At 70.2% G+C, this 113,350-nt stretch carries 105 protein-coding genes, 1 tRNA gene and 1 pseudogene (2 of these 107 only partly in view); 68 read left to right on the top strand and 39 right to left on the bottom strand.

Annotated elements, in window-relative coordinates; all coding sequences use genetic code 11:
• The 4 genes from OG883_RS21090 to OG883_RS21075 all read left to right on the top strand — a co-directional run.
• Window positions 1–882: the 3' portion of a PAC2 family protein gene (locus OG883_RS21090; protein ID WP_266543160.1), read on the top strand. The gene continues 57 nt to the left of window position 1, outside the view; 882 of the gene's 939 nt are visible here — the last part of the coding sequence; the start codon falls outside the window, past its left edge; its stop codon occupies window positions 880–882.
• Window positions 883–1,013: 131 nt separating this feature from the next.
• Window positions 1,014–1,628 (top strand): dephospho-CoA kinase, encoded by a 615-nt coding sequence (gene coaE / locus OG883_RS21085; protein ID WP_266543158.1) that lies wholly within the window; start codon window positions 1,014–1,016, stop codon window positions 1,626–1,628.
• 338 nt (window positions 1,629–1,966) lie between these two features.
• Window positions 1,967–2,335 (top strand): tetratricopeptide repeat protein, encoded by a 369-nt coding sequence (locus OG883_RS21080; protein ID WP_266543157.1) that lies wholly within the window; start codon window positions 1,967–1,969, stop codon window positions 2,333–2,335.
• A 78-nt stretch (window positions 2,336–2,413) separates the two neighbouring features.
• Window positions 2,414–3,040, top strand: a complete 627-nt coding sequence (locus OG883_RS21075) for a hypothetical protein (RefSeq protein WP_266543155.1) — start codon at window positions 2,414–2,416, stop codon at window positions 3,038–3,040.
• Here the strand turns inward: OG883_RS21075 and OG883_RS21070 are convergent.
• Entirely contained in the window at window positions 3,034–3,309 is a 276-nt protein-coding gene (locus OG883_RS21070) for a DUF6343 family protein (protein ID WP_266543152.1), read from the bottom strand. The genes OG883_RS21075 and OG883_RS21070 overlap by 7 nt on opposite strands.
• A 94-nt stretch (window positions 3,310–3,403) precedes the next feature.
• Here OG883_RS21070 and OG883_RS21065 point away from each other — a divergent pair, with 94 nt between their 5' ends.
• The 7 genes from OG883_RS21065 (at window position 3,404) to OG883_RS21035 (ending at window position 12,411) form a co-directional block, all read left to right on the top strand.
• Window positions 3,404–4,321, top strand: coding sequence for an acyltransferase domain-containing protein (locus OG883_RS21065; RefSeq protein ID WP_266543150.1), 918 nt, complete (start codon window positions 3,404–3,406; stop codon window positions 4,319–4,321).
• Between the two features lie 114 nt (window positions 4,322–4,435).
• The gene (locus OG883_RS21060; protein ID WP_266543149.1) at window positions 4,436–4,912 is read left to right on the top strand and encodes a DoxX family protein; all 477 of its coding nucleotides are present in this window, start codon (window positions 4,436–4,438) and stop codon (window positions 4,910–4,912) included.
• Between the two features lie 254 nt (window positions 4,913–5,166).
• Window positions 5,167–6,084 carry a slipin family protein gene (locus OG883_RS21055; RefSeq protein WP_266543147.1) on the top strand — a complete coding sequence of 306 codons (918 nt, stop codon included), beginning with the start codon at window positions 5,167–5,169 and terminating at the stop codon, window positions 6,082–6,084.
• Window positions 6,085–6,532: 448 nt separating this feature from the next.
• Window positions 6,533–9,307, top strand: a complete 2,775-nt coding sequence (locus OG883_RS21050; RefSeq protein ID WP_266549272.1) for a DEAD/DEAH box helicase — start codon at window positions 6,533–6,535, stop codon at window positions 9,305–9,307.
• Window positions 9,304–10,614 carry an SWIM zinc finger family protein gene (locus tag OG883_RS21045; protein WP_266543146.1) on the top strand — a complete coding sequence of 437 codons (1,311 nt, stop codon included), beginning with the start codon at window positions 9,304–9,306 and terminating at the stop codon, window positions 10,612–10,614. The genes OG883_RS21050 and OG883_RS21045 overlap by 4 nt, the downstream gene beginning before the upstream one ends.
• Before the next feature lie 46 nt (window positions 10,615–10,660).
• A complete protein-coding gene (locus tag OG883_RS21040) occupies window positions 10,661–11,089 on the top strand; it encodes a hypothetical protein (RefSeq protein WP_266543144.1) in 429 nt (142 codons plus the stop codon).
• A gap of 164 nt (window positions 11,090–11,253) precedes the next feature.
• Complete coding sequence (locus tag OG883_RS21035) at window positions 11,254–12,411, top strand: cytochrome P450 (RefSeq protein WP_266549270.1); 1,158 nt, start codon at window positions 11,254–11,256, stop codon at window positions 12,409–12,411.
• 28 nt (window positions 12,412–12,439) lie between these two features.
• Here OG883_RS21035 and OG883_RS21030 read toward each other — a convergent pair whose 3' ends face one another.
• On the bottom strand, window positions 12,440–12,898 hold the full coding sequence (locus tag OG883_RS21030; RefSeq protein ID WP_266543139.1) for a DUF3574 domain-containing protein: 459 nt from the start codon (window positions 12,896–12,898) through the stop codon (window positions 12,440–12,442).
• A gap of 144 nt (window positions 12,899–13,042) precedes the next feature.
• Here OG883_RS21030 and OG883_RS21025 point away from each other — a divergent pair.
• Window positions 13,043–13,257: pseudogene (locus OG883_RS21025) on the top strand (amidohydrolase family protein); the annotation flags it as partial.
• A gap of 190 nt (window positions 13,258–13,447) precedes the next feature.
• Window positions 13,448–14,170: a chaplin gene (locus OG883_RS21020; RefSeq protein WP_266543137.1), complete on the top strand. Its 723-nt coding sequence runs from the start codon at window positions 13,448–13,450 to the stop codon at window positions 14,168–14,170.
• Here the strand turns inward: OG883_RS21020 and OG883_RS21015 are convergent.
• Entirely contained in the window at window positions 14,143–14,832 is a 690-nt protein-coding gene (locus tag OG883_RS21015; protein ID WP_266543135.1) for a DUF2293 domain-containing protein, read from the bottom strand. The two genes, OG883_RS21020 and OG883_RS21015, sit on opposite strands and share 28 nt — an antisense overlap.
• Before the next feature lie 35 nt (window positions 14,833–14,867).
• Between OG883_RS21015 and OG883_RS21010 the strand changes: the two genes are divergently transcribed.
• Together OG883_RS21010 and OG883_RS21005 are read left to right on the top strand one after the other, a co-directional pair.
• Window positions 14,868–15,950 carry a D-2-hydroxyacid dehydrogenase family protein gene (locus OG883_RS21010; protein ID WP_266543133.1) on the top strand — a complete coding sequence of 361 codons (1,083 nt, stop codon included), beginning with the start codon at window positions 14,868–14,870 and terminating at the stop codon, window positions 15,948–15,950.
• A gap of 44 nt (window positions 15,951–15,994) precedes the next feature.
• Window positions 15,995–16,726 (top strand): hypothetical protein, encoded by a 732-nt coding sequence (locus tag OG883_RS21005; RefSeq protein WP_266543131.1) that lies wholly within the window; start codon window positions 15,995–15,997, stop codon window positions 16,724–16,726.
• Window positions 16,727–17,046: 320 nt separating this feature from the next.
• On the opposite strand, the gene OG883_RS21000 is transcribed toward OG883_RS21005, so the two are convergent.
• On the bottom strand, window positions 17,047–17,727 hold the full coding sequence (locus tag OG883_RS21000) for a peptidase (RefSeq protein WP_266543129.1): 681 nt from the start codon (window positions 17,725–17,727) through the stop codon (window positions 17,047–17,049).
• A 306-nt stretch (window positions 17,728–18,033) separates the two neighbouring features.
• On the opposite strand from OG883_RS21000, the gene OG883_RS20995 reads away from it, so the two are divergent.
• Entirely contained in the window at window positions 18,034–18,468 is a 435-nt protein-coding gene (locus OG883_RS20995) for a cupin domain-containing protein (protein ID WP_266549268.1), read from the top strand.
• Between the two features lie 18 nt (window positions 18,469–18,486).
• On the opposite strand, the gene OG883_RS20990 is transcribed toward OG883_RS20995, so the two are convergent.
• The 3 genes from OG883_RS20990 to OG883_RS20980 form a co-directional block, all read right to left on the bottom strand.
• Window positions 18,487–19,047, bottom strand: coding sequence for a hypothetical protein (locus OG883_RS20990; protein ID WP_266543127.1), 561 nt, complete (start codon window positions 19,045–19,047; stop codon window positions 18,487–18,489).
• Window positions 19,044–19,442: a MerR family transcriptional regulator gene (locus OG883_RS20985; RefSeq protein ID WP_266543125.1), complete on the bottom strand. Its 399-nt coding sequence runs from the start codon at window positions 19,440–19,442 to the stop codon at window positions 19,044–19,046. The genes OG883_RS20990 and OG883_RS20985 overlap by 4 nt, the downstream gene beginning before the upstream one ends.
• Window positions 19,443–19,521: 79 nt before the next feature.
• On the bottom strand, window positions 19,522–20,280 hold the full coding sequence (locus OG883_RS20980; protein WP_266543123.1) for an SDR family NAD(P)-dependent oxidoreductase: 759 nt from the start codon (window positions 20,278–20,280) through the stop codon (window positions 19,522–19,524).
• A gap of 174 nt (window positions 20,281–20,454) precedes the next feature.
• Here OG883_RS20980 and OG883_RS20975 point away from each other — a divergent pair, with 174 nt between their 5' ends.
• Both OG883_RS20975 and OG883_RS20970 read left to right on the top strand, forming a co-directional pair.
• Entirely contained in the window at window positions 20,455–20,871 is a 417-nt protein-coding gene (locus OG883_RS20975; RefSeq protein WP_266543121.1) for a hypothetical protein, read from the top strand.
• Between the two features lie 7 nt (window positions 20,872–20,878).
• Complete coding sequence (locus OG883_RS20970; protein ID WP_266543118.1) at window positions 20,879–21,517, top strand: uridine kinase; 639 nt, start codon at window positions 20,879–20,881, stop codon at window positions 21,515–21,517.
• A gap of 34 nt (window positions 21,518–21,551) precedes the next feature.
• Here OG883_RS20970 and OG883_RS20965 read toward each other — a convergent pair whose 3' ends face one another.
• The 6 genes from OG883_RS20965 to OG883_RS20940 form a co-directional block, all read right to left on the bottom strand.
• On the bottom strand, window positions 21,552–22,460 hold the full coding sequence (locus tag OG883_RS20965; RefSeq protein ID WP_266543116.1) for a carbohydrate kinase family protein: 909 nt from the start codon (window positions 22,458–22,460) through the stop codon (window positions 21,552–21,554).
• Window positions 22,457–23,365 carry a pseudouridine-5'-phosphate glycosidase gene (locus OG883_RS20960; protein WP_266543114.1) on the bottom strand — a complete coding sequence of 303 codons (909 nt, stop codon included), beginning with the start codon at window positions 23,363–23,365 and terminating at the stop codon, window positions 22,457–22,459. Before OG883_RS20960 ends, OG883_RS20965 begins: the two co-directional genes overlap by 4 nt.
• A 296-nt stretch (window positions 23,366–23,661) precedes the next feature.
• A complete protein-coding gene (locus OG883_RS20955) occupies window positions 23,662–24,102 on the bottom strand; it encodes a GNAT family N-acetyltransferase (protein ID WP_266543112.1) in 441 nt (146 codons plus the stop codon).
• Window positions 24,103–24,268: 166 nt separating this feature from the next.
• Window positions 24,269–25,531 carry an MFS transporter gene (locus tag OG883_RS20950; RefSeq protein ID WP_266543110.1) on the bottom strand — a complete coding sequence of 421 codons (1,263 nt, stop codon included), beginning with the start codon at window positions 25,529–25,531 and terminating at the stop codon, window positions 24,269–24,271.
• 253 nt (window positions 25,532–25,784) lie between these two features.
• Entirely contained in the window at window positions 25,785–26,315 is a 531-nt protein-coding gene (locus OG883_RS20945) for a methylated-DNA--[protein]-cysteine S-methyltransferase (protein ID WP_266543108.1), read from the bottom strand.
• A 166-nt stretch (window positions 26,316–26,481) separates the two neighbouring features.
• Window positions 26,482–27,360 (bottom strand): glycerophosphodiester phosphodiesterase family protein, encoded by an 879-nt coding sequence (locus OG883_RS20940; RefSeq protein ID WP_266543106.1) that lies wholly within the window; start codon window positions 27,358–27,360, stop codon window positions 26,482–26,484.
• Window positions 27,361–27,605: 245 nt separating this feature from the next.
• On the opposite strand from OG883_RS20940, the gene OG883_RS20935 reads away from it, so the two are divergent.
• The 5 genes from OG883_RS20935 to OG883_RS20915 all read left to right on the top strand — a co-directional run bounded on the left by OG883_RS20935 (window position 27,606) and on the right by OG883_RS20915 (window position 34,927).
• Window positions 27,606–28,556 carry an MHYT domain-containing protein gene (locus OG883_RS20935; protein ID WP_266543104.1) on the top strand — a complete coding sequence of 317 codons (951 nt, stop codon included), beginning with the start codon at window positions 27,606–27,608 and terminating at the stop codon, window positions 28,554–28,556.
• Between the two features lie 60 nt (window positions 28,557–28,616).
• A complete protein-coding gene (uvrB, locus tag OG883_RS20930; protein ID WP_266543102.1) occupies window positions 28,617–30,746 on the top strand; it encodes an excinuclease ABC subunit UvrB in 2,130 nt (709 codons plus the stop codon).
• 132 nt (window positions 30,747–30,878) lie between these two features.
• On the top strand, window positions 30,879–31,457 hold the full coding sequence (locus tag OG883_RS20925) for a TerD family protein (RefSeq protein ID WP_266543101.1): 579 nt from the start codon (window positions 30,879–30,881) through the stop codon (window positions 31,455–31,457).
• Between the two features lie 224 nt (window positions 31,458–31,681).
• Window positions 31,682–33,655, top strand: a complete 1,974-nt coding sequence (locus OG883_RS20920; protein ID WP_266543099.1) for a TerD family protein — start codon at window positions 31,682–31,684, stop codon at window positions 33,653–33,655.
• A gap of 225 nt (window positions 33,656–33,880) precedes the next feature.
• The gene (locus OG883_RS20915; protein ID WP_266543097.1) at window positions 33,881–34,927 is read left to right on the top strand and encodes a TerC/Alx family metal homeostasis membrane protein; all 1,047 of its coding nucleotides are present in this window, start codon (window positions 33,881–33,883) and stop codon (window positions 34,925–34,927) included.
• A gap of 229 nt (window positions 34,928–35,156) precedes the next feature.
• Here the strand turns inward: OG883_RS20915 and OG883_RS20910 are convergent, their stop codons facing one another.
• The 4 genes from OG883_RS20910 to OG883_RS20895 form a co-directional block, all read right to left on the bottom strand.
• A complete protein-coding gene (locus OG883_RS20910; RefSeq protein WP_266543096.1) occupies window positions 35,157–36,449 on the bottom strand; it encodes an MFS transporter in 1,293 nt (430 codons plus the stop codon).
• A gap of 125 nt (window positions 36,450–36,574) precedes the next feature.
• Window positions 36,575–37,621, bottom strand: a complete 1,047-nt coding sequence (locus OG883_RS20905) for a S66 peptidase family protein (protein ID WP_266543095.1) — start codon at window positions 37,619–37,621, stop codon at window positions 36,575–36,577.
• A 149-nt stretch (window positions 37,622–37,770) separates the two neighbouring features.
• Entirely contained in the window at window positions 37,771–38,424 is a 654-nt protein-coding gene (locus OG883_RS20900) for an MBL fold metallo-hydrolase (protein WP_266543093.1), read from the bottom strand.
• Window positions 38,425–38,433: 9 nt separating this feature from the next.
• Window positions 38,434–39,144 carry a maleylpyruvate isomerase family mycothiol-dependent enzyme gene (locus OG883_RS20895; protein ID WP_266543091.1) on the bottom strand — a complete coding sequence of 237 codons (711 nt, stop codon included), beginning with the start codon at window positions 39,142–39,144 and terminating at the stop codon, window positions 38,434–38,436.
• 209 nt (window positions 39,145–39,353) lie between these two features.
• Between OG883_RS20895 and uvrA the strand changes: the two genes are divergently transcribed.
• Window positions 39,354–42,347 carry an excinuclease ABC subunit UvrA gene (uvrA, locus tag OG883_RS20890; RefSeq protein ID WP_266543089.1) on the top strand — a complete coding sequence of 998 codons (2,994 nt, stop codon included), beginning with the start codon at window positions 39,354–39,356 and terminating at the stop codon, window positions 42,345–42,347.
• A gap of 273 nt (window positions 42,348–42,620) precedes the next feature.
• On the opposite strand, the gene OG883_RS20885 is transcribed toward uvrA, so the two are convergent.
• Window positions 42,621–43,526, bottom strand: coding sequence for a carbohydrate kinase (locus tag OG883_RS20885; RefSeq protein WP_266543087.1), 906 nt, complete (start codon window positions 43,524–43,526; stop codon window positions 42,621–42,623).
• A gap of 251 nt (window positions 43,527–43,777) precedes the next feature.
• Here OG883_RS20885 and OG883_RS20880 point away from each other — a divergent pair, with 251 nt between their 5' ends.
• Entirely contained in the window at window positions 43,778–44,206 is a 429-nt protein-coding gene (locus OG883_RS20880; protein WP_266543085.1) for a Rieske (2Fe-2S) protein, read from the top strand.
• Window positions 44,207–44,378: 172 nt separating this feature from the next.
• Here the strand turns inward: OG883_RS20880 and OG883_RS20875 are convergent, their stop codons facing one another.
• A complete protein-coding gene (locus tag OG883_RS20875; RefSeq protein ID WP_266543083.1) occupies window positions 44,379–45,311 on the bottom strand; it encodes a hypothetical protein in 933 nt (310 codons plus the stop codon).
• 301 nt (window positions 45,312–45,612) lie between these two features.
• On the opposite strand from OG883_RS20875, the gene OG883_RS20870 reads away from it, so the two are divergent.
• From OG883_RS20870 to OG883_RS20805, 14 genes are all read left to right on the top strand, one after another.
• Window positions 45,613–45,780: a hypothetical protein gene (locus OG883_RS20870; protein WP_266543081.1), complete on the top strand. Its 168-nt coding sequence runs from the start codon at window positions 45,613–45,615 to the stop codon at window positions 45,778–45,780.
• Window positions 45,781–45,864: 84 nt separating this feature from the next.
• A complete protein-coding gene (gene uvrC, locus OG883_RS20865; RefSeq protein ID WP_266543079.1) occupies window positions 45,865–47,862 on the top strand; it encodes an excinuclease ABC subunit UvrC in 1,998 nt (665 codons plus the stop codon).
• On the top strand, window positions 47,859–48,797 hold the full coding sequence (rapZ, locus tag OG883_RS20860; protein WP_266543075.1) for an RNase adapter RapZ: 939 nt from the start codon (window positions 47,859–47,861) through the stop codon (window positions 48,795–48,797). Before uvrC ends, rapZ begins: the two co-directional genes overlap by 4 nt.
• Window positions 48,794–49,828: a uridine diphosphate-N-acetylglucosamine-binding protein YvcK gene (gene yvcK, locus OG883_RS20855; protein WP_266543074.1), complete on the top strand. Its 1,035-nt coding sequence runs from the start codon at window positions 48,794–48,796 to the stop codon at window positions 49,826–49,828. Before rapZ ends, yvcK begins: the two co-directional genes overlap by 4 nt.
• Complete coding sequence (whiA, locus tag OG883_RS20850) at window positions 49,819–50,808, top strand: DNA-binding protein WhiA (protein WP_266543072.1); 990 nt, start codon at window positions 49,819–49,821, stop codon at window positions 50,806–50,808. The genes yvcK and whiA overlap by 10 nt, the downstream gene beginning before the upstream one ends.
• A gap of 156 nt (window positions 50,809–50,964) precedes the next feature.
• Entirely contained in the window at window positions 50,965–53,907 is a 2,943-nt protein-coding gene (locus OG883_RS20845) for a M14 family metallopeptidase (RefSeq protein WP_266543070.1), read from the top strand.
• Window positions 53,908–54,111: 204 nt separating this feature from the next.
• Window positions 54,112–55,116 carry a type I glyceraldehyde-3-phosphate dehydrogenase gene (gene gap / locus OG883_RS20840; RefSeq protein WP_266543068.1) on the top strand — a complete coding sequence of 335 codons (1,005 nt, stop codon included), beginning with the start codon at window positions 54,112–54,114 and terminating at the stop codon, window positions 55,114–55,116.
• Between the two features lie 202 nt (window positions 55,117–55,318).
• The gene (pgk, locus tag OG883_RS20835; protein WP_266543066.1) at window positions 55,319–56,530 is read left to right on the top strand and encodes a phosphoglycerate kinase; all 1,212 of its coding nucleotides are present in this window, start codon (window positions 55,319–55,321) and stop codon (window positions 56,528–56,530) included.
• 7 nt (window positions 56,531–56,537) lie between these two features.
• Window positions 56,538–57,326 (top strand): triose-phosphate isomerase, encoded by a 789-nt coding sequence (gene tpiA, locus OG883_RS20830; protein WP_266543064.1) that lies wholly within the window; start codon window positions 56,538–56,540, stop codon window positions 57,324–57,326.
• A gap of 115 nt (window positions 57,327–57,441) precedes the next feature.
• On the top strand, window positions 57,442–57,672 hold the full coding sequence (gene secG / locus OG883_RS20825) for a preprotein translocase subunit SecG (RefSeq protein WP_266543062.1): 231 nt from the start codon (window positions 57,442–57,444) through the stop codon (window positions 57,670–57,672).
• A 136-nt stretch (window positions 57,673–57,808) separates the two neighbouring features.
• Window positions 57,809–58,144, top strand: a complete 336-nt coding sequence (locus tag OG883_RS20820; RefSeq protein ID WP_079110552.1) for an RNA polymerase-binding protein RbpA — start codon at window positions 57,809–57,811, stop codon at window positions 58,142–58,144.
• Window positions 58,145–58,380: 236 nt separating this feature from the next.
• Window positions 58,381–60,033 carry a glucose-6-phosphate isomerase gene (gene pgi, locus OG883_RS20815; protein ID WP_266549266.1) on the top strand — a complete coding sequence of 551 codons (1,653 nt, stop codon included), beginning with the start codon at window positions 58,381–58,383 and terminating at the stop codon, window positions 60,031–60,033.
• A 4-nt stretch (window positions 60,034–60,037) separates the two neighbouring features.
• Entirely contained in the window at window positions 60,038–60,535 is a 498-nt protein-coding gene (locus OG883_RS20810; RefSeq protein WP_266543058.1) for a PH domain-containing protein, read from the top strand.
• The gene (locus OG883_RS20805; RefSeq protein ID WP_266543057.1) at window positions 60,532–62,151 is read left to right on the top strand and encodes a PH domain-containing protein; all 1,620 of its coding nucleotides are present in this window, start codon (window positions 60,532–60,534) and stop codon (window positions 62,149–62,151) included. Before OG883_RS20810 ends, OG883_RS20805 begins: the two co-directional genes overlap by 4 nt.
• A gap of 87 nt (window positions 62,152–62,238) precedes the next feature.
• Here OG883_RS20805 and pgl read toward each other — a convergent pair whose 3' ends face one another.
• From pgl to tkt, 5 genes are read right to left on the bottom strand one after another with little or no spacing between them, the layout of a single operon-like run.
• Window positions 62,239–63,021 carry a 6-phosphogluconolactonase gene (pgl, locus tag OG883_RS20800; RefSeq protein WP_266543052.1) on the bottom strand — a complete coding sequence of 261 codons (783 nt, stop codon included), beginning with the start codon at window positions 63,019–63,021 and terminating at the stop codon, window positions 62,239–62,241.
• Entirely contained in the window at window positions 63,018–64,079 is a 1,062-nt protein-coding gene (gene opcA, locus OG883_RS20795) for a glucose-6-phosphate dehydrogenase assembly protein OpcA (protein WP_266543050.1), read from the bottom strand. Before opcA ends, pgl begins: the two co-directional genes overlap by 4 nt.
• Complete coding sequence (gene zwf, locus OG883_RS20790; RefSeq protein WP_266543048.1) at window positions 64,076–65,608, bottom strand: glucose-6-phosphate dehydrogenase; 1,533 nt, start codon at window positions 65,606–65,608, stop codon at window positions 64,076–64,078. Before zwf ends, opcA begins: the two co-directional genes overlap by 4 nt.
• Before the next feature lie 5 nt (window positions 65,609–65,613).
• Window positions 65,614–66,732: a transaldolase gene (tal, locus tag OG883_RS20785; RefSeq protein WP_266543046.1), complete on the bottom strand. Its 1,119-nt coding sequence runs from the start codon at window positions 66,730–66,732 to the stop codon at window positions 65,614–65,616.
• Between the two features lie 34 nt (window positions 66,733–66,766).
• The gene (gene tkt / locus OG883_RS20780) at window positions 66,767–68,884 is read right to left on the bottom strand and encodes a transketolase (RefSeq protein WP_266543044.1); all 2,118 of its coding nucleotides are present in this window, start codon (window positions 68,882–68,884) and stop codon (window positions 66,767–66,769) included.
• Window positions 68,885–69,190: 306 nt separating this feature from the next.
• On the opposite strand from tkt, the gene OG883_RS20775 reads away from it, so the two are divergent.
• From OG883_RS20775 to OG883_RS20765, 3 genes are all read left to right on the top strand, one after another.
• Window positions 69,191–70,138 (top strand): heme o synthase, encoded by a 948-nt coding sequence (locus tag OG883_RS20775; RefSeq protein ID WP_266543043.1) that lies wholly within the window; start codon window positions 69,191–69,193, stop codon window positions 70,136–70,138.
• 155 nt (window positions 70,139–70,293) lie between these two features.
• On the top strand, window positions 70,294–70,614 hold the full coding sequence (locus OG883_RS20770) for a hypothetical protein (RefSeq protein ID WP_266543041.1): 321 nt from the start codon (window positions 70,294–70,296) through the stop codon (window positions 70,612–70,614).
• Window positions 70,615–70,683: 69 nt separating this feature from the next.
• Window positions 70,684–71,772 carry an amidohydrolase family protein gene (locus tag OG883_RS20765; RefSeq protein ID WP_266543039.1) on the top strand — a complete coding sequence of 363 codons (1,089 nt, stop codon included), beginning with the start codon at window positions 70,684–70,686 and terminating at the stop codon, window positions 71,770–71,772.
• On the opposite strand, the gene OG883_RS20760 is transcribed toward OG883_RS20765, so the two are convergent.
• From OG883_RS20760 to OG883_RS20745, 4 genes are all read right to left on the bottom strand, one after another.
• Window positions 71,758–72,717: a heme A synthase gene (locus OG883_RS20760; RefSeq protein WP_266549263.1), complete on the bottom strand. Its 960-nt coding sequence runs from the start codon at window positions 72,715–72,717 to the stop codon at window positions 71,758–71,760. The genes OG883_RS20765 and OG883_RS20760 overlap by 15 nt on opposite strands.
• 126 nt (window positions 72,718–72,843) lie before the next feature.
• Entirely contained in the window at window positions 72,844–73,983 is a 1,140-nt protein-coding gene (locus OG883_RS20755) for a hypothetical protein (protein ID WP_266543037.1), read from the bottom strand.
• 49 nt (window positions 73,984–74,032) lie between these two features.
• Window positions 74,033–74,800, bottom strand: a complete 768-nt coding sequence (locus tag OG883_RS20750) for an ABC transporter permease (RefSeq protein ID WP_266543035.1) — start codon at window positions 74,798–74,800, stop codon at window positions 74,033–74,035.
• A gap of 204 nt (window positions 74,801–75,004) precedes the next feature.
• Window positions 75,005–75,931 (bottom strand): ABC transporter ATP-binding protein, encoded by a 927-nt coding sequence (locus OG883_RS20745; RefSeq protein WP_266543034.1) that lies wholly within the window; start codon window positions 75,929–75,931, stop codon window positions 75,005–75,007.
• A 521-nt stretch (window positions 75,932–76,452) separates the two neighbouring features.
• Between OG883_RS20745 and OG883_RS20740 the strand changes: the two genes are divergently transcribed.
• From OG883_RS20740 to OG883_RS20695, 10 genes are all read left to right on the top strand, one after another.
• The gene (locus OG883_RS20740; RefSeq protein WP_266543033.1) at window positions 76,453–80,016 is read left to right on the top strand and encodes a S8 family serine peptidase; all 3,564 of its coding nucleotides are present in this window, start codon (window positions 76,453–76,455) and stop codon (window positions 80,014–80,016) included.
• Window positions 80,017–80,159: 143 nt separating this feature from the next.
• The gene (locus tag OG883_RS20735) at window positions 80,160–80,900 is read left to right on the top strand and encodes a metalloregulator ArsR/SmtB family transcription factor (RefSeq protein WP_266543031.1); all 741 of its coding nucleotides are present in this window, start codon (window positions 80,160–80,162) and stop codon (window positions 80,898–80,900) included.
• On the top strand, window positions 80,897–82,318 hold the full coding sequence (gene sufB / locus OG883_RS20730; protein WP_266543029.1) for a Fe-S cluster assembly protein SufB: 1,422 nt from the start codon (window positions 80,897–80,899) through the stop codon (window positions 82,316–82,318). Before OG883_RS20735 ends, sufB begins: the two co-directional genes overlap by 4 nt.
• A 64-nt stretch (window positions 82,319–82,382) precedes the next feature.
• Window positions 82,383–83,564, top strand: coding sequence for a Fe-S cluster assembly protein SufD (gene sufD / locus OG883_RS20725; protein WP_266543027.1), 1,182 nt, complete (start codon window positions 82,383–82,385; stop codon window positions 83,562–83,564).
• Window positions 83,564–83,881 (top strand): bifunctional 3-phenylpropionate/cinnamic acid dioxygenase ferredoxin subunit, encoded by a 318-nt coding sequence (locus OG883_RS20720; protein ID WP_266543025.1) that lies wholly within the window; start codon window positions 83,564–83,566, stop codon window positions 83,879–83,881. The genes sufD and OG883_RS20720 overlap by 1 nt, the downstream gene beginning before the upstream one ends.
• 7 nt (window positions 83,882–83,888) lie before the next feature.
• Complete coding sequence (sufC, locus tag OG883_RS20715) at window positions 83,889–84,653, top strand: Fe-S cluster assembly ATPase SufC (protein ID WP_266543023.1); 765 nt, start codon at window positions 83,889–83,891, stop codon at window positions 84,651–84,653.
• Window positions 84,650–85,918: a cysteine desulfurase gene (locus tag OG883_RS20710; RefSeq protein ID WP_266543021.1), complete on the top strand. Its 1,269-nt coding sequence runs from the start codon at window positions 84,650–84,652 to the stop codon at window positions 85,916–85,918. Before sufC ends, OG883_RS20710 begins: the two co-directional genes overlap by 4 nt.
• 10 nt (window positions 85,919–85,928) lie before the next feature.
• Window positions 85,929–86,384, top strand: coding sequence for a Fe-S cluster assembly sulfur transfer protein SufU (gene sufU, locus OG883_RS20705; RefSeq protein ID WP_323180943.1), 456 nt, complete (start codon window positions 85,929–85,931; stop codon window positions 86,382–86,384).
• The gene (locus OG883_RS20700) at window positions 86,381–86,719 is read left to right on the top strand and encodes a metal-sulfur cluster assembly factor (RefSeq protein WP_266543016.1); all 339 of its coding nucleotides are present in this window, start codon (window positions 86,381–86,383) and stop codon (window positions 86,717–86,719) included. Before sufU ends, OG883_RS20700 begins: the two co-directional genes overlap by 4 nt.
• A gap of 164 nt (window positions 86,720–86,883) precedes the next feature.
• Window positions 86,884–87,249 (top strand): VOC family protein, encoded by a 366-nt coding sequence (locus tag OG883_RS20695; RefSeq protein ID WP_266543014.1) that lies wholly within the window; start codon window positions 86,884–86,886, stop codon window positions 87,247–87,249.
• A gap of 5 nt (window positions 87,250–87,254) precedes the next feature.
• Here the strand turns inward: OG883_RS20695 and OG883_RS20690 are convergent, their stop codons facing one another.
• Complete coding sequence (locus OG883_RS20690) at window positions 87,255–88,349, bottom strand: hypothetical protein (RefSeq protein WP_266543012.1); 1,095 nt, start codon at window positions 88,347–88,349, stop codon at window positions 87,255–87,257.
• Between the two features lie 154 nt (window positions 88,350–88,503).
• Between OG883_RS20690 and OG883_RS20685 the strand changes: the two genes are divergently transcribed.
• From OG883_RS20685 to OG883_RS20670, 4 genes are all read left to right on the top strand, one after another.
• Window positions 88,504–88,824, top strand: coding sequence for a multidrug efflux SMR transporter (locus OG883_RS20685; protein ID WP_266543011.1), 321 nt, complete (start codon window positions 88,504–88,506; stop codon window positions 88,822–88,824).
• Entirely contained in the window at window positions 88,824–89,357 is a 534-nt protein-coding gene (locus tag OG883_RS20680) for a TetR/AcrR family transcriptional regulator (protein ID WP_266543009.1), read from the top strand. Before OG883_RS20685 ends, OG883_RS20680 begins: the two co-directional genes overlap by 1 nt.
• Before the next feature lie 101 nt (window positions 89,358–89,458).
• Window positions 89,459–90,448, top strand: a complete 990-nt coding sequence (gene dapD, locus OG883_RS20675) for a 2,3,4,5-tetrahydropyridine-2,6-dicarboxylate N-succinyltransferase (protein ID WP_266543007.1) — start codon at window positions 89,459–89,461, stop codon at window positions 90,446–90,448.
• A gap of 103 nt (window positions 90,449–90,551) precedes the next feature.
• Window positions 90,552–90,758, top strand: coding sequence for a hypothetical protein (locus tag OG883_RS20670; RefSeq protein ID WP_266543005.1), 207 nt, complete (start codon window positions 90,552–90,554; stop codon window positions 90,756–90,758).
• On the opposite strand, the gene dapA is transcribed toward OG883_RS20670, so the two are convergent.
• Window positions 90,749–91,639 carry a 4-hydroxy-tetrahydrodipicolinate synthase gene (gene dapA, locus OG883_RS20665; RefSeq protein WP_266543003.1) on the bottom strand — a complete coding sequence of 297 codons (891 nt, stop codon included), beginning with the start codon at window positions 91,637–91,639 and terminating at the stop codon, window positions 90,749–90,751. The genes OG883_RS20670 and dapA overlap by 10 nt on opposite strands.
• A 293-nt stretch (window positions 91,640–91,932) precedes the next feature.
• On the opposite strand from dapA, the gene OG883_RS20660 reads away from it, so the two are divergent.
• The 3 genes from OG883_RS20660 (at window position 91,933) to OG883_RS20650 (ending at window position 94,147) form a co-directional block, all read left to right on the top strand.
• Window positions 91,933–92,532: a DUF4232 domain-containing protein gene (locus OG883_RS20660; protein ID WP_266549259.1), complete on the top strand. Its 600-nt coding sequence runs from the start codon at window positions 91,933–91,935 to the stop codon at window positions 92,530–92,532.
• A 22-nt stretch (window positions 92,533–92,554) separates the two neighbouring features.
• A complete protein-coding gene (locus OG883_RS20655) occupies window positions 92,555–93,226 on the top strand; it encodes a hypothetical protein (RefSeq protein ID WP_266543001.1) in 672 nt (223 codons plus the stop codon).
• 204 nt (window positions 93,227–93,430) lie between these two features.
• Entirely contained in the window at window positions 93,431–94,147 is a 717-nt protein-coding gene (locus tag OG883_RS20650; protein ID WP_266543000.1) for an antibiotic biosynthesis monooxygenase, read from the top strand.
• A 61-nt stretch (window positions 94,148–94,208) separates the two neighbouring features.
• Here the strand turns inward: OG883_RS20650 and OG883_RS20645 are convergent, their stop codons facing one another.
• Window positions 94,209–96,050, bottom strand: a complete 1,842-nt coding sequence (locus OG883_RS20645; protein WP_266542998.1) for an endonuclease/exonuclease/phosphatase family protein — start codon at window positions 96,048–96,050, stop codon at window positions 94,209–94,211.
• 258 nt (window positions 96,051–96,308) lie between these two features.
• Between OG883_RS20645 and OG883_RS20640 the strand changes: the two genes are divergently transcribed.
• Window positions 96,309–97,805: a hypothetical protein gene (locus OG883_RS20640; protein WP_266542996.1), complete on the top strand. Its 1,497-nt coding sequence runs from the start codon at window positions 96,309–96,311 to the stop codon at window positions 97,803–97,805.
• A 579-nt stretch (window positions 97,806–98,384) separates the two neighbouring features.
• Here OG883_RS20640 and OG883_RS20635 read toward each other — a convergent pair.
• On the bottom strand, window positions 98,385–99,152 hold the full coding sequence (locus tag OG883_RS20635; protein ID WP_266542994.1) for an SDR family NAD(P)-dependent oxidoreductase: 768 nt from the start codon (window positions 99,150–99,152) through the stop codon (window positions 98,385–98,387).
• A gap of 117 nt (window positions 99,153–99,269) precedes the next feature.
• On the opposite strand from OG883_RS20635, the gene OG883_RS20630 reads away from it, so the two are divergent.
• From OG883_RS20630 to OG883_RS20605, 6 genes are all read left to right on the top strand, one after another.
• On the top strand, window positions 99,270–100,700 hold the full coding sequence (locus tag OG883_RS20630; protein WP_266542992.1) for an alkaline phosphatase PhoX: 1,431 nt from the start codon (window positions 99,270–99,272) through the stop codon (window positions 100,698–100,700).
• Between the two features lie 75 nt (window positions 100,701–100,775).
• A tRNA-Asn gene (locus OG883_RS20625) sits at window positions 100,776–100,851 on the top strand.
• A 338-nt stretch (window positions 100,852–101,189) separates the two neighbouring features.
• Entirely contained in the window at window positions 101,190–102,767 is a 1,578-nt protein-coding gene (locus tag OG883_RS20620) for a TROVE domain-containing protein (protein WP_266542990.1), read from the top strand.
• Window positions 102,768–102,896: 129 nt separating this feature from the next.
• A complete protein-coding gene (locus OG883_RS20615; RefSeq protein WP_266542988.1) occupies window positions 102,897–103,598 on the top strand; it encodes a GntR family transcriptional regulator in 702 nt (233 codons plus the stop codon).
• Window positions 103,599–103,613: 15 nt separating this feature from the next.
• Window positions 103,614–104,630, top strand: coding sequence for a 1-aminocyclopropane-1-carboxylate deaminase (locus OG883_RS20610; protein WP_266542986.1), 1,017 nt, complete (start codon window positions 103,614–103,616; stop codon window positions 104,628–104,630).
• Window positions 104,631–104,669: 39 nt separating this feature from the next.
• The gene (locus tag OG883_RS20605) at window positions 104,670–104,900 is read left to right on the top strand and encodes a hypothetical protein (protein ID WP_266542984.1); all 231 of its coding nucleotides are present in this window, start codon (window positions 104,670–104,672) and stop codon (window positions 104,898–104,900) included.
• Window positions 104,901–104,958: 58 nt separating this feature from the next.
• Here OG883_RS20605 and OG883_RS20600 read toward each other — a convergent pair whose 3' ends face one another.
• The 3 genes from OG883_RS20600 to OG883_RS20590 all read right to left on the bottom strand — a co-directional run bounded on the left by OG883_RS20600 (window position 104,959) and on the right by OG883_RS20590 (window position 107,368).
• Complete coding sequence (locus OG883_RS20600) at window positions 104,959–106,188, bottom strand: TerD family protein (RefSeq protein WP_266542982.1); 1,230 nt, start codon at window positions 106,186–106,188, stop codon at window positions 104,959–104,961.
• A 45-nt stretch (window positions 106,189–106,233) separates the two neighbouring features.
• Window positions 106,234–106,452, bottom strand: coding sequence for a hypothetical protein (locus tag OG883_RS20595; RefSeq protein WP_266542980.1), 219 nt, complete (start codon window positions 106,450–106,452; stop codon window positions 106,234–106,236).
• A gap of 91 nt (window positions 106,453–106,543) precedes the next feature.
• Window positions 106,544–107,368 carry an NAD(P)-dependent oxidoreductase gene (locus tag OG883_RS20590; protein WP_266542978.1) on the bottom strand — a complete coding sequence of 275 codons (825 nt, stop codon included), beginning with the start codon at window positions 107,366–107,368 and terminating at the stop codon, window positions 106,544–106,546.
• Between the two features lie 235 nt (window positions 107,369–107,603).
• Here OG883_RS20590 and OG883_RS20585 point away from each other — a divergent pair, with 235 nt between their 5' ends.
• Window positions 107,604–108,557, top strand: a complete 954-nt coding sequence (locus tag OG883_RS20585) for a 5-dehydro-4-deoxyglucarate dehydratase (RefSeq protein WP_266542976.1) — start codon at window positions 107,604–107,606, stop codon at window positions 108,555–108,557.
• Between the two features lie 33 nt (window positions 108,558–108,590).
• Entirely contained in the window at window positions 108,591–109,124 is a 534-nt protein-coding gene (locus OG883_RS20580; protein WP_266542974.1) for a GNAT family N-acetyltransferase, read from the top strand.
• Between the two features lie 28 nt (window positions 109,125–109,152).
• On the opposite strand, the gene OG883_RS20575 is transcribed toward OG883_RS20580, so the two are convergent.
• The 4 genes from OG883_RS20575 to OG883_RS20560 form a co-directional block, all read right to left on the bottom strand.
• Entirely contained in the window at window positions 109,153–110,601 is a 1,449-nt protein-coding gene (locus tag OG883_RS20575) for a penicillin-binding protein 2 (protein ID WP_266542972.1), read from the bottom strand.
• 95 nt (window positions 110,602–110,696) lie between these two features.
• Window positions 110,697–111,353: a response regulator transcription factor gene (locus OG883_RS20570; protein WP_266542971.1), complete on the bottom strand. Its 657-nt coding sequence runs from the start codon at window positions 111,351–111,353 to the stop codon at window positions 110,697–110,699.
• The gene (locus OG883_RS20565) at window positions 111,350–112,663 is read right to left on the bottom strand and encodes a sensor histidine kinase (protein ID WP_266542969.1); all 1,314 of its coding nucleotides are present in this window, start codon (window positions 112,661–112,663) and stop codon (window positions 111,350–111,352) included. Before OG883_RS20565 ends, OG883_RS20570 begins: the two co-directional genes overlap by 4 nt.
• Window positions 112,660–113,350, bottom strand: partial view of a hypothetical protein gene (locus OG883_RS20560; RefSeq protein WP_266542967.1) — the 3' portion only. 314 nt of this gene lie beyond the right edge of the window; only the last 691 of its 1,005 coding nucleotides appear in the window; its start codon lies off the right edge, out of view; the stop codon is at window positions 112,660–112,662. The genes OG883_RS20565 and OG883_RS20560 overlap by 4 nt, the downstream gene beginning before the upstream one ends.

The following is a 113,350-nucleotide window of genomic DNA, read 5'->3' as shown; positions in this document are numbered from 1 at the left end:
ATGGCGCTCGCGCAGGAATCGGCCGGCCTGGTCATGCTGTACCACTTCGACGGATACATCGACGCAGGTGAGACCGGTGAGCAGATCGTCGACAACCTGCTCGAGACGCTTCCCCACCAAGTGGTGGCCCGCTTCGACCACGACAGACTCGTGGACTACCGGGCCCGCCGCCCGCTGCTGACCTTCCGCCGTGACCGCTGGAGCGGCTACGAGACCCCGACGCTCGACGTCCGGCTGGTGCAGGACGCCACGGGTGCGCCGTTCCTGCTGCTGTCGGGACCCGAGCCGGATGTGGAGTGGGAGCGTTTCGCCGTAGCGGTGCGGCAGATCATCGAGCGGCTCGGAGTGCGGCTCGCGGTCAACTTCCACGGCATTCCGATGGGCGTCCCGCACACTCGTCCCGTCGGCCTCACCCCGCACGGCAACCGCACGGACCTCATGCCGGGCCACCGCAGCCCCTTCGACGAGGCGCAGGTGCCGGGCAGCGCCGAGTCGCTCGTCGAGTACCGCCTGATGGAGTCGGGCCACGACGTCCTCGGCGTCGCCGCGCACGTGCCGCACTACGTCGCCCGCTCCTCCTACCCGGACGCCGCCCTGACCGCACTCGAGGCGATCACGGCGGCCACGGGCCTGGTCCTGCCGGCCGTCGCACACTCGCTGCGGACCGAGGCGCATCGCACCCAGACCGAGATCGAGCGGCAGATCGGCGAGGGCGACGAGGAGTTGGTGACGCTGGTGCAGGGGCTCGAGCACCAGTACGACGCGATGGCGGGCGCCGAGACCAGGGGAAGTCTGGTCGCGGAGCCGGTGGACCTGCCGTCCGCCGACGAGATCGGCCGCGAATTCGAACGCTTCCTCGCGGAGCGGGAGGGTGACAACTAGGGCGTGTTGTGGAAGAAGCGCCGTCCGCCCGCAGGGCGGGCGGCGGAACTTCTCCCAGACGCCCCAGGGCACCCGGGCCCGGCAGGGATCCGAAAGACACATCCCCAGGGCGCTCGCGTAGGCTGCGGGTCATGCTGAAGGTGGGCCTGACCGGCGGAATCGGAGCCGGCAAGAGCGAAGTGTCCCGTCTGTTCGTGTCGTACGGCGCGGTCCTGATCGATGCCGACAAGATCGCTCGCGAGGTCGTCGAGCCCGGAACGCCGGGGCTCGCCGCCGTTGTCGACGCCTTCGGCCCCGAGATCCTGGCCGCCGACGGCACCCTGGACCGGCCGAAGCTCGGCTCGATCGTCTTCGCCGATCCCGACCGCCTGGCAGTGCTCAACAAGATCGTTCATCCGCTGGTCGGAGCGCGCTCCATGGAGCTGGAAGGCGCAGCCGGGCCGGACTCGGTCGTGATCCATGACGTGCCACTGCTCACCGAGAACAGCCTGGCCGGGCTGTACGACCTGGTGGTCGTGGTGGACGCGTCGCCCGAGACCCAGCTGGACCGGCTGGTACGGCTGCGCGGAATGGCCGAGTCCGAAGCGCGGGCGCGCATGGGTGCGCAAGCCACACGTGAGCAGCGGCGGGCCATCGCCGATCTGGTCATCGACAACGACGGGCTGCTGGAGCATCTGGAGCCCCAGGTCCGCAAGGTCTGGGCGGAGCTGACGCAGCGGGCGGCCGCGGAGTCCGGCCCCTCCTAGAGGTGTCTTCCGGATCGTGCAGGGCTCGCGTGTCCTGCACGGCACCTCGCGGCGTATTCGTCAGTCGCCGACGCTCCACGTGGGCTCTCCCCCTGCCTTCGGCGGGGCCCATCCTCCCCTGCGCGCTTCCCCTCCGTAGCCCTGCGGGCACGGGAGGTGCCCCCCCTCGCCACACTCCGCTCACTGATCCACCTGATCCAGGCGACACCCCCTGGACCTCCGTAGGGCATGCGCGGAGATCCACTCCGGGGCCGACTGATCTTTCGGACGAACCGCCGGCCGGAATAGCGCTCCCGGAGCCGGTGTTGGAACCGTGCAGCGAGGGGAAGGATGCGAGCGTGCCCAAGAGGAACCCGGAGACCCACGTCATCGACTACCGCGCGGCCGAGCAGTTGCTGGCCGCGAGGGATCCGCGCGGCGCCGTGAAGCTGCTGGACTCGGTGATAGCGGCACACCCGGAAAACACGGCGGCCCGCCTGCTGCGTGCCCGCGCCTTCTTCGCCGCGGCCCAACTGCGCCCGGCCGAGCTCGAGTTCGAGCTGGTCCTGGAACGCGAGCCGGACAACGCCTTTGCCCACTTCGCACTTGCCCGCACCTATGAGCGGGCCGGCCGTCCGGAACAGGCGAAGCGTCACTTCCGGCTGGCCGCGGCACTGGACCCCAAGCCCGAGTATGTGAAGGCCGCGAGGTTCGACTCGGAGGCCTGACAAAGGCTGTTCGCCCCGTTGTCGGACCCACCCCGTAACGTCGTGGATCCACGGTGGAGACGGGGAAAGGACACTGCCATGGGGATCACCTCCGCGTGGGCTATCACGGCGCACGACGACGATGTCATCGCGGGCCTGGCGCCTCGGGTCCGGCCGCTGATCGAGCGGCAGCGGGAGTTGCCGGAGACACAGTGTGCCTGGCAGGCATGGTGCGCCGACCCGCTGCCCAACCACCGGAGTTGGGGCGAGTTGCCGTACGGGAGTGCGCGGAGCGAGGACGTCCGCGCCTTTCTGCGGCTGACCTCGGCGATCCCGTTGAATGAACTGCACTGCTGTGACGACTGCGACTTCCACCTCTCCGACATATGGGAGGCGCACGACGAGGGCGTGCCGCCGTACTTCGCCGTCTTCAGCAAGGACTACGCCCTCAGCGCGCTGTTCCATGCGATAGGTCCCCGTCGGGCCGCCCTCCTGCCGGGGTGGTGCGGAGACTTCCTGCTCACCTCGGAGGAGGTGAGGCGCACTCTGCCGGCGGTGGAGGAGGCCCTCACCTTCACCCCGCAGGAGCGGGCCGCGGCCCAGGAGCAGGTCTGGCTCGACTGTCTCAAGGACGAGGAGCCTGTCCTGGACGGCCCGCTGCGCTGCTGGCGACAGGCTGCGGAGGCCGGCCTCGGGCTGTGCGGGGCCAACGTCCACATCTACTGACCGCGCCCGGTTCCGCCGTGATCCGGTTCGTACGGCGGGATGTCGCGGCCCGGCTGGTAGTGCGGGCCCTGGTGGATGTGGTGCAGAACCATGGCCAGGTCGACCGTGACGATCAGGAGCAGGGCCCCGCACACGGCCGCCCAGCCCGGGCGGGCGGCGAGTGCGAAGGCCGCCGTGCCCGCGGCGGCCCAGATCAGGCCCCATACGCTCAGCCAGAACCGCAGCCGCAGGGGACTGCGTGCGGTGATCGGCTCACTCCCAGTGCGCATGGCAATCACGTCTCCTCCTCCAGGATGCACCCGCGCCGTGTCATTTCTGCTGGGGAGGGGCACGGTGATTCCGGAGACGGAGAGGAGTCCTTGGGTGACACGCGTGGTGGTGGAGCTGCCGGAAGCGGACGACCTGGGCGAGATACTGCTGGATCTGGCCGTACCGCACGAGGACATCAATGAACTCCTCGCGCTGCGGTACCGGATGACCTCGGACCCGGGGCTGCGCCGACAGCTGGACGCGGACGTACGGGCGCTCGTCCGGAACATGGGGCAGGTCGACAGGGCAGGAAAACTGTCCTGGATGTCCGGGGAATCCGGGGCGGTCGGCCGCTACTTCCCGGTGTATGTGTTCGTGGCGGCACTCCCGTATGTGCGGGCGTACCACCGGGAGCGTTCCGTACCGGACGACGTGTCGCGGCGTACGCTCGCCGACCTCGGGCGCAATATGGCCGTTCACCGGCGGCGGAGGGGGACGGGCGGGCTGTTGATCCCGGGCTGGATCGGGCTGCACTTCCGGGGCGAGATCTATCAGTTGGGGCGGCTGCAGTTCGAGCGTGCCCGGCTCGGCAGCCGGATGGGGGAAGCCGTGCGGGCGGCCGGGCTGCCGCTCGGGCCCGAGGACCCGTGCCTGAATCTGCACATCCCGGATTTCCTCGGGTCGCTCGCACCCGCGGCGTGCGAGCGGTCCCTCGCGCGGGCCCGGGAGTTCTTCGCGCGGCACTTCCCGGAGGAGAGGTACCGGGTGGCCACGTGCCACTCCTGGCTGCTCGATCCGCAGGTCGCCGCGTATCTGCCGAAGGACTCGAACATCGTCCGCTTCCAGAACCGCTTCCGGACCGCGTACGAGGAGAGGCAGGTCCGCGACGGAGGTCCGGTCGGGTTCGTGTTCGGCGATCCGGAGCTGCCGGCGGAAGGGCTGCCGCGCCGCACCACCCTGGAGCGCGCCATCGGCGACCATCTGCGGGCGGGCCGCCACTGGTACGGCGGGCACGGCTGGTTCGAGATCTAGGGGGTTGAGATCGGGGGCTGTGCGAATCGGTGCGCGGGGGAGCGATGAGTCCCGGGCAGCCTCCCCGTCTACCTCTTTGAAAGCCCCACGGAACGCTGACCCGAGGAGAGCCCGATGTCCGCATCGACCGCCCCCATCGCCACCACCGCCCCCATCGCCCCCATCGCCGCGACCGCTCCCGACACGAACGGTTTCGACACGAAGCTGAGCCGCCGCTCGCACCTCGCGGTGCGTACGCTCCAGATCGTGCTCGCGGTGTTCATGGCGATCCCGAGCGCCGGCCCGAAGCTCGTCGGCCACTCCTCGGCGGCGGAGTCCTTCGACAAGATCGGGTTCGGCGACTGGTTCATGTACCTCACAGGCGGCCTGGAGCTGGCCGGCGCGATCGCGCTGGTGATCCCTCTCCTCTCGGGCCTTTCGGCGCTTGCCTTCATGGGCCTGATGACCGGTGCCTTCATCACTCAGATCACCGTGTTCGACGGCCAGTACGCGATCACGCCCGTCATTCTCTTCGTCGCCTTCGGCGGGATCGCCTGGGTACGGCGCAATCACACGGCCGAGCTGATCGCCCTCGTGCGCAAGCGCTTCTAGCAAACAGCAGCCCCCCGCCCGTACTCGGCTAAGGAAAAGGCCGCACCCTGGAAACCGCCATCAGGGTGCGGCCTTCCTCCGTTCCGCAGCGACCGGCCAGGGATCGCGGCGGCGTGCGGGGGACGGTCGACCGGGCGAAACCGGTGTCTGAGTTCGTGCGCTCGGTCGGGGGCTCGACCGACGGGGCATACCGGGCATACCGTGGTAAGGAGTATCTGGCTCGGACAGTAGCTCGGACAGTAGGGGGTGCCCTGATGGTCGAGGAGCTGGTGACGGCGGGAATAGCGGTCGCGTCCGGCTGTGCGGTGTACGTACTGGCGGGTGCCAGGGTGGTCAAGCAGTACGAGCGGGGTGTGGTCTTCCGGCTGGGACGGCTGCGTGAGGAGATCCGCCAGCCCGGCTTCACCATGATCGTTCCGGTCGTCGACAGGCTGCACAAGGTCAATATGCAGATCGTGACGATGCCGGTGCCTGCGCAGGACGGCATCACCCGGGACAACGTCACGGTCAGGGTGGACGCGGTCATCTACTTCAAGGTCGTGGTCCCCGCCGATGCTGTGGTGCAGGTGGAGGACTATCGGTTCGCGGTCTCGCAGATGGCGCAGACGTCGCTGAGGTCGATCATCGGCAAGAGTGATCTCGACGATCTGCTGTCCAATCGGGAAAAGCTCAACCAGGGGCTGGAGTTGATGATCGACAGCCCGTCGATCGGGTGGGGTGTGCAGATCGACCGGGTGGAGATCAAGGACGTGTCGCTGCCCGAGGCCATGAAGCGCTCGATGGCGCGGCAGGCCGAGGCCGACCGTGAGCGGCGGGCCCGGGTCATCAACGCCGATGCAGAGCTTCAGGCCTCGAAGAAGCTGGCCCAAGCGGCCGGCGTGATGGCGGAACAACCCGCGGCGCTCCAGCTCCGGCTGCTCCAGACCGTCGTGGCCGTGGCGGCGGAGAAGAACTCCACGCTGGTGCTGCCGTTCCCGGTGGAGCTGCTGCGCTTCCTGGAACGCGCCCAGCAGCCGGCGCAGCCGCAGGCGGATTCCGGGTCGCCGCCGGCTGTGGAGTCCCCGGCGGAGTCGAAAGCAGAATCGCCGGTGCAGCCGTCGTCGCCGCAGGCCGTACCGCCGTCGCCGCAGGCTGTGCCGCCGTTGCCGCCCGCGGTGCCCCCCGCCGCGTAGGGCGCCTGCGGACATTCGGAGTGCGGGTCCGGCAGGGGGCAGGAGATATCGGGCGCTACCGAAGGCGGTGCCTGCCGTCCCCGGTCGAAAGTGTCTGCCACGTGATGCCGTGATGCCACGTGACGCAGAGGGAACCGGTGTCCACCGACCCGCCACGGCGCGGTCCGCGGCCCTCTCACCGGCCCGGGGGTGGCGGCCTGCTTCGGCATCGAGTACGCGACCGCGTCCCCCCTCGCGCCGGCCGGGCCCCGGCCGGCGGACAACCTGGGCCGAGGACGTGCTCCAGGGCGTCGGGAACGGCTGTCGGAGTCCATTGTCAGACCCCACCCGTAAGGTCGTAGATCCAGTACTTCGGTGCGCCGGCGGTATGCCGGTGCGCCGGTACGGGACCGGCGGAAGGGAGGAGACCCCGGTGACCTTGACCTCGGACATGCCGCACCTGCGGCAGATGCTGCACACCTGTGCCGCGGTCTTCGTTCCCGCCGCGCTGCCGCGCGAGGGGCGGGTCGCCTTCTGGGACCCGGACGGCGACCGGCTCGCGGACGCGGGCGGCGAGCTCACCGTCGTACAGCGCCAGGGGGCGGACGTCCGCAGCCGTACGGTCCCCGCCATGCTGCTGCCGGTCGCCGAGGCCGTACCGCTGCTGACCCGGGCCCGTCTGCACGCGGCGGCGCACCCCGCCGCGGCATGCTGGGGCGCGGCCGCGCTGCACGCCCTCCATCTGGTGGCGCGGGGCAGGCTGCTGCCCGGCCTGACCGCGACCGATCATGACGCCTGGCGGGCGGGCCCGCTCGACGCGGACGACATCGCCCAGCTGCGGGCGATCGCCGCCGCCATGCCCTCGGAGGCGCATGCCGTCCCGGTCGCCGCGCCGGGTGCGCTGCAGCTGCCCGATCCCGAGGCGCTGGTGCGGTCGTTCTTCGACGCGGTGGCCGACACTCTGCCGCGTACGCCCGCCGCCGCGTACGCCGCGGGGGCGCCGTTCGCCGCTCTTGCCGCCCAGCATCTGCCCGGAGCGAGGGAGTGGGCGGCGGAGGCCGCGGCCGGCATGGACGCCGGGGTGCGAGTCTCGCTGCGGCTCGACCTGTCCGCGTTCGAGCTCTTCGACATCGCGGAGGAGGACGGCGCGGCGCGCAATGCCGGCGCGGCCCTCGTCCAGGTGCACAGCCTCGCCGATCCGACGCTCGTTCTCGACGCCGCCCGGCTGTGGGCGGGCGACGGCGACGAGCAGTTCGGCCCGCGCGCCCGTATCGACGCGGTGCTGGCGCTGCGCCGCGCCGCCCGCGTCTGGCCGCCGCTCGCCCGGCTGCTGGAACAGGACGTGCCCGATGTGCTGCCGCTCACCGAGGACGAGCTGTACGAACTGCTGGGGCCGGGAGCCGCGCGGCTGGACGCGGCCGGGGTGGCCGTGCACTGGCCCAAAGAGCTCGCGCGTACGCTCACGGCCGGTGCGGTCGTACGGTCCGCGCCCGGCTCGGCGACGGACGGCACCCCGTTCTTCGACAGCGAGGAACTCCTTAAATTCAACTGGCAGTTGGCGCTGGACGGGGACCCGCTGACCGAGCGGGAGATGGACGCGCTCGCCGAGTCGCACCGGCCGATCGTGCGGCTGCGGGACCAGTGGGTGGTCCTCGACCCCGCTCTCGTACGGAAGGCGCGCAAGCGGGAACTGGGGCTGCTGGAACCGGTCGACGCGCTGGCGGTGGCGCTGACCGGCACCGCTTCGGTGGACGGCGAGACGGTGGAGGCGGTGCCGACGGGCGCGCTTGCCACGCTGCGCGACCGGCTCACCGCGGTCTCCGCTCCCGTCGCTCCCCCGGCGGGCCTGACCGCCACGCTGCGCGACTACCAGCTGCGGGGGCTTGCCTGGCTGGATCTGATGACCTCGCTCGGACTCGGCGGCTGCCTCGCGGACGACATGGGCCTCGGCAAGACGGTCACCGTGATCGCTCTCCACCTCCACCGTGCGCGTACGGCCCCGACCCTGGTCGTCTGCCCTGCCTCCCTGCTCGGTAACTGGCAGCGGGAGATCACCCGCTTCGCGCCCGGAGTGCCGGTGCGCCGCTTCCACGGCGCCGACCGGACCCTGCCCGAGCTCGACGGCGGCTTCGTCCTGACCACATACGGGACGATGCGTACGAGCGCGGACCGACTGGCCGCGCACACCTGGGGCATGGTCGTCGCCGACGAGGCGCAGCACGTCAAGAACCCCTTCTCCGCGACGGCCAAGGCCCTGCGCACCATCCCGACACCCGCCCGCGTCGCACTGACCGGCACTCCCGTCGAGAACAACCTCTCCGAGCTGTGGGCGCTGCTGGACTGGACGACCCCCGGCTTGCTCGGGCCGTTGAAGGCCTTCCGCTCCCGGCATGCGCGCCTGGTGGAGAACGGGGAGGACGACGATGCGGTCGAGCGGCTGTCCCGGCTGGTCCGCCCGTTCCTCCTGCGCCGCAAGAAGTCCGATCCGGGCATCGTGCCCGAGCTGCCGCCGAAGACGGAATCCGACCATCCCGTCGCGCTCACCCGCGAGCAGGCGTCGCTCTACGAAGCGGTCGTGCGGGAGACGATGGCGGCGATCGAGGGGGCGGAGGGCATCGCACGCCGCGGCCTGGTGATGAAGCTGCTGACCGCCCTCAAGCAGATCTGCAACCACCCTGCCCAGTACCTCAAGGAAGACACGGCCCGGCTGGCCGGCCGCTCCGGCAAGCTGGCCCTCCTCGACGAGCTGCTGGAGACGATCCTCTCCGAGGACGGCTCGGTCCTGATCTTCACCCAGTACGTCTCCATGGCCCGGCTGCTGTCGGCACACCTCGCGTCCCGGGCGGTCCCGTCCCAACTCCTGCACGGGGGAACGCCGGTGGCGGAGCGCGAGCGGATGGTGGACCGCTTCCAGTCCGGCGAGACTCCGGTCTTCATCCTCTCCCTCAAGGCGGCCGGCACCGGACTGAACCTGACCAGGGCGGGCCATGTCGTCCACTTCGACCGCTGGTGGAACCCGGCGGTCGAAGAACAGGCGACGGACCGGGCGTACCGCATCGGCCAGACCCAGCCGGTCCAGGTCCACCGGCTGATCGCGGAGGGCACGGTCGAGGACCGTATCGCCGAAATGCTCGCGTCCAAGCGGGCGCTGGCGGAAGCGGTCCTGGGCTCCGGAGAGGCGGCCCTGACCGAACTGACCGACCGTGAGCTGGCCGACCTCGTCTCCCTGCGGAGGCCTTCATGACCCCGCGCACCCCTTCCCGCCACGTCGACTCCCGGCACGACGACCGCCGCCGTACGTTCCCCGCCCTGGACCCCCTCACGGGCCCCACGGGCGAGGAGTTCGCGTCCAGCTGGTGGGGCAATGCCTGGGTGGAGGCGCTGGAGGACACCGCCCTCGACCGGGCGCGCCTCACCCGGGGCCGCGCGTATGCGGGCCGCGGCCATGTCGACGCGATCACGGTGACACCCGGCCGGGTCATGGCGTACGTCCATGGAAGCAGGCCGCGCCCGTACCGCACGGAGATCCGCCTTCGTACCCTCGGCGACGACGACTGGGACGACTTCCTGGCCGCTGCGGCGGCCCGCCCCGACCACATCGCGGCCCTGCTGGACAAGGACGTGCCGCACGCGCTGGCGGCCGTGGCGGACCTTCTGCCCGCTGCGGGCGACCTGATCCCCGACTGCTCCTGCCCGGACGACGGTTACCCCTGCAAGCATGCGGCCGCGCTCTGCTACCAGACGGCCAGGCTCCTGGACGAGGACCCGTTCGTACTGTTCCTGATGCGCGGCCGCGGCGAACGCGAAATCCTCGCCGACCTCTCCCACCGCAACGCGACCCGGTCGGCGGCCGAGCGCGCCGGCGCCGCGACCGCCACCCCCGTGCCCACGGTCCCGGCGCACGAGGCCCTCGCCCCGCGCACGCTCCCAGCTCTCCCGCCACCGTTCCCGGTGCCCACACACACGGGCCGCCCCCCTGCCTACCCCCATCTGTCCGGCGCCCCGTACCCTCCCCCAGCCTCCGGCCGGGGGTACCCCCATCTCGCTTCGCTCGCCCTGGACCTCCTCGCCACCGAGGCGGCCACCCGCGCCCACACCCTCCTGGTCACCGGCACCGACCCCATCGCAGAGCTGACGGCATGGCAGGACGCGGTCCGCCTGGCCGCCGCCCACCCCGGCTCCGGCCTGACCGCCTCCACCCGCGCCCTCTACCGCGACCTGGCCGCCGCCACGGACCACACCCCTACCGACCTCGCCCGCGCGGTGGCCGCATGGCGCCAGGGCGGCCTCGAGGCCCTTGCCGTGCTGGAAGAGCCCTGGGACCCGCCGGCCGGTCCCTTCGACCGGGCTCGCCCGGCCCTGATCGCCGCCGACTTCCCCCACTTCCGCCCCTGGCGCAACCATCTCTCCACCCGCTCCCTCCAACTCCGCTTCGGCCGCGACGGTCTCTGGTACGGCTATGAATCGGATCCGGACCGCGAGGACTGGTGGCCGCGGGGCACTCCGGACGCCGACCCGGTGGGCGCGCTCACCGCACTGCTGGGCAGATGACCGACTAGGCTTTCCGTACACACCCGCACCCGCCGAAGGGGGCTTCATGGAAGCCGAGTTGGTGGCACTGGCGACAACGGGAGCGGCCGCGCTCGTCCAGCAGATAGTCACGGACACCTGGACCTCTGCGAGGGGCCAGGTCGTGGCCTTCTTCTCCCGCGGCGCGGCGGACCCCGAAGCCGTCGGCGCGGACCTGGACGCCGCCCGTGCGGACCTGGTCGACGCCCAGCGGTCCGCGGACGAGGAGACCGCCGCCGACATCCAGGCGGAGTGGCGCTCCCGCATGCGCCGCACGCTCCAGGCGGACCCGCAGGCCGCCGCCGAACTGCGCGCTCTGCTCGAGGAACTGGCGCCGACGCTCCCCGTCCAGCAGGCCGTGGAGGTACACAACACGATCAGCGGCGGCATGCAGCACGGCCCGGTGATCCAGACCGGCACGGTCGGGAACATTCATATCGGCGGTCAGGGCGGCTGAGTTCCGCAGCGTCGCAGCTGCGGTGCCCCGCAGCTCCCCCGCCCCGTAGCGTCGCCCCGTCCCTGTGCGCCGCATCCGCCCGGGGCGGGGCCGTCGACGTCAGCTCCGGAATGCGGCGCGTCTAGGGTGGGGCCGTGGCACTCATAGATCCGACGACCGAGCTGATGGCCGATCCGTACGCCGTGTACGCGCGGCTTCGTGAGACCGGGCCCGTGCACCGGATCGCGGGGCCCGACGGGCTCCCCGCCTGGATCGTCACGCGCTACGACGACGTACGCCAGGCACTCGCCGACCCGCGCCTCTCGCTGGACAAGGGCAGGGCCCTGCCCGGCAGTTACCGGGGATTCGCGCTGCCGCCCGCCCTGGACGCGAATCTGCTCAACATGGACCCGCCGGATCACACCCGTATCCGGCGCCTGGTGACGCAGGCATTCACCGCGGGGCGGATCGAGCAGCTGCGGGAGCCGATCCGGCGTACGGCCGGCGAACTGCTTGACGCCGTCGAACCGCACGGACGGACCGATCTGGTCGCCTCGTACGCCGCGCCGCTGCCGATCGCCGTCATCTGCGAACTGCTGGGCGTGCCCCCGCAGGACCGGCCCGACTTCCGGGCCTGGACGGACGCGCTCGTCGCCCCCGATCCCGCGCAGCCGGGACGGGCGAAGGAAGCGATCGGCAGCATGCTCGCCTTCTTCGCCCGGCTGCTCGCCCACAAGCGGGCCGAACCGGGCGACGATCTGCTCTCCGCGCTGATCTCCGTACGGGACGGGGGCGACGACGAGCGGCTCAGCGAGGACGAGTTGATGTCGCTCGCCTTCCTGATTCTCTTCGCCGGATACGAGAACACCGTCCAGCTCATCGGCAATGCCACTCTCGCCCTGCTCCGCCACCCCGGGCAACTGGCCGCGCTCCGCGCCGAGCCGGGCAGGATCGGGGCGGCGGTCGAGGAGCTCGCGCGGTACGACGGGCCCGTGCTCCTGGCCATCCGTCGCTTCCCTGTCGAGGATCTGTCGATCGGCGGCGTGAGAGTGCCGGCCGGGGAGACCGTGCTGCTCTCCCTCGCCGCCGCCGACCGTGACCCCCACCGTTTCGCCGATCCCGACCGGCTCGACCTCGGACGTGACACGGCGGGTCACCTCGCACTCGGCCACGGCATCCACTACTGCCTGGGCGCACCGCTCGCCCGCCTCGAGACCGAGATCGCCCTCGTCGCGCTGCTGGAGCGCCTTCCGCACCTGGCGCTCGATGTCCCGTACGACGAGCTGCGGTGGCGGCCGTCGACGCGCGCCCGAGGGCTGATCAGTCTTCCCGTGCGCTACTGAGCGCGAGGCGGGACACGGCGGCCTGCGGTCAGAAGTCGGCGAGCGTCGGCTCGTCCAGCCGCGCGACGGAATCCTGCGCGTACGCCTTCGCATACGCCTCGCGGATCCGCTCGATCTGCGGATCGCGTACGTGTGCCTCCGTTGCCGGATACAGCAGGATCAGTTCGTACGAACGCTCCTTCTCGATGGTCCCGTTGGAGTCCCGCCACTGGCCGCGGCCTTCCTGGACGGTCAGCCCGGAGGGAAAGCTCGGCGTGACCTTGCGGTCGATGAAGCGCATGAACTGCCGGTCGCTCACATCGGGCCCGCCGTCCGGCCGTTCCGTACCGAAGAACAGCCGCGTCTCGATGAACGCCTCGGACGGGGCCTCGGCCGCCTTCGGCTGTTCGCTGTCGAGCGCGGCGGTGGCGGCGGGCGCACCCACGGCCAGTACGGCGACGGTGGCTCCGGCAACGGCGAGCAGAGTGCGCTGCTTCAGGGTCGGCACGGTGGGGGGATCCCTTCGTCCGGGGGCCGCGCGGCGGATGCCGGCTGCGTTGTCACTGTGGCAAGCGGACCGTGCAGCAGTACGCCGGGACGAGGAGTTCGGCCGGATACCATCCCCACGAGCACATCCCGGACGCAACGGGTCGCGCTGCGGCTGCGGGACGCCGGCGGGCGGATCGCCACCTCGCTCGCTCCCCCGTCCCGTACACCGTCGACGACGCCGACCTGGCAGCCACCGCCGAACTCGCGCGCGAGCACGGGCTGCTCGTACATCTGCACGCCGCCGAGAACAAGACGCAGACGGACAACAGCCTCGCCCGCTGTGGGCGTACGACTATCGAGGTTCTCGAACGGGCCGGACATCACGCCGGTCCGGGTGCCGCCTTCGAGCCGCCGCCAAGGGCACCGCATCCAGGACTGCGACGGCTGGTTCGAACGGCCACACACTCGATGGAGTGAAAGGCCCATTTCGCATAACTCGGACGGTCTGTCGGACGTTATCTCAGATGCGGGCAAGTAGCCGCGAACTTCTCCTGAAGGCAGGAAACTCATGAGGCAGATTCACCGAAAGGGTCTGGCCACCGTGATGCTCACGGGGGGCGCGCTCGCCATGGCGGGATACGCGCACGCCGACTCTCACACGGACGGCGGTGCGGCCGATTCTCCCGGAGAGCTGTCGGGCAACACGGCGCAGGTTCCGGTGAAAGACCCGGTCGAAGCATGCGGTGACACCGTCAAAGCCGTCGGGCTGCTCAATCCGGCCGCCGGCAACTCCTGTGCCAAACCCTCGCACAGCGGGCACAGGCATTCGGGCGGGCACGACAAGTCGGGCGGGCACCAGGCATCAGGCACGCACCGCACACCCGGCGGGGGCACCGTCGAAGGTGGCAGCAGGGATTCGTCCGGTGTTCTCGCCGGCAACGGCGTGCAACGGCCCGTCGTCCTTCCGGCCACTGTCACGGGGAACTCCGTGAATGTGGTCGGCACCCTCAACCCGGCCTTCGGTAACTCCTCGTCCGACAACTGTGACAAGCCGCCCGTCAGCCCGCCGAAGGCCGTCACGCCGCCGAAGGTGACTCCGCCGAAGGCCGTGACCCCGCCGAAGGTGACCCCCCCGAAGGAGGTGAAGCCGTACGCACCGACCCCGCGAAACGTGGCGCCGACCGCCCTCGCCCACACGGGTGCCGGCCCGGTCGCCTACGCCGTGCCCGCGGGCGCTGCCCTGCTGCTGGGTGGCGTCCTGCTCTACCGCCGCTCCCGGCCCACCTCGTAGCCGGAGCGCTCGGTCTGCGAACGCCAGCACGCCAGTACGCCGTCGATCACGGCCGCCACTCCGGCCCGTGCCTCGTGGCGGGCGACCCCGGCCATCAGCAGGGCGTCGTACTGGGTGTCGAGATGTCGTACGGAAGCCCGCACGGCGGCCGTCACCGCTCCCTCTTCCAGGGAGCGGCCTGCCGCGGTGCGGCCCACCCGGCCGCTGCCGCGCACCGACGCGTGCACAGCGATGTCCTGGGCGCGGGCGGGCGGACAGCCGGGAAACAGTCGCAGGATCGCGGCGGCGAGGGCAGCGGTGAAGCGGACGTCCTCGGAGGTACGCCGCACCGCGTCCCGCTCACGTCGACGGGCCCGGGCATCGGCGTCCGCCAGGCACGCCGATTCCGCCCGCGCCAGTGCCGCCTCCTCGACCAGAAGGCCCTGGCGTTCGTACCGCTTGCGGCGGCGGTTGAAGCGGATCACGACCGCCCACAGTGAACTCGCCTCGCGGGCACGCCGTGTCAGAGCGGCGCTGCCCCGGGGCAGATACACGAGATGGGCAAGGTCCGCGCAATCCAGACAGACAGGCGCGTTGAACTCCAGAAGGTGCCGTGGAAGGGGCCCTTGACGGCACTCCGCGCAGTGCCGTCGCTTCAGTGGTTCGATCACCACCAGCTCCATGTCCGGAGCGTACCCACCGGGTACGCTCCGCTCCCATGACGCTGCGCTGTGCCGTACTCGACGACTACCAGAACGTGGCGCTGTCCATGGCGGACTGGTCCGCAGTCGCGGGCAGTCCCGGAGCCCACGCCGGTGCCGGTGCCGGTGCCGGTGCCGGTGTTGATGCGGGTGCGGGTGCGGGTGCGGGTGCGGATGCGGGTTCCGGCGTCGGTGCCGGTGTCGAAGTACGGTCGGTGTGCGACCACTTCACCTCGGAGGAAGCGGTGGCCGAAGCGGTCGGCGACTGCGAGATCCTCGTCGCAATGCGTGAGCGCACCCCCTTCCCCGCGTCGCTCTTCGCCCGTCTGCCCCGGCTCCGGCTGCTGATCACCTCGGGTATGCGCAACGCCTCCATCGACCTTGAGGCCGCCGCCCGCCACGGCGTCACCGTGTGCGGCACTGCCAGCAACTCCGAGCCGCCCGCCGAGCTGACCTGGGCACTCATTCTCGGTCTGGCGCGCCATGTGGTGCAGGAGAGCTCGGCCCTCCACCACAACGGCCCCTGGCAGTCCACCGTCGGCGCCGACCTGCACGGACGGCGGCTCGCGCTCCTCGGTCTCGGCAGGATCGGCGCGAAGGTGGCACGCGTCGGCCAGGCCTTCGGCATGGACGTCATGGCGTGGAGCCAGAACCTCACCGACGAGCGGGCCGCCGAGATCGGGGTCGTACGTGCCCGCTCCCTCGGGGAGCTGCTGGAGGCCGGCGACTTCGTCTCCGTACATCTGCAGCTCAGCGACCGCACGCGCGGGCTGATCGGTGGAAGCGAGCTCAAGCGGATGCGGCGTACGGCCTATCTCGTCAACACCTCGCGAGCCGCGATCGTCGACCAGGCCGCGCTCGTACGGGCCCTGCACGGCGGATGGATCGCCGGAGCCGGCGCCGACGTGTACGAAACCGAGCCGCTTCCCGCCCGCGATCCGCTGCGCTCCGCACCGAACTTCCTCGGGCTGCCGCACCTCGGCTATGTCACGCGGCGCAATTACGAGGGCTACTTCCAGCAGGCCGTCGAGGACATCGTCGCGTATCTCGCGGGACGGCCCGTCCGCATCCTCAGTGTCAGTGCAGGCTCGGGGATCTGAATAATCGTTCGATAGCGTCGGCCGGTGTTGTTAGCTTGATCGACGTGGCGAAACTCAATCAGATCATCGCAGTCGAGAAGGGCGTCAAGTCCAAGGCGCACCAGGACCTGACGGCAGTCCATCACGGTCTGCAGAAGCCTGCGTTGCTCGCCGGTATCTCGCGTACGTACCAGCCCAAGGACGAGGAGGGCGAGCAGCTGCCGCCCGAGTCCACGCGGGTCCAGGTCAAGGCCGAGGACGTGCTGCGTGAGACGTCGAAGACACTGACCAGGCTGTTCGATGTGACCGCCACCAAGGACTGGGCCAACTGCGCCGCGCGTGCCGATGTGACGGTGGACGGGCGCGTGCTGGTGAGCGAGGTGCCCGTCGCGTATCTCCTCTTCCTCGAGAAACAGTTGACGGACATCAACACCTTTGTGCGCAAGCTGCCGGTGCTCGACGCCTCCGAGGCGTGGACGCAGGACCCGTCGACCGATGCGTGGAAGGCGGAGTCGGTACGCACCCTCCGTACGAAGAAGGTCCCCCGCAACCATGTGAAGGCCGAGGCGACAGAGAAGCACCCGGCGCAGGTCGAGGTGTACTACGAGGACATTCCGGTCGGGTACTGGACGACCGTGAAGTTCTCCGGGGCGCTGCCGGCCCGGCGCGTGAACGAGCTGCTGGAGCGGGTGGAGAAGCTTCAGCAGGCGGTGAAGTTCGCCCGCGAGGAGGCGAACGGCGCGGAGGTCACGGACCAGCGGGTGGGGGACGCAGTGTTCGGCTACCTGTTCGGGTAGCGTCATGGACTCCCCGGCCGCCTGTGTGCGGCCGGGGTGCGCGAGGAGCGCAAAGCTGAAACTGAAGTTTGTCGTGAATCGACGGTTCCCACTGAGGCGCCGTGATCAATCTCAGACTATTGCTCCAGATTCAGCATTCGCCGCCGATCGCCGGATCGAACGGGCTCGGGCCCTGGTATGTCGAAATGCCGGTTCAAGTCCGGCCCGCGGAGCTCGATCCGCGGTGGTCCAAAGGCAGGACGCGGCGACATAACGACTGACCCGGGTTCTCAAGCGTGCCGGCGTGCAAGATGGGCGGCATCACAGGGCTCGGGGGCCGGCTACGCCCCCGGGCCCGCTCCCGTTTCAGCGGCCGTGTCCGCGCCCGTTCCCGCGGCCGTTCCGGGGTGCGTCCGGGGGCCGAAGGAGACTCCCCGTCCCGCGAAGAACCGGGCGAAGCCGGCCAACGGAAGGTCGGCCGCCCGGGTTTCCGCCGTCGTACCGGACGGATTGTGGAAGTGGACCCGGTCCTCCGTACGCCCCGTCAGCAGGACCAGATGACCGCCTCTGCCCGGAGCGGGACGGTCCGGGTTGCGGATCTCGTAGTGGACCGAGGCCATCACCGTCCTGCCCTCGTCGAGGAGGGCGAGGATGTCCTGTGGCGAGAGTTCGCGGTGGACGGTGGTGGGGAGAGCGTGCACCTCCTGCGCGTACGACGCGAGCGGAGCGTAGATCAGCCCGCGGATGACACCCTCGGCGTCCTGCGTGTACGCGCCGTACTTCAGCGCTCCGTCGCGCAGCGAGAAGAGTGTGGGTGAGGCGGGCCCGAGTGCCATGCGCAGGCAGGTCATGCCGCACAGATGGCCGCACCACCGCCCGTACTCCTCCGGCGTCGCGGCGCCCGAGGACTCCCACGCCGGGTCGGCGGCAGGATCCAGGCCGCCGTACACGATCTGTTCGATCAGGTCCGGGGACGCGAACTGCGTGTGGACGGGGACGGAGCAGGTGGAGCACTGGGTCACTGGCGGGTATCCACTCGGGAAGCGGCTGGTGGGGCTGGTACGGCCGGTGGGGCTGACAGGCCTGATGCGTGATTCGGCTGATCACGGCGTCGAGATCGTCAGAGTACGGGAGGCCGGGGATGAAGTCCGGGGCACATCAGGTACGTTAAGGCGGTTTTGGCGAAGGTGCGGACAGGTGTTCGTGAGGGAACGCCGTCGCTACGCCGAGGAATTGGAGGGGGTTCCATGAGGGGTTCCATGAGGTTCGGCCGGTTCGGTGGGCTCATACGGGGCGGGACGCAGAGGCAGGGGCGTACGCGTACGACGATGGTGCTGGTGGGGTGCCTGGCGGCGCTTGCGACCGTACCCTCGGCCGCCAACGCCACGCCCGGCACCGGTGTCTCGGGCACCGTGCTCGCGCAGGGCGTGTCCGAAGGCACGCTGAAGCTGAAGGCCAAGGGCCGTACCGATGTGGTCGTACGGACAGTCACCATCCAGCCGGGCGGCTCCACCGGCTGGCACCACCACCCCGGTCAGGTCCTCGCCGTCGTCAAGTCCGGGACGCTGAGCCGGACGCTGGACGACTGCTCGGTCGAGGTGAACGCCGCCGGTACGTCCTTCGTCGAACCCGCCGGCCCGCGCCACCGGCACAACGGGCGCAGCGTGGGCAGCGAGCCTGTGGTGCTGTATGTGACGTATCTGCTGCCGCAGGGCAGTCCGCTGTCTGTCGACGCGCCTGCCCCGGCCTGCGAAGACAAGTAGCCGACACGGTGGGAGGGCTCAGTCCTCAGCGGTGACCACGACGGTCGCGGCCGAGGTGCCCAGACGCGGATCCTTGAGCGGGTCGGAGCCGGTGTACGGCTCCGGCTCCTGGTCGGGCTGGTGTTTCGGGGCCCTGTACTCCACCCGCACCGTACGCACCCGGCCGTCGATCTCTTCCGTGTACACGGCGCCCGTGCGGGAAGCCACGGCCTTGCCGCGGCGGCCGATGTCGTACGTACGGATGAAGTCGGCGACGCTGCTGTCCCGTACGACCTTGATGTCGTAGCGCAGCCGTGAGGAGACAACAGCGCCCGACGCGGACCGTGCCACCTTCGCCTCGGCGGCGACGTAGAAGCGGATCTCGTCGGGGTGCTGGTCGACCGAGACATGGGCGAAGGTCTCCGCGGCGTCCACGTCGGAGGTACGGGAGCGGGGCTCCTGAGTCGTCAGGACCAGGGCGAGCCAGAACAGCCCGAGGCCGGCCGACACCGCGAGCAGGGACAGCACAGCGACCCGGATGCCGCTGCGGCGCGGCCGGGCAGGGGCCGCCGTGGGGGACTCGGTGTCGGACAGGCTCACCGGCTCACTCTCAAGCTCCCGCGCCCGGTGCCGCTCCCGCTCGTGCTCCCGCTCAAGCTGCCCAGAGTCGTAGCCAGCCGGTCCCTGGCCTCGGTCTGCGCCGCGATCCGTGCATCAAGGACCGCGAGCCGTTCCCGCGCGATCCTGATGCCCGCCTCCGACGGCGGTGCGGTCACCATGTCGCCGTCCAGGCAGGCGCGGAACGCGTTCACGTCCTCCAGGGTCAGTCCGGCCGCCAGGAGATGACGGATGTTGCGGACCCGGACGGCCGTGCCGTCGTCGTAGATCCGGTAGCCGTTGTGAGCGCGGTCCGAGCTGATCAGCCCCACCTGCTCGTAGTGCCGCAGTGCACGTGCTGTCGCGCCTGTGACCTGTGCCAGTTCCCCGATGCGCATCCGCGCCCCACCTCCGGCGCCATCCTGACACGGACAGGGCCGGGGCGGGCCGGGGCGGGCGGGCCGGGGGCGTCGTGGATCAGGCGACCACTGCCCCGCCGTCGACCGCGAGGACTGTGCCGGTGATGAACGAGGCCTGGGGTGAGGCGAGTTGACCGATCGCCCAGGCCACCTCCTCCGGGCGGCCCACCCTGGCCAGCGGGGTGTGCGCCAGCTGCCAGGCCCGTACCGCCGCCTGGCGCTCGGGTGTGAGGCCCTGGTGGTCCCCGATCGGAGTGTCGACGGCGCCCGGCGCGACTGCCACCACCCGAACGGAGCGTGGCGCGAGGTCCACGGCCCAGGAGCGGGTGAGGAGTTCGAGGGCGCTCTTCGTCGCCGCGTACAGCGAATTGCCCGGCCAGGCGCGCTGCCCCACTGATGTCGTCACATTCACGATCACGCCACTGCCGGAAGCCTCCAGGGCGGGCAGCGCGGCCTGGGTGAGCAGGACGGGGGCGATGAGATTGGTGGCGAGCTGCGGCTGGATCGTCTCGCGGGTGAGGGTGCCGAGCGGGCCGCCGTGGACGATGGCGGCGTTGTTGACGAGGACATCGAGCCGTCCGTACGCCTCGACGGCCGTCCGTACGACGAGTTCGGGCGCGTCCTCCGCCGTGATGTCGGCGACGAGCGGGCGGATGGCGGGGCGGCCCTCGGCGGTCTCGGCGAGGGGCCCGGGCCTGCGGCCCACCGCGATCACGTGCGCGCCCTGCTCGGCGAACATCCGGGCGGTGGCGCGGCCGATGCCGGTGCCCGCCCCGGTGACGACGACGGTTCTGCTGTTTGCTGCGCTGCTTTCCATAGGGGGATGCTCGAACCCTGCCGTCAATGGCAGGGTCAATCCCCTCAGGGGCAATCCCCTGTGGAGCGACGGAGCGAGTGGAGCGAACAGACCCAGACCTGTGGACGCGGCGGCCCGCGGCAGCGCGGGAGCGCATCGACGATCTGGTGGTGGCGGCGCAGGATGATCCAGGTCATGCCGACCGTCCGGGAGTCCTTCCGGGCGGCCGGGGCCGAGCCGATGCCGAGCCTCATCGACTGCCGGATGGTGTTCTGCCGACGCGCTGAGCAGCTCGCCGATCGGCTGGTCCCGCCGCCACCGCAGGACGTGGGCACCCTGGCCACGCAGGCCGCGGAGCTGCCCCGGCCGCCCGTCGCCTTCGAGGCCGTCGGGGACGGCGACACCCAGGGCTGGATGGTCGTGCTGTTCGCGATCATTGCGGACCCGCGGGAGGAGGTTTTCCTCGCCTCGTTGCGCAACTACCCCAAGGAGGCGTACGAAGCGAGCGCGGCAGAACACGGGCTCGCCCGCCGTTTCGGGGTCCCCTCCCACTTCCCGAGCTCCGACGGATCCGATCTCGACGCGCCGCGCCGGACCCCGGCGAGGCGATGATGGGTGCGTGCGACTCGAAGCGATCACCTGGGAGCGGCTGACCGAAGCCGTCACCGACCGGGCGATGGAGACCAAGGCCGAGGACGGCAGTCCCTGGCTGCGTGTCGGCGTCGACGGCGCCCCCGCCGCCCGGACCGGGGAGCTCGCCGAGTGGATCGCCGAAGCTCTGCGGCTGCGCGGGCGCAGCGTGCTCGTGGCCGGGACGGGCGGTTTTCTGCGGCCCGCCTCGCTGCGGTACGAATACGGGCGCGAGGACCCCGATACGTACTACAGCGGCTGGTTCGACACCGGCGCGCTGTGGCGGGAGGTCTTCGGGCCGCTGGAGGCGGGCGGCACGGGACGCGTCCTGCCCGATCTGTGGGATCCGGAGACCGACCGGGCGACCCGCAGCCGGTACGTCGAACTCCCGTCCGGCGGCGTTCTGTTGCTGCACGGACCGTTCCTCCTCGGGCACTGGTTCCCGTTCGACCTGACGGTGCATTTGCGGCTGTCGCCCGGGGCGCTGCGGCGGCGTACGGAGCAGAGCGAGCGCTGGACGTTGCCCGCGTTCCAGCGGTACGAGGACGAGGTGGGGCCGGCGGAGGCCGCGGACGTTCTCGTACGGGCCGACGATCCGCGCCATCCCGCGTGGCGCGGCCTCGGCTGACACGGCAGATGGGGCCGGGGCGCCAGGTCATGGGTCAGGGTGCTTTCTCGGACTGCGGCCGGCCGCCGACGACCGTCACCGCCTCCGCCCCCGCCAGGCAGCCCTGCGCCGCGGCCTCCGGGGCATCGGCCCCGGACAGCCGGGCGGCGAGGAACGCGCCGGTGAAGGCGTCGCCCGCGCCTGTGGAGTCCACCGCCTCGGCCCGCACGGGCGGGACGCGGGCCGTGACGGCACCGGACTCCGCGACCAGGGCTCCCTCGGCTCCCAGGGTGACGACGGTGAGCGGGACATGCCGACTCAGCACGGCGGCGGCTTCGGCCGGATCGGGCAGGCCGGTCAGGAGACGCGCCTCGTCGGCATTGGGGAAGAGGACGTCCGCGCCGCCGAGCGCCGTCAGTACACGGTCCACGCCGAGTCCGGTGATGAAGCCCGCCGATGCCGGGTCCACGCTCACCGGGACGGCCTGTGCCCTCGCCGACTCCATCGCGAGCAGGGCCGTTCGGCGGCTGGTCTCGGAGAAGAGGAGATAGCCGGAGAGGTGCAGATGACCGACGCCGTCCAGCAGCGACGGCGACCAGTCGGCGGGGGAGAGGCGCAGTACCGCGCCACTGTCCGTGAGGAAGGTCCGCTCGGCGGTCGTGTCGACGAGCGCGATGACGGTGGCGGTCGCCACCTCGGGATCGGGGACGAGACGGGGCCGTACACCCGCGAGCCGCAGCTGCTCCGCGTGCCAGGCTGTGTCATCGGCGCCGACACGCCCCACCATACGTACGTCCCCGCAGCCCCAGCGGGCCGCCCAGCAGGCCACGTTGGCCCCGGCCCCGCCCGGCAGGATGCGGATCCTGGCCGCCGTGTCCGTCCCCCGGGCGAGCGGGGCGCGGTGCCGGGCCACGACGTCCGTGACGATGTCGCCGACGACCAGCAGGGCCGCCCCTGCCCTCACAGCGCCGCCGCGATCCGGGCCGCCAGCCGTACGTTGCCCCGCACCGCCGCCAGGTTGGCCTCCAGCGAAGCTCCCTCGGTCTGCCGCATCAGACAGTCGAGGAGGAAGGGTGTCACGGCCTGGCCGCTGATGCCCCGCTCCCGGCATTCGTCCAGCGCCTCGCCCAGCACCCGGTCGTGCAGCGCCGGGTCCAGCTGCTCCGACTCCGGCACGGGATTGGCGACGATCAGCGCCGACTCCGGACCGCCCAGCGAGTTCCGAGCCGCCATCACGGCGGCCACCTCCTCGGGCGTGCGCACCGTCCAGTCGACGGGCTGGCCCGAGGAGGCCAGATAGAAGCCGGGGAAGTGGTCCGTGTCGTACCCGAGGATGCCCACGCCGAGCGTCTCCAGCCGTTGCAGCGTCGCCGGGACGTCCAGGATCGACTTCACGCCCGCGCACACCACCGTGATCCGGGTCTGTGCCAGCAGCCGCAGATCCGCCGACTCGTCCTGCGTCTCGCACCATTCGCGGTGTACGCCGCCGAGCCCGCCGGTCGCGAAGACCCGGATCCCGGCCCGCGCCGCCAGGAACGCCGTTGCCGACACCGTCGTCGCCCCGCTCGCTCCCGTGGCCAGGGCGGGCGCGAGATCCCGATGGCCGAGCTTGCGTACGCCGTTGTCTCCCGCGATCCGCTCCAACTGGCTCTTTTCCAGGCCGATATGGGCCCGGCCGTCCAGTACGGCGACGGTGGCGGGTACGGCGCCCCCGGCCCGTACGAGCTCCTCCAGTTCCTCGGCGACGGCCAGATTGCGCGGACGCGGCAGTCCGTGCGCGATGATCGTCGACTCCAGGGCGACTACGGGGCGGCGTGTGGGGAGCGCCTCCCATACTTCCTCGGACAGCACGAGCTCATGTGATGGCATGTCACCATCTCTGACACAGCGGGAGGTTACCCAAACGTCAGGCGCGACCCGGCGGCCCCGCTGGTCCTGGCAGTCCCGGCGCTCCCGGCCGTCTCCGGGGTGTCAGGAGCCGGTCGCTCCCAGGGGGCAGACGGATACACGCTCTGAAGTGCGACAAGTGCCCACAGAGGGATGCGCACTTACGTGACGGTGCGGCGAACTGGCCGCCGAATGCGACCTGGTGTGCGCCCACACCGAGCCGGTGAAGAGCGGGCACCAGAGCACGAGCCGAGCACGCCCAGGCCGGTCACATCGGCTCAGGGGAGCCTCAACGTGAACCAGGGCACGCTGTCACCCGGCAGCAGGTACTTCTCGACTTCGACAAATCCGTGCGCTTGCGCGAAGCGCAGCCCGTCCACGTTGGATGCCAGGACAACCGTCTCGATCACGTCAGCGCCGAGCTTTCGCGCATGTGCCAGCCCTCGTGCGTAGAGCTCTTCACCGAACCCCTGCCCGCGGTGAGCGGGGAGCACTCGGGCTATCACGGTCGCCACCGATGCGTCGCTCGTGGGCGGACGCACCGTCGAGCAGCCCACAAGAACGTCGCCGAGGTAGGCAACCTCCAACCGGTAGCGCTGGACACGCTCTCGCACCTCGTCGAGTGACAAGGTGTCGGTGGGGATGATCACGTTATGGACGTACTGCCAGTCCTGGAGCATGGCATCGCCGTCCGCCTGCTCGATGCGAAGATCAGTCATCGCAGCAGGAAACCGTGTGCATCGTGGGGCGTCAACTCCCTTGTCCGCCCCAGCGCGCCATGTCATCGGCAGGTCGGCGGCGGCTTCCCGTGCCGTCTTTTCTCCTGTCCGTGCGCGGGCCGAGCGGTCCTCCTACGGGTGCCCTGCGCCTCGTCCCCGGGCCTCGTCAGCCGAGGGCCCTCCGTACGGCGAGCGCGGCCATCGGGAGCAGCAGACAGGCGCCGACCAGGTTCAGCCAGCCGTAGCTCGCCTGCGCGACGATCAGCCCGGCGGCCGCGCCGCCGATCCCGGCCGCCGTGTTCATGGTCAGATCCGACAGGCCCTGCACAGCGGCCCGGGCAGGCTGCGGTACGGAGTCGGTGAGCAGGGTGGAACCGGCCACCAGGCCCGCCGACCAGCCCAGACCGAGCACGAAGAGACCGGCGGCGGTCTGTCCGTGGCTCGCTCCGGCTGTGCCGGCCAGCAGCGCGGCCACGGAGAGCAGTCCGGCCGCCAGCCCGATCACCGCGAGCCGGCCGATACGGTCCGCCAGCCAGCCCATCAGCGGCGAGAACGCGTACATGCCCGCGATATGGCCGCTGATCACCAGGCCGATGAGCTGGATGTCCGCGCCGTGGTGGCTGAGTGCGACCGGGGTCATCGACATGATCGACACCATTGCGGTGTGCGAGACGGCGACGGTGACCAGAGCCAGCCGGGCCATCGGAGACTCCCGTACGGCCCGCACCCCGGCGCGCAGCGAGCGCCCTTCGGGGGAGCGGTCCTCCGGGGAGAGGGCCCGGGCGGTCAGCAGTGGATCGGGGCGCAGCAGGACGAGGACCATTGCCGCGGAGACGAGGAAGACGCCGGCGGCCCAGAGGAACGGGCCCGCGGCCGCGGGTATGCCGAGTCCGGCGACGCTGCGGCCCGCGGGCGCCGCGATGTTCGGGCCGAGCACGGCGCCGATCGTGGTCGCCCAGACAACGGTGGAGATGGCCCGGCCACGCCGCTCGGGCTCCGCGAGATCGGCGGCCGCGAAGCGTGCCTGCAGATTCGCCGAGGAACCTGCACCGAACCCGGCCATGCCCAGGAGCATGAGCGGGAAGTTCGAGATGACGGCGGCCAGCACGACCACGCCCGCGCCCAACGCCCCGATGAGATAGGCGAGTACGAGTCCGGGCCGCCGCCCGCGGGCCGTCATCAGCGCTGCCAGCGGCATGGAGAGCAGTGCGGTCCCGGCCACGGTGGCGGTCGGGGCGAGCCCGGACAGTGCCTCGGTGCCGCTCACCTCCTGCGCCAGCACGGCGGCCAGCGCGATACCGGTCGCGACGCCGAGCCCGCCGAGGATCTGGCTGGCGATGAGCACGGCGTTGATGCGCCGCCGCAGCGCGGGCAGGTCGCTCTCCGACACGGTGACGCGAGCCGCGGCCTTGTCGTCGGTCGCGGTCATCGCACGCACGCCGTTCTACCGCCGGCGGCAGGCGCGTCCCGCTGCCCGGCATGGCCGGCGCGCTCGGGAGCGCGAGCCACCGCGCCGGGCACGCCAGGTATGTCAGGTCCGTCAGGGCTGTTGGTCACTGACGCAGTGTGCCAGCCAGTACGCACGTAGGAAACCGTGCCCGAGCCGGCCGTCCGCCCGGAGATGGGCGGCCCGATTCCCGGCCGGCCCCGCTGCCCGGCACTCGGCGTACCTCTTGCCTGACTCAGAACAACGGCTCCGGCAGGACCCCCTCCAGTGCCAGCAGCTTCCGCTTCGTCTCCAGCCCGCCTCCGAACCCGCCCAGCCCGCCGTCCGTCTCCACCACCCGGTGGCACGGCACCACCACCGGCAGTGGATTGGAACCCATCGCCGCGCCCACCGCCTGCGCCGCGCCCGGCTGACCGACCCGGGCCGCCAGGTCGCCGTACCCGACGACCGTTCCGTACGGCACGCCGTCCGCCAGCTCTCGCAGCACCTCCCGGTTGAAGCCTCCGGACAGCGTCCAGTCCAGCGGCAGTTCGAACTCCCGCAGCCCGCCCGCGAAATACGCCTCCAGCTGGCGTATCGGCTCGGCCAGCCGTCCCCCCGCGTCCTCCGCCGGCTCGGTACCGAGCCGTCCCGCCAGCCGCCCGAGCGCCCTGTCCCGCACCGCCGCGTCGGCATGGAAGACCACGCTCACCAGGCCCTCGTCGGTCGCGGCGAGCAGCAGCGGTCCGATGTCCGAGCCCATCACGGTCCACTCGAAGCTCTTCATGCCGACCACGGTACGACCCCCCACTGACAACGCTGACAACGCTGACAGCGCCCACAACGCTGACAGCGCCGACAACGCCCGGTTCGAGGCGTCAGCCCCCGCCCCGCCACTGAAGATCAGTGCAGATCGTTTCAGATCGTTTCAGATCGATGCAGATCAGTGCAGATCAGTCCACCGCGTCCCGTACGACGTCCGGGTTGTTGGTGATGATCCCGTCGACGCCGAAGCCGTCCACCCGCATGGCGGCCGCGGCGTCGTTCACCGTCCACGTGCTGACCTGCAGACGCTTGCCGTGCGCGCCCTTCAGCGCGTGCACGGCGGCCACATAGTCCGCCGTCACGGAGGTGTGTGTCGGATTGATCTGGTCGGTGAACCCCGCGTACCACGGCAGGTCGGCGACCGCCGGCATACCGAGGAAGCCGGTCGTGATGTCCGGCCGCTGTTCGTGCACCGCTCTCACGCTGTCCGCACTGAAGCTCTGGATCACCAGCTTGTGCGTGACGTGGTGGCGGTCGAGCCAGCCCGTCTCCCGCAGTACCCGCAGCGTGTCCTTCTCGATGCCCGGGTAGGTTTCGGGCTTCTTGATCTCCAGCAGCAGTTTCTGACTGTTGTTCTCGACCCGGTTCAGATACTGCTTCAGCGTCGGCACCCGCGCGCCCGCCCACTGGGCCCCGAACCAGCTGCCGGCGTCCAGCGTGGCGATCTCCGCGGCCGTGAAGTCCTTGATCTTCCAGGGCGCCCGGCCGGGGAAGCGCTGCTCCACGTCGGTGGTCCGGGCCAGCGAATCGTCGTGGACGACGACCAGCTCGCCGTCCTTGGTGCGCTGCACATCGTTCTCGACCCAGGCGAAGCCCATGTCGTCGGCGAGGTCGATTGCGGCGAAGGTGTTCTCCGGCGCGTAGGCCGAGGCGCCGCGATGGGCGATCACGAGTGGCTCACCGGCCTTGCCCGGGCTCTCCTGGGTCCCGGAAGCGGACCCCGGCAGGAGCAGTGCGGTGGCTCCCAGGACGGCGGCGGCCGTTGCTGCGGCGGGGCGTGCGTACACATGGACTCCTCACGTCGTCGGACCACGGACGGTCGGGCCGACGGTGGCACTCGGCGGCCAACGAGGGACAGGCGAAGTATGGCCACTATGTGAACGGAACCGACCAGAACACATCACGTGACAACTTCCGTGTCGATAAATCTCCGTTCACTTGTTTGCTTAGCGTTGCGGGGGCCATACCCTCGCCCCCAACCAGACGTTCCGTCAGGGATCGCGGGATCACAAGGAGCGAAGGGCATACGGGTATGCAGGGCACTGTGGACGGATTCAGCTACGGCCTCGCCACACCCGTGGCGGCGTACTTCATGGCGTGCCTCGGCGGGGCCCTGGGCCTGCGCTGTACCACCAGGTCCCTCCGTAACCGGTCTTCCGTCAAGCCGGGCTGGCTCGCACTCGGCGCCACCGCGATCGGCTCGGGCATCTGGTCCATGCACTTCATCGCGATGATGGGCTTCACCGTCGCGGAGGCACCGATCGCGTACGACGTACCGACGACATTCGCCGGCCTCGCCATTGCCGTCGTCATGGCCGGCATAGGGATCTTCATCGTCGGATACCGCGGTGCGACCCCCATGGCCCTGGTCACCGGCGGCATGATCACCGGTCTCGGCGTGGCCTCCATGCACTACCTCGGCATGGCCGGAATGCGACTGCAGGGACGCCTCGAGTACGACACGCTGACGGTCGCGCTCTCCGTAGTGATCGCCGTCGTGGCCGCCACCTCCGCGCTCTGGGCGGCTGTGTCGGTCCACGGCTTCATGGCGAGCCTGGGCGCCAGTCTGGTGATGGGCATCGCGGTGAGCGGGATGCACTACGTGGGGATGGCCGCGGTCAGCGTTCATCTGCACGGCGCCGGGGGCCGCTCCGCTGCAGCCGGCGACTCGCCCGCCACGCTCCTCGTGCCCATGCTGGTCGGCCCGGTGGTCTTTCTGCTCCTCGCCGGGGTGGTGGTGATGTTCGACCCGCTGCTGGTGATGGGCGAGCCGGCCTGGCAGCGGCCGGGCGAGGGGCGGGACAGGCGCGCCGGGGTGCCCGCGCAGCGCTCGCAGCCGTCGCACGGCGAGCGCCGGTACGGTGAGCCCGCCGGCGACCGGTACGGCAAGCCTGCGAGCTGGGGAGCCGACCGGGCCGCGCATCGTGAAACCCTGCGCCGGGAGCCCCGGGCCGGCGACTTTCCACGGTCGCGCGACTGGTGAAGCCGGTGATCTCCTGCGGATCACCACCCGGCTGTCAGTGGTGGGTCGTACGGTTGTTGCATGCGGCCCGTTTCCAAGATCGAACGCACGGTGGCGCCTTTCGAGGTCGTCAGTCCCTACCAGCCCAATGGCGACCAGCCGACGGCCATCGCCGACCTGGAGCGGCGTATCCGCGCAGGCGAGAAGGATGTCGTCCTGCTCGGTGCGACCGGCACCGGCAAGTCGGCGACGACCGCCTGGATGATCGAGAAGCTTCAGCGTCCCACCCTGGTCATGGCGCCGAACAAAACCCTGGCCGCCCAGCTGGCGAACGAGTTCCGCGAGCTCCTGCCCAACAATGCCGTCGAGTACTTCGTCTCGTACTACGACTACTACCAGCCCGAGGCGTACGTCCCGCAGTCGGACACGTACATCGAGAAGGACTCCTCGATCAACGAGGAGGTCGAGCGGCTGCGCCACTCCGCGACGAATTCCCTGCTCACCCGGCGCGATGTGATCGTGGTCGCCTCCGTCTCGTGCATCTACGGCCTCGGCACCCCGCAGGAGTACGTCGACCGGATGGTGCAGCTCAAGGTCGGCGACGAGATCGATCGCGACCAACTGCTGCGTCGATTCGTCGACATCCAGTACACGCGCAACGACGTGGCGTTCGCGCGCGGCACCTTCCGGGTCCGTGGCGACACCATCGAGATCTTCCCGGTATACGAGGAGCTCGCCGTCCGCATCGAGATGTTCGGTGACGAGATCGAGGCCCTGTCCACCCTCCACCCGCTGACCGGCGAGATCATCAGCGAGGACCAGTCGCTCTACGTCTTCCCCGCGAGTCACTACGTGGCGGGACCGGAGCGCATGGAGAAGGCGATCAACGGTATCGAGGTGGAGCTGGAGGGGCGCCTCGCCGAGCTGGACAAGCAGGGCAAGCTGCTGGAGTCCCAGCGGCTGCGCATGCGCACCACGTACGACATCGAGATGATGCGCCAGATCGGCTCCTGCTCGGGCATCGAGAACTACTCCATGCACTTCGACGACCGCGGCCCCGGCTCCGCCCCGAACACCCTCATCGACTACTTCCCCGAGGACTTCCTCCTCGTCATCGACGAGTCGCATGTCACCGTGCCGCAGATCGGCGCGATGTACGAGGGTGACGCGTCCCGCAAGCGGACTCTGGTCGACCACGGTTTCCGGCTGCCGTCCGCCCTCGACAACCGTCCGCTGAAATGGGAGGAGTTCCAGGGGCGCATCGGCCAGACCGTCTATCTGTCGGCCACCCCCGGTAAGTACGAACTCTCCCGCGGCGACGGTTTCGTGGAGCAGATCATCCGCCCCACCGGCCTGGTCGACCCGGAGGTCGTCGTCAAGCCCACCGAGGGCCAGATCGACGACCTGGTGCACGAGATCCGCGAACGCACGGAGAAGAACGAGCGTGTCCTGGTCACCACGCTCACCAAGAAGATGGCCGAGGACCTCACCGACTACTTCCTCGAACTGGGCATTCAGGTCCGTTACTTGCACAGTGACGTCGACACCCTGCGCCGGATCGAGCTGCTGCGCGAGCTGCGTGCTGGTGAGTACGACGTCCTGGTCGGCATCAACCTGCTGCGCGAGGGCCTCGACCTCCCCGAGGTGTCGCTGGTGGCGATTCTCGACGCCGACAAGGAGGGCTTCCTGCGCTCCGGTACCTCGCTGATCCAGACCATCGGCCGCGCGGCGCGCAATGTCTCCGGCCAGGTCCATATGTACGCGGACAAGATCACCGCGGCGATGGAGAAGGCCATCGAGGAGACCAACCGCCGCCGGGAGAAGCAGATCGCGTACAACACGGAACGCGGCATCGACCCGCAGCCCCTCCGTAAGAAGATCAACGACATCGTTGCGACCATCGCGCGTGAGGAGGTCGACACCGAGGAGCTGCTCGGGACCGGATACCGGCAGGCGAAGGCGGACAAGCCGGGCAAGGGGGCGAAGGCTCCCGCCCCGGCGCTCGGCGGCAAGGCCGGCAGGTCCGGCAAGAAGGGCGAGGTGCTCACCGACCGTCCGGCGGCCGAACTGGCAGGGATCATCGAGGAGATGACCGAGCGGATGCGGGCCGCGGCCGCCGATCTGCAGTTCGAGGTGGCGGCACGGCTGCGCGACGAGGTGAGCGAGTTGAAGAAGGAGCTGCGGCAGATGAAGGAGGCGGGCCTCGCCTGAGCCCTTCACACCAGGTGTGTTTCAAGACCGACACAAAAACGAGCCAACTGTGACGCGTCGTTCGAGTGACTGCGTAGGGTGCTGGACAACCGCACACATGGGCGGCAGCGATTCGGGAGAAGGGGACAGCGCGTGACGGTCAACATGACCAAGGGTCAGGCCATCAGCCTGCAGAAGAGCGACGGGGGCACTCTCACCGCGGTGAGGATGGGGCTCGGCTGGCAGGCAGCGCCGCGCCGCGGTCTGTTCGGCTCGCGCACCCGGGAGGTCGACCTGGATGCGTCGGCGGTGCTTTTCGCGGACAAGCAGCCGGTGGACGTGGTCTTCTTCCGCCACCTCGTCAGCGACGACGGCTCGGTCAAGCACACCGGTGACAACCTGGTCGGCGGAGCGGGCTCGGGCGGCGACGACGAGGCGATCCTCGTCGACCTGCAGCGCGTGCCGGTTCACATCGACCAGATCGTCTTCACGGTGAACTCCTTCACCGGCCAGACGTTCCAGGAGGTGCAGAACGCCTTCTGCCGCATCGTCGATGAGACCAACGGCCAGGAGCTCGCCCGCTACACGCTCGACGGCGGCGGCCAGTACACCGCGCAGATCATGGCGAAGGTGCACCGCGCAGGCGCCGGCTGGCAGATGACGGCCCTCGGCAACCCGGCCAACGGCCGTACGTTCCAGGACCTGATGCCGTCCATCCTGCCGCACCTGTAGGCACGGGTCGGGCGGAAGAACACGCAGCTCCCGGAGGCACCAGGCCGCCGGGAGCTGCACCGCTTGTCACCACCCAGCACGACAGCCCAACACGCGCGCCGAGAACGACCGCCGAGAACGACCGCCGAGGGCGGCCGCTGCGTAGGACCGCAGCGGAGTCCGGTCATCAGCTCAGCGGGCACGACCACCACAGAGCACCGCACAGCACCGAGGGGACAGAGGCGATGACGGCCGAGCTGGTCCGGGGGCAGAACCATCCATTGCCCCACACCCGCCTGGAGATACGGGTGTCGGCCGGCCATCCGGTCGTGGCCTGCGCCACCTGCGCCGACGAGCAGGGGACGGTACGCGAGGAGTGGATCGCGCACCCGGGCGCCCCCGTGCTGACCGGGATCGAGGTGTCCCCGCGCGCCACCGAAGCGCCTCGGTTCGCCCTCGACCTGGACGCCGTGCCCGATGAGGTGCATCAGGTGAACGCGTTGCTCGCGCTCCCCGAAAACACCGGCGGCCCGGCCCACTTCGGCGCCACCGAGGCCCCCTTCGTGGCGGTCGCCGTCCAGGACGGCGACGAGCTGGCCAGCTTCACCATCACCGGCCTGGACGCCGAGACGGCGCTCGTCGCGGTCGAGGTGTACCGCCGCCAAGGCGCCTGGAAGGTGCGCGCCGTCGGCCAGGGGTACGCCGGCGGACTCGTGGAGCTGCTGGGTGACCAGGGGCTGGCGAAGGCCCGCGAAACGGCCGCCGCCATTCAGGAGACGGCAGCCGAGCGCGCGCCCCGTGCCGAACCGGCGCAGTTGCGTACGAGCAGTGCCGACGGCGTGTTCGCCAGGCCGCCGATGCCGCCGATGCCGCAGAACCCGGCGCCCGGACCGGACACCACGGTTTCCGACGGCCTCTCGGTCGCCGGGGCGCAGCCCGCTGCCTCCGGTCAGACGCCCACGCCCGACGCGGCGCACCCCGCGCCGGGATCCGGCGGACCCATCAACTACGCCCATCCGCGGCGGCAGTCCGTCGCGCCCCCGCCGCCGCCCCCTGCCGCTCAGCCCGCCCAGCCCGGGCAGCCGGCCGGGCCGGTCGCGGGCGACGCCACCGGCTGGTCCATGGAGGAGCGCCTCTACAACCAGATCTGGGGCATGTTCGAGGATCTGGCCCGTACCACCGCCGCGTACCGCAGCGCTGTCGACTTTGCCGAGTCCCGGATGGACCAGGAGATCGACAAGGTCCTCTCCGATCCGCGCAGCCGCATCGGCGGGACGGGCGACGCCGCACGCGAGGCGGCCCGCGCCAAATGCGAGCAGCTCACCGAGCAGGCCCGCCAGGTCCTCGACCGGGACCTCGCACAGCTCACCGCCGAGTCCGAGGTCGTCGAGCCCGCTCTGCCGCCCGCCTTCGCCCGCTGGGACAACCCCGCCTGGCACGCGTACCGCGTTCCGATGGAGATCCCGATGGCGCTGCGCCTCGGTGACCTTCATCTCCCCGAGAGCCCGGATCTGCGCATCCCGTTCCTGGTGCGGCTGCCGCTGGAGCGGGGGCTGTGGGTGGACAGCGGACGTTCCGGCTCGGAGGCTGCTCTGCTGCTGGACGAGGCGCAGCTGCGCAAACTCGCCCTGGACTCCGCGGTCACGCACGCCGCCCGGCTGCTCGCGGTCTATCCGCCGGGCGAGTTCTCGGTCCATGTCATCGACCCGGCGGGCACGGCGGCCGCCTCGCTTGCGCCGCTGGTCGACTCCGGGGTCCTCGCCGGTCCGCCGGCGGCCGGCGCCCAGGGCGTCAGTGCCGTTCTCGCCAAGCTCACCCAACGCGTGGACCTGGTGACCATGGCGATGCGCGGTGGCGCGGCGGACTCGCTCCCGCCCGATCTGGACACCGCGGAACAGCTGCTGATCGTCAATGACTTCCCGCACGGCTTCGACGACCGCGCCGTCACTCAGCTGCGCTATCTCGCCGACGAGGGTCCGGCGGTCGGTGTCCATCTGCTGATGGTCGCGGACCGCGAGGACGCGAGCGCGTACGGACCGGTGCTCGACCCGCTCTGGCGCTCCCTGTTGCGCATCACCCCGGTCCCCGACGACCATCTGGCAGACCCCTGGGTCCGGCATGCCTGGACGTACGAGCCGCTGCCGGTGCCACCGGGGAGCGGGGTGCTGCGGCAGGTGCTGGACCAAGTGGCCGCCGCCCGGCGGGACTGGCGCCGCTGACCTGCGCACTTGGAGTCCGCTTTACCAACGCCTTTACCTTCCTTTGGTCTTTCCTGTACTCTTCTTTGCGCGGAGGGGAGTACTCCCGACTCGCGGCGTGCCCGTCAATACGGACCGACATCGGTCCCGGGGCGTCGGCCCGTGGTGCGGTACACGCCGTCCCGGGTGGAGGAGACCTCCGGCAGCGACGACGCTGATCAGTAGCCGTACGACGCCGGAGGCGCAGTGGACGTTTCATGGACCCTGTGGGTGCTGACCATTCTTGGTCTGAGTGCCCTGATTGCTGTCGACTTCTTCATCGGGCGCAAGCCCCATGACGTGTCGATCAAGGAAGCCGGAATCTGGACGGTCGTCTGGATCGTCCTGGCCGCGCTCTTCGGCCTCGGCCTGCTGATATTCGGCACCAGCCAGGCATCGGGCGAGTTCTTCGCCGGCTTCATCACCGAGAAGTCGCTCAGCGTCGACAATCTCTTCGTCTTCGTCCTGATCATGGCGAAGTTCTCGGTGCCTTCCCACCTCCAGCAGCGGGTGCTGCTCGTCGGTGTGCTGATCGCCCTCGTGCTGCGCGCCATCTTCATCGCAGCCGGCGCCGCGATCATCGCCAGCTTCGCCTGGGTCTTCTACATCTTCGGTGCGTTCCTCATCTACACCGCCTGGAAGCTCATCCAGGAGGCGCGCTCCGACGACGAGGACGAGGAGTTCGAGGAGAACCGGCTCCTCAAGTCCATCGAGAACCGCTTCGGCGTCGCCGACAGGTACCACGGCACGAAGCTCTTCATCCGCAGCAACGGCAAGCGCATCCTGACCCCGCTGATGGTGGTCATGCTCGCGATCGGCACCACTGATGTGCTCTTTGCGCTGGACTCCATCCCGGCGATCTTCGGCCTGACCCAGGACCCGTACATCGTCTTCACCGCCAACGCCTTCGCGCTCATGGGTCTGCGGCAGCTGTACTTCCTCATCGGCGGACTGCTCAGGAAGCTGGTCCACCTCAGCTACGGCCTGTCGGTGATCCTCGGCTTCATCGGCGTCAAGCTGGTGCTGCACGCTCTGCACGAGAGCGGGGTGCATGTCCCCGAGATCTCCATCCCGTTCTCGCTGGCGGTCATCTGCGGCGTGCTGATCGTCACGACGATCACCAGCCTGATCGCCTCCAAGAGGCAGGCCACGCGGGAAGCAGCCGAGGCGGACGCGGCCGCCTCGGACAAGGCGAACGAGTCGCGCGAGTCGTCCGACTCGTCCGATTCCGAGAAGGACAGCGTCGAGGCCTGACGGCGGGCGAGCGGCCCAGGGATGTCCAGTACCGGCCGGAGTTGCTCAGCACTCCGGCCGGTACTTGCTTGTGCGGGGGAGTGTCCATCGGCCACGGGGCGTGGAGCAGCAGGCCGTCGCTGCTGCCCCGTGCCCTCAGTCCGCCACCCCGCCACCCCCGCCAGTCCGCACCCCGCCCGTCGGACAGGGGCACCGTTTGCCCGGCGTCCGTCAGGTTGCCCGGCGTCCGTCAGGCAGGTACCGCCTCCGGCGGCTCAGCCGTACCGGTCCGTGCCGCCGCGGGCAGGGTCTCCGGCAGCAGCGCGAAGCACCCGAGACTCAGCAGCGCGATGGCGGTCAGATAGACCGCCACGCCCCACGGCGGCCCGTCGCCCCGGGCCACCGTCGTGGCCACGATCGGCGTCAGCGCACCGCCGACCACCCCGCCCAGGTTGTAGCCGACGGCCGCTCCCGTGCAGCGCACCCTCGGCTCGTACAGTTCCGGCAGATATGCGGCAACCACCGAGAACATCGTGATGAAGGCCAGCAGCGCGCCCAGGAAGCCGGCGAACATCAGCAGCGGCTCCGCGGTCTGCAGCAGGGCCACCATCGGGAACATCCACAGCGCGGCCGCCGCGCAGCCCAGCAGACACATGGGCCGGCGCCCGTACCGGTCGCCGAGCATCGCCGTGAAGGGCGTCGCCGCGCCCTGGACGGCGACCGCCGCCATGATGCAGGCGAGCATCGTCGTGCGGTCCACCCCGAGCTGTTCGGTGGCGTAGGCGAGCGACCAGGTGGTGACCGCGTAGAACACGGCGTAGCCGATCGCGAGCGCGCCCGCTGTCAGCAACACCAGCCGCCACTGCCCGCGCACCACGTCGATCAGCGGCACCCTCGCCCGTAGTCCCGTCTCGGCGAGCTTCTTGAACTGCGGGGTCTCCGACAGGGACGTACGCAGCAGCAGCCCGGCCAGCGCCAGCACCCCCGCCGCCCAGAACGGCACCCGCCAGCCCCACGACCGGAACTGCGCATCGGTCAGCACCGCCGACAGCACCACCATCACCCCGTTGGCCAGCAGAAAGCCGACCGAGGGCCCGATCTGGGGAAAGCTCGCCCACAGTCCGCGCCGCCGCTCCGGAGCATGCTCGGCTGTCAGCAGGACGGCCCCGCCCCACTCGCCGCCGAGCCCCAGCCCCTGGAGAAAGCGCAGCACGAGCAGGAGGACGGGCGCGGCCACCCCGATCGACGCGTACGCCGGCACGAACCCGACGGCGACCGTCGCCGCCCCGGTCAGCAGCAGGGAGGCGAAGAGTACAGGACGGCGTCCGTACCGGTCGCCGATGTGCCCGAAGATCACCGACCCGATGGGCCGCGACAGAAAGCCGACCCCGAAGGTGCCGAAGGCGGCGAGCGTCCCCGCCAGCGGCGAGAAGGTCGGAAAGAAGAGCGGCCCCAGGACCAGCGCGGCGGCGGTCCCGTAGACGAAGAAGTCGTAGAACTCGATGGCTGTACCGGCGAGCGAGGCGGCCGCGATCCGGGTCATGGACGGAGGTTGATCTTCGCGCATGACGGCCAAACTACCTGCGTGGACCCGGGTTTACGGGGGCGCACGGAAGCATCCGCAGCCGGACCGTTCGCGCCGCCCCTGCCACCGCGCCGGAGCCTCTCTCAGTACGTGACGGTGATGCGCCGCGCAGTCCCGTCCACCCGCACCACACCCCCGTAGGGGATGACCAGCTGAGGATCGGTGTGCCCGAGATCGACGTCGAAGACGGCCATCGTGCCCGGGGCGTACGCCTCCAGAGCCCGCATTACCGCCGCGCGCTGCTCCTGTGCGTAACGTGCCTGCTCCTCAGGGCTGTTGGGCTGTGACAGGGACCAGGTCTTGGGGCGCCCCATCAGCAGCGCGGGAAAACGCCGCAGCAGGCCGCGCTCGCCCATGTTCCGCAGGATCCGGAACGCCTCTTCGGCGCGCGGCAGTTCCTCGGAGGTCTCCAGCACCAGCACCCCGCCGTCGTACACGGACAGGTCGTCCTGGATCTCGCGGTTCGCCATCAGCAACCAGGAGAGGATCTCCAGGTTTCCGCCCCAGCTGCGGCCCTCCACGACCCGCTCCGGCCCGTGCCAGTCCCAGCCTCCGGCCGGTTGCGTCTCGGGCTCCCGCTCGAAGGTCGCCGGGTCCGCCCAGTCGCGGTCCACGACCCGGAACCGTTCGGCGGGACGCAGCTCATAGGGCCCCGAGGAGAACAGGGCGGCGCGCAGTGACTCGGCGGTCAGCGGATCCATCACCCCGGGCCGGCCCAGCTCGCACATCACACTCCCGCCGTGATAGCCGACGATGCCCAGATTCCACAGGAAGGCCAGAAGGTTGGTGTTGTCGCTGTACCCGAAGAAGGGCTTCGGGTTGGCGCGGATCAACTCGCGGTCCAGCAGCGGCAGTACGGTGATCTGGTCGTCGCCGCCGATGCTCGCGATCACGGCCTTCACGGACGGATCCCCGAATGCGGCATGAATGTCGTCGGCCCGCTCCTGCGCAGTCGCACCCATCGAGCGCGTCGCCGGGTACTCGACCGGCACCAGCCCGAACTCCTTCTCCAGCCGCTGGAGTCCCAGTTCGTACGGGAGCGGAAGCAGCTCCGGAAGACCGCCGGAGGGTGAGATCACCGCGATCCGGTCACCGGGACGAGGTTTGGGCGGGTACGTGGGAGTCGGCATGCGGCGATCGTAGCGACGCGTCCGCAGCCTGTTCGAGGGTTCTTCGGCCGGGGCCCGGACGGTGGAATCGCCCCGTGGAGTTCAAGCCGTGGGGGTCAAGCGGTGGAGTTCAAGCGGTGGAGTTCAAGGGCGTGGTCAAGCGGCTCTGATCACCAGCCGCGCTCGCGCCACTCGGCGAGGTGCGGGCGCTCCGCGCCGAGGGTGGAGTCGTTTCCGTGGCCCGGGTAGATCCAGGTCTCGTCCGCCAGCGAGCCGAAGAGCTTGGCCTCGAGCCCGTCCATCAGGGAGGTGAAGTCCGCCGGGCCGGTGGTCCGTCCCGGGCCGCCGGGGAAGAGGCAGTCGCCGGTGAAGACATGCGGGTGGCCGTGCGGGTCGTCGTAGACGAGGGCGATCGAGCCCGGGGTGTGTCCCACCAGATGGCGGGCGGTCAGCTCGACGCGGCCGACGCGGATCGTGTCCCCGTCCTCGACCGGTACATCGGTCGGGACGGGGATGCCCTCGGCGTCGTACCGCCCGGCGTAGGTGCGGGCGCCGGTCGACCGGACGACCTCGGCCAGTGCCTGCCAGTGGTCGCCGTGGCGGTGGGTGGTGACGACGGACGCGATGGAGTCGTCACCGATCATCCGGAGCAGGGTCTCGGGTTCGTCGGCCGCGTCGATCAGCAGCTGCTCGCCGGTGGCCCGGCAGCGCAGCAGATAGGAGTTGTTGTTCATCGGGCCGACCGCGACCTTGGAGATCATCAGGTCTGTGAGCTCGTGCACATCCGCCGGGCCGCCGACCTTCACCACTCCGCTGTACGTCATGGAGCCAGCCTATAGCGGGGGCAGCGTGGGAAGCAGGGCTCCTGCCGTGTCCAGATCCTTCCCGTCCCGGCGGCCGGCGAGCCAGCCGAGCAGCGCGGGGACGGGGCCGGAGACGGTCACCGGAATGCCGTCCTGACCGCCGGTGCGCCACTCCCCGCCGACTGCTCCGGCGGCACCGTCCTGTCCGGTTGCGAGGATCCGGGTCGGGGGGACGTCCGCGCGGCCGGTGAAGCGCTGCGCGAGGAAGTCGATCTCCCGTGCGGTGAACTCTCCGGGCAGGTCCTCGAGCTCGTAGCCGATGTCCAGATCGACATGGTGCAGCTCGACCTCGATGAGGCGGCGGAAGGGGATGCGGGCCGCGGCGTCGGTCACGCCGTTGCGCAGCTCGACAGTGCGGTTCCAGTCGGCGGGCCCGGCACCGACGGCCTGGAAGCGGGCGGCCGTGTCGCGTACGTCGGCGAGCTGGGCGGCGAGGGGGCGGGGCGCATCGCGTTCGATGTCGGCATCGCGCGCCTCGCCGCTGACGTACATCGGGCGGCCCTCGAGGACATTGACGAGCGCGTCGGCGTTTCGGGCGAGATGGGCCAGTACATGGCCGCGGCTCCAGCCCGGCAGCCGTGACGGTCCGGTCGTGGTGGCGTTGTCCAGAGCGGCGGCTGCGGTGAGGAGCCGGTCGGTTGCTTCACGTACAGAGGCCAGGTCGCGCAGGGGATCGATCATGGCGCCGACGATAGTCCCGCCACCTGATCGGGTGAAGGTGGCAGAGCATGACCGTAATTCGAATGCACGTGCTATACGCTCGGTGGAGACATCAGGCATCCTTGGTTGGCAGGAGCCATACCAAGCTTGGAATCCAAACGATCCGGCGGCCCCCATAGTCTGGGCGGGGGCTGTGCCCCCCGCTTCTCTCAAGAAAGGTGCGGACCGGCGTGGCCGACCGTCTCATCGTTCGTGGCGCTCGCGAGCACAACCTCAAGAACGTCTCGCTCGACCTCCCGCGTGACTCCCTCATCGTGTTCACCGGGCTCTCGGGGTCGGGCAAGTCGTCCCTCGCGTTCGACACGATCTTCGCCGAGGGGCAGCGCCGGTACGTCGAGTCGCTCTCCTCCTACGCCCGGCAGTTCCTCGGCCAGATGGACAAGCCGGACGTCGACTTCATCGAGGGTCTCTCCCCGGCCGTCTCCATCGACCAGAAGTCGACCTCGCGCAACCCGCGCTCGACGGTCGGCACCATCACCGAGGTCTACGACTACCTCCGGCTGCTCTTTGCCCGTATCGGCAAGCCGCACTGCCCCGAGTGCGGCCGGCCCATCACGCGCCAGTCGCCGCAGGCCATCGTCGACAAGGTGCTCGAACTGCCCGAGGGCAGCCGCTTCCAGGTGCTCTCGCCCCTCGTGCGCGAGCGCAAGGGTGAGTTCGTCGATCTCTTCGCCGATCTGCAGACCAAGGGCTACAGCCGGGCGCGGGTCGACGGACAGACCATCCAGCTCTCCGACCCGCCCAAGCTGAAGAAGCAGGAGAAGCACACCATCGAGGTGGTCATCGACCGCCTCACCGTCAAGGACGGTGCCAAGCGCCGGCTGACCGACTCGATCGAGACCGCGCTCGGCCTCGCCGGCGGTATGGTCGTGCTCGACTTCGTCGACCTCGCCGAGGACGACCCCGAGCGCGAGCGGATGTACTCCGAGCATCTCTACTGCGCGTACGACGACCTCTCCTTCGAGGAGCTCGAGCCCCGCTCCTTCTCCTTCAACTCGCCCTTCGGCGCCTGCCCCGACTGCACCGGTATCGGCACGCGTATGGAGGTCGACCCGGAGCTGATCGTCCCGGACGAGGAGAAGTCCCTCGACGAGGGTGCGATCCATCCCTGGTCGCACGGCCACACCAAGGAGTACTTCGGCCGGCTCATCGGCGGGCTCGCCCAGGCGCTGGGCTTCAGCACCGACATGCCCTGGGCCGGGCTGCCGCAACGTGCCAAGAAGGCGCTGCTGCACGGGCACAAGACCCAGGTCGAGGTCCGCTACCGGAACAGATACGGGCGGGAGCGTGCGTACACCACGCCCGCATTCGAAGGAGCCGTGCAGTTCGTCAAGCGGCGGCACAGCGAGGCCGAGAGCGACTCCAGCAGGGAGCGCTTCGAGGGCTATATGCGCGAGGTGCACTGCCCGACGTGTGAGGGCACCCGGCTGAAGCCGATCGTCCTGGCGGTCACGGTGATGGAGAAGTCGATCGCCGACGTCGCCGCGATGTCGATCAGCGAGTGCGCGGACTTCCTCGGCCGGCTCAAGCTCAACACCCGCGACAAGAAGATCGCCGAGCGGGTGCTCAAGGAGGTCAACGAACGGCTGAAGTTCCTGGTCGACGTCGGCCTCGACTACCTCTCGCTGAACCGCGCGGCCGGCACGCTCTCCGGCGGCGAGGCACAGCGCATCCGGCTCGCCACCCAGATCGGCTCCGGACTGGTCGGTGTGCTGTACGTCCTGGACGAGCCGTCCATCGGTCTGCATCAGCGCGACAACCACCGGCTCATCGAGACGCTCGTCCGGCTGCGCGACATGGGCAACACCCTCATCGTCGTCGAGCACGACGAGGACACCATCAAGGTGGCCGACTGGGTCGTCGACATCGGCCCGGGCGCGGGTGAGCACGGCGGCGAGGTCGTGCACTCCGGTTCGCTGAAGGAGCTACTGGCCAACAAGGCGTCGATCACCGGTCAGTACCTCGCCGGGAAGAGGTCCATCCCGACGCCGGACATCCGCAGGCCCGTGGATCCGGGACGGCAGCTCACCGTCCACGGCGCCCGGGAGAACAACCTGCGCGACATCGACGTCTCCTTCCCGCTCGGCGTGCTGACGGCGGTCACCGGTGTCTCGGGATCGGGCAAGTCGACGCTGGTCAACGACATCCTCTACACCCACCTGGCGCGCGAGCTCAACGGCGCCAAGTCGGTGCCGGGACGCCACACCCGGGTGGACGGCGACGACCTCGTCGACAAGGTGGTGCACGTCGATCAGTCGCCCATCGGCCGTACGCCCCGTTCCAACCCGGCGACGTACACCGGTGTCTTCGACCACGTCCGCAGGCTCTTCGCGGAGACGATGGAGGCCAAGGTCCGGGGCTACCTCCCCGGCCGGTTCTCCTTCAACGTCAAGGGCGGCCGCTGCGAGAACTGCTCCGGTGACGGCACCATCAAGATCGAGATGAACTTCCTGCCGGACGTGTACGTCCCGTGCGAGGTCTGCCACGGGGCGCGCTACAACCGGGAGACCCTGGAGGTTCACTACAAGGGGAAGTCCATCGCCGAGGTGCTGGACATGCCCATCGAGGAGGCGCTGGACTTCTTCGGTGCCGTCCCGACGATCGCCCGCCATCTGAAGACCCTCCATGAGGTGGGCCTCGGCTATGTGCGGCTGGGCCAGTCCGCGCCGACCCTCTCGGGCGGTGAGGCCCAGCGTGTGAAGCTGGCTTCGGAGCTCCAGAAGCGTTCCACCGGACGTACGGTCTATGTCCTGGACGAGCCGACGACCGGTCTGCACTTCGAGGACATCAGCAAGCTGATCAATGTGCTGTCCGGTCTGGTCGACAAGGGCAACACGGTGATCGTCATCGAGCACAACCTGGATGTCGTCAAGACGGCCGACTGGGTCGTCGACATGGGCCCCGAGGGCGGCAACGGCGGCGGCCTGGTCATCGCCGAAGGCAGTCCGGAGCAGGTGGCGGCGGTCCCGACCAGTCACACCGGCAAGTTCCTGCGGGACATCCTGGACGCGGACCGGATCAGCGACGCGACGGTGCCCCCGGCGCGGAAGGCGACGAAGAAGGCTGTGGCGAAGAACGCCGTGGCCAGGAATGCGGTCGCCGCGAAGGCGGCCCCGGTGAAGAAGACGGCCACGGCACGGACCACCCGGTCCCGCAAGGCCTGACCCGGACACCCCTGAACACCCGTGCGCACCGTGGGAACTCCCGCGGCGCGCACGGGTGTTCAGCGCCCCTGGGGCGTTCTTGAGAAGTCCGGCCGCCCCGCGGCCTCTGGCATGCACATCCCCGGCCACCGCTGGGAAGTGCCCCCACGCGATGGTGTCGGCTTCGCCCGAGTACGTCCCGTACGAGAGCGGTCCTCCGCTGCGCGATGGCACGCACCGGACGCCGCAGGGCCCGCCCTGCGGGCGCGGACGGCGCTCCTTCTCCCGCACGCCCTAGCGGTCGGGCTCCGCCAGTTCCGACGCATACGGCGGCTCCGCACCCGTGCGCGAGCAGGTCACCGCAGCCGCCCGTGACGCGAAGCGCAGCACCTCGCCCCACCCCTGCGCCCCGAGTGCGGCCAGTGCGTCCGCCGACAGGGCGTCCCGGGCCGCGAGGCTGTGCAGCAGCGCCGCGTTCACGGTGTCGCCCGCGCCGATCGTGTCGGCGACGGCCACCGGCGTGGCCGGTACCGAGACCTCCAGCCCGCCCCGAGTCCGTACAGCCAGACCGTCCGCCCCCCGCGTCAGCACCACGGCAGCGGGCCCTTGGGGCACACCGCCGAGCCACTGCGCGTCCTCCTCGGAGAGCTTCAGCAGCGAGACGTACGGCAGCCAGCTCGCGAACCGCGCCCGGTAGGCGTCCGGGTCCGGGATCAGACCGGCCCTGATGTTCGGATCGAGCAGGGTGAAGACCCCGCGCCCCGACTCCCGCCGCAGCAGCGCCTCGTACGCACTGGCCCCCGGCTCCAGCATCAGCGAGCAGGTTCCGAGCGCCAGCGCCTGCACCGAATCGGGCAGCTCCGGCGGGAGCTCGAAGAGCCGGTCCGCGCTGCCCTGAGCGTAGAAGCCGTAGCCGGCGGAGCCGTCCGCGCCGACGGCCGCGACCGCCAGCGTCGTCGGTTCGGGCCCGCGCTGCACCAGGGAGGCCGAGACCCCTGCCGTACGCAGTCCGGCCAGCAGGGCCTCGCCGAAGCCGTCCGTCGAGACACGCGAGCAGAAGGTGACCCGCGCGCCGAGCCGCCCCAGGGCAACGGCTGTGTTGTACGGGCCGCCGCCGAGGCGCGGCAGCAACATCGGCAGCGGCTCGCCGTCCCCCTGCGGGACCAGGTCGATCAAGGATTCTCCGGCGACGACGATCACGGCCCAGAACGTAGCCCATAGCCCCCCGAGGCGACACCCGTACCCCCGGCGCGACGCCCGGACCACGGTCACCCTGGCCCCGGAGGCGGCATCCGTACCCGCGAAGGCATCCCCCACGGCCCCTGGTGACGGCATCACCCGGCCTCCGGCGGCGACCGACGGCCCGCCCGCCGGGCCACCGATCTCCGCCGGTATCGTCGGGTCTGTCACCGACGCCCCGTCCGCCCGATGCCCTGATCAGTGGAGACACCATGTCCGGCCAGCCCGCCGCCCGCCGCACCGTGCTGAAAGGCGCCGCCCTCGCCGGGGCCGCCGGGCTGGGAGTCGCGGCCTGCTCCACCGAGTCGAAGCTCGGCCACGCCGAGACGCCGACCCCGACCGCACCGGTCGATCTCGGCGCGGCGGAGGCCGTCCCGGTCGGCGGCGCCAAGCTCTTCCGCGAGCAGCGCCTTGTCGTCAGCTGCCCGGCGAAGGGGCAGTACAAGGCCTTCAGCGCGCAGTGCACGCACGCGGGCTGTGTACTCGACAAGGTCGAGGGCACCGAGGGCAACTGCCCCTGCCACGGCAGCCGCTTCGATGTCATGACCGGCAAGGCGCTGCAAGGCCCGGCGACCGTGCCGCTCCCCGAGGTTCCGGTCAGGGCGGAGGGCGGCAACCTCGTCGCCGGCCCCGAGGCGTAACAGACCCGAGGTGTACCGGCCCGGAGGCGTACCGGCCCGGAGGCGTACCGGCCCCGAGGTGTACCGGCCCGGAGGTGTACCGGCCCGGAGGCCGAAGGCTCGAGGCACAACAGACAGCAGGGGCACCGGGGGCACCCGGGGTGTCACGTGCAGCCGGCAGTCGGCAGCCTGATCAGTCCCAGTCCCAGTCGATCCCGAGTATCCCCGGCCGTACTCCCTGCTCCAGCAGATGGACCGTACGATGCCGGCCGCTGAGCGTGAGATCCGTCCGGGCGCCCCGCGGCGCCCCCGTCGTCGCCTGCGCGAACCGGCGGCACCGTACCGGCAACGCCCCCTCGTCGAAGCGCACCTGCAGGACGTACTGCCCGCCCGCGAAGCTGAAGCCCCGCACGTACTCACCGCTCGGCCCGCCGGTCCCGTCCTCGAAGCCGTAGCCGAAGAGGTACGTCTCGCCCGCGCGCAGCCGGGAGTCGAACAGCAGCTCCGCGACGAGCACTCCGGTCTCCCGGTGCCATCGCACACGCCCCGTGCGGCAGTTTTCCAGCGCGCTCACCTCCACCCGCGCCGGGTCGCAGCCCGGGTCTCCGTGGTGGATGGCCAGATAGCGGTCGATGCCGTCGCGGTGGGCGCGCACCACATGCTGCGAGTCGCGCCCCAGCATCTCGCGCCCCGCCCCGATCCGTACGCGCTCCTGGTGCCCCACCGTGTGCAGCCCGCCGTCCGTCGGCGACTCCAGGTCGCGGAGCAGCTGCTCCACTACGCCGGAGGACTCCACCAGCGAGCGGTACGAGCGGGTGGCGGGGCGCTCGACATCGCCGCGCGCGCTCCCCTCGCCGACGCCGAGCAGCCGGATCAGCGAGTTCCCCGGCAGCTCGAGCATCTCCTCCAGGGCGCGTACGGCGCGCAGCGACTCGGGGCGCTGCGGGCGGCGCGCACCCTGCTGCCAGTAACTGAGACTGGTCACCCCGACCTTGATCCCGCGGTGGGCGAGATGGTGCTGGACGCGCTGGAGCGGCAGGCCGCGCACCGCGAGAGCCGCGCGCAGCGCCAGATGGAACGGGCCGCTGTGCAGCACCTGCGCCAGATCGGCCTCGGTGTGCCCCATGGATTTCCTCCAGCGACTTCACGCGTTCTGTGGACTTCGGAGCTTCGGGACTTCGGGACTTCGGGGAGATGAGGGGATTCGGGGGTTCAGTGAATGTTCACGACGGTGGTGAGCCGCTGTGGGTGGGCGGCGACGGCGCTCCAGGTGGGGCGGGACGGATGTGTTCACATCCCGGCCACACCGTTCACAGCGCCGTGTTACCCCGCATTGAAGCGTGTTGACCTGCCTCCGACAAGCCCTGATGCTCATCCGAAGCGTCCGGACCCGCTCCTCCATCCCCACCCCTCTCGGGAGGAACGCGATGGGCAACAAAAACAGCGAAGACAGCGAAGGCCGAGAAGGCAGTGAAGTCGAGGCGGGCAGCGAAGACAGCGCGGTCACCGTCGCCTCGGCAGCCACCGCGGCGGGCGCCGTCGCGGCACTTGCCCTGTGCGGTGTGACGGCGCCGCGCCTGAGCCGCCGCGTTTGAGTACCCGGGCGCCCGGCACCTCCCCACAGTGCCGGGCGCCCGTTCATGACCGCACTGTCACCGCCCGCCAGTAGGGTGGACGGCATGGCAGACCCCTCCAGCTACCGCCCCAAGCCGGGACAGATCCCCGACTCGCCGGGGGTCTACAAATTCCGCGACGAGCACCGCCGGGTGATCTACGTCGGGAAGGCAAAAAGCCTGCGCCAGCGCCTCGCCAACTACTTCCAGGACGTGGCGAATCTCCACCCGCGCACCCGCACCATGGTCACCACGGCGGCCTCCGTCGAGTGGACCGTCGTCTCCACCGAGGTCGAGGCGCTGCAGCTGGAGTACTCCTGGATCAAGGAGTACGACCCCCGGTTCAACGTCAAGTACCGCGACGACAAGAGCTATCCGTATCTCGCGGTCACCCTCAATGAGGAGTTCCCGCGGGTCCAGGTGATGCGTGGCGCCAAGAAGAAGGGCGTGCGCTACTTCGGTCCGTACGGCCATGCCTGGGCGATCCGCGAGACCGTCGACCTGATGCTCCGTGTCTTTCCCGTACGCACCTGCTCCTCCGGGGTGTTCAAGAACCACGCCCAGAAGGGGCGACCCTGTCTGCTCGGCTACATCGGCAAGTGCTCCGCGCCCTGCGTGGGCCGGGTGACCCCCGAGGAGCACCGTGAACTGGCCGAGGAGTTCTGCGACTTCATGGCCGGCCGCACCGGCACCTACATCCGGCGCCTGGAGAAGCAGATGATGGCGGCCGCCGACGAGATGGAGTACGAGAAGGCGGCCCGCCTGCGCGACGACATAGAGGCCCTCAAGCGGGCCCTGGAGAAGAACGCCGTCGTGCTGGCCGACGCCACCGACGCCGATCTGATCGCCGTCGCCGAGGACGAGCTCGAGGCCGCCGTGCAGATCTTCCATGTCCGCGGCGGACGCGTCCGGGGTCAGCGCGGCTGGGTCACCGACAAGGTCGAGGCCGTCGACACCGCCGGCCTCGTCGAGCACGCGCTGCAGCAGTTGTACGGCGAGGAGCGCGGCGACGCCGTCCCCAAGGAGGTCCTCGTCCCGGCCCTCCCCGAGGACACCGACGCCGTCACCCAGTGGCTGAGCGGCCGACGCGGGGCGAATGTCTCGCTGCGCATCCCGCAGCGCGGCGACAAGAAAGCCCTGATGGAAACGGTCCAGCGCAATGCGCTGCAGGCGCTCGGCCTGCACAAGACCAAGCGGGCCAGTGATCTCACCACCCGCTCGCGCGCGCTGGAGGAGATCGCCGAGGCCCTCGGCCTGGACTCGGCGCCGCTGCGGATCGAGTGCTTCGACATCTCGCATCTCCAGGGCGAGGACGTGGTGGCGTCCATGGTGGTCTTCGAGGACGGACTGCCCCGCAAGAGCGAGTACCGCCGCTTCCAGATCAGAGGCCGGGTCGGAGACACGCAAATCTGGCACGGCGAGGGGCAGGACGACGTCCGGTCCATGCACGAGGTGATCAGCCGCCGCTTCAGGCGCTATCTCGCGGAGAAGGACAAGACGGGCGAGTGGATCGGGGACGACGTCCCCGAGGACGACGGGAAGCCCAAGCGTTTCGCGTACCCTCCCCAGCTGGTCGTCGTCGACGGTGGACAGCCCCAGGTGGCCGCCGCCCAGCGCGCTCTCGACGAGCTCGGCATCGACGATGTCGCCGTCTGCGGTCTGGCCAAGCGCCTCGAGGAGGTCTGGCTTCCGCAGGACGACGACCCGGTGGTCCTGCCCCGCTCCAGCGAGGGGCTGTATCTCCTGCAGCGCGTCCGTGACACGGCTCACGACTTCGCCATCCGTTACCAGCGCTCCAAGCGGACCAAGCGCATCAGGACCAGCCCGCTGGACGCCGTACCCGGCCTGGGTGAAACGCGTAAACAGGCTCTGATCAAGCATTTCGGATCGGTGAAGCGGCTGAAGCAGGCGACAATCGAGCAGATCTGCGAGGTTCCCGGCATGGGCCGCAAGACGGCGGAGTCCGTTGTCGTGGCCCTCGCCCAGGCGGCTCCGGCCGCGCCTGCCGTGAATACGGCAACAGGAGAGATCATTGAAGAGAACGACGGGGGCAGCACGACATGACTGAGCACGATGGAGACGGAGCAGCAGACGTGAGTACGGGCAATGGAACCGAGCCCGCCGAAGCCACAGAGGCAGCCATCCCCGAGCTGGTGATCATCTCCGGCATGTCCGGAGCCGGGCGCAGCACGGCGGCGAAGTGTCTGGAGGACCTCGGCTGGTTCGTCGTAGACAACCTGCCGCCCGCGCTGATCCCCACGATGGTGGAGCTCGGCGCCCGCTCGCAGGGCAATGTCGCCAGGATCGCCGTCGTCGTCGACGTACGGGGCAGGCGGTTCTTCGACAACCTCCGCGAGTCCCTGGCCGACCTCGAATCCAAGCAGGTCACCCGGCGGATCGTGTTCCTGGAATCCTCCGACGACGCACTGGTGCGCCGCTTCGAGTCGGTCCGCCGGCCGCACCCCCTCCAGGGCGACGGCCGGATCGTCGACGGCATCGCCGCCGAGCGCGATCTGCTGCGCGAGCTGCGCGGCGACGCCGACCTGGTGATCGACACCTCCAGCCTCAACGTCCACGAACTGCGCGCCAAGATGGACGCCCAGTTCGCGGGCGACGAGGAGCCGGAGCTGCGTGCCACGGTGATGTCCTTCGGCTACAAGTACGGCCTGCCGGTCGACGCCGACCTGGTGGTGGACTGCCGCTTCCTGCCCAACCCGCACTGGGTCCCGGAGCTGCGCCCGTTCACCGGCCTCAACGAAGAGGTGTCGGGTTATGTCTTCAACCAGCCGGGCGCCAAGGAGTTCCTGGACCAGTACACCGAGCTGCTCGAGCTGATCGCCGCCGGCTACCGCCGCGAGGGCAAGCGGTACGTCACCATCGCCGTGGGCTGTACGGGTGGCAAGCACCGCTCCGTCGCCATGTCCGAGAAGCTGGCCGCCCGTCTCGGCACCGAGGGAATCGAGACCGTCGTCGTCCACCGTGACATGGGGCGCGAGTGACCGGACGCAACCTCCGTCTGCGGCGGCTGCGCAGGTCCACGCCCCCGCTGTCGGGACGTAAACGCGGTGCTCACCCCAAGGTCGTCGCACTCGGCGGCGGCATGGGCCTGTCCGCGTCGCTCACTGCACTGCGCCGTATCACTGGTGACCTGACGGCGGTCGTCACCGTCGCCGACGACGGCGGCTCCAGCGGCCGGCTCCGTGAGGAGCTCGGCGTGCTGCCGCCCGGCGATCTCCGCAAGGCCCTGGCGGCGCTGTGCGGCGACGACGACTGGGGCCAGACCTGGTCCCGCGTCATCCAGCACCGCTTCCAGTCCCGGGGTGAGCTGCATGAACACGCGGTCGGCAATCTGCTGATCGTGGCGCTGTGGGAGCAGCTCGGCGACCATGTCCAGGCCCTGGACCTGGTCGGCAAGCTGCTCGGCGCGCACGGCCGGGTGCTGCCGATGTCCGCCGTGCCGCTGGAGCTGCAGGCACTCGTACGGGGCCATGACGCGACGCGCCCGGACGAGATATCCACGGTGCGGGGCCAGGCGACGGTCGCGCTCACCCCTGGTGAGGTGCAGTCCGTGCACCTGGTCCCGCACGACCCGCCCGCCGTTCCCGAGGCCGTCGCCGCCGTCCTGGACGCCGACTGGGTGGTGCTGGGCCCGGGCTCCTGGTTCTCCTCGGTGATTCCGCATCTGCTGGTGCCGGAGCTGCTGGACGCGCTGATCGAGACAAAGGCCCGCAGGATCCTCTCGCTCAACCTCGCCCCGCAGCCCGGCGAAACAGAAGGCTTCTCACCGCAGCGTCATTTGGAGGTTTTGGGACGACACGCGCCTAAACTCGCCCTGGACGTGGTGCTGGCCGACGAGGCCGCTGTGCCCGACCGCGAGTCCCTCTCCGATGCCGCCAAGCGGTTCGGCGCCGCGGTCGAGCTGGCCCCTGTGGCCTCGCCCGATGGCGTTCCGAAGCACGACCCGGAGCTGTTGGCCGCCGCGTACGACCGTATTTTTCGGATGCATGGAAGGATCGGCCCATGGCGATGACGGCAGCGGTGAAGGACGAAATTTCCCGGCTTCCCGTCACCCGGACCTGCTGCAGAAAGGCAGAGGTCTCGGCGATTCTTCGGTTCGCGGGCGGGCTGCACCTGGTCAGCGGCCGCATTGTGATCGAGGCGGAGCTGGACACCGGGATCGCGGCGCGCCGGCTGAAGCGGGACATTCTCGAGATCTTCGGGCACAGCTCGGAGCTCATGGTGATGGCGCCCGGGGGGCTGCGCCGCGGCTCCCGTTACGTCGTTCGGGTGGTTGCGGGCGGTGACCAGCTGGCCCGCCAGACGGGTCTGGTCGACGGCCGTGGCCGCCCGATCCGGGGGCTGCCCCCGCAGGTCGTCTCCGGCGCCACGTGTGACGCGGAGGCCGCCTGGCGCGGCGCGTTCCTGGCGCACGGCTCGCTCACCGAGCCGGGCCGCTCCTCCTCCCTGGAGGTCACCTGCCCTGGCCCGGAGGCGGCCCTCGCCCTGGTCGGCGCGGCCCGCCGGCTCTCCATCGCCGCCAAGGCGCGTGAGGTACGCGGTGTGGACCGCGTGGTCGTACGCGACGGGGACGCGATCGGCGCGCTGCTGACCCGGCTCGGTGCGCACGAGTCGGTACTGGCCTGGGAGGAGCGGCGGATGCGGCGCGAGGTGCGCGCCACCGCCAACCGCCTCGCCAACTTCGACGACGCCAACCTCCGCCGCTCCGCCCGCGCCGCGGTCGCCGCCGGCGCCCGGGTGCAGCGTGCGCTGGAGATCCTCGCCGAGGAGGTGCCCGAGCATCTCGCCGCCGCCGGACGGCTGCGGATGGAGCACAAGCAGGCCTCCCTGGAGGAGCTGGGCGCGCTCGCCGACCCGCCGCTGACGAAGGACGCGGTCGCGGGCCGTATCCGCAGGCTGCTGGCGATGGCCGACAAGAGGGCCCAGGACCTCGGCATCCCCGGTACGGAATCCAACCTCACCGAGGAGATGGACGACAGCCTCGTCGGCTGAGTTTCCGCCTTCCCCGTCGAGCCCACCGCTGCCGGTGCCCACCCGGGCACCGGCAGCGGCGTCATGTCCGGCCGAGAGCGCGCCGTTGACATGATCATGAAGTGTCATGAGCCTGGCCTCTGACCACTTCGTGGCACACGACAGCAAGGGGGGCACATGAGACGCAGAGCGAGATCGATCCTCGCCGCGGCTTCACTCCTGATCGCCGGACTGGCAGCCGCACCGACCGCCCAGGCCGAACCCGGGGGCGACGGCGACGAACTCTCCGTATGGCACGCGAAAGTCACCAAGGCCCAGGTACCGCTGGTCCTCGCGGCCGGTGCCGACGGCCATGAGCTGAGCGAGCAGGTGCCCGACAGGGGCATCGCCACCATCGAGCTCCACCTCACCGAGCGGCAGGCGGGCGAACTGCGCGAGCAGGGCGTCGGCCTCGCCGAGCACACTCTCTCGGACACCGCGGAGAAGCGCGTCGCGGCCGCGGGCGACGGCGTCTTCCGCCCGTACAGCGGCGAGGGCGGGCTGCAGCGCGAGATCCTCGCCACCGCCCGGGCCCACCCCGGCCTCACCAAGGTCGTCAGCATCGGCAGGACCGTCAAGGGCCAGGACATCCTCGCCCTCAAGCTCAGCAAGGGCGCCAGGAAATCCATGGACGGCTCAAAGCCCTCCACGCTGTACATGTCCAACCAGCACGCCCGTGAGTGGATCACCCCCGAGATGACCCGGCGGCTGATGCACCATTACCTCACCCAGTACGGCAAGGACCCGCGCATCACCAGGATCGTGGACTCCACCGAGCTGTGGTTCGTGCTCTCCGCCAACCCCGACGGCTACGACTACACATTCACCGGCACCGCCGAGCGGCAGTGGCGCAAGAACCTGCGCGACAACGACGGCGACGGCCGGACCGCCCCCGGCGACGGCGTCGACCTCAACCGCAACTTCACCTACAAGTGGGGCTACGACAACGAGGGTTCGTCCCCCGACCCCTTCAGTGAGACCTTCCGCGGCACCGGCCCGGCCTCCGAGCCCGAGACCAAGGCCATCGATGCGTTCCAAAAGCGCATCGGCTTCGAGTACGGCATCAACTACCACTCCGCGGCCCAGCTGATCCTGTACGGAGTCGGCTGGCAGGTCGCCACCCCGACGCCGGACGACGTCCTGTACAAGTCGCTCGCCGGAACGCCCGAGAAATCCGCGATCCCCGGCTACCGCCCCCAGGTCTCCTCCGAGCTCTACACCACCAACGGCGAGGCCGACGGACACGCGGCCAACGTCAACGGGATGATGATGTACACCCCGGAGATGTCGACCTGCGCCACCGTCTCCCGGATCGACCCCGACGACCCCTGGAACGCGGCCGACTGCGCCTCCGTCTTCACCTTCCCCGACGACGAGAAGCTCATCCAGCAGGAGTTCGCCAAGAACATCCCGTTCGCGCTCTCCGTCGCCGAGACCGCCGCCCACCCCGACCAGCCGTCCTCCTCGCTCGGTCTGAAGGCGGCGGACTTCACCCCCGACCCGTTCACCACCTCCTACGCCCGCGGCGGTGACCAGGAAGTGTCCGTCGTCGCCCGTAAGTCCGTGCGCGACAAGGAGCTCAAGTACCGCGTCAACGGCGGCCGTACGCACGACCAGGCGCTCATACCCTGGAAGGGCGGCGAGACCTACGGCGGCGAGGACAACATCCGCTTCGACGAGTACCGGGCCGAGGTGCAGGACGGCGACGTCGGAGACACGGTCGAGGTGTGGTTCACCGGTCGTACGAAGGACGGGAAAGGCACCTCCAGCGAGCACTTCACGTACACCGTCGCCGAACGGCCGCGCGCCGACACGCTGGTGATCGCCGAAGAGGGCGGCACCGCCCCGGCCCGGCACACCGCCGCGTACACCAGGGCACTCGCCGACAGCAAGCAGCGCAGCGCCGTCTGGGACATCGCCACGCAGGGGACCCCGCACCGGCTCGGCGTGCTCAGCCACTTCAGGAACGCGGTCTGGTACACCGGGGCCGCTGCGCCCTCCTGGTCCACCACCCAGGCCGTACGCGAGTACATCAACGAGGGCGGGAAGCTCCTCACCGCCGGCGAGCGCGCCGGCGGCAACGCAAACCTCGGCGGGGCGGTGAGCGACGACTTCGCCCAGTACTACCTCGGTGCCTCGGGCCGCGCCTCACTGGCCGGGGCCACCGGCTTCCTCGGTACGGGACGGCTCGCGGGCAGCTCGGTGGAGCTGGCCGGCGCGCCCGGCAACCCGCTGGACGCCGCGGGCGCGTACACCATCACCTCGGACGTGCTGCCGCCCGGCGAGTTCCCGCAGTTCCGCGGCGCGGCCGCGGGCGACTACCCGGGCGCCACGATGCCGTTCTCGCCCTACGAGGGCGAGTGGTACGCGGCCGCCGCACACCGCAACGCCTCCTACATGCGCCTGTCCCGTCCGCTCGATCTGACCGGCGCGAGCGCCGCCGACAGACCGGCCCTGAACCTGCGGCTCAGCTTCAGCACCGAGCCCGGCTACGACCACGCGGTCGTCGAGGTCCACACAGTGGGCCGGGACGACTGGACGACGCTGCCGGACGCCAACGGTGGGACCACCACCACCGTCCCGACCCAGTGCGACGAGGGCTTCTACGTCAACCAGCACCCGTTCCTGCGGCACTACCTCACCGTCGGGTCGGCCGACTGCACCGCGAGCGGCACGAGCGGAGCCTGGAACTCCTTCACCGGAGCCTCCGACGGCTGGCGGGCCGCCTCCTTCGATCTGAGCGCGTACGCGGGCAGGCAGATCGAGGTCTCCGTCTCGTACATCACCGACTCCGGCGACGGGGGCCGCGGCCTCTTCCTCGACGACACCAGACTGGTGGCCGGCGGCGGGCAGGGAGCCGAGGGCTTCGAGACCTCACTGGGGTCCTGGACGGCGGCAGGTCCGCCGGACGGCAGCCCGGCGCCGCGCGGAAACTGGACGCGCAGCCAGGATCTCTTCCCGTCGGCGGGCGCGATCACCACGCGTGACACCGTGCTGCTCGGCTTCGGCCTGGAGCACGTGCCCGGCGCGGCCGACCGCAAGCAGCTGATCGGGAAGGCGCTGAGCGCCCTTCGCCGCTGACTCCGTGTAGTCGGAGCGGCACCGCCGCGGCCCGGATCACGGCGGCCCGTACCCCTACTGGACGGTAGGGGTACGGGGTGCCACGCAGGGACCCTCTCGATGTCACTCCGGGGCTCTCAGGGGGGTAGGGTCGTAGGCGGTCGGGGACATCCCATACAACTCGCCGGCGTCTGATAACCGGCGCACCAACGAGGAGATCGGTTCGTGACGATCCGCGTAGGCATCAACGGCTTTGGCCGCATCGGTCGTAACTACTTCCGCGCGCTGCTGGAGCAGGGTGCAGACATCGAGATCGTGGCTGTCAACGACCTGGGTGACACTGCGACCACGGCCCACTTGCTGAAGTACGACACCATCCTGGGCCGCCTCAAGGCCGAGGTGACCCACACCGCCGACACGATCACGGTCGACGGCCACACCATCAAGGTGCTCTCCGAGCGCAACCCCGCCGACATTCCGTGGGGCGAGCTGGGCGTCGACATCGTCATCGAGTCGACCGGCATCTTCACCAAGAAGGCCGACGCCGCGAAGCACATCGCCGGCGGCGCCAAGAAGGTCCTCATCTCGGCTCCGGCCAAGGACGAGGACATCACCATCGTGATGGGCGTCAACCAGGACAAGTACGACGCGGCCAACCACCACGTCATCTCCAACGCCTCCTGCACCACCAACTGTGTGGCGCCGATGGCCAAGGTTCTCCTCGAGAACTTCGGCATCGTCAAGGGCATGATGACCACGGTCCACGCGTACACCAACGACCAGCGCATCCTGGACTTCCCGCACTCGGACCTGCGCCGCGCCCGCGCCGCCGCCGAGAACATCATCCCGACCACCACCGGTGCCGCCAAGGCCACCGCGCTGGTGATCCCGGAGCTGGCGGGCAAGCTCGACGGCATCGCGATGCGCGTCCCGGTCCCCACCGGCTCCGTGACCGACCTGGTCATCGAGCTCGAGCGCGAGGTCACCAAGGACGAGGTCAACACCGCGTTCCAGAAGGCGGCCGAGGGTCAGCTCAAGGGCATCCTGGACTACACCGAGGACGCGATCGTCTCCTCGGACATCGTCAACTGGCCCGCCTCCTGCACCTTCGACTCCTCCCTGACCATGGTCCAGGGCAAGAACGTCAAGGTCATCGGCTGGTACGACAACGAGTGGGGCTACTCCAACCGCCTTGTGGACCTCACGGTCTTCGTCGGCGGCCGGCTCTGATCAGCAACGAGAGCAGCACGATGTGAACGACAGGGCTCGGGCAGCGCAATGCGGCGCGGTTCGAGCCCTGACGCACGTCACCCTTTGCGGCTGAGCCGCCGCCCGCGCGCGCGGACGTGACAGCTCGCCGCAGGGGCTACTCAATCAATGGTTGCTGTGCTCCCCGCGCGTCGTGGAGCCGCTCTCTAGGAGTCCTGCACATATGAAGACGATCGACGAACTTCTCGCCGAAGGGGTCGCGGGCAAGCGGGTATTCGTCCGCGCCGACCTCAACGTGCCGCTCGACGGCACGACCATCACCGACGACGGCCGTATCCGAGCTGTTGTGCCGACGGTCGCCAAGCTCGCCGAGGCGGGTGCGCGCGTCATCGTCGCCTCCCACCTGGGCCGCCCCAAGGGCGCTCCGGACCCGGTGTTCTCGCTCGCCCCGGCCGCCGCGCGGCTCGGTGAACTCCTCGGCGCCGATGTCGCGTTCGCGACCGACACCGTCGGCGAGTCCGCCACCTCCGTCGTCGCGGGCCTCGCCGACGGCCAGGTCGCCGTCATCGAGAACCTGCGCTTCAACGCCGGCGAGACGTCCAAGGACGACGCCGAGCGCGGCGCGTTCGCCGACCAGCTCGCGCAGCTCGCCGATCTTTACGTCGGCGACGGCTTCGGAGCCGTACACCGCAAGCACGCCTCGGTCTACGACCTCCCCGCCCGGCTGCCGCACGCCGCCGGATACCTCATCGCCACCGAGGTCGCCGTCCTGAAGAAGCTCACCGACGCCGTCAACCGGCCGTACGTGGTCGTCCTCGGCGGCGCCAAGGTCTCCGACAAGCTGGCCGTCATCGACCAGCTGCTCGGCAAGGCCGACCGCATCCTGATCGGCGGCGGCATGGCGTACACCTTCCTCAAGGCCCAGGGCCACGAGGTCGGTATCTCGCTGCTGCAGGAGGACCAGATCCCGACCGTCCGGGAGTACATGCAGCGCGCCGAGAAGAACGGCGTCGAGCTCGTGCTGCCGGTCGACGTCCTGGCCTCGGGCGAGTTCCCGGACCTCAAGACCAAGGCCCCGGCCGACTTCATCACGGTCGACGCGGACAAGATCCCCGCCGACAAGGAGGGCCTGGACATCGGCCCGAAGACGCGAGAGCTGTTCGCGTCGAAGATCATCGACGCCGAGACCGTCTTCTGGAACGGCCCCGTCGGCGTCTTCGAGCACCCCGACTACGCCGGGGGAACCAAGGCCGTCGCCCAGGCGCTGCTCGGCAGCCACGGCTTCACCGTCGTCGGCGGCGGCGATTCGGCCGCGGCCGTTCGCACGCTGGGCTTCGACGAGAACGCATTCGGCCACATTTCCACCGGCGGTGGCGCCAGCCTCGAGTACCTCGAGGGCAAGACGCTCCCCGGCCTCGCCGCACTGGAGGACTGACCCCCTGATGACTGATATTGCCAAGGGCCGTTTCCCGCTCATGGCGGGCAACTGGAAGATGAACCTCAACCACCTCGAGGCCATCGCGCACGTCCAGAAGCTCTCCTTCGCCCTGGCGGACAAGGACTACGACGCCGTCGAGGTCGCCGTTCTGCCGCCCTTCACCGACCTGCGGTCCGTGCAGACCCTGGTCGACGGTGACAAGCTCAAGATCAAGTACGGCGCCCAGGACCTCTCGGCGCACGACTCCGGTGCGTACACCGGTGAGATCTCGGGCCCGATGCTGTCCAAGCTGAAGTGCACCTACGTCACCGTGGGCCACTCCGAGCGCCGGCAGTACCACGCCGAGACGGACGAGCTCTGCAACGCCAAGGTGAAGGCGGCCTACCGGCACGGCCTGACCCCGATCCTCTGCATCGGCGAGGGCCTGGACGTCCGCAAGGCCGGCAATCAGGTCGAGTACACGCTGGCGCAGCTCGACGGCGGACTCAAGGACATCCCGGCCGAGCAGGCCGAGTCCATCGTGATCGCGTACGAGCCGGTGTGGGCCATCGGCACCGGTGAAGTCGCCACGCCCGAGGACGCGCAGGAGGTCTGCGGCGCGATCCGCGGACGGCTCGCCGAGCTGTACTCCCAGGAGCTGGCCGACAAGGTCCGCATCCAGTACGGCGGCTCGGTGAAGTCCGGGAATGTCGCCGCGATCATGGCGCAGCCCGATGTGGACGGTGCGCTGGTGGGTGGCGCGGCGCTGGACGCCGAAGGGTTCGTCAAGATCGTCCGGTTCCGCGACCAGTAAGTATGCGGTAGCGCGGATCCGTCGTACCCTTGCGGGGGCCGAGTGAGCATGATGGAACATGCCGCCCGGCCCCCGTCGTCCGTATCAGTCCGAGGAAGTTGGTCCAGCCGTGATTATGGGGTTCTCGATTGCCCTGATCGTCTTCAGCCTGCTGATGATGCTGCTGGTGCTGATGCACAAGGGGAAGGGCGGCGGCCTCTCCGACATGTTCGGTGGCGGTATGCAGTCCTCGGTCGGTGGCTCTTCCGTCGCCGAGCGCAACCTCGACCGCATCACGGTAGTTATCGGTCTGCTGTGGTTCGCGTGCATTGTCGTACTGGGTCTGCTGATGAAGCTGGACAGCTGACCTGCAGCCTTCCCCGTTCCGAGGTGGGGGGTAACTCCAATCACTGGACGAGCGTTGGGCCTTACGTAGACTGGGGCACTCGCGGCGCAGCCGCTGTGAGACGCTGTGCAGCACCATCACGCAGGGAGTTACGACCGTGGCAAGTGGCAACGCGATCCGGGGAAGCCGGGTCGGAGCGGGGCCGATGGGCGAGGCTGAGCGGGGCGAGTCCGCGCCGCGCCTGCGCATCTCCTTCTGGTGCTCCAACGGGCACGAGACGCAGCCGAGCTTCGCCAGTGACGCACAGGTCCCGGACACGTGGGACTGCCCGCGCTGTGGGTTCCCCGCCGGTCAGGACCGGGACAGCCCGCCGGATCCGCCGCGCACCGAGCCGTACAAGACGCATCTTGCGTACGTACGCGAGCGGCGCAGCGACGCGGACGGCGAGGCGATCCTCGCCGAAGCGCTTGCCAAACTGCGGGGCGAGATCTAGACGCTGTGGTCCGGCCGGACACCTGAGGGTGACCGACCGGACTTTTTTCATCGACTGCCATCGGCACCCCGCCCGGCAGCGCCCTGCGCCGGGAGACCGCGGGAGGGCTGCGCCATCCTGCTGGCGGCCGCGCCTTTCGTCCCTGCCGTTGCGTCGCCGACCGGGCTGATCAATTAGGTTTGGATCTGCAGCGGGGCATGCAGGCAGGTACGAGAAGAAGTGGGCTGATGTCCGAGATGAACGCAGAAGGCCGTACCAGGCTCAATCAGTTGCCCGAATGGACTGCTCTCGGCAAGCACCGTGAGCAGCTGGCACACACGCATCTGCGGGAGCTGTTCGCAGCCGATACGGCGCGCGGCACCGGGTACACCCTCCGGGTCGGCGACCTGTACCTCGACTACTCCAAGCATCTGGTGACCGACGAGACCCTGACGCTGCTGCGCGAGCTCGCCGCGGCCACCGACGTTGCCGGGCTGCGGGACGCGATGTTCCGCGGCGAGAAGATCAACACCACCGAGGACCGCGCTGTTCTGCACACGGCGCTGCGCGCCCCGCGGGACGCCGTGATCGAGGTGGACGGCGAGAACGTGGTGCCGGCGGTGCACGCGGTGCTCGACAAGATGAGCGCCTTCTCCGACCGCATCAGGTCGGGGGAGTGGACCGGCCACACCGGCAAGCCCATCAAGAACGTGGTGAACATCGGTATCGGCGGCTCCGATCTGGGACCCGCGATGGCGTACGAGGCACTGCGCTCCTACACCGCGCGCGATCTGACGTTCCGTTTCGTGTCGAACGTCGACGGGGCCGATCTGCACGAGGCCGTACGGGACTTGGACCCGGCCGAGACGCTCTTCGTCATCGCCTCCAAGACCTTCACCACCATCGAGACCATCACCAACGCCACCTCCGCCCGCGACTGGCTGCTCACCGGGCTGCGGGCCGGCCAGGACGCCGTCGCCAAGCACTTCGTGGCACTGTCGACGAACGCCGAGAAGGTCGCCGACTTCGGCATCGACACGGCGAACATGTTCGAGTTCTGGGACTGGGTCGGCGGGCGGTATTCGTACGACTCCGCCGTCGGCCTCTCCCTGATGATCGCGATCGGCCCGGACCGCTTCCGCGACATGCTCGCCGGCTTCCATCTGGTCGACGAGCACTTCCGTACCGCTCCGCCGGAGGCCAACGCGCCTCTGCTGCTCGGCCTGCTGGGCGTCTGGTACGGCGGGTTCTTCGACGCGCAGTCGCATGCGGTGCTGCCGTACTCCCACTATCTGAGCAAGTTCACCGCCTACCTCCAGCAGCTCGACATGGAATCCAACGGCAAGTCCGTGGACCGCGACGGCAACCCGGTGGACTGGCAGACCGGTCCGGTGGTCTGGGGCACGCCCGGTACCAACGGGCAGCACGCGTACTACCAGTTGATCCACCAGGGCACCAAGGTCATCCCGGCGGACTTCGTCGGCTTCGCCAAGCCGGTCGAGGACCTGCCGGCCGGTCTGGTTGCCCAGCACGATCTGCTGATGGCCAACTTCTTCGCGCAGACGCAGGCGCTCGCCTTCGGCAAGACGCCGGAGGAAGTGCGGGCAGAGGGCGTGCCCGAGAAGCTCGTGGCGCACAAGACGTTCCGGGGCAACCACCCGACGACGACGATCCTGGCGGAGGAGCTCACGCCGTCGGTGCTGGGCCAGTTGATCGCGCTGTACGAGCACAAGGTGTTCGTCCAGGGCGCCATCTGGAACATCGACTCCTTCGACCAGTGGGGCGTCGAGCTCGGCAAGGTCCTCGCGAAGAAGATCGAGCCGGTGCTGACCCGGGGCGAGGGCGGCGATCAGCTGGACAGCTCGACGTCCACACTCGCCGCCAGGTACCGGACGCTGCGGGGTCGCTGAGCCGATGGCGGAGGAGGGGGCAAGGCTGAGGCCGCCGAACAACACGCTGAACAAGCGGGTGCTCGGCTGGTGGCGGGTGCAGTTGCTGCTGACGGCCGCGGTTCCGGTGGCCGTGCTCGCCGTACTGGGCCTGCTCATCGAGCCGGCGCGGCTGTGGTTGCTGGTGCCCGCGGCGGTGCTGGCGGTGCTGGGCCTCGCCTGCACCCTCCTCCTCCCGATGTGGTGGTTCACGGTGCACCGCTGGGAGGTCACGGACGAAGCGGTCTACGTCCGCTCGGGTGCGTTCTGGCAGGAGTGGCGGATCGCGCCCATGTCCCGGATCCAGACGGTGGACACGATGCGCGGGCCGCTGGAGCAGGGATTCCGGCTGGCCACGGTCGTTGTCACCACGGCCTCCTCCAAGGGCGCGATCAAGATCGAGGGGCTCGATCACGAGCTTGCCGCGGAGCTCGCCGAGCGGCTGACCCGGATCACGCAGGCCACGCCCGGGGACGCGACATGAGCTCGGCCGAGTCGGAGTCCGTCTCTCCGGGCGCGTCAGTGTCCGGGGTGGAGGTGGAGGTAGCGGCGGAGGCGGCGGAGTGGCGGCGGCTCGACAGGCGCACCGTACTCGTCACCGCCGTCGTCATGGCGGGAGTGGCGGCGGGCGCCGGGCTGCCCACCGCCATCGGGCTCGCGGGCGGCATGCCGCTGTGGCAGGCGCTCGGCTGGGTGCTGGCCGGGGCCGTCCCGGTGGTCGCGGCGATCGCGGGCGGGGACTATGTGCGCTGGAGCAGGACCCGCTACCGCATAGGTCCCGAACGCGCCGAACTCCACACCGGACTGCTGCTGGTCCGGCGCCGTTCGCTGGCCCGTGAGCGCATTCGCAGTGTCGATCTGACGGCCAGCCCGCTGCTGCGGGTCCTCGGCCTGGTGAAGGTGCGGATCGGCACGGGCGAGCACACCGGCGGCGGGGCGTCCACGCTGGAGCTCGACGCCGTGACCAAGGCGGAGGGCGAGCGGCTGCGTACGGAGCTGCTGGCCCGGGCCGCGACCGCTCCCGGCGGGACGCACCAGGAGGGCGTGCTCGCCGCGCTGGACCCGTCCTGGATCCGGTACGCGCCGGTCTCCTTCGTCGCCCCGCTGCTGGGCGGCGCGGCGGCCGGGGCCGTGATGCAGGTCAGTGAGTGGTTCGGCGCGCAGGGCCGGGTCATCGAATGGGTGGGAGACCGCTTCCAGGACACCCCGGTCGTCCTGATGATCGTGGTGCTGGTCGTCGCGGCAGGGGTCGCGGGCGTCGTCGGTGCGCTCGGCCTCTGGATCGAGATGTGGTGGAACTACCGACTGGAGCGAGAGCCCGGCGGGACGCTGCGGGTGCGGCGGGGCCTGTTCACCACGCGCTCGATCTCCATAGAGGAACGGCGCCTGCGCGGAGTCGAGATGGTCGAGCCGCTGGGCGTACGGCTGTTCGGCGCGGCCCGGGTGGACGCGGTGGCCACGGGGCTCACCGAGGAGGAGGGGGGCCGGCAGGCCGACCTGAAGGTGCTGCTGCCACCTGCCCCGCGGGCGGTCGCGGAGGAGGTGGCCGCGCAGGTCCTGCGTGAGCCCGCGGCCCCGACGAGCACGGCCCGTCTGACCGCCCATCCACCGGCCGCGCGTACCCGCCGACTGCGGTGGGCGGTGACGGCCGTGCTGCTCCTGGTGGCCGTGCCGGCGGTCCTGGGTGCCCTGTTCACGCCCGTCCTGCTGTACATCGCGGCGGCCTGTGCGGCCGTGGGCCTGCCGGTCGGGGTGATCCTCGCACTCGACGCGTACCGCAGCCTGGGCCACGGCATCAGCGGCGCCTATCTGGTCGCCCGCTCGGGCACGGTCCGCCGGGCGACGGTCGCGCTGCAGCGGGGCGGGGTGATCGGCTGGACGGTGAAGCAGTCCTGCTTCCAGCGCCGCTCGGGCCTGATCACGCTGAGGGCGACGACGGCCGCGGGTGCGGGGGCGTACGACGTGTACGACGCGGCGGAGGGGGAGGGCCTGACGTTCGCGGCGGAGGCGGTACCGGGCGTGCTGGAGCCGTTCCTCGTCCGGGGCGACGGCACGTCGGGAGGCGATCTCGTCGGGGACGGCGCGACGATCCCCGTATGACCGCATCGGGCCACTCGGGCACGCCCGCAGACGCCGCGGCCCGGTCCGCCCCACTGGGCGACCGGGCCGCGGCGCACAACTGTCGGGTCAGGCCGACGCCGGCGGATAGAGCTCACGCGGCAGCTGTGACGCCGCCGCCGCGTCCAGCAGCCACAGCGTCCGGCTGCGGCCGTACGCTCCCGCCGCCGGAGCCTGGATCTCCCCCGCGCCGGAGAGCGCGATCTTCGCCGCCTTCGCCTTGTCCTCGCCCGCCGCCAGCAGCCACACCTCGCGTGCCGCCCGGATCGCCGGGAGCGTGAGCGAGATACGGGTCGGCGGCGGCTTCGGCGCGCCGTGGACGCCGACCACGGTGCGGTCCTTCTCGCGGACTGCCGGGAGCTCCGGGAAGAGCGAGGCGACATGCGTGTCGGGGCCGACGCCCAGCATCAGGACGTCGAACGTCGGCACCGGGCCGTGGTTCTCGTGGCCCGCCGAGGCGGCGAGCTCGGCGGCGTACGCGGCAGCCGCCGCGTCCGCGTCCTTGCCGTACTCACCGTCCGACGCCGGCATCGCGTGCACCCGGGCGGGATCCACCGGCACGCTGTCCAGCAGGGCCTCGCGGGCCTGCGTGACATTGCGTTCCGGGTCGCCCTCCGGCAGGAACCGCTCGTCGCCCCACCACAGGTCGAGACGCGTCCAGTCGATCGCGTCCCGGGCCGGTGACGTCCCGAGGGCGGCCAGCAGGGCGTTGCCGTTGCGGCCGCCCGTCAGGACCACCGAGGCGGAGCCGCGCGAGGACTGGGCGTCCACGATCCTCGTGATCAGCCGGGCCGCCGCGGCCTGTGCCATCAGCTCCTTGTCGCGGTGGACGACGAGTTGCGGAGCACTCACTTGGCCGCCGCCTTCTTGGCCGGGGCGGCCTTCTTCGCGGCGGCGGACTTGGCGTCGGACGCGGAGCCCGACCGAGAGCCCGACGGGGACCCGGACGTGGACCCCGACTCCTCGGACGTGTCCTTCCCCGCACCGTCACCCAGCCGGTCCACGCCGAACCGCAGCGCCGACGCATAGGTGTCGTCCGGGTCCAGCCGCCGCAGCTCCTCCGCGATCAGCTCGGCCGTCTCACGCCGCTTGAGCGCGACCGCCCGGTCGGGCTGCCCCTGGATGGACAGCGTCGCCAGCGAGCCGTCCGCCCGGTCCAGCACGATCGGACCGGAGCTGGTCTCCATCCGTACGGCCGTCAGGCCGGGACCGGAGGACAGCGACCGCTTCACCGGCACGTTCAGCCGGTCGGCCAGCCACATCGCGAGCAGCTCGCAGCTCGGGTTGAACTCCTCGCCCTCCACCTCCACCGAGGTGACCTCGCAGGTCACCTGGTCCAGAGCGGCCGCGAGCATCGAGCGCCAGGGAGTGATGCGGGTCCAGGACAGGTCGGTGTCGCCGGGGGTGTAGGCCTCCGAGCGCGCCGCCAGCTCGTGCACGGGCTGCTCGGCGGCGTACGTGTCCGTCACCCGTCGCTGGGCCAGCGAGCCGAGCGGGTCGTTCGTCGGGTCGCTCGGCGCGTTCACCGGCCACCAGGCGACCACCGGCGCGTCGGGCAGCAGGAGCGGCAGCACCACCGACTGGGCGTGGTTGATGACCTCGCCGTACAGCCGCAGGACGACCGTTTCGCCGGTGCCCGCGTCAGCGCCCACCCGCACCTCGGCGTCCAGGCGTGGCTTCGCCCGGTCGCGCGGCGAACGCGAGACCCGCTTGATGACGACGAGCTTTCGCGAGGGGTGCTCGCGGGACGCCTCGTTGGCCGCCTTCAGCGCGTCGTAGGCGTTCTCCTCGTCGGTGACGATGACAAGGGTGAGGACCATGCCGACGGCCGGCGTGCCGACGGCGCGGCGTCCCTGCACCAACGCCTTGTTGATCTTGCTGGCCGTGGTGTCCGTAAGGTCGATCTTCATGGCCGACGCCAGCTCCGTCCGTCTCGTGCGAGCATTTCGTCCGCCTCGGCCGGACCCCAGGTGCCGGCCTGGTACTGCGGCGGCTTGCCGTGCTTGTCCCAGAACTTCTCGATCGGGTCGAGGATCTTCCAGGAGAGCTCGACCTCCTCCACACGCGGGAAGAGGTTGGAGTCGCCGAGCAGGACATCGAGGATGAGGCGCTCGTACGCCTCGGGGCTGGACTCGGTGAAGGACTCGCCGTAGGCGAAGTCCATCGAGACGTCCCGCACCTCCATCGAGGTGCCGGGCACCTTCGAGCCGAACCGCATGGTCACGCCCTCGTCCGGCTGGACGCGGATGACCAGGGCGTTCTGGCCCAGCTCCTCCGTGGCCGTGTGGTCGAAGGGGGAGTGCGGGGCGCGCTGGAAGATCACCGCGATCTCCGTGACGCGGCGGCCGAGCCGCTTGCCCGTACGGAGATAGAAGGGGACACCCGCCCAGCGGCGGTTGTCGATCTCCAGCTTGATCGCGGCATAGGTGTCGGTCTTCGACTTGGGGTCGATGCCGTCTTCCTGGAGATAGCCGACGGCCTTCTCGCCGCCCTGCCAGCCGGTCGCGTACTGTCCGCGCACCGTGCTCCTGGACAGGTCCTTGGGCAGCTTCACCGCGCCCAGCACCTTTGTCTTCTCGGCCGCGAGCGCGTCCGCGTCGAAGGAGGCGGGCTCCTCCATCGCGGTCAGCGCGAGCAGCTGGAGCAGGTGGTTCTGGATGACGTCACGGGCGGCGCCGATACCGTCGTAGTAGCCGGCGCGGCCGCCGATGCCGATGTCCTCGGCCATGGTGATCTGGACGTGGTCGACGTACGACCGGTTCCAGATCGGCTCGAAGAGGGTGTTGGCGAAGCGCAGCGCCAGAATGTTCTGGACGGTCTCCTTGCCGAGGTAGTGGTCGATCCGGAAGACCTCGTTGGACGGGAAGACCTCGTGCACCACCTGGTTGAGCTCCTTGGCGGAGACCAGGTCGTGGCCGAACGGCTTCTCGATGACCGCGCGGCGCCAGGAGCCCTCCTTCTGGTCGGCGAGCCCGTGCTTCTTGAGCTGCTGGACGACCTTGGGGAAGAACTTCGGCGGCACGGAGAGATAGAAGGCGAAGTTGCCGCCGGTGCCCTGCTTCTTGTCGAGGTCCTCGATGGTCGACTTCAGCTGCTCGAAGGCGTCGTCGTCGTCGAAGGTGCCCGGGACGAAGCGCATCCCCTGGATGAGCTGCTGCCAGACCTCCTCGCGGAACGGCGTACGGGCGTGGGCCTTGACGGCGTCGTGGACCTCCTGCGCGAAGTCCTCGTCCTGCCACTCGCGGCGGGCGAAGCCGATGAGTGAGAAGCCCGGCGGCAGTAGTCCGCGGTTGGCCAGGTCATAGACAGCTGGCATCAGCTTCTTACGTGACAAATCGCCCGTGACGCCGAAGATGACCAGGCCCGACGGCCCCGCGATACGCGGGAGCCGTCGGTCTGCGGGGTCACGAAGCGGGTTGGCTCCGCTAAGACCGGACAAGTTGGTCAGCCCTTCGAAGGAGCGAGGCGCTTGAGCTCGGCCTCGGTCGAGTTGAGCAGGTCGTTCCAGGACGTCGCGAACTTCTCGACGCCTTCGTCCTCGAGCAGCTGCACGACATCGTCGTAGGAGATCCCGAGCTTCTCGATGGCGTCGAGGTCGGCGCGGGCCTGCTCGTACGTGCCGCGCACCGTGTCGCCGGTGATCCGGCCGTGGTCGGCGGTGGCATCGAGGGTGGCTTCCGGCATGGTGTTCACCGTGCCCGGGGCGACCAGGTCGTCGACGTACAGCGTGTCCTTGTACGCCGGGTCCTTGACGCCGGTCGAGGCCCACAGCGGGCGCTGCTTGTTGGCCTGCGCCTTGTCGAGCGCGGCCCAGCGGTCGCTGCTGAAGACCTCTTCGTACGCCTCGTACGCGAGGCGGGCGTTGGCCAGGGCCGCCTTGCCGCGGGCCTCCTTGGCCTCCGGGGTGCCCAGGGCGTCGAGCCGCTTGTCGATCTCGGTGTCCACACGGGACACGAAGAAGGACGCCACGGACTGGATCTTGGAGAGGTCCAGGCCGGCGGCCTTCGCCTTCTCCAGGCCGGCCAGGTAGGCGTCCATGACCTCGCGGTAGCGCTCCAGCGAGAAGATCAGCGTGACATTGACGCTGATGCCCTTGCCGATGACCTCGGTGATCGCCGGCAGGCCGGCCTTCGTCGCCGGGATCTTGATGAGCGTGTTGGGGCGGTCCACCAGCCAGGCGAGCTGCTTGGCCTCGGCGACCGTGGCCGCCGTCTTGTGGGCCAGCCGCGGGTCGACCTCGATGGAGACCCGGCCGTCCTGGCCGCCGGTGGCGTCGAAGACCGGCCGCAGGATGTCGGCGGCGTCACGGACGTCCGCCGTCGTGATCATGCGTACGGCTTCCTCGACGGTCACCTTGCGCACGGCGAGGTCGGCGAGCTGCTGCTCGTAACCGTCACCGCTGCTGATGGCCTTCTGGAAGATCGAGGGGTTGGTGGTGACGCCCACGACGTGCTGCTGGTCGATCAGTTCGGCGAGGTTGCCGGACGTGATCCGCTTGCGGGACAGGTCGTCCAGCCAGATCGCGACGCCTTCGTCGGAGAGGCGCTTGAGTGCGTCTGTCATGAGAATTGCATCTCCTACTAGTCGTATACCGGCGTCAGCGCCCGGCTTCCAGCTCACTAACGGATTCAAGCGAGTCCCGGGCGGCGGCGGCCACGTTCTCGGCAGTGAAGCCGAACTCGCCGAAGAGGACCTTGCCGTCGGCCGAAGCGCCGAAGTGCTCCAGCGAAACGATGCGTCCGGCGTCGCCGACGAAGCGGTGCCAGGTCAGACCGATACCGGCCTCGACAGCCACGCGCGCCTTGACGGACGGCGGCAGCACGCTGTCCCTGTACGCCTGGTCCTGCTCCTCGAACCATTCCACCGACGGCATCGAGACCACCCGGGTCGGGACGCCCGCGGCCTGGAGCTGCTCGCGCGCCCCCACGGCCAGCTGGACCTCGGAGCCGGTGCCGATGAGGACGACCTGCGGCGCCGCGGTCTGCCCTTCGGGCCCCTCGGCGTCGAACAGGACGTAACCACCCTTGGCCGCATCCTCGTTGGCCTCGTACGTCGGCACACCCTGGCGGGTCAGCGCCAGGCCGTGCGGGGCACCCTTGCCGAACTCCTTGGTGTAGCGCTTGAGGATCTCGCGCCAGGCGATGGCGGTCTCGTTCGCGTCGGCCGGCCGGACGATGTTCAGGCCCGGGATCGCACGCAGCGAGGCCAGGTGCTCCACCGGCTGGTGGGTCGGGCCGTCCTCGCCGAGACCGATCGAGTCGTGCGTCCACACGTACGTCACCGGCAGGTGCATCAGCGCCGAAAGCCGCACGGCGTTGCGCATGTAGTCGGAGAACACCAGGAAGGTGCCGCCGTAGATACGGGTGTTGCCGTGCAGCGCGATGCCGTTCATGGTCGCGGCCATGGCGTGCTCGCGGATACCGAAGTGGATCGTGCGCCCGTACTTGTCCGCGCCCGGCAGCGGGTTGCCCTCGGGCAGGAACGACGACGTCTTGTCGATCGTCGTGTTGTTCGAGCCCGCCAGGTCGGCGGAGCCGCCCCACAGCTCGGGAATGACCGCGCCCAGCGCCTGCAGGATCTTGCCGGAAGCGGCGCGGGTGGCAACGCCCTTGCCGGTCTCGAACTCCGGGAGCTTCTCCTCCCAGCCCGCGGGCAGCTCGCCCGAGCGGATCCGGTCGAACTCCGCGGCGCGCTCCGGGTCGGCGGTGCGCCATGCGGCGAACGTCTTCTCCCACTCGCCCTTGGCCTCGCGGCCGCGGTCGAGCGCCTCACGGGTGTGCCCGAGGACCTCGTCGGAGACCTCGAAGCTCTTCTCCGGGTCGAAGCCCAGAACACGCTTGGTGGCCGCGACCTCCTCGTCGCCGAGCGCCGAGCCGTGCGCGGCCTCGGTGTTCTGCGCGTGCGGGGCGGGCCAGGCGATGATCGAGCGGGCCGCGATGAAGGAGGGGCGCTCCGTCTCGGCCTGCGCCGCCTTCAGGGCCTGGTACAGGCCGGCCGGGTCGAGGTCGCCACTGGGCAGCTGCTCGACGCGCTGGACGTGCCAGCCGTACGCCTCGTACCGCTTGAGTGTGTCCTCGGAGACGGCCGTCTCCGTGTCGCCCTCGATGGAGATGTGGTTGTCGTCCCACAGCAGCACCAGGTTGCCCAGCTTCTGGTGCCCGGCCAGCGAGGACGCCTCCGCGGAGATGCCCTCCTGGAGGCAGCCGTCACCGGCGATGGCCCAGATGGTGTGGTCGAACGGCGAGGTGCCCGGAGCGGCGTCCGGGTCGAACAAGCCGCGCTCGTAGCGGGAGGCCATGGCCATGCCCACGGCGTTGGCGACACCCTGGCCGAGCGGCCCGGTCGTCGTCTCGACGCCCGACGTGTGCCCGTACTCCGGGTGGCCCGGGGTTTTCGAACCCCAGGTCCTGAACGCCTTCAGGTCGTCGAGCTCCAGGCCGTACCCGGCCAGGTAGAGCTGGATGTAGAGGGTCAGCGACGAGTGGCCCGCAGAAAGGACGAACCGGTCGCGACCGGTCCAGTCCGGATCGGCGGGGTCGTGCCGCATCAGCTTCTGGAACAGCACATACGCGGCAGGGGCCAGGCTCATTGCCGTACCCGGATGGCCGTTGCCGACCTTCTGTACGGAATCCATGGCCAGGACGCGGACGGTATCGACTGCCCGCTGGTCCAACTCGGTCCACTCGAAGTCTGTGGTGGTCGGCTTGGTGCTCACCCTGAGTCAGGGCTCCTCTCCACATGTCGAATCCCGGTGACTGTGGGCGCACCGGGCGTTGTCGAGCCTACCCCCGCGACAACGCGCATCCTTTCGAGCGGTTGATCAGCTACTGCCAGGGTGCCGCCACCGCGTGGTCTTCGCCTGTCGGCGGTGTATACGCACGCCCTGCCGCCACTGCTCAACACGAGCCCACCCCCGCGAAGAACGGCGTCTGGGCAACGTCTAGAGTGGCGTGGTACGCGCAAGTCTTTACCGGGCCTTCACTCCGGGAGCTTGCTGGGATTTTCTCTGTCAGGGGTGTGCGTGACGGCCGTCGAGTCCCGACCCGCAGGGGTCGTCTTGACTCCCAGCCCGGGGGGCCATCGGCCGTTCGGGGCCCGCGTCAAGGCATTCGTGGCGCTGACCAAGCCGCGGATCATCGAGCTGCTGCTGATCACCACCGTTCCGGTGATGTTCCTGGCCGCGCAAGGTGTTCCCGACCTCTGGCTCGTGCTCACGACGTGCATCGGCGGGTACCTCTCCGCCGGTGGAGCCAATGCGCTGAACATGTACATCGACCGCGACATCGACGCCCTGATGGACCGTACGTCGCAGCGCCCCCTGGTCACCGGAATGGTGTCGCCACGGGAGGGCCTGGTCTTCGGTCTCATCCTCGCCGTGGTCTCCACGCTCTGGTTCGGCCTGCTCGTCAACTGGCTGTCCGCGGCGCTGTCACTCGGGGCGCTGCTCTTCTACGTCATCGTGTACACGATGCTGCTGAAGCGCCGTACGTCGCAGAACATCGTCTGGGGCGGCATCGCCGGCTGTATGCCGGTCCTGATCGGCTGGTCCGCCGCCACCAACTCGATGTCGTGGGCGGCGGTCATCCTCTTCCTGGTCATCTTCTTCTGGACGCCGCCGCACTACTGGCCGCTGTCGATGAAGGTGAAGGAGGACTACGCGCGCGTGGGCGTGCCGATGCTCCCCGTCGTCGCCTCCAACAGGGTGGTGGCCCGCCAGATCGTCCTCTACAGCTGGGTGATGGTCGCGGTCTCGCTGCTGCTGACACCGCTCGGCTACACCGGCTGGTTCTACACCGCGGTGGCGCTGGCGACGGGCGGTTGGTGGCTCTGGGAGGCGCACTCCCTGCAGAACCGGGCCAAGGGCGGTGCGACGGGCGCCAAGCTCAAGGAGATGCGGCTCTTCCACTGGTCGATCACCTATGTGTCGCTGCTCTTCGTGGCAGTCGCGGTGGACCCCTTCCTGCGGTAGCGGATTCCGGCCCTCCGGCGGCGTCGGCGAGCTAGGGCTGGGGCACCCACGCCCGCTGGGCGTAGGAGGGACGGTCCGGGGCGGGTGCCCCAGTGGCCCACACCACGTGACCCCGACGTCGCCAGAGCGCCCTACCCGCGAGTAGCATCCTGCCCATGGCAGACACCAAGCAGGCAGAGCGCAAGGCGGCCAAGCTCGCCAAGCAGATCGGCGCCTTCTCCAAGGCGCACGGCGGCGCCGAGGGGCAGCTCGCCTACATAGGCCAGATCGGCACCCGCATCGTGCTCGTCGGCGAGGACGGCGGCTGGGGCGACCTCGTCGCACCCACCCACGCGATCGCCGAGCAGGCCGCCGAGAAGGCTGGGATCACCCTCCACGAGTCGTTCGACGGCGAGTTCGCGGCGAAGGTCCGCACCGGTCCGTACGAGTGGACGCGGATGGCGGGCATCCAGGTCGGCGGCCCGTCCAACGGCTGAGCAACACCTCGCACGGGGCTCACCCGTTAGGACTGTGGAAGCACGCACGGTTCACGACTGGGAGCCCGGATGATCGACACCCCGACCCTCGTGGACCAGTACTGCCACGGAGTGCTGCGTACGGAACTCGGCCTCGGCACCTTCGAGGCGCATCTGGGCAGGACCACCGGGCCACCCGCGGCGGGCACCACCTTCTTCGACACCCAGACCGGCTTCGCGGTACGGCGCTGGTGCCCGCCACTGCTCGGCCTGGAGCCGCACTGCCCGCCCGCCCGCTACCTCGCCCGCCGCCGCGAGCTCGGGGTGCTGGAGGCGGGCAGACGGCTGCTGCGAGGGAGCGGGATCTCCACCTATCTGGTGGACACCGGGCTGCCGGGAGATCTCACCGGACCGCCCGAGATCGCCGCGGCGGGAGCCGCCGAGGCGCGCGAGATCGTACGTCTCGAACTCCTCGCCGAGCAGGTCGCCGACACCTCGGGGACCGTCGAGAGCTTCCTCGCGAACCTCGCCGAGGCCGTGCACGGGGCCGCCGGATCCGCTGTCGCCTTCACCTCCGTCGCCGCCGTCGGCCACGGGCTCGCCCTCGCCCCCGAGCCGCCGGGCCCCGGCGAGGTGCGCGGAGCCGCAGGCCGCTGGCTGGCCGGGCGGCAGGTCGGTGGCAAGCTCACCGATCCCGTACTGCTGCGGCATCTGCTGTGGATCGCCGTCGCCTCGGGGCTGCCGCTGCAGCTCCACGTCGGCGTCGAGGACCCGATGTTGCTCACCGGCTTCGCCGCGGCCACCGCGGGTCACAGCATCGATCTGGTGCTGCTGCACGGCTATCCGTATCACCGGCACGCCGCGCATCTGGCGAGCATCTTCCCGCATGTGTACGCCGATCTGGGGCCCGCGCTCGTGCACACCGGGGCGCGGGCCGCCGCAGTGCTCGCGGAAATCCTGGAGCTCGCGCCGTTCGGGAAGCTGCTCTTCTCCAGCGGCGCGCACGGGCTGCCCGAACTGCATGTGGTGGGGGCCCGGATCTTCAAGGAGGCGCTGGCGCGGGTGCTCGGCGGCTGGGTGCGCGACGGCGCCTGGGCGCGGACGGACGCGGAACGCGTCGCCACCATGATCGCGGCGGGCAATGCCCGCCGCGTCTACGGACTGTCAGGCATGCGCTAGCGCCGGGTCGCTCTGGGCCGGGATCCCGGCATTCGACTCCGGACGCTCGCGCAGGCTCAGCGCGAGCCGCACCACCGCGATCCACATCAGGGCGGAGCCGAGCATATGGACGCCGACCAGGACCTCGGGCACCTGCGTGAAGTACTGGACGTAGCCGACGGCGCCCTGGGCGAGCAGCACGATCAGCAGGTCGCGGGCGCGCGCCCGGGTGTCGTCGGGGGCGTCCACGACCCGCAGCACCAGCCACATCGCGACAGCCAGTGCACAGACGACCCAGGCGGCGACCGCGTGGACATGCGCCGCGTCCGCCCAGTCCCACGGCATGCGCGGTACGTCACTGCTGTCGCCCGCGTGCTTGCCCGAACCGGTCACCGAGGTGCCCAGCACGATCAGTACCGCCGAGGTGGCGACGATCGCCCAGGACAGCTTGCGCACCGGGCGCGGGACGCGCGGGCGGGGAGCGCCGTCGCCCTCACGGACGCGCTGCCAGGTGATCACGCTGACCGTGAGCAGGGCGTTGGCGAGCAGGAAGTGCCCGGCCACCGTCCACGGGTTGAGGCCCGCCCAGACCGTGATGCCGCCGACGACGGCGTTGCCCATCACGATCCAGAACTGACTCCAGCCGAGCCGGGTGAGATTGCGCCGCCACGGCTTGGTGGACCGGGCCGAGATGATCGCCCAGCCGACCGCGGCCGACAGGACGTACGTCAGCATCCGGTTGCCGAACTCGATCGCCCCGTTGATGCCCTGAGCGGGCGTCGCGAAGAGGCTGTCGTCCGTGCACTTCGGCCAGGTGTCGCAGCCGAGGCCGGAGCTGGTCAGCCGGACCGCGCCGCCGGTGACGATGATGACGACGGTCATCACGACGGCGGCGAGCGCGGCGCGCCGGAGGATCCGCGGAGTCGGAGTCCAGCGCTGGGCAATGAAGGCGAGCGGGTTTCGCATGGCTTGAGCGACGTCGGCTCGGGTCAGCTTGGGCACGCGCTCTATCGTAGGCGGGCGTTTGTGCGCGTTTTCACGAGGGGGGTCCGGGGTGCCCCGGGAGGCACGGTCACGAACCGGAAGGCACGGTCACGAAGGTGTCCGGTGCTCCCGCGGTGCCGGTTGCGGCGGCGCGTGCGTCCGCCGGAAGCGCGAGCCGTCGAGATGGTCCTCCTCCTCCCACCAGACGGCGATCCGCCAGTGCACCGACGGCGGCGGCCGGTCGGGCGAGTGCAGGAACGCGTCCGTCAGCTCGGCCGCGACCGCCTCCGCGCTGCGGTCCGCCACCGCGTCCATGCCACGCCACGGGTACCCCATCGGGGTCCAGTCCCCGTCGGCCTCCCGGATGTCGAAGCGCCACACCGCCCGCCAGGAGTGCGCCCGCAGGATCCGGCGGACCTCCGCGACATCGAGGCGCAGCCTCGCGGCGATCGGCTCCGGCTCCACACCCTCGATCCGCGCCGCCACGACCGCGAGCGGCAGCAGCCGCGCCGGAAGCAGATCCCGCTCCCGCAGATGCGTCAGCCCGCTGTCGAAGGGGCAGCGCCGCAGTCGGCGCTCCAGCTGGTCGCCGAGATGCTCCAGGGTTGCGCCATGCGCCGCTGCGTGCGGATCGGGCGCGGACCACAGGGCGCGGAACTCCCGCTCCGCCCGTACGGCCCAGGCCGCCGCCTCCACCGGATGCCCCAGCTCCTCCAGCCGGTCGCCCAGGAAGACATGGGCCTGAGCGAGACCCTCCCGGTTGCGCGGATCCGACTGGTCCATGCCCTTCCAGACCTCGATCGCCCGACGGGTGCCCGCCAGGGCGGCAAGACCGTCCTCCCGGACGTCGGGCGACGGCTGGTCGCCGTCGGGGTGAAAGGCATAGCGGGGCAGGCCCAGCTCGTCGCTGAGCGGCTCGGCCAGATAGACGGCCCGGTTGATCAGCGCCCCGGCGTACAGGCGGGCGTGCTCCTCGTCATGCCTGGCCGACTCCTCACAACGGCGGATCGCCTCGTCGACGGCGGACAGCGCGTCCGCGCGCCGGCCGGTGTCGAAGTGGTGCCGCGCCAGATCGCCGTACCGCAGGCTCAGCTTTGCGGTGAGCGTGAGATCGTCCACGGCGTGCGGTGCGAGTGCGGCAATCAGGTCCTTCAGCATCCGCTCGCGTGCCCGGGGGGAGGCTCCGGCTCTGCCGGACCTGACCTTCGCCCACTCCGCGTCCAGACGCAGTGCGGCAGTCCGCTCCATCCAGGCCTCCCACCGTACGGATCTTGGCAGGCTCATCCTGGCGCGTGGGTCACTCCCAGCGGAAGAGCCGGGCGGCCGCGCCGAGTCCCAGCACCGCCCACACGGCAAGGATTCCGAGATCGCCCCAGGGCACTCCCGCGCCGTGCTGGAGCACATCGCGCAGCCCGTCGGAGAGCGCCGAGATCGGCAGCAGAGCGAGCACCGACTGGGCGCCGTCCGGGAACCTGTCCAGCGGCACGATCACCCCGCCGCCCACCAGGAGCAGCAGAAAGACCAGGTTGGCGGCGGCCAGGGTCGCCTCGGCCGACAGCGTGCCGGCCATCAGCAGACCAAGGCCGGAAAAGGCGGCGGTGCCGAGGACGAGCAGCAGGAGTACGGAGACAGGGCTGCCGTGCGGGGACCAGCCGAGCGCGAAGGCGATGACGGTCAGCAGCGCGATCTGGAGGACTTCGGTGACCAGGACGGAGAGCGTCTTCGCGGTCATCAGGGCCCAGCGGGGGATCGGCGAGGCGCCGAGCCGCTTGAGGACTCCGTACCGCCGCTCGAAGCCGGTCGCGATGGCCTGGCCGGTGAAGGCGGTGGACATCACGGCGAGAGCGAGGACCCCCGGGGCCAGGAAGTCGACGGCCTTGCCGTCACCCGTGTCGACGACATCGACCGTGGAGAACAGCACCAGCAGCAGCGACGGGATGATGACGGTGAGCAGCAGCTGCTCGCCGTTGCGCAGCAGCATCTTCGTCTCGAAGGCGGCCTGCGCCGCGATCATGCGGTGCAGCGGTGCGGCGCCGGGCTTCGGCGTGTACGTGCCGACGCTCATGAGCGCAGCTCCTTGCCGGTCAGCTCCAGGCCGTGTCCTCCCGGGGGCCGCTGTGCCCCGTAGCGGCTTCGCCGCGGGCCGGGCCCCCGGTCGAGACCGGTGTCGTCCCGCATCATGAGCGCAGCTCCCTGCCGGTCAGCTCCAGGCTGTGTCTTCCCGGGGGACAACCCCCGGACCCCCGGTCGAGACCGGTGTCGTCCCGCATCATGAGCGCAGCTCCCTGCCGGTCAGCTCCAGAAATACGTCTTCGAGGGTGTGGCGCTCCACCGAGATCCCGTCCGGCATCACGCCGTGCTGGGCGCACCAGGAAGTGACCGTCGCCAGCAGTTGCGGGTCGATCCGGCCGGTGATCCGGTACGCGCCCGGAGTGAGCTCCGCCGCTGCCGAGCCGTCCGGCAGCGCCTTGAGCAGCGAACCGACGTCGAGCCCCGGTCGGCCGGTGAAGCGCAGCGTGTTCTCCGCGCCGCCCCGGCACAACTCCTCGGGGCTGCCCGATGCGATGACCCGGCCCGCGTCGATGATCGCGAGATCGTCGGCGAGTTCCTCGGCCTCGTCCATGAAGTGGGTGGTCAGGACGGTGGAGACGCCGTCCGCCCGGAGTTCGCGTACGAGCTCCCAGGTGGAGCGGCGCGCCTGCGGGTCGAGTCCGGCGGTCGGCTCGTCCAGGAAGACCAGTTCGGGGCGGCCGACGACGGCCATCGCCAGTGCGAGCCGCTGCTGCTGACCGCCCGAGAGCCGCCGGTAGGCCGTACGTCCGCAGCTGCCCAGGCCCAGGCGCTCCATCAGTGCGTCGACGTCCAGCGGGTGGGCGTGCAGCGTGGCCGTGTGGCGGAGCATCTCGTCGGCGCGGGCGCCCGAGTAGACACCGCCGGACTGGAGCATCACGCCGATCCGGGGCCGGAGCTTCGCGGCGTCGGTGACCGGGTCGAGGCCCAGGACGCGCACCGTGCCCGCGTCGGCCCTGAGATACCCCTCACAGGTCTCGATCGTGGTGGTCTTCCCGGCCCCGTTGGGGCCGAGAACGGCGGTCACGGAGCCCTGGGTGACCTCGAGGTCGAGGCCGTCCACGGCCGTCTTGGATCCGTACCGCTTGACCAGGCCCCGGATCTGGACGACGGACTCGCTTCGCATGCCGGGAAGTCTAGGCGGGGGGCCGGGGCCCCCGAGGCGCGGGGCCCGAGGTGCGGGTGCCCGGGTCCGGCGGGAGGGGATCAACACGTACGGATTCCGCCATGCGGCGGCCGTGGAGTCGGGGGATGAGCGCAGGTGGCCGCTCTCCCGGGAGTGGCCGGGGGCCGCGGCCCCTCGCCTCCGGCGCGCCGGTGCACACCCCGGGAGCGCAGGCCGGTGTCCGGAAACAACGCGCCCGCACGCGGTCGGCTTCTCCGGCGGACCTGCCCTCCACCGTGCTGGGCCGCCGCTCCGCCGACGGGCTGCTGGTGGCTGATTCTCATGGGCCCACGGGATGCCAGTGGCGCCCGTGGCAGGAATGGCCGGAACTGACACCGGAGGCGTTCTTCACATGAACCTGTCAACTCGTTCACGATCGTGGGTGGCTCACGCCGCCACTGCGCCCCCCACCCCGTCCCCCGCACGCACGGGACAGCAGCGGTACTGAGCGTCGGTACGAACCCACTCACAAAGGAGAGTTCGTGGCTGGACGCATTCAGGGACGGCGGGGAATCCTCGCCGCACTGACGGCTGCCGCAGTGGCCCTGCCGCTGGCCCTCGGCGCCTTTCCCGCCCAGGCGCAGGAACCCGTGGAACCCCGCCCCTCCGCCTATCTGGACAAGACCGAGGGCTTGCTGATCGAGCGGCTCGCGACCAAGGGCAGGGCGACCTTCTGGGTCGCCCTGACGCATGAGGCCGACACCTCCGCCGCCCGCAAGGCCAAGGGCAAGACCGCCAAGGCACGCACGCTGTACGAGACGAAGACCGCGTACGCGAAGAAGTCCCAGGCCCCGCTGAGGGCCCTGCTGGACAGCGCCGGCGCCCGCTACGAGGCGTTCTGGATCACCAACACCCTCAAGGTCACCGCCGGCAAGGCGCTCGCCGAGAAGATCGCGGCGCGCGCCGACGTCGCCGCCCTCGAGGCCGACGACCCGATCACCATCCCCGACCCGCTGCCGGGGAGGAACGAACCGCGCCTGGATGCCGTCGAGTGGAACATCGACCGGATCGGCGCCCCCAAGGTCTGGTCCGAACTGGGTGTACGCGGCGAGGGAGTCGTCGTCGCCAACATCGACTCCGGAGTGCAGCACGACCACCCGGCGGTCAAGGCGAAATACCGCGGGCTGAAGTCCGACGGCAGCTACGACCACGCCTACAACTGGTTCGACCCGGCCAAGGTCTGCACCGGCACCGCCCCCTGCGACAACAACGGCCACGGCACCCACACCATGGGCACCATGGTCGGCGACGACGGCGCGGGCAATCAGGTCGGCGTCGCGCCCGACGCCAGGTGGATCGCCGCCAAGGGCTGCGAGACCAGCTCCTGCAGCCGTGACTCGCTGCTCCGCTCCGGCCAGTGGGTCGTCGCCCCCACCGACGCCTCCGGCGCCAACCCGCGCCCCGACCTCGCACCCGACGTGGTGAACAACTCCTGGGGCAGCGGCGTCATCGACACCTGGTACAAGGCCACCGTGCAGTCGTGGCGGGACGCGGGCATCTTCCCCGCCTTCTCCAACGGCAACAGCGGCCCGAGCTGCAACACCTCGGGATCCCCGGGCGCGTACACCAACTCGTACTCCACCGGCGCCTTCGACATCAACAACGCCATCGCGTCCTTCTCCTCGCGCGGCACCGGCGAGAGCGGCGGCATCAAGCCCAATCTCGCCGGCCCCGGCGTCAACGTCCGCTCCTCGTGGGCGGGCGGCGGCTACCACGCGATCTCCGGTACCTCCATGGCCTCACCCCACACCGCGGCCACCGTGGCGCTGATGTGGTCGGCCGCGCCCGCGATCCGCGGCAATGTCACCGAGACCGAAAAGCTCCTGGACTCCACCGCCGTCGACGTCGACAGCACCACCTGCGGCGGCACCGCGGCCGACAACAACGTCTTCGGCGAGGGCCGCCTCGACGCGTACGCCGCCGTCACCGCCTCCCCACGCGGCGCGCTCGGCGCGGTCAGCGGCAAGGTCACCACCACCGCGGGACCGCTCGCCGACGCCACCCTGCGCTTCGAGGGTCCGATGAAGACGACCGTCACCACCGGCGCCGACGGCGGCTACGCGCTGCCCAAGCTGATGGTCGGCGACTACACGGTCAGTGTCGCCAAGTTCGGCTACGTCACCGCTCAGGGCGCCGTCACCGTCGTCGAGAACGGCAGCGCGGTGAAGGACTTCGCACTGGCCGAGGCCGCATCCGCCGACGTCAGCGGCAAGGTCACCAGCCACGCCGGAGCCGAGGCGAGCGCCGTCGTCACCGCCCAGGGCACCCCGGTCAGCGGCACGTCCGGCACCGACGGCAGCTACACGCTGCGGCTCCCCGTCGGCACGTACGACCTCGCCGTCACGCCCGCCCACCGCTGCGCCTCGGCGACCAGCGTCCGCCTCGAGGTCACCGGCAGCACCACCAAGGACATCCGCCTCCCCGACCGCACCGACACCTTCGGCACGGCCTGCTCGCTCGTCGACGCGGAGCTCCCGGCCGGGGCCACCAAGCTGGCGTACACCAGCACCACCTTCGGCACGGCCTCCTTCGACCTGCCGTTCCCGGTGGCGTTCTACGGCCGTACCTACCGGGCGGCCACCGCGTCGATCGACGGGGTGCTCTCCTTCGGGACCGCCTCCACCTCCAGCACCAACAGCACCCTGCCCACCACTTTCACCCCGAACGGCTCCCTCTACCCGTTCTGGGACAACCTCACGGTCGACGCCGACGCGGGTGTGTACTGGTCCGCGACCGGCACCGCCCCGCACCGGAAGATCGTCGTCGAATGGCGCAACGCGCTGATCGCGGCAACCACCGGCGAGCGGGTCACCTTCGCGGCGGTCCTCGGCGAGGACGGCTCCGCGTCCTTCCACTACCAGGACATCTCGGGGACCGGCTTCGAGAACGGCTCCGGCGCGACCATCGGCGCCGAGAACGCCACCGGCACCGACGCCCTGCTCTACTCCTTCAACGAGGGCACCGTCCGCGACGGGCTGAGCATCGGCTTCCGTACGACCAGGAGCGCGGTCCTGGCCGGCACGGCCACGGACGCCAACGACGGCAAGCCGGTCTCCGGTGCGGCCCTCGCGGTCTCCAGCGGCGGTACGGCCGCGGGCAGCGACACCGCCGGCGCCGACGGCGGCTATCTCCTCCAGGTGCCGGCCGACGCCGTGTACGACCTCGCCGTCTCCGCCCCCGCCTACAGCGGGGCGAGCGCGCGGCAGACCCCGAAACCGGGCGAGATCGTGGTGTCCGACGCCGCGCTCAGGACCGGCCGGGTCGCCGCCGACAGCGCTGCGCTGACCGTCGTCGTACCGGCCACGCAGCAGCGCACCCGCACGCTCACCCTCGCCAACACCGGCTCCGCCACCCCCTTCACGGTCACCGAGAAGGACGGCAAGAGCTGGATCAAGACGGCGCCCGGCGCCGGACAGCTGGCGGCCGGTGCGCAGCAGAAGGTCGCGCTGAGCCTGGACACCGCCGGGGCCGCCCCGGGCACGGTGCTCAGCGGGACCCTGCAGGTGAAGTCCGAGAGCGGCCGCAAGCCGGTGATCGACATTCCGGTGACCGTGGTCGTGCCCGCGTACCGGACGGCGATCGACTCCGGGACGACGAAATCCTCGGTGGACGCACTCGGCGACACCTGGGGCCCGGACCGCAGACACGCCGCGGGCTCGTACGGATATCTGGGCAGCGCCACCGATCTCTCCACCACACGGACGATCACGGGCGCGGCCGACCCGACGCTCTACAGGACCGCCCGCCAGGGCATGTACGAGTACCGCTTCGACGGCCTGCCGGCCGGCACCTACCGCGTGGAGCTGGGCTTCGCGGAACTCAGCTCCAAGGATCCGTCCGAGCGGGTCTTCGACGTGATGGCCGAGGGGACACAGTTCGTGCCCAATCTCGACCTGGCGCTGGAGGCGGGCATCCGAACGGCCCAAGACCGGGCCTTCACCGTCCAGGTCACCGACGGGCAGCTCAACCTGCGGTTCGTGGCGAATTCCGGCAAGACCCTGGTGAATTCGATCAGGGTCACCGAACGGCCGGATCTGGTGGGCTGATTTCCTGGTAATTCCCTGGTCAGAGCCCGTCCGGCAACAGCCGGACGGGCTCTGTTCTTAGGTAACCCTTAGTGATGAAGCGCACCGGCTCACGCCTTGGACGGCGGTTGTCAGCGCCAGAGGAATTACGCAACAATGGCGTTGTGAAAAACGTTGGCGAGGCTCCGCAGGAGGAACTCGCGACCGGAGAGCGCTCGACGCGCAACAAGGTCGCGCGCTCCGTCCTGGATCACGGCCCGTCCACCGTCGCCGATCTCGCGGGCCGCCTCGGCCTGACCCAGGCAGCTGTCCGCCGCCACCTCGACACGCTCGTCGCCGAGAACGTCGTAGAGGCCCGTGAGCAGCGGGTGTACGGCGCACGCACGCGCGGGCGGCCGGCCAAGGTGTTCGCCCTGACCGACTGCGGCCGGGATGCCTTCGACCAGGCGTACGACACGCTGGCCGTGGACGCGCTCCGCTGGATCGAGCGGACCGCGGGTGAAGGAGCAGCGGGAGAGGCGGCCGTCGCCGCCTTCGCCCGCGACCGGATGGAGACCCAGGCGGAGGCGTACCGCACGGCGATCGAGGCCGCGGCCCCCGAAAAGCGCACCGAAGCCCTTGCGAAGGCCCTGAGTGCCGACGGGTACGCTGCTACGGCGCGTAACGCACCGGTTGGCGAGCAGCTCTGCCAGCATCACTGCCCGGTCGCCCATGTCGCCGAGCAGTATCCCCAGCTGTGCGAGGCGGAGACAGAGGTTTTCTCCCGTCTTCTGGGAACGCATGTGCAGCGTCTGGCCACCATTGCCCACGGCGACGGCGTCTGCACAACGTTCATCCCGAACAGCGCGCCACAGACCACCACACCATCAGCATCTGCCAGCACGGCCGGGAGGAACCCCGCATGACTCTCCCCACGGAGACTGCCCACCCCGAACTCGAGGGCCTGGGTACGTACGAATTCGGCTGGGCCGACTCCGACGCGGCCGGCGCCACTGCAAAGCGCGGCCTCTCCGAGGATGTCGTCCGCGACATCTCGTCGAAGAAGAACGAGCCGGAATGGATGCTGAAGCTGCGGCTCAAGGGTCTGCGGCTGTTCGGCAAGAAGCCGATGCCGAGCTGGGGCTCCGACCTGTCGGGTATCGACTTCGACAACATCAAGTATTTCGTGCGGTCCACCGAGAAGCAGGCGGAGTCCTGGGAGGATCTGCCCGAGGACATCAAGAACACGTACGACAGGCTCGGCATCCCGGAGGCGGAGAAGCAGCGTCTCGTTGCCGGTGTCGCCGCGCAGTACGAGTCGGAGGTCGTCTACCACCAGATCCGTGAGGACCTGGAGGAGCAGGGCGTCATCTTCCTCGACACGGACACCGCGCTGAAGGAGCACCCGGAGCTCTTCCAGGAGTACTTCGGCACCGTCATCCCCGTCGGCGACAACAAGTTCGCGTCGCTGAACTCCGCCGTATGGTCCGGCGGATCGTTCATCTACGTTCCCAAGGGTGTCCACGTCGACATCCCGCTGCAGGCCTACTTCCGTATCAACACGGAGAACATGGGCCAGTTCGAGCGGACGCTGATCATCGTGGACGAGGACGCCTACGTCCACTACGTCGAGGGCTGCACCGCCCCGATCTACTCCTCGGACTCGCTGCACAGCGCCGTCGTCGAGATCATCGTCAAGAAGGGCGGCCGCTGCCGCTACACGACGATCCAGAACTGGTCGAACAACGTCTACAACCTGGTCACCAAGCGCGCCGTGGCGTACGAGGGCGCGACCATGGAGTGGGTCGACGGCAACATCGGCTCCAAGGTGACGATGAAGTACCCGGCCGTCTACCTGATGGGCGAGCACGCCAAGGGCGAGACCCTGTCCATCGCCTTCGCGGGCGAGGGCCAGCACCAGGACGCCGGCGCCAAGATGGTCCACATGGCACCGAACACCTCCTCGAACATCGTCTCCAAGTCGGTGGCGCGAGGCGGTGGCCGTACGTCCTACCGCGGTCTGATCGAGATCGGTGAGGGTGCGCCGGGCGCGAAGTCCAATGTGCTCTGTGACGCGCTGCTGGTCGACACGATCTCGCGGTCCGACACCTACCCGTACGTCGACGTCCGTGAGGACGACGTGTCCATGGGCCACGAGGCGACCGTCTCCAAGGTCTCCGACGACCAGCTCTTCTACCTGATGAGCCGCGGTATGACGGAGTTCGAGGCGATGGCGATGATCGTGCGCGGCTTCGTCGAGCCGATCGCCAAGGAACTGCCCATGGAGTACGCGCTGGAGCTCAACCGGCTGATCGAGCTGCAGATGGAGGGCTCGGTGGGCTGAGGCCCGCCGTCCCGAGCAGCGACTGTTTTTCTGTCTGACGTAGGAAGAGAGCAAGACGACAGCCATGGCTGAGGCTCAGAACATTCCGGCGGGATCCACCACTGCCGGTTCGATCGCGGTGGCCGCCGAGTCGACCGTCGCCACCCGTATGAGTGCGCCCCCGTCCTTCGACGTGGCGGACTTCCCGGTCCCGCACGGCCGCGAGGAGGAGTGGCGCTTCACTCCGCTGGAGCGGCTGGCCGGTCTGCACGACGGCACCGCCGTCGCGACCGGCAGCGCCGTCAAGGTCGCGATCGACGCCCCCGAGGGCGTCGTCGTCGAGACCGTCGGCCGTGACGACGCGCGGCTCGGCCGGGCCGGCACCCCCGCGGACCGTGTCGCCGCCCAGGCGTACTCCTCCTTCGAGAAGGCCTCGGTCGTCACCGTCCCCAAGGAGACGGTGCTCACCGAGCCGGTCCGGATCGCCGTGCACGGCGAGGGCGGCACCGCCTTCGCCCATCTGGTCATCGAGCTCGGCGCCTTTGCCGAGGCCGTCGTGGTCATCGACCACACCGGTGACGCGGTGCTCGCCTCCAACGTCGACTACCTGCTGGGCGACGGCGCGAAGCTCACCGTCGTCTCCGTCCAGGACTGGGACGACCGGGCCGTTCATGTCTCCCAGCACAATGCGCTGGTCGGCCGGGACGCAACCTTCAAGTCGGTCGTGGTCACCTTCGGCGGCGATCTCGTACGCCTGCACCCGCGGGTCTCCTACGCGGGCACCGGCGGCGAGGCCGAGCTCCTCGGCCTGTACTTCACCGACGCGGGCCAGCACCAGGAGCACCGCCTCCTGGTCGACCACAACGCTCCGCACTGCAAGTCCAACGCCGCATACAAGGGCGCCCTCCAGGGCCAGGACGCGCACGCGGTGTGGATCGGCGACGTCCTGATCGAGGCCAAGGCCGAGGGCACGGACACGTACGAGCTGAACCGCAACCTCGTCCTCACGGACGGCGCGCGCGTCGACTCCGTACCGAACCTGGAGATCGAGACCGGCGAGATCGTCGGTGCCGGTCACGCCTCGGCCACCGGTCGCTTCGACGACGAGCAGCTCTTCTATCTGCAGTCCCGCGGCATCCCGGCCGAGGAGGCCCGCCGTCTGGTGGTCCGCGGCTTCTTCGCCGAGCTGGTCCAGCAGATCGGGCTTCCCGACGTCGAGGAGCGCCTGCTCGCCAAGATCGACGCGGAGCTGGAGGCGTCTGTCTGATGGCCTTCGTCAAAGCCTGTGCGCTGAGCGAGCTCGAGGAGGACACCCCCAAGCGGGTGGAACTCGACGGCACGCCGGTGTCTCTCGTGCGTACCGAGGGTGAGGTGTTCGCGATCAACGACATCTGCTCGCACGCGAATGTCTCGCTGTCGGAGGGCGAGGTGGAGGACTGCTCCATCGAGTGCTGGCTTCATGGTTCCACCTTCGACCTCCGCACCGGCAAGCCGTCCGGCCTTCCCGCGACGCGCCCCGTCCCCGTATACCCCGTACAGATCGAAGGGGACGATGTGCTCGTCTCCGTCACCCAGGAGTCCTGAGTCACCCATGGCAACGCTTGAAATCCGCGACCTGCACGTCTCCGTCGAGGCCGAGAACGGCCCCCGGGAGATCCTCAAGGGCGTCGACCTGACCGTGAAGCAGGGCGAGACCCACGCCATCATGGGCCCCAACGGCTCCGGCAAGTCGACCCTCGCGTACTCCATCGCGGGCCACCCCAAGTACACGATTACCAGTGGCACCGTGACCCTGGACGGCGAGGACGTCCTGGAGATGTCCGTCGACGAGCGCGCCCGCGCCGGCATGTTCCTGGCCATGCAGTACCCGGTCGAGGTCCCCGGCGTCTCGGTCTCCAACTTCCTGCGCACCTCCGCCACCGCGATCCGCGGCGAAGCCCCCAAGCTGCGTACCTGGGTGAAGGAGGTCAAGTCCGCCATGGAGCAGCTCCAGATGGACCCGGCCTTCGCCGAGCGCAACGTCAACGAGGGCTTCTCCGGCGGTGAGAAGAAGCGCCACGAGATCCTCCAGCTCGAGCTGCTCAAGCCGAAGATCGCGATCCTCGACGAGACCGACTCCGGCCTGGACGTCGACGCGCTGCGGCAGGTCTCCGACGGCGTCAACCGCGTCCGGGAGACCGGCGAGGTCGGCACCCTCCTGATCACGCACTACACGCGCATCCTGCGCTACATCAAGCCCGACTTCGTTCACGTCTTCGCGAACGGCCGGATCGCCGAGTCCGGCGGCGCCGAGCTCGCCGACAAGCTCGAGGCCGAGGGCTACGAGGCATACACGAAGGGTGGCGTATCCGCGTGACAGTGGCCCGACAGGGGCTCCCCGGCCTCCTCGACACCGAGGCGATCCGCAAGGACTTCCCGATCCTGGACCGCGTGATCCACGACGGCAAGAAGCTCGTGTACCTGGACAACGCGGCGACGTCCCAGACGCCGCGCCAGGTGCTCGATGTGCTGAGCGAGTACTACGAACAGCACAATGCCAACGTCCACCGCGGTGTCCATGTGCTCGCCGAGGAGGCCACGGCGCTGTACGAGGGCGCCCGCGACAAGGTCGCCGCCTTCATCAACGCGCCGAGCCGCGACGAGGTGATCTTCACCAAGAACGCCTCCGAGTCGCTCAACCTCGTGGCCAACATGCTCGGCTGGGCCGATGAGCCCTACCGCGTGGACCGCGAAACCGAGATCGTCATCACGGAGATGGAGCACCACTCCAACATCGTCCCGTGGCAGCTGCTCTCGCAGCGCACCGGCGCGAAGCTGAAGTGGTTCGGCCTCACCGACGACGGCCGCCTCGACCTGTCCAACATCGAAGAGGTCATCACCGAGAAGACGAAGATCGTCTCCTTTGTGCTGGTCTCCAACATCATGGGCACCATCAACCCCGTCGAGGCGATCGTCCGGCGCGCGCAGCAGGTCGGCGCGCTGGTGCTCATAGACGCCTCGCAGGCCGCCCCGCACATGGTGATGGACGTGCAGGCGCTGCAGGCCGACTTCGTGGCCTTCACCGGCCACAAGATGTGCGGCCCGACCGGCATCGGCGTGCTGTGGGGCCGGCAGGAGCTCCTTGAGGACCTCCCGCCGTTCCTCGGCGGCGGCGAGATGATCGAGACCGTGTCGATGCACTCGTCGACGTACGCCCCGGCTCCGCACAAGTTCGAGGCCGGTACGCCCCCGATCGCCCAGGCCGTCGGCCTCGGTGCGGCCGTGGACTACCTCTCCGCGATCGGCATGGACAAGATCGCCCAGCATGAGCACGTCCTCACCGAGTACGCGGTGAAGCGGCTGCTCGAGGTCCCGGACCTGCGGATCATCGGCCCGACCACGGCCGAGGACCGCGGCGCCGCGATCTCCTTCACGCTCGGTGACATCCACCCGCACGACGTGGGTCAGGTCCTCGACGAGCAGGGCATCGCGGTCCGGGTCGGCCACCACTGCGCGCGGCCGGTCTGCCTGCGGTACGGAATTCCTGCGACCACGCGAGCGTCGTTCTATCTGTACTCCACGCCGGCAGAGGTCGACGCTCTGATCGACGGGCTGGAGCACGTACGGAACTTCTTCGGCTAGGGGCTGGGACGTGAAGCTGGATTCGATGTACCAGGACGTCATCCTGGACCACTACAAGCACCCCCACGGGCGCGGTCTGCGCGACGGGGATGCCGAGGTGCACCACGTCAATCCGACGTGCGGCGACGAGATCACGCTCCGTGTGAAGTACGACGGGTCGCGGATCGCCGACATTTCGTACGAGGGCCAGGGCTGCTCCATCAGCCAGGCCAGCGCGTCCGTGCTGAACGAGCTGCTGGTCGGCAAGGAGCTCGCCGAGGCGCAGAAGATCCAGGCCGCCTTCCTGGAACTGATGCAGTCCAAGGGCCAGATCGAGCCGGACGACGCGATGGAAGAGGTGTTGGAGGACGCGGTCGCGTTCGCCGGTGTCTCGAAGTACCCGGCGCGCGTGAAGTGTGCTCTGCTGAGTTGGATGGCGTGGAAGGACGCGACGGCCCAGGCGCTGTCCGAAGGGAAGACCGCATGAGTGAGAACGAGATGGTGACGACCAAGCCGGCCTCCGAGGAGGAGGTCCGCGAGGCGCTGTACGACGTCGTCGACCCCGAGCTGGGAATCGACGTGGTCAACCTCGGCCTCATCTACGGCGTCCACATCGACGACTCCAATGTCGCGACGCTGGACATGACGCTGACGTCCGCGGCCTGCCCGCTGACCGACGTCATCGAGGACCAGGCGAAGTCGGCGACGGAGGGCCTCGTCAGTGAGCTGAAGATCAACTGGGTCTGGATGCCACCGTGGGGCCCGGACAAGATCACGGACGACGGACGCGAGCAGCTGCGCGCGCTCGGCTTCAACGTCTAGTTCCCGCCGGTTTCCCTGTTCCCGCCGGACCCTGGTCCCCGCGGGTTGCTGGTCCCCGCCGGACTCCGCGGTCTCCGCAGATCGTTGCCGGACTCCGCGGGTCTCGGTAGATCTTTTGCCGGGGATCCACGAAACGGCCATGCCCGCCAGGCACACTGGCGGGCATGGCCGTTTCGCTGTACCACATCGTTGTGGACGCCCACGATCTCCCGGCGCTCGCCCGCTTCTGGACCCGGGTCCTGGACTGGAGGGTGCTCTTCGAGGCCGAGGACGAGATCGTCATCGGCGCCGACGAGTTCGCCATGCCGGGAATGTGCTTCGTTCCCGTAGGGGAGCGGAAGAGTGTCAAGAACCGGCTGCACATCGACCTCACCCCCGACGACCAGGCCGCCGAGGTCGAGAGGATCATCGCGCTCGGGGCCCGGCGGGCCGACGTCGGGCAGGCGCCGGAGGCGACCTGGGTGGTGCTCGCCGACCCCGAGGGCAATGAGTTCTGTGTGCTGCGGCCGAAGAAGTCGCTGATCGAGTAGCGGGATCAGCCGGTGGGCGCCGCGGCGGCGGTGGGTGCCGTGGGCGGTACGGCAGCGGCCTCGGCGAGGGCCGGGGCCAGGTTCTCCTTGCGGATGCGCTGGTCGACGTAGAGCAGGCTGTTGACCAGCTGCGGGAATGTGGCGCTGAAGATCTGGCCGATCATCTGCCCCACGAAGAGCGCGATCAGCATGCCGACCATGGCGACCATGGCCTGTCCGGCGGTGAGCTCGGGCCCCAGTTCCGATGTGCCGACCGTCCCGGGCAGCGCTCCGAGGAAGTTCAACGGCAGCTGGACGACATAGCCCACCCCCGCCGCGATGATCGCGGCCAGCAGCGAGATGCCGAAGATCCGCCACCAGTCGCCTCGCACCAGCTGGGAGGAGCGCCGCATCGCCGCGATCGGGCCCTGCCGCTCGAGGACGGCCGCGGCCGGGGCGAACAGGAACTTCACCCAGAGCCAGACGGCCGCCGGACAGGACGCCACAGCGCCCAGCAGCGGGAGCAGTGCCCAGGCCGCGAGGGAACCGTCCTGGGTGACCAGGGCGAGGACCAGCAGCACGAAGAAGGCCATGGCCAGAGCCGCCGGTACGAGACCGATCAGCGAGGTGAGAAAGACGGTCCCGAGCACCGCGGGGACCCGGCTCCACGCGCGGCGCCAGACCGTGCCGAACGTGACGCGGCGGCCGATGACGGCGTCCTGGAGGATCGCCGGGCAGCAGGCTTGGAGCATCGCGTTGGCCAGCGTCAGCACCACCAGGCTGAGCACCCAGACACACAGGAACGCGATGAGCAGCGGGCGGGCGTCGTCCCAGGACGGTTCCTGGTCGGAGGGAACGTCGAAGACCCCGGAAACATGGTCCCCCATGGCGGCGTACGCGAGGGCCAGCGCCGCCCCGATCACGAGCACCCCCGCGCCGTAGACGGTCAGGGCTATCCCGAACAGCTGCTTCCAGCACCGGCCGACGGTGGCGAAGGCCCCGCCCAGCACGTCGCCGAGGCCGAGCGGCGCCAGGGGTATCACTCCGGGCTTGGGCGGCGGTGGGGGCATCCAGCCGCCCCAGCCTGGAGGGCCTGCCTGGGGCGCGTTTCCGTATGCCACTGGTGTGTCTCCCGCGTGTCTTGTGCCTGATCGGACGGGACACCGTAGCGGGAGGGGCGGCGGGTGGGTCAGCGCGCCCCCGTCCCTTGTGTGCGCCAAGATGTTCAGCGTGTGTTGCGTACGGTTGTACGCAACGATGTGTACCGTCGTACACATGCCCTACTTTCTGCTGGCCGCGGCGATCGCGGCAGAAGTGGCCGGGACGACGGCCATGAAGTACAGCGACGGCTTCAGTAAGCTGTGGCCCTCGCTCGGGACGGCTGTCGGCTATCTGGTCGCCTTCACCCTGCTCGCGCAGACTCTGAAGACGATGAGCGTGGGCACGGCCTACGCGATCTGGGCGGGCGTGGGCACCGCCGCCATCGCCGCGATCGGGATGCTCTTCCTGGGCGAATCGGTGGGCGCGGCCAAGCTGGCGGGCCTCGTGCTGGTCATTGCCGGGGTCGTACTGCTCAACCTCGGAGGGGCTCACTGATGGCACGACGGTACGACCCCGAGCGCCGCCAGCGCATCATCGACGCGGCGATCCGGGTGGTCGGGGCCAAGGGCATCGCAGGGCTGAGCCACCGCTCCGTCGCCGCCGAGGCGGATGTGCCGCTCGGCTCGACGACGTACCACTTCAAGACCCTCGACGAGCTGATGGTCGCGGCGCTGCGGCAGGCCAACGAAGGCTTCGCGGCGATGGTGCGGGCCAGCGGTGCGCTCGCCGACCCGGACGCCGATCTCGCCGAGGAGCTCGCCCGGCTGATGGGGGAGTGGATCTCCGGGGACCGTACGGGGGTGGAGCTGGAGTACGAGCTCTATCTGGCGGCCCTGCGCCGGCCCGCGCTGCGGCCGGTCGCCACGGAGTGGTGCGACCTCGCCGAGATCCTGGACCGCCGGACGGATCCCGCCACGGCGAGGGCTCTGGTGGCGCTGATGGACGGGATCTGCTTGCAGGTGCTGCTGACGGACGGGGTGTACGAGGCGGAGTACGCGCGGGAGATGCTGGCGCGCGTTATCGGCTGAGCGGTGAGTGCTGAGTGGTGAGTGCTGAGCGGAGCTTCGGACGGGACCGGACGTTGAGACCGGTTGGCTCAGGTGGCGCCCGGGCGGTTAGGTTTCGTGTCATGACCGACACGACTGCTACTCGCACCACCGGCGCCGTCGCCGCCGGACTCGCCACGCTCACTGCCGACGGCACCGTCCTCGACACCTGGTTCCCCGCCCCCGAGCTCTCCGTCGAGCCCGGCCCCGCCGGTACCGAGCGGCTGACCGCCGAGCGGGCCGCCGAGCTCCTCGGGGCCGGCGCCGCCAAGGCCGTCGGGCCCGACCCGCGCCGCGGGGTCGAGGTCGTCGCGGTCCGTACGGTCATCGCCTCCCTCGACGACAAGCCGCTGGACGCCCACGACGCGTACCTGCGGCTCCACCTGCTCTCCCACCGCCTGGTCCAGCCGCACGGCCAGAACCTGGACGGTGTCTTCGGGCTCCTCGCCAATGTCGCCTGGACGAGCCTCGGCCCGGTGGCCGTGGACCAGGTCGAGACCGTGCGGCTCAATGCCCGCGCCGAGGGCCTGCACCTGGCCGTGACGAGCATCGACAAGTTCCCGCGGATGACGGACTACGTCGCCCCCAAGGGCGTACGCATCGCCGACGCCGACCGCGTCCGCCTCGGCGCGCACCTCGCCGAGGGCACCACCGTCATGCACGAGGGCTTCGTCAACTTCAACGCCGGCACACTCGGCACCTCCATGGTCGAGGGCCGGATCTCCGCGGGCGTCGTCGTCGGCGACGGCTCCGACATCGGTGGCGGCGCCTCCACCATGGGTACCCTCTCCGGCGGCGGCAACGTCCGCATCGTCATCGGCGAGCGCTGCCTGATCGGCGCCGAGGCGGGCGTCGGCATCGCGCTCGGTGACGAGTGCGTCGTCGAGGCCGGGCTGTACGTCACCGCCGGCACCCGGGTCACCATGCCCGACGGGCAGATCGTCAAGGCCCGTGAGCTCTCCGGCGCGAGCAACATCCTCTTCCGCCGCAACTCGGTCACCGGCGCCGTCGAGGCCCGCCCGAACAACGCGGTCTGGGGCGGCCTCAACGAAGTGCTCCACAGCCACAACTGATCGGATGATCTTGCGTGATCTGCCGTGACCTTTCCGCCGGACGGGCGGATAGGCAGGCAGATCGACGTATGGTCCGGCGAACAGGCAAGGCGAGGAACCCCATATGAAGACGAGCGGACTGGCTGTGCTCGGCGCACTCACGGCGGCAGTGGCGATGGCTTCGGCCGGGGTCGCGCAGGCCGACGAGTCACACACCGACTCCCACAACGCCCCCCGTGTGACGCTCATTTCCACCGGACAGATCGACGACCCGCTCGAGGATGTCCTGGAGCACGCCGCGCTCTTCGGGGCCACGTACGTCTACGACTGAGTCAGCTCCTCGTACGCAGCACGCAGCCCGTCGGTCGCCTCGCTGCCGGCGGGCTGCAGCGGTTCCCGGACCGGCCCGCCCAGCAGCGCCTTCACCGTCACCGTGCCGGGCAGCCCCGACGCCATCATCAACTCGATCAGCGGGGCGGTGAGTTGGTTGAGACGGGCGGCCTCGGCGACCCTGCCCGCGTCGTACGCGTCGAGTACCGCCCGCAGCTGCCGGGGCGCGACGTTCGCGACCGTGCTGACGAAGCCCGCGCCGCCCACCGCGTACAGCGGCAGATTCATCTCCTCGGAGCCCGAGTAGTACGCCACTGAGGTGCGTGCGATCACCTTGGTCGCGCCGAGCAGGTCGTACGCACAGTCCTTGACGGCCACGATGCCCGGGTGTTCGGCCAGCCGCAGCATCGTCTCCGGCTCGATGCGGGTGCCGGTGCGGCCGGGGATGTCGTACAGCATCAGCGGGATGCCGACCGCGTCCGCGACACGTCGGAAGTGCGCCTCGACGGCTGCCTGCGGGGGACGGCTGTAGTACGGCGTCACCACCAACACCCCGTCCGCGCCCGCCTCTTCGGCCGCCCGCGCCAGCTCGACCGTATGCCGGGTGTCCGCGCTGCCCACGCCCGCGACGATGCTCGCCCGCTCGCCGACCGCCTCGCGCACGGCCCGTACCAGCGCGGTCTTCTCGGCGTCGCTGGTGGTGGGGGACTCGCCGGTGGTGCCGTTGAGCACCAGCCCGTCACAGCCCTCCCCGACCAGGTGCGCGGCGAGCTTCTGTGCCGCCTCGGAGTCCAGCTCGCCGTCGGCGGTGAAGGGCGTGATCATCGCGCAGAGTGCACGACCGAAGGGGCTCGGTGCGCTTAGCGGGTGGGATGTACTCATACTCCGCAGTTTCGGGCAGACAAACCGTGAAGGTCCACTTAGATCTTCTTCAGGGTTCGTGAAGAACTCCTACGAGATGTAGTGGACCCGGCATAGGCGAGTCGCCGCGGCCGGTACCTGGCATGATCGGCTGGGGGTGCGTCAGGGCAGAACAGGGGAGGGACCTGAACATGACCGAACAGCGCGTAGCCCCGGTGACCGGTTCGACGTCGGGCACCGGCGAGGTGCTTTCTCGTGGACGGCGGAGGGCCTCTGTTGCGAGATCCCTGGGACGACGGACGGCAGTGGCTGTGATGGCCGGCGTGGTGGCCGGTGTGCTGAGCGGGTGCGGGAGCACGACGGTCGAGGAGGCGGCGGCGGAGCCTGTCGCACCCCGCGAGCTCGGCGTGAAGCCGGACCCGCTGACCGCATCCCCCGGCAGCCACCCGGGCGCACAGCCGTCACCGACGGCGTCGCCCGTCCCGGCCGCGTGCCCCGCCTCGGGCGTGGTCGTGACGAACGATGTCGTGAACGCGGCGATGGGACATCGCGCCGTGACCATCACGCTGACGAACTGCGGCAAGCGGCCCTACCAGGTCAACGGCTATCCGCAGGTCGGCGCGCTGGACAAGGACCGCAAGCCGCTGAAACTGAAGATCACACACGGGAACGCGTTCACCGACGCGGGCCGGGACCAGCGCCCGAAGCCGGTGACGCTGGCGCCGGGGCAGAGCGTGCTGTCGGTTCTGCACTGGACGAACCGGGTGACCTCGTTCGACGCCGCGAAGCCCGGGGAGTATCTGGTGGTCGCACCGGCCGCGGGCAGGGAGCAGCAGATCCTGCCGTTCACGCTGGACATGGGGACTGCGGCCGAACTGGACGTCACCGCCTGGGCAGTTCGGCTCGCGAGCTGACCCCGGATGGCAGGATGAACACATGATCCGAGCCGTGCGTCACGTCCCACTGGTCCTGCTGCTTCCCCTTGTCCTGGCCGGCTGCGGCACGGAATCAGCCACCTCCGGCTCCTCCTCGTCCGGCTCCTCCTCGTCAGGCCCCTCCAGGGGCGCCGCATCCTCGGGGCCTGCGCCGGACCGGGCCGAACTGGAGGCGCGGGCGGACTACATGCAGTCGGCGATGGAGCACATCTACGTCACCGAGGTGGCCGGCTACGACCTCGCCAAGCAGTCCGTCGGAGTGTCCGGCGGCGACGGTTTCTCGAGCGTGTACGTCTCCCGGAGCGGCGGACAGATACGTCTGGAGGTCGACCGTGGCACGCTGACCGAGGCCAACTGCGCGGAACGGCCCGTGTACCAGGCGGAGGGGCAGCCCGTGACGTGCGAGCGCGACGGCACGTCCTGGTACCGGACGGCGGGGAACGTGCACGAGTACGCCTGGTCCGAGGACGGCCATGTCGTACGGATCGGCGCCGACCGGGCGCTGGACCGGGACACCCTGCGCAGCGCGGCGAAGGCCACGCACCCGGCGGACGACCGGGAGCTGGACGAGATCCTGCCGGAGAAGACGGCTCCTGCCGCGCCGGTCGAGCGCGGTGATCTGCCGCCGGTGGGTGATGGAGCCCCGAACAACGACGTGGGTGCGGGCGGCTGAGCAGCCGTGAGGCCGTGCGCCGGTGCGGTGGTGGTCCTGTGCGGTGGTGGTCCTGTGCGGTGGTGGTCCTGTGCGGTGGTGGTCCGGTGCGGTGGTGTGGCGTCAGACTGCGGCTCGGTGACCGTTGACCTCAATCGCACTTGACGTTTCACCATGGTCATCAGCGGCGCATCGCAGGGGAGCGCCCAGCGAGGAGGTATCGCCATGACCGTGATCGTGCAGCCCGACTCCCGGCCCGACCTCACCCGTTCCGGCGTCGGTGTCGTCAAGGTGTCCACCTGGGACGTGGGTACGCCCGAGCGACAGCGCGGCGCCGTCGAGGCCATTTCCCAGGCCTGGCAGAGCCGGGAGTGGCCCGACGTCGGGCTTGTCTCGTACACCGTCCACATCGGCGAGGACGGCAGGACCCTTCTGCACTACTCGCAGTGGACCGGCGAGGACGCCTACCAGGAGTTCTTCCGTACGTTCCGGGACGACAGGAGCGCGGAGATCGATGCCGCCGTGCCCGGTATCGAGCGGCTCGGGATCCATTCGTACGAGCTCTACCGCAGCGGCAGCAGCGCCGGCAACGAGGACCGGCGGATCCCCGGCTCCGTCGTGATCGTGGACGTGGAGTTCGACGGGCCGGACGCCGCGCGACAGCGTGCCTGGGTGGACGGCGTCTTCGAGGCGTTGGGGACCGATCCGCACCCCCACCCCGGTGGGATCTCCGGGCACTTCCACATCAGCCTCGACGGGAGGCGGGTGCTCAACTACGCAGAGTGGGCGAGCGCCGAGGCGCACATCGAGGCGCTGTCCGCGCCCGGTAACGGCATCGGATCCCCCACGCCGCAGTGGGCCAGGGTGCAGAGCTTCCCCGGCGTGACCGGAGGGGGCGTGAACCGGTACGCGCCCGCGCTGAGCCTCAGCGCGGGCGCGTGAGCCGGGCGCGCAACCCGGGAGTGTGAACCGGGCGCGCGGCCGGACGGTGTTCCGGAGGGTGTTACGGGCGGAAACGCAGCACCTGCGGGTCGTGGTCGCTGTTCTGGTCCGCGAACTCCGCGTTGATGTGCACGCTGTCGTACGTGAAGTTGCCGACCGAAGGGCTGGTCAGGATCTGGTCGAGCACCTGGCTGTTGCCCTGGAAGACGTACGAGTAACGCTCCGAGCGGGGGAGGGACTTGATCGCCGGGTAGAGCGCGCCGCCGTCCGTCAGTGCCTTCGTCGTCGCCGAGAACTCGAAGTCGTTGATGTCGCCGAGGACCAGGACGTCGGCACGGCGCTCGGCCTTCAGGATGTCCTTGACGAAGGTGTTGACCGCCTGCGCCTGCAGCAGGCGCTTGACCTCGGAGGAACGGTTCGGCGGCTGGTGGTGCGAGGTCAGGTTCTCGTCGCCGCCCTTGGAGCCGAAGTGGTTGGCGATCACAAAGACCGTGCGGCCGCGGAAGGTGAACTCGCCGGCCAGCGGCTTGCGGCTGTTGTCCCAGGCGGTGTTCGCCGGGTCGATCCGGCCGGGGGAGAAGGTCAGGGCGGCCTTGCGCCCTTCCTGCACGACAGTCGTGCCCGCCGTCGCGCTGCCGCCCGCGCGGTCCGTGAAGGAGACCCGCTCCGGGTTGAAGAGGAAGACCTGGCGGATGTTGCCGCCGGGCTCCCCGCCGTCCTTGTTGTTCTCGGGGTCGATGGTCCGCCACTCGTACGCCGGGCCGCCCGCCGCCACGATTGCGTCCGTGAACTTCTTCAGCGTCTGGTCGGCGGCGACCGTGCCGTCGTTCTTCGCGCCGTTGTTGTCCTGGATCTCCTCCAGGGCGAGGATGTCGGGCGAAGAGAGGTTGGCGACGACGGCCCCCGCGAGCGCGTCGAACTTCTCCTGCGGGTCGGACGGGTCGAGATTCTCCACGTTGTACGTGGCGACGGCCAGTTCCCCGCGCCGCGGCGCGCGGGTCTTCTCGGGCTCCAGGCCCCGGTCGGCGACCGTGCCCAGGGTGCGGGCGACGAGCGTGTAGCCGCCGAACTGGTTGAAGTCCAGCGGGCCTTCGGTCGTTCCGGTCAGATAGTCGCCGACGTTCGCCTTGGGGAAGGGCTGCTGAGCGACCGGGGCGAGCTGCTGCACCTGCAGCCGGCCGGTGTTCTGGGAGGTGTACGCACCGTAGACCGTGCCGCCGCGCCTGCTGTCGTTCTCGTGCGGCTTGACCGTCACCCACAGCTCGGAGTACGGGTCGGTGGCGCCGACGACGCGGGAGGAGCCGATGCGTACGTTGCTGCCCTCCAGCGACTCGTAGTAGTCCAGGGCGTACGTACGGGGCTTGAGGGTCAGCGCGTTGATGCTGTTGCCCGCCGCCGCGTCACCGGACGGGGCGTACGCCGAGGGGACCGACTTCGCCGAGACGGTGACGGGCGCGGGCAGTGCGTTGCCCGAGGAGACCACGGTCACCGTCGGCTTGGAGATCTGGGTGACCGACTGGTTGCCGGAGGAGATGCCGCCGGGGATGTACTCGCCGACGAGGCCGGAGACCGTGACCGCGTCGCCCACGGCGACGGTCGGGTTGGAGCTGGTGAAGACGAAGATGCCCTCGCTGGTGGCGGCGTCCTTGTCGGCCTGCGGGTCCTGGAACCAGAAGCCCTTGGAGCCGAACGTCCGTACGCCCGTGACGATGCCCGCGACATCGGCGACCTGCTGTCCGGCGAGCGGCGATATCCGGGTGGAGCCCTGGATGTCATGGATCCGTATCCCGGCGGCGGCGTCGTCGGCGGAGGCGGCGGAGGAGCCGGCGAGCAGGCCTGCGGCCAGTGCGGCGGTGACCACGGCCGAGAGGGCGGCGGTTCTCGGTACGACGGAGGAAGGCATCACGAACTCCGAGGGTGAGGTGTGAGGGGTGATTCTAAGTTCTACGCGCGTCAATCTCTTGGTTCAGCAGGGGAGTTGTCAAGGGTCGACGGGTGTACGGGATCCAACGGGCGGGTGAACTGGCTGTCCTTGGGGGCGGTGGGGGCCTATCCCCGCCCGTGTAGTGCCCGGGCGCGGCGAAAACCGGTGAAAAACGTCTACGCTGGGCTCCGCCCACCGGGCCGCCCGCACTCCGTACGCCCCGAGGAGAACCAGCAGATGTCCGAAGACCGCCCCACCCTGCCGCCGGTGCGGCTGCACTCGGACGCGGAGCTGGCGCGGGACGCGCTTGCCACGCCGCTGCTGACCAGGGCCGTCCGGCTCGCCCGCTGGGCGGGGCCGCAGACGCGCGTCGGCGTCGGTGGCGAACTCGTCGACGAGCAGCTGGCTGCGGCCGCCGAAGAGCTGGGCTTCGGCGGAGCCGACGACGCTGTTGGAGGTGACGGCGACGGTGACGGCGACCGGTACGGCGACGGCCCGGCGTATGCGAGCGAGGCATGGCGCACCGCGGTCGACGCCGGTCTCGTGGAGGTCCGGGACCCGCAGGACGACGACGCCGAGTTCGGCACGGTCACCGCGGGGGAGAACCTCGCGCTGATCACCTCCGGCGGACCCCAGGACATCCTCGCCATCTGGCTGGACGCTCTGGAAGCGGTCCACGCCGACGCCACCGCTCCGCTCCTGGACGACCTGGCCGATGCCATCGGCGACGACGGCGAGATCGACTTCGCGGCGCTGGACTGGGACCCGGAGGGGGAGGCCGAGTTCCTCGACGGGGTCCTCGGGAATCTGTATCTGCTGACCGTCGCCGGGGGTGGCGCGGGCGACGAGCCGGTGCCGCTGCCCGCACTGGCCGCGTCGATGATCGTGCCCGACGACATGGGCGAGCCGACCGACGACGTGCTGGAGCAGGTGTCGCAGGCGATGATGCGGCTGGACGACCAGTTCCGTCTGCTCGAGCCGATCGGGCTTGTCGAATACCGGCCGGTGGACGAGGCGCTGATGGCGGAGGTGGCGGACGAGGAGCCCGCGCCCCCGGTCGACGAGGAGGACGTCTCGCGGTACGGGCTGGTCAAGCTCACCCCGCTCGGTCTGTACGGCATCAGGGCCCGGATGCTGGAGGCCGGTATCGACGCGCCGGCGGTCGGGGACCTGGCGGACAAGGGGGCGGACACGCTCCTGGACGGGCTGGCGAACTACCCCGAGCTGTCCGCCCGGGCCGAGACCGAACAGTGGCTCGCGCGGCGCTCCCCGGCCGACGCGGCCCGCGATCTGCTCGCCGCGGCCCGGGGCACGGACAAGGGCGCCCCGCTGCGCCGCCTCCACTGCCAGCAGGCATTGACGCTGGTGGGCCCGCAGGCCGAACCCGCGGTCCGTGCGGTCCTCGACGACGCGGAGCTGGGGGGCCTGGCACGGGTCTGGCTCGCGGAGCGGGGCGCGTCGGACGTGCCGGCGCCGCCGGAGTCGATGATCTTCTGGCTGGCCATCGACACGATTGCGGCGCAACTCGACGTGGAGGGCGAACCGGAGGAACTCCAGGGCCTGGTGGAAGGACTGGTCGGCCAGCACAGCGGCTTCTTCGAGGCGGCCTGGCGGGTGGAGCACCCGGCGACCGCGGAGGTGCTGGAGGCGATGGGGCGGCTGCACCCGGACAAGAGGATGGCGAAGGACGCGCGCAAGGCGGCCTTCAAGGCGCGGTCGCGGACGGGTGGCTGAGCGGAGCCCGAGCCCTCAGGGCGGGAGCCCGCGCTTCCTGGGCGGGGGCCCGAGCCCTCAGGGCGGGAGCCCGCGCTTCCTGAGCGGAGCCCGAGCCTCCTGGGCGGGAGTCCGAGCTTTCTGAGCAGGAGTCCGCGCCTCCTGGGCGGGAGCTGAGCCCTCAGGGCGGGAGGCCTGCGCCTCCTGGGCGGAGCCCGAGCCTCCCCCTGCCCGCCGCTCCCGGAACCGGGGACAAGCCCCTCGCCCCCGGCCCTCGCCGCGCCCGGCCCCTCGCCCCCGGCCCTCGCCGCGCCCGGAGCCGGTCTGCACCGGCCTCGCGGCGCGGCCGGGTGGCGGGCATTCGCTCCCCGCGTGCCTGCCGCCTGCCGCTGCGCGGTGGTGCCGGGGTTCCAGGGCCGTTGGCGGGGATGGGCGTGGCACCTGGCGCTGCCTGCGCGCAGGCAGCGCGGCGCGGACGGGGCGGCGGGGCATCCCGTGCCCCGCCCGCCGTCGGCTTCGTGGCCGGGTCCTGAGCAGAGCCGGTGGCCCGTGCCGTGCCGGGCCCGGTCCGCCGGTTTCCGGATTGCCGGTCCGCCGGCCTCACGTGCGCAGATGCGAGGCCCCGTTGAGGTCCAGCACCGCGCCCGAGGCCCACTCGGCCGACGGCGACGCCAGCCACAGCACCGCCGCCGCGATCTCCTCCGCCGACGCCACCCGCCCGAACGGGCTCTGCGCGCGGATCGCCTCGCCCTCCGTACCACTCAGCCGGTGCGCCACCCGCTCCGTGTCGAAGAATCCGGGAGCGACGGACGCGACCCCGATGCCGTACGGGGCGAGGGAGACCGCGAGCGACTGGCCGAGCGCATGCACCGCCGCCTTCGTCGCCCCGTACGCCGGATGATCCGGCTCCCCCCGGAACGCCCCGCGTGAACCGATGTTGACGATCCTGCCTCCCGTACCCGCGTCGATCATGCGGCGGGCCGCGAGATGGCAGAGATTCGCCGTGGCGAGGAGATTGACGGACACATGCTGCTGCCAGAGCGCCGCCCACTGCTTGTACTCCGTCGTGGCCAGCGGATGGGGAAGGTTGACGGCGGCGTTGTTGACGAGCACATCGATGCCGCCGAGCCCGTCCGCCGCCCGCCCGGCGATCGACGCCGCCCCCGCGGCGTCCGACAGATCGCCGCCCACCAGCACATGGCCCGTACCGGCGAGTGAGTCCAGCGTCGCCCGCGCCTCGTCCTCGCGCGAGCCGTAGTGGACGGCGACGCGGTCACCGTTCGTGGCGAAGGCCTGGGCGACGGCACGGCCGAGGCCGCGGGAGGCTCCACTCACAAGGACGCGGCGGCCGGTGGCGGGAAGATTCATGACAGCAGGGCCTCTCGATGTCGGGCGGTGTTCAAGTGCCGTTTATACGCGGGCGGAAGGGTGGCGCCGACATCAGCCCAGCCGGATGCGTCCCCTCAGGCCCCTCAGGAGATCCCGATGCCGCTCACCCGCAGGGAATTCACCAGACAGACCGCGTTCACCGGCGCGGGAGTCGCCCTCACCGGCGTCGTCGGCGCGCTCGCCACCGCGCCCGGCGCCCTCGCCGCGGAAGACACCGTCGAGATCGCCGGGAACGACGGGCATGCCCCCAAGGGGCCCGGCTACGGACCGCTGCTCCCCGACCCCGAGGGCGTCCTCGCCCTGCCGGCGGGATTCAGCTACCGGGTCATCACCCACAGCGGCATCACCAAGCTGGAGTCAGGTGAGTTCACCCCCTCCAACCACGACGGCACCGCCACCTTCGAGGGTCCGCGCGGTGTCACCCTCCTCGTCGTCAACCACGAGCTCAAGGGCGCCCGCGGCGGGTGGAAGTACCCTGTGCCGCTCACCGAGAACCTCGTCTACGACCCCGCCGCGGCCGGGGGCTGCACCGTCGTCGAGACCCACCGCGACGGCCGCAGCGCCCAGTGGGTGGGCATAGCCGGCACCTCCACCAACTGCGCGGGCGGACGCACCTCTTGGGGCACCTGGCTGACCTGCGAGGAGAACTCCGACCGGGCCGGCGAGAACGGCATGACCAAGGACCACGGCTATGTCTTCGAGGTCGACCCGTACGACCGCCGCGCCAACCGCGACCCCAAGCCCATCAAGGCGCTGGGGCGCTACGACCACGAGGCCGTCGTCATCGACCCCAGGCGTGGCCACGCCTATCTGACCGAGGACGCCTCCGGGCCCAACGGCCTGCTCTTCCGCTGGGTCCCGCCGCACGGCTTCAAGCACGGCCGCGGACAGCTGCGCCGGCTCGCGGACGACGCGGGCGTCCTGCAGGCGACCAGGTGCTACGACTCGGGCGGCCGGTTCGTCGACGACCTCTCGCGCGCCACCAGGATCGGCACGGTCTACGGCGTGGACTGGGTGGACGTCCCGGACCGCGACGCCACGAACATCGACGTACGCGAGCAGTTCGGGGAGAAGGACATCACCCGGGCCCGCAAACTCGAGGGCATGTGGTGGGCCGACGGGGGCGCGTACGTCGTCTCCTCGTACGCCCGTGACGAGAGCCCCGGCAAGCCGCACGACGGCCAGGTGTGGTTCTACGACCCCCGCCGCCGCACGCTCACGCTGAAGGTACTCCTCGGCGTCAACGCCGACCCGGACAAGGACGGCGCGTACGACGGTCCGGACAACATCACCGTCTCGCCGTACGGCGGCCTGGTCATCGCCGAGGACGGCGAGGGCATCCAGCACCTCTTCGGCGCGACCGAGCGCGGGCGCACGTACCCGATCGCCCGCAACGACCTCAACGGCAGCGAGTTCACCGGCGTCGTCTTCTCGCCCGACGGCCGCATGCTCTACGCCAACATCCAGACCCCGGGCATCATGCTCGCGATCACGGGCCCCTGGAAGCGCCAGTCCCACCGCCACTGATATCCCGAGTGGGGCAGTCTGGTTGCGTCCCTGTAAAACCCTTGGCGTACCCGGAGGCCGTCCTCCTAGAGTGATGCCTGTCCAGGTGCGAAGGCAGGACCTACTTCCACTGTTAATGGGGCGGCCGCGGGTTCGAGTCCCGTCACCGGCTTCGGGCCGGTGTAGCTCAGATGGCAGAGCACCTTGTCGGTTCCGCCGGCTTCGATCTCTGGACGCACCACAACTTTATGCACCTCCCGGTGCGAAGGCCGCGGCTACTTCCTTTCATGAAACATGCCGCAGCCGGATTTGATCTCGGGAGGCTCAGCTTTCGGGGTGCCCGGTGCGCAGGCAACGGTTACTTCTCGGACCGGGAGGCTGCGGGTTCGAATCCCGCCCAGCCATGGCTGGTGGTGAAATCAGGAATCACGCCCGGCAAGTCCGTCGCCGAATCCTGATCTCGGGTACCCCTTTGCTGAGCCTTCCCCCAGGGAATTCGGGGGAATTCACATGGCACGCTTCAACACCCGTACGGCCAAGGCCGGAGCCACCTCGCCCGTGCGGTCGACCGGCCGCACCGTGCGTACGCACCAGGGCGGTACCGGCGCCGAGCGCGACGCGCGCTCCGAGCTCTTTCTGCTGGCCGTCGCCAACTTCGTTTCGCAGCAGACCTTTTACGAGAACGGCAGCGACCGTGACAACCGCTTCGCCGCACTCGTACGCAATCTCGCCGTCGAGGACCCCGAGTGGACTGCCGGCCTGCTCGCGTGGCTGCGCGGTGAGGGAAATATGCGCACCGCCTCGATCGTCGGTGCCGCCGAGTACGTCAAGGCACGCCTCGACGCCTCCGTGACCGAGGGCCCGACGAACCGTCAGGTCATCGACTCCGTACTCCGCCGTGCCGACGAGCCCGGCGAAATGCTCGGCTACTGGACCTCGCAGTACGGCCGCAATGTGCCCAAGCCCCTCAAGCGTGGAATCGCGGACGCCGTGGCCCGCCTCTACAACGGAAAGTCGCTGCTGAAGTACGACACCGCGTCCAAGGGCTACCGCTTCGGCGACATCCTCAATCTCGTGCACGCCTCGCCCGACCCCGAGAAGGCGTGGCAGGGCCCGCTGTTCCAGTACGCCCTCGACCGCCGGCACAACCCGGACACGGCCGAGCCGCCCGTCTCGAACCGCACCCTCACCGCCCACCGGGCGCTGATGGCGGTGCCCGTCGCCGAGCGGCGCGCGGTGATCACCGCGCCCGACGGCGCGACGCGCCTCGCCGAGGCGGGGATGACATGGGAGGCACTCGCGGGCTGGCTGCAGGGCCCGATGGACGCGGCGGCCTGGGAGGCCGTCATCCCGTCCATGGGCGCGATGGCCCTGGTACGCAATCTGCGGAACTTCGACGAGGCCGGGGTGTCCGACAAGGTCGCCGCGCAGGTCGCGGCGGAGATCGCCGACCCCGAAGTGGTCGCGAAGTCGCGGCAGTTCCCCTTCCGCTACCTCGCCGCCTACCAGCACGCGCCGTCGCTGCGCTGGTCGTATCCGCTGGAGCAGGCGCTCGGCCACTCGCTGGCCAATGTGCCCTCCCTGCCCGGCCGGACGCTGATCCTGGTCGACCGCTCGGGCTCCATGTGGGCGCGGCTGTCCGACCGCTCGGAGCTCAACCGCGCCGACGCCGCCGCCATCTTCGGCACGGCCGTGGCGATGCGCGCGGCCGACGCCGACCTGGTGCAGTTCGGCACGACCCACTCCCGGATGACGTACGCCAAGGGGGAGTCGGTGCTCAAGGTCCTGAGCCGCTTCGGCAACCTCGGCGGCACCGACACCACCGGGGCCGTACGCGCGCACTACCGGGGCCACGACCGGGTCCTGATCGTCACCGACGAGCAGGCGCAGTACAGCTACCACGGCGACCCGACCGAGCAGGTCCCGGCGCACATCCCCGTCTACACGTGGAATCTGGCGGGCTACCGGGCAGGTCACGCGCCGTCGGGCACGCCGGGCAGGCACACCTTCGGGGGCCTGAGCGACGCGGCGTTCCGGATGGTGCCCCTGATCGAGCGCGGCCGGGACGCCGACTGGCCGTGGACGTGAGTACCGCCGCGGGCGGATGACGGGCCGCGGGATGGACAGCCGAGGGAGGATCAACAGCCGCGGGGGAACAGCTGCTGATCCGTGAACGGCCGTTGTGTGAACGTGAGTTGACATCTAACATTTCAGTTCATGGAAGCGCTGCGGCCGGTTCGGCGCACCCTGCTGCGCGACACGGCGTACGCGGCCATCCGTGACGCCATTGTGCGCGGCGAGCTCCCACCGGGGGACGCCGTACGTGATGCCGACCTCGCCGAGCGGCTCGGGCTGTCGCGCGCCCCGGTGCGCGAGGCGCTCGCGCGGCTCGCCGAGGAGGGGCTCGTCGAGTCCAAGCCGCAGAGCTATACGCGGGTGACGCGGCTCGAACCGCGGGCCGTGCGCGAGGCTGCCGTCGTCGTGCGCGCCATGCACGAGCTGGCCGTGCGCGCTGCCGTGCCGCGGCTCACGGCCGAGGACGTCGCCGTGATGCGCGAGGCGAACCGCCGCTTCGAGAGCGCCACCCGCGCCGGAGTCGTCGGCGAGGCGCTGCGGGCCGGCGACGAGCTGCGCGACGTGCTCGTACGGGCCTGTGGCAACCGTGCCGTCGCGGCGACGATCGCCCGCCACACTCCGCTGATCCGCCGTCTTGAGTGGCAGCAGTTCGCCGCGGAGCGCGCGCTGCGTTCAGCCGGGCTGCATGAGCGGCTCATCGACGCCTGCGCCGAGGGCGACGCGGACGGGGCGGCGGGTGTCACCGCGCGGATCTGGAGGGCTCTCGAAGAGCTCGCCGATGATCCGGGCGAAAGGAACGTACCGGATGAACCACCCGAACTACTCGAACCGAACGTCCTCTGACCAAAGGAGTTCAGCGTGTCGATCACGTCGTACGAGCGGTACCCCCTGTTGTTCGGACCGTCACCGGTGCACCGGCTCGACCGGCTGACCCGCCGTCTCGGCGGCGCGGAGCTCTGGGCCAAGCGGGAGGACTGCAATTCGGGGATCGCCTACGGCGGCAACAAGACACGGAAGCTGGAGTATCTCGTCGCCGACGCCCTCGCCAGGGAGTGCGACACCCTGGTGTCGATCGGCGGGGTGCAGTCGAACCACACCCGCCAGGTCGCGGCGGTCGCGGCCCGCGCCGGGCTCGCCTGTGTGCTGGTGCAGGAGACGTGGGTCGACTGGCCGGACGCCGTGTACGACAAGGTCGGCAACATCCTGATCAGCCGCCTGGCGGGCGCGGACGTCCGGCTGGTGCGTGCGGGTTTCGGAATCGGTGTCAAGGAGAGCTGGGAGCTGGCGCTGCGCGAGGTGGAGGACAGCGGCGGGCGGCCGTATGCGATCCCGGCCGGCGCCTCCGCCCATCCCCTCGGCGGGCTCGGCTTCGCCAACTGGGCCTTCGAGGTGGCCGAGCAGGAGCAGGCGGCCGGGGTCTTCTTCGACACCGTCGTGGTGTGCTCGGTGACTGGCAGTACACAGGCCGGGATGGTCGCCGGGTTCGCGGCTCTCGAGGAGGCGGGCGGCCGCCGACGGCGCGTGATCGGCATCGACGCCTCCGCCGCGCCCGACCGCACCCGGGACCAGATCACCCGTATTGCCCGGAATACTGCCTCGCTCATCGGGGTGGAGCGCGACCTGCGGGACGACGAGATCGAACTGGACGAGCGGTATCACGCCGGGACATATGGCATTCCGGACGCCACGACGCTGGAAGCAATGCGGCTGGCGGCCCGTACGGAGGGGATGGTGACGGATCCGGTGTACGAGGGGAAGTCGATGGCAGGTCTGATCGACCTGGTGAAACGGGGTGAGATCGGGTCCGGAGCCACCGTGCTCTACGCTCATCTCGGCGGCCAGCCCGCGCTCAATGCCTATAGCGCGCTGTTCTGACGTGGCGTGGCGGGGGCCCGAGGGCGCATACTCCAGGTAATGACAAAGTCAGCCGGATCCCGGCGCCACCTGCCCTCCAGTCCCTTCAACAAACCGGCCGCGGCTGCTCCACCCATCGAGCAGTACGAAGTGGGCGACCGGGTCTCGCACGACCAGTTCGGACTCGGAAGAGTCATCGCAGTCGAGGGCGACAATGCCGCCGTGCTCGTCGACTTCTCCGGGCGGCAGGGAAGAATCCTGAGCCCATACTCCAAGCTGGCTAAACTCTGAGGACCTGGCCCCCGGGCCCGCCATCACCCTTCTGATGGCGGTCCCGGCGGCGTGGGTGTCACAGTGCCTTTGCGGCGGGCTTCACCATGCCGCGTACCGTGCGGGACTTCACGAAGTCACCCATGGCTGTCATGTCCCATTCGCCCGAGAACTGCTTGACCAGCTTGGCCATCATCACGCCGGTCTGCGGCTCCGCGCCGGTCAGATCGAAGCGGACCAGTTCCTCGCCCGTCGCTGCGTCGATCAGGCGGCAGTAGGCCTTGGCGACCTCGGTGAACTTCTGTCCCGAGAACGAATTGACGGTGAAGACCAGACCCGTCGCATCCGCGGGGAGCCGGCCCAGATCCACGACGATCACCTCGTCGTCGCCCGCGCCCTCACCCGTGAGGTTGTCACCGGAGTGCTTGATCGCGCCGTTGAGGATCGAGAGCTTGCCGAAGTAGCAGCTGTCCAGGTGGTTGCGGTTGGGGCCGTACGCGATCACGGAGGCGTCGAGGTCGATGTCCTTGCCGCGGAAGGCGGGCTCCCAGCCGAGGCCCATCTTGACCTGGGACAGCAGCGGGCGGCCGCCCTTGACCAGGGAGACGGTCTGGTTCTTCTGGAGGCTGACCCGGCCCTTGTCCAGGTTGATCTTCCCGGTGCCGGGGGCGGCAGCGGCCGGAGGCGCGGAGGGGGCGGGCGGAGCGGATGCGGCGACCCGAGGGTCGGACGGCGGTGCGGCGGGCGCTGCGGGGGGCGCTGCCACGGGGGCGGGGGTGACGGCCGGAGCGGGGGCTGCGGCGGGCTCCTCGTCCACGGAGACGCCGAAGTCGGTCGCGATGCCCGCCAGCCCGTTCGCGTACCCCTGACCGACCGCACGGGCCTTCCAGGCGCCGTTGCGGAGGTAGATCTCCACGACGACGAGGGCGGTCTCGGAGCCGAGCTGAGGCGGGCGGAAGGTCGCGAGCGCGCTGCCGTCGTCGGCGTTGCGGATGGTGGCGGTGGGCTCGATGCCCTGGAAGGTCTGTCCCGCGGTGTCCGGGCTCGCAGTGACGACGATCTTCTCGATGCCGGGCGGAACGGCGGAGGTGTCGACCACGATCGCGTCGGGGGCACTGCCACCGCCGGAGCGGTAGCTGACACCGGGGCCCGCCGGCTGGTTGTAGAAGATGAAGTCGTCGTCGGAGCGCACCTTGCCGTCGGCGGTGAGCAGCAGGCCCGATACGTCGAGCCGCACCGGGGCGGCGACGTCCACCGCCACGCGGGCGACGGAGAGAGGGATGTTCGAGCCGGGGGTCATAGCTGTCATGCCAGAGGTAACGAGCGAAACCGCTTTACCGTTCCCTTACTGTTCTCATCTGTTGCGCGGGTGATTCCGGGCCGTCCGCTCATTTCCGAATGTGTAGGAGCCGGTCCAGCGGGCCATGACCAGCTGGGCGTCGCCGGACTCCACCTCGGCCAGGAACTTCTCCGCGCGGGCGCCGCGCAGGGCGCCGGCCGCGCGGCCGCGGTGGGTGATGACGACGCTGCCGTCGCCGTGCTGGGCGTAACTGAATCCGGATGGTCTGGCCATGGCGGACATCCTGACCGGTGCGGGCCCCGGGCGGCACGCGAATTCTCCGGCGCCGAGGCCGCTCGGAGGGCGCGTCCGGGCGTCCGGACGATCAGTAGGGCCACTGGGGCGGGTTGGTGCAGAAGTGGCCGCCCAGATGCGCGTGGTCCGGGTCGTCCGGGTCGAGTTCGCCCTGCTCCGCGACGAGCTTGTCGGCGTACTGCTCCGAGTCGTCCTGCGGCTCGTAGCCGAGGGCGCGGGCGGTCGACAGGTCCCACCACAGGCGCGTGTTGGCCGAGGAGCCGTAGACGACGGTGTGGCCGACGTCCTCGGCGGTGAGAGCGGCGTGGAACAGGCGTGCGCCGTCGCCGGGGCTCATCCAGAGAGACAGCATCCGTACGGACGTCGGCTCCATGAAGCAGGAGCCGATGCGGACGGAGACGGTCTCGAGGCCGTGCAGGTCCCAGTAGAGCTGGGCCAGGTCCTCGCCGAAGCACTTGGACAGGCCGTAGAGGGTGTCGGGGCGGCGCGGGGTGTCGATGGGGATCAGCGCGCCGGGATCGAGGGGCGCCTGCCCGCGCGGGCGAGGGGTGAACCCGGCCGTGTGGTTGCTCGAGGCGAAGACGATGCGTCCGACGCCCTCTTTGCGGGCCGCCTCGTAGAGGTTGTACGTCCCCTCGATGTTCGCGCGCAGGATCTTCTCGAAGGGGGCTTCGAGCGAGATGCCCGCCAGATGGATGACCGCGTCGACGCCCCGTACCGCCTCGCGCAGCGCCTCCTTGTCGGCGAGGTCGGCGGTGACCGCCTCCGGCACGCCTTCGATGGGGGTGGCGTCGAAGAGGCGGAGTGCGTAGCCGTACGCGGGCAGCAGCCCCCGCATCAGCGTGCCGATGCCGCCGGCGGCGCCTGTGAGCAGGACAGTGCGGGGAGCGGGCATGGGTGGGACTCCTTGGAATGCTCAGATTCGTGAACAGTATTCACATCTATGGACAACCGATGAATGGTCCGATCGTCGTCAAGTGTCGCGCGGAGGGGGCGACTTCGGGTCTGAGTTGCGAGTTTTCGCCTTGACCCGCGCCGCTTGGCTGTCCTAGCGTGACATTGTTCAGAAATGTGGACGTCGATCAGAATTGTGCACGAGCCGAGGCTCGGTGCACCTCCAGGGAGCGCCCGTGACCACAGTCCCGCTCGCCGCCCGGCTCGCCCGGGTCCAAGGACCGCTGTTCTTCCCCGTCACCGCGTACGGACCGGACGGCGACCTCGACCTCGGCACCTTTCGCACCCATGTGCGACAGGGCATCGACTCCGGCGCGGCCGCGGTCTTCGCGTGCTGCGGCACGGGTGAGTTCCATGCCCTGACCCCCGAGGAGTTCGGCGACTGCATTGCCGCGGCGGTGGCGGAAACGGGGGGCGAGGTACCCGTCGTCGCCGGCGCGGGCTACGGCACCGCGCTCGCCGTCCAGTACGCCAGGATCGCCGAAGCGGCGGGGGCGGACGGGCTGCTCGCCATGCCGCCCTACCTCGTCGTCGCCGACCAGGCCGGGCTGCTGCGCCACTACGCCGCGCTCGCCGCCGCGACCCCCCTCGACGTCATCGTCTACCAGCGCGACAACGCGGTCTTCACCCCCGAGACCGTCGTGGAACTCGCCCAGGTCGACGGCATCATCGGCCTCAAGGACGGCCATGGCGACCTCGCACTGATGCAGCGCATCGTCAGCGCCGTCCGCCGCGGCCTTCCCGGCCGGGACTTCCTCTGCTTCAACGGGCTGCCCACCGCCGAACTCACCGGCCTCGCCTACCGCGGCATCGGCATCACCCTCTACTCCTCCGCCGTCTTCGCCTTCGCCCCCGACATCGCCCTCGCCTTCCACCGCGCGCTGGTCACCGGAGACGACAAGACCGTCAACCGGCTGCTGGACGGCTTCTTCGTGCCGTTCGTCGAACTGCGCAACCTCGGCCGCGGATACGCCGTCTCGCTCGTCAAGGCGGGAGTACGGCTCGAAGGACTCGACGTCGGCGAGGTGCGGCCGCCGCTGAGCGAACCCCTCCCCGTCCACGTCAAGGCGCTCGCGGTGCTCATCGAGCGGGGCCGGGCCCTGCTGCGGGACGGCGTCGGAATCAAGTAGCAGGCGGCGCCGCCGAGAACGTAGTCTCCGCGAATGAGCCATGATTCCGGCATCCGTGATGTCCGCCCCGAGGACCGGGAGGCCATCGCCGCTCTCGACGACTCCTTCACCACGGAGTACGTGTACGAAGTCTCCGCCGGAGACGTCGGGTTCGGGCTGCGTATGGTGGCCGTCGATCCGCCGCTGGTGAAGGTGTTCCCGGCCGAGGAGGACGAGCCCGACGCCGCCTGCGAGCTCGTCGCCGTCGACACCGAAGGGCGCGTGTGCGGGTACGCCGCCGCCGATGTCGAGACCTGGAACCAGCGGCTCGTCGTACGGCAGGTCGCCATCGCGCCGGAGCACCGCGGCCGCGGCGTCGGCGGCGCACTGCTGCGGCGGCTGCTGGCGTACGGGCACCGGCAAGGCGCCCGTACCGCCTGGCTGGAGACCTCGAGCGTCAATGTGCCGGCGGTTCGGGCGTGGCGGCGGATGGGATTCCGGCTCTGCGGGCTCGACACGACGCTCTATACCGGAACTGCCTCTGAGGGAGAGACGGCGCTCTACATGAGCAGGCCCGTCACCGGATGAGCCGGTCGTCACCCGGTGAGCAGGCCCCTCACCCGAGGGCCGCCGCCATCATCTTCTGAGCGATCGGCGCGGCAAGTCCGTTGCCGCTGACCTCCGAACGCGCGGCGCCCGAGTCCTCGACGATCACGGCCACCGCCACCTCCTTGCCGGTGGACGAGTCCTTGGCGTACGAGGTGAACCAGGCGTACGGCGTCTTGCTGTTGTTCTCGCCGTGCTGGGCGGTGCCCGTCTTGCCGCCCACCTCGGCCCCGTCGATCCTGGCGTTGGACCCGGTGCCCTCGTTCACGACGGTCACCATGGCGCTCCGCAGCTGCTCGGCGGTCGAGGAGGAGACGATCCGCTGCGACTCCTCGTCCTCGTAGGACTCAAGGGTGTTGCTGTCCGAGTCCACGACCTTGGAGACCATGTGCGGCGACTCCATGACACCGTCGTTGGCGATCGCAGCCGAGACCATCGCCATCTGCATCGGGGTCGCGGTCACATCGAACTGGCCGATGCCCGTCAGCGCCGTCTGCGCGTTGTCCATGCCGGACGGATACAGGCTCTCCGAGGCCCGCACCGGTACGTCCTGCTCCTCGTCGTTGAAGCCGAACTTCTCCGCCATCGCCTTCACCTTGTCCTGCCCCAGATCGGCGGCCATCTTCGCGAAGACGTTGTTGCAGGAGTACTGCAGCGCCGTGCGGATGGTCGCGTTCTCGCAGGGGGCGGAGGTGTTCTCGTTCTCGAGGACCCTGCTCGTGCCGGGCAGGGTGTACGGATTCGGGCTCTCGGTCCCCTCGTCCGCCGACCCGTACAGACCATCCTCCAGCGCCGCCGCCGCGACCACCAGCTTGAAGGTCGAGCCGGGCGGCAGCGGCTGCCGCAGCGCCCGGTTGACCAGGGGCTTTTCCTGGTCCGCCAGCAGCTTCCGCCAGGTGTCGCCGTCCGTCGTCCCGCTGATCTTCGACGGGTCGTACGAGGGGGTGCTGACCATCCCCAGGATCTTCCCGGTCTTCGGGTCCATGGCCACGGCGGCACCCTTGGTGTCGCCGAGCGCCCGGTAGCCGGCCTTCTGCACCTCTGGGTCGATGGTGGTGAGCACCTCGCCCGGCACCTGCTGCTTCCCGGTGAGCGCGTCGACCGGGTTCTTCAGCCGGTCGTCCGTCCCGTCGAGGACCTTGCTGTAAATGCCCTCGATCTGGGTGGCTCCGTAGGCCTGCGAGCTGTAGCCGGTGACGGCCGAGTACAGCGAGCCGTCGGTGTAGGTGCGTTTGTACGAGAGGTCACCGCCCTGCGTCCTCTTCGATCCCGTGACCGGTGACCCGGCCACGACGATGTCGCCGAGCGGCTGCGCATACTGCGCGATGACCTTCCGCCGGTTGTGTTCGTCGTCCGCGAGAGCTCTGCCTTCGTACGCCTGGACCCAGGTCACCCGCACCAGCAGGGCGAGCACCAGCAGCAGACTGAAGACCGAAGCGTGCCTGATCGTCTTGTTCATCCCACAGAAGGGACGTACGAGGGGGAGGGTGCCGTTCCCTCCGCCCGGCTTTCTCAGGGATTCTTCATCTGCCGCGCCTCGGCCGCCCCGGCGTCTCAGCGCGGCGAGACGAACCCCGACTCGTACGCCGCGATCACCGCCTGTGTACGGTCCCGGGCGCCCGTCTTGGCGAGAACCGACGCCACATGGGTCTTCGTCGTCGCAGGTCCCACGCCCATCCGCCCGGCGATCTCCGCGTTCGTCAGGCCTGTCGCCATCAGCCGCAGCACCTCCGCCTCGCGCTCGGTCAGCCGGGCCGCCCACGGCGGGAGAGGCTCCGGCTGCCGACGGCCGTACTCGGCGGCCAGCGAACGGACCGCGGACGGGAAGAGCAGCGAGTCACTGCGCGCCACCAGCCGCACGGCCTGGACAAGATCCTCCGCCGCCGCGCGCTTGAGCAGAAAGCCCGCCGCTCCGGCGCGCAGCGCGTCGTACACATAGGAGTCGTTCTCGAACGTCGTCACCACCACGATCCGCGGGGGCTCGCCCATGGTCCCCAGGATCTGCTCCGTGGCCCGGATCCCGTCGATCTCCGGCATGCGCACATCCATCAGGACCACATCGGGGCGCAGCCCGCGCACCACCGACACCGCCTCGGCGCCGGTCGCCGCCTCGCCGACGACCTCGAGGTCGGGCTCGGCATCGAGGATGACGCGCAGCGCCGTACGGACCATCCGCTCGTCGTCGGCGAGGACGACCCGGATCGCGCTCATCGGCGGCCCGCCAGGGGGAGCCGCGCGGACAGCCGCCACACCGCACTCCGCGGTTCTGCGCCGAGACCGGTCTGCGGTTCTGCGCCGAGGCCGGTCTGCGGTCCTGCCTGCGGTCCTGCCTGCGCCTGCCCGCCGAGCAGCGCGGCCCGCTCGCTCATGCCGCGCACTCCGCGGCCGCCCCCGGGGCGGACCACCGGGGCCCTGTCGGGCAGCGGGTTCTCCATCGTGATCTCCAGCTCCTCGCCGCGAAGGGCGATCCACAGGGTCACCGGGGACGCCCCGGCGTGGCGCAGGGCGTTGCTCAGCCCCTCCTGGACGATGCGGTACGCCTCGCGCGAGACGGCCGCGGGGACGGCCGTCAGGTCGCCGTCGGCGGTGAGCGACACCTGCACACCGCTGCGGGACAGCAGACCGTCCAGGGTGTCCAGGGCCGGCCCGGTGGTGACCGCCGACGCGCCGTGGTCGTCCTGACGCAACAGGCCCAGTACGGAGTCGAGTTCGCCCACCGTACGCCGGGTGGTCTCCTCGATCGCGGCCAGCGCCTCCCGTACGAACTCCACATCGCTGTCCAGGACCTTGCGGGCCGCGCCCGCCTGAAGAGTGACGGCGCTCAGCGCATGGCCCACCGAATCGTGCAGCTCACGGGCCAGGCGGTTGCGCTCGGCCAGCTCCGTGGCCCGCCGCTCGGCCGCGGCCAGCCGGTCCGAGGGCGTGGGCCCCAGCAGTACCGGTGCCTGGCGGGCCAGCAGCGCACCGGCCGCGGCGGCGCACCCCGCGAGTGCCAGCAGCATGGCCGTCCCGGCGAGTGGGAAAAGGGCCGTTGCCCAGGGCCGGTCGAGGGCTTCGGGGAGCATCATCATGTCCCGCAGCCCGTCGAAGAAGGGCAGCATGATCAGCGTCACCGCGAACGGCGGAAGGGCGAGGGAGGCTCCGCTGACCAGGGCGCCGAGCCCCAGGTGGAGTGTGTACCAGGCCGATGTCCGCAGCCGCGCGGCCCGCGAGCGCGCGGCCCCGTCCGCGAACCGCTCCGCCGGCACCCCGCACAGCGCCCGGGCCGCGGCCACCGACAGCGGCCTGACCAGGGGGAACAGTGCGGTGGCCGCGGCTATCGGGAGCGCGATGCCGTATGCGCCGAACTGAAGCGCCACTGAGCTGAACATGCCCTGCGCGCCGCCGAGTGGGCCGACGGCCACCGTCCCCACGAGCCAGTACGGCATCAACAGCGCGCCGCCCAGGATCAGATGGAGCCAGCGCAGCCTGGCCCGCGCCCCGAACAGCGCCCGGCCGCCCGCCCCGAGCAGCGCCTTCACGCGCCGCGCCGCCGCAGCAGAGAGCCGACAGCGCTGATGAGGAGGAGGCCGGAGATCATCTCCACAGAGTAGGTCAGCACCATCAGCCCCGATGTCTGCTCGACCTCATCGGTCTCGGGCATCAGCGTCGCGATCAGCAGCCAGCCGCCCCACGCGCCCAGCGCGGCCGACCCCACCCAGGCCAGTGCCAGCGGTGTCTTCACCGGCAGTGAGGGGGCGCGGCGGAACGCGAGCAGCAGTACGCCCGCAACGGCGGCGAGGGCGAAGAGGCAGCGGACGCCTTCGAGCAGGTAGAGGTCCGTGGTGCGCTGGTCGATCCGGGCGGGGGAGAGTCCCGCGGTCGATCCGAGGGCCCACAGGAGGTGCATGACGGTGGGGAACACCACGATCAGCGAACCGAGCGCGGCGGTGATCCGCATGAAGGGCCCGGTCGCGGCGTTGGGCAGCTCCCAGACCCGGCCCTGCCACAGGTGGCTCCAGCGGCCCTTGGCGTACAGCAGGAAGAGGGCGCCGAGCGTGAGGCCCTGGAGGATGAAGCCGCCGTAGACGGCGCCGAAGACCCAGTCGTCGAGGAACGGCTCGGCCCTGCTCTCCGGTGCCGTGGTGCCCCCGAACGCCGAGGCGGCCAGCTGGAGCGGGAAGCCCACCATGATCGGGGACAGCAGCCCGGTCGCCACCCAGATCGGC

The organism is Streptomyces sp. NBC_01142, from assembly GCF_026341125.1.
GTDB lineage: Bacteria > Actinomycetota > Actinomycetes > Streptomycetales > Streptomycetaceae > Streptomyces.
The sequence above is the reverse complement of the archived record's forward strand: the minus strand, read 5'-3'. Positions and strand labels throughout refer to the sequence as shown.

What these genes read in the sequence shown, in the direction of transcription:
- coaE (WP_266543158.1), top strand. Translation starts at nt 1,014, where the DNA reads ATGCTGAAGGTGGGCCTGACCGGCGGAATCGGAGCCGGCAAGAGCGAA.
- OG883_RS21075 (WP_266543155.1), top strand. Translation starts at nt 2,414, where the DNA reads ATGGGGATCACCTCCGCGTGGGCTATCACGGCGCACGACGACGATGTC.
- OG883_RS21070 (WP_266543152.1), bottom strand. Translation starts at nt 3,309, where the DNA reads ATGCGCACTGGGAGTGAGCCGATCACCGCACGCAGTCCCCTGCGGCTG.
- OG883_RS21060 (WP_266543149.1), top strand. Translation starts at nt 4,436, where the DNA reads ATGTCCGCATCGACCGCCCCCATCGCCACCACCGCCCCCATCGCCCCC.
- OG883_RS21055 (WP_266543147.1), top strand. Translation starts at nt 5,167, where the DNA reads ATGGTCGAGGAGCTGGTGACGGCGGGAATAGCGGTCGCGTCCGGCTGT.
- OG883_RS21050 (WP_266549272.1), top strand. Translation starts at nt 6,533, where the DNA reads ATGCTGCACACCTGTGCCGCGGTCTTCGTTCCCGCCGCGCTGCCGCGC.
- OG883_RS21045 (WP_266543146.1), top strand. Translation starts at nt 9,304, where the DNA reads ATGACCCCGCGCACCCCTTCCCGCCACGTCGACTCCCGGCACGACGAC.
- OG883_RS21040 (WP_266543144.1), top strand. Translation starts at nt 10,661, where the DNA reads ATGGAAGCCGAGTTGGTGGCACTGGCGACAACGGGAGCGGCCGCGCTC.
- OG883_RS21035 (WP_266549270.1), top strand. Translation starts at nt 11,254, where the DNA reads ATGGCCGATCCGTACGCCGTGTACGCGCGGCTTCGTGAGACCGGGCCC.
- OG883_RS21020 (WP_266543137.1), top strand. Translation starts at nt 13,448, where the DNA reads ATGAGGCAGATTCACCGAAAGGGTCTGGCCACCGTGATGCTCACGGGG.
- OG883_RS21015 (WP_266543135.1), bottom strand. Translation starts at nt 14,832, where the DNA reads ATGGAGCTGGTGGTGATCGAACCACTGAAGCGACGGCACTGCGCGGAG.
- OG883_RS21010 (WP_266543133.1), top strand. Translation starts at nt 14,868, where the DNA reads ATGACGCTGCGCTGTGCCGTACTCGACGACTACCAGAACGTGGCGCTG.
- OG883_RS20995 (WP_266549268.1), top strand. Translation starts at nt 18,034, where the DNA reads ATGGTGCTGGTGGGGTGCCTGGCGGCGCTTGCGACCGTACCCTCGGCC.
- OG883_RS20985 (WP_266543125.1), bottom strand. Translation starts at nt 19,442, where the DNA reads ATGCGCATCGGGGAACTGGCACAGGTCACAGGCGCGACAGCACGTGCA.
- OG883_RS20980 (WP_266543123.1), bottom strand. Translation starts at nt 20,280, where the DNA reads ATGGAAAGCAGCGCAGCAAACAGCAGAACCGTCGTCGTCACCGGGGCG.
- OG883_RS20975 (WP_266543121.1), top strand. Translation starts at nt 20,455, where the DNA reads ATGCCGACCGTCCGGGAGTCCTTCCGGGCGGCCGGGGCCGAGCCGATG.
- OG883_RS20960 (WP_266543114.1), bottom strand. Translation starts at nt 23,365, where the DNA reads ATGCCATCACATGAGCTCGTGCTGTCCGAGGAAGTATGGGAGGCGCTC.
- OG883_RS20955 (WP_266543112.1), bottom strand. Translation starts at nt 24,102, where the DNA reads ATGACTGATCTTCGCATCGAGCAGGCGGACGGCGATGCCATGCTCCAG.
- OG883_RS20950 (WP_266543110.1), bottom strand. Translation starts at nt 25,531, where the DNA reads ATGACCGCGACCGACGACAAGGCCGCGGCTCGCGTCACCGTGTCGGAG.
- OG883_RS20945 (WP_266543108.1), bottom strand. Translation starts at nt 26,315, where the DNA reads ATGAAGAGCTTCGAGTGGACCGTGATGGGCTCGGACATCGGACCGCTG.
- OG883_RS20935 (WP_266543104.1), top strand. Translation starts at nt 27,606, where the DNA reads ATGCAGGGCACTGTGGACGGATTCAGCTACGGCCTCGCCACACCCGTG.
- uvrB (WP_266543102.1), top strand. Translation starts at nt 28,617, where the DNA reads ATGCGGCCCGTTTCCAAGATCGAACGCACGGTGGCGCCTTTCGAGGTC.
- OG883_RS20920 (WP_266543099.1), top strand. Translation starts at nt 31,682, where the DNA reads ATGACGGCCGAGCTGGTCCGGGGGCAGAACCATCCATTGCCCCACACC.
- OG883_RS20910 (WP_266543096.1), bottom strand. Translation starts at nt 36,449, where the DNA reads ATGACCCGGATCGCGGCCGCCTCGCTCGCCGGTACAGCCATCGAGTTC.
- OG883_RS20905 (WP_266543095.1), bottom strand. Translation starts at nt 37,621, where the DNA reads ATGCCGACTCCCACGTACCCGCCCAAACCTCGTCCCGGTGACCGGATC.
- OG883_RS20900 (WP_266543093.1), bottom strand. Translation starts at nt 38,424, where the DNA reads ATGACGTACAGCGGAGTGGTGAAGGTCGGCGGCCCGGCGGATGTGCAC.
- OG883_RS20895 (WP_266543091.1), bottom strand. Translation starts at nt 39,144, where the DNA reads ATGATCGATCCCCTGCGCGACCTGGCCTCTGTACGTGAAGCAACCGAC.
- OG883_RS20880 (WP_266543085.1), top strand. Translation starts at nt 43,778, where the DNA reads ATGTCCGGCCAGCCCGCCGCCCGCCGCACCGTGCTGAAAGGCGCCGCC.
- OG883_RS20875 (WP_266543083.1), bottom strand. Translation starts at nt 45,311, where the DNA reads ATGGGGCACACCGAGGCCGATCTGGCGCAGGTGCTGCACAGCGGCCCG.
- OG883_RS20870 (WP_266543081.1), top strand. Translation starts at nt 45,613, where the DNA reads ATGGGCAACAAAAACAGCGAAGACAGCGAAGGCCGAGAAGGCAGTGAA.
- uvrC (WP_266543079.1), top strand. Translation starts at nt 45,865, where the DNA reads ATGGCAGACCCCTCCAGCTACCGCCCCAAGCCGGGACAGATCCCCGAC.
- rapZ (WP_266543075.1), top strand. Translation starts at nt 47,859, where the DNA reads ATGACTGAGCACGATGGAGACGGAGCAGCAGACGTGAGTACGGGCAAT.
- whiA (WP_266543072.1), top strand. Translation starts at nt 49,819, where the DNA reads ATGGCGATGACGGCAGCGGTGAAGGACGAAATTTCCCGGCTTCCCGTC.
- OG883_RS20845 (WP_266543070.1), top strand. Translation starts at nt 50,965, where the DNA reads ATGAGACGCAGAGCGAGATCGATCCTCGCCGCGGCTTCACTCCTGATC.
- pgk (WP_266543066.1), top strand. Translation starts at nt 55,319, where the DNA reads ATGAAGACGATCGACGAACTTCTCGCCGAAGGGGTCGCGGGCAAGCGG.
- tpiA (WP_266543064.1), top strand. Translation starts at nt 56,538, where the DNA reads ATGACTGATATTGCCAAGGGCCGTTTCCCGCTCATGGCGGGCAACTGG.
- secG (WP_266543062.1), top strand. Translation starts at nt 57,442, where the DNA reads ATGGGGTTCTCGATTGCCCTGATCGTCTTCAGCCTGCTGATGATGCTG.
- pgi (WP_266549266.1), top strand. Translation starts at nt 58,381, where the DNA reads ATGAACGCAGAAGGCCGTACCAGGCTCAATCAGTTGCCCGAATGGACT.
- OG883_RS20810 (WP_266543058.1), top strand. Translation starts at nt 60,038, where the DNA reads ATGGCGGAGGAGGGGGCAAGGCTGAGGCCGCCGAACAACACGCTGAAC.
- OG883_RS20805 (WP_266543057.1), top strand. Translation starts at nt 60,532, where the DNA reads ATGAGCTCGGCCGAGTCGGAGTCCGTCTCTCCGGGCGCGTCAGTGTCC.
- opcA (WP_266543050.1), bottom strand. Translation starts at nt 64,079, where the DNA reads ATGAAGATCGACCTTACGGACACCACGGCCAGCAAGATCAACAAGGCG.
- tal (WP_266543046.1), bottom strand. Translation starts at nt 66,732, where the DNA reads ATGACAGACGCACTCAAGCGCCTCTCCGACGAAGGCGTCGCGATCTGG.
- OG883_RS20770 (WP_266543041.1), top strand. Translation starts at nt 70,294, where the DNA reads ATGGCAGACACCAAGCAGGCAGAGCGCAAGGCGGCCAAGCTCGCCAAG.
- OG883_RS20765 (WP_266543039.1), top strand. Translation starts at nt 70,684, where the DNA reads ATGATCGACACCCCGACCCTCGTGGACCAGTACTGCCACGGAGTGCTG.
- OG883_RS20760 (WP_266549263.1), bottom strand. Translation starts at nt 72,717, where the DNA reads ATGCGAAACCCGCTCGCCTTCATTGCCCAGCGCTGGACTCCGACTCCG.
- OG883_RS20755 (WP_266543037.1), bottom strand. Translation starts at nt 73,983, where the DNA reads ATGGAGCGGACTGCCGCACTGCGTCTGGACGCGGAGTGGGCGAAGGTC.
- OG883_RS20750 (WP_266543035.1), bottom strand. Translation starts at nt 74,800, where the DNA reads ATGAGCGTCGGCACGTACACGCCGAAGCCCGGCGCCGCACCGCTGCAC.
- OG883_RS20745 (WP_266543034.1), bottom strand. Translation starts at nt 75,931, where the DNA reads ATGCGAAGCGAGTCCGTCGTCCAGATCCGGGGCCTGGTCAAGCGGTAC.
- sufB (WP_266543029.1), top strand. Translation starts at nt 80,897, where the DNA reads ATGACTCTCCCCACGGAGACTGCCCACCCCGAACTCGAGGGCCTGGGT.
- sufD (WP_266543027.1), top strand. Translation starts at nt 82,383, where the DNA reads ATGGCTGAGGCTCAGAACATTCCGGCGGGATCCACCACTGCCGGTTCG.
- OG883_RS20720 (WP_266543025.1), top strand. Translation starts at nt 83,564, where the DNA reads ATGGCCTTCGTCAAAGCCTGTGCGCTGAGCGAGCTCGAGGAGGACACC.
- sufC (WP_266543023.1), top strand. Translation starts at nt 83,889, where the DNA reads ATGGCAACGCTTGAAATCCGCGACCTGCACGTCTCCGTCGAGGCCGAG.
- OG883_RS20700 (WP_266543016.1), top strand. Translation starts at nt 86,381, where the DNA reads ATGAGTGAGAACGAGATGGTGACGACCAAGCCGGCCTCCGAGGAGGAG.
- OG883_RS20695 (WP_266543014.1), top strand. Translation starts at nt 86,884, where the DNA reads ATGGCCGTTTCGCTGTACCACATCGTTGTGGACGCCCACGATCTCCCG.
- OG883_RS20685 (WP_266543011.1), top strand. Translation starts at nt 88,504, where the DNA reads ATGCCCTACTTTCTGCTGGCCGCGGCGATCGCGGCAGAAGTGGCCGGG.
- OG883_RS20680 (WP_266543009.1), top strand. Translation starts at nt 88,824, where the DNA reads ATGGCACGACGGTACGACCCCGAGCGCCGCCAGCGCATCATCGACGCG.
- dapD (WP_266543007.1), top strand. Translation starts at nt 89,459, where the DNA reads ATGACCGACACGACTGCTACTCGCACCACCGGCGCCGTCGCCGCCGGA.
- OG883_RS20670 (WP_266543005.1), top strand. Translation starts at nt 90,552, where the DNA reads ATGAAGACGAGCGGACTGGCTGTGCTCGGCGCACTCACGGCGGCAGTG.
- dapA (WP_266543003.1), bottom strand. Translation starts at nt 91,639, where the DNA reads ATGAGTACATCCCACCCGCTAAGCGCACCGAGCCCCTTCGGTCGTGCA.
- OG883_RS20660 (WP_266549259.1), top strand. Translation starts at nt 91,933, where the DNA reads ATGGCCGGCGTGGTGGCCGGTGTGCTGAGCGGGTGCGGGAGCACGACG.
- OG883_RS20655 (WP_266543001.1), top strand. Translation starts at nt 92,555, where the DNA reads ATGATCCGAGCCGTGCGTCACGTCCCACTGGTCCTGCTGCTTCCCCTT.
- OG883_RS20650 (WP_266543000.1), top strand. Translation starts at nt 93,431, where the DNA reads ATGACCGTGATCGTGCAGCCCGACTCCCGGCCCGACCTCACCCGTTCC.
- OG883_RS20645 (WP_266542998.1), bottom strand. Translation starts at nt 96,050, where the DNA reads ATGCCTTCCTCCGTCGTACCGAGAACCGCCGCCCTCTCGGCCGTGGTC.
- OG883_RS20640 (WP_266542996.1), top strand. Translation starts at nt 96,309, where the DNA reads ATGTCCGAAGACCGCCCCACCCTGCCGCCGGTGCGGCTGCACTCGGAC.
- OG883_RS20635 (WP_266542994.1), bottom strand. Translation starts at nt 99,152, where the DNA reads ATGAATCTTCCCGCCACCGGCCGCCGCGTCCTTGTGAGTGGAGCCTCC.
- OG883_RS20630 (WP_266542992.1), top strand. Translation starts at nt 99,270, where the DNA reads ATGCCGCTCACCCGCAGGGAATTCACCAGACAGACCGCGTTCACCGGC.
- OG883_RS20620 (WP_266542990.1), top strand. Translation starts at nt 101,190, where the DNA reads ATGGCACGCTTCAACACCCGTACGGCCAAGGCCGGAGCCACCTCGCCC.
- OG883_RS20615 (WP_266542988.1), top strand. Translation starts at nt 102,897, where the DNA reads ATGGAAGCGCTGCGGCCGGTTCGGCGCACCCTGCTGCGCGACACGGCG.
- OG883_RS20605 (WP_266542984.1), top strand. Translation starts at nt 104,670, where the DNA reads ATGACAAAGTCAGCCGGATCCCGGCGCCACCTGCCCTCCAGTCCCTTC.
- OG883_RS20600 (WP_266542982.1), bottom strand. Translation starts at nt 106,188, where the DNA reads ATGACAGCTATGACCCCCGGCTCGAACATCCCTCTCTCCGTCGCCCGC.
- OG883_RS20595 (WP_266542980.1), bottom strand. Translation starts at nt 106,452, where the DNA reads ATGGCCAGACCATCCGGATTCAGTTACGCCCAGCACGGCGACGGCAGC.
- OG883_RS20590 (WP_266542978.1), bottom strand. Translation starts at nt 107,368, where the DNA reads ATGCCCGCTCCCCGCACTGTCCTGCTCACAGGCGCCGCCGGCGGCATC.
- OG883_RS20580 (WP_266542974.1), top strand. Translation starts at nt 108,591, where the DNA reads ATGAGCCATGATTCCGGCATCCGTGATGTCCGCCCCGAGGACCGGGAG.
- OG883_RS20575 (WP_266542972.1), bottom strand. Translation starts at nt 110,601, where the DNA reads ATGAACAAGACGATCAGGCACGCTTCGGTCTTCAGTCTGCTGCTGGTG.
- OG883_RS20570 (WP_266542971.1), bottom strand. Translation starts at nt 111,353, where the DNA reads ATGAGCGCGATCCGGGTCGTCCTCGCCGACGACGAGCGGATGGTCCGT.